At 67.3% G+C, this 115,343-nt stretch carries 106 protein-coding genes and 1 tRNA gene (1 of these 107 running past the window's edge); 71 read left to right on the top strand and 36 right to left on the bottom strand.

The genetic code is table 11. The annotated features are described in order from the left end of the window. A protein-coding gene (locus AZH51_RS00535) for an ABC transporter ATP-binding protein (protein ID WP_291520270.1) crosses the window boundary here: on the bottom strand, positions 1-722 show its 5' portion. The gene continues 208 nt to the left of window position 1, outside the view; the window shows 722 of its 930 coding nt (coding positions 1-722); it begins with the start codon at positions 720-722; the stop codon falls past the left edge of the window. Between the two features lie 91 nt (positions 723-813). Here AZH51_RS00535 and AZH51_RS00530 point away from each other — a divergent pair, with 91 nt between their 5' ends. Continuing rightward, complete coding sequence (locus tag AZH51_RS00530; protein ID WP_291520269.1) at positions 814-2,166, top strand: hemolysin family protein; 1,353 nt, start codon at positions 814-816, stop codon at positions 2,164-2,166. Next, complete coding sequence (locus AZH51_RS00525) at positions 2,163-3,185, top strand: hemolysin family protein (RefSeq protein ID WP_291520268.1); 1,023 nt, start codon at positions 2,163-2,165, stop codon at positions 3,183-3,185. The genes AZH51_RS00530 and AZH51_RS00525 overlap by 4 nt, the downstream gene beginning before the upstream one ends. 4 nt (positions 3,186-3,189) lie before the next feature. Here AZH51_RS00525 and AZH51_RS00520 read toward each other — a convergent pair whose 3' ends face one another. From AZH51_RS00520 to AZH51_RS00480, 9 genes are all read right to left on the bottom strand, one after another. Next, entirely contained in the window at positions 3,190-3,873 is a 684-nt protein-coding gene (locus AZH51_RS00520; protein ID WP_291520267.1) for a response regulator transcription factor, read from the bottom strand. Further along, positions 3,870-6,356, bottom strand: coding sequence for an ATP-binding protein (locus AZH51_RS00515; protein ID WP_291520266.1), 2,487 nt, complete (start codon positions 6,354-6,356; stop codon positions 3,870-3,872). The genes AZH51_RS00520 and AZH51_RS00515 overlap by 4 nt, the downstream gene beginning before the upstream one ends. A gap of 4 nt (positions 6,357-6,360) precedes the next feature. Then, positions 6,361-6,960: a potassium-transporting ATPase subunit KdpC gene (gene kdpC / locus AZH51_RS00510; protein ID WP_291520265.1), complete on the bottom strand. Its 600-nt coding sequence runs from the start codon at positions 6,958-6,960 to the stop codon at positions 6,361-6,363. Between the two features lie 27 nt (positions 6,961-6,987). Then, a complete protein-coding gene (gene kdpB, locus AZH51_RS00505) occupies positions 6,988-9,126 on the bottom strand; it encodes a potassium-transporting ATPase subunit KdpB (RefSeq protein ID WP_291520264.1) in 2,139 nt (712 codons plus the stop codon). 10 nt (positions 9,127-9,136) lie between these two features. Then, entirely contained in the window at positions 9,137-10,810 is a 1,674-nt protein-coding gene (gene kdpA / locus AZH51_RS00500) for a potassium-transporting ATPase subunit KdpA (protein WP_291520263.1), read from the bottom strand. Continuing rightward, the gene (locus AZH51_RS00495; RefSeq protein WP_291521282.1) at positions 10,810-10,896 is read right to left on the bottom strand and encodes a potassium-transporting ATPase subunit F; all 87 of its coding nucleotides are present in this window, start codon (positions 10,894-10,896) and stop codon (positions 10,810-10,812) included. Before AZH51_RS00495 ends, kdpA begins: the two co-directional genes overlap by 1 nt. A 341-nt stretch (positions 10,897-11,237) precedes the next feature. Further along, a complete protein-coding gene (locus AZH51_RS00490; protein ID WP_291520262.1) occupies positions 11,238-12,140 on the bottom strand; it encodes an endonuclease domain-containing protein in 903 nt (300 codons plus the stop codon). 149 nt (positions 12,141-12,289) lie between these two features. Continuing rightward, on the bottom strand, positions 12,290-12,703 hold the full coding sequence (locus AZH51_RS00485; protein WP_291520261.1) for a phage holin family protein: 414 nt from the start codon (positions 12,701-12,703) through the stop codon (positions 12,290-12,292). A 104-nt stretch (positions 12,704-12,807) separates the two neighbouring features. Beyond that, positions 12,808-12,879 (bottom strand) — tRNA-Arg (locus AZH51_RS00480). A gap of 134 nt (positions 12,880-13,013) precedes the next feature. Here AZH51_RS00480 and lysA point away from each other — a divergent pair. From lysA to rho, 5 genes are all read left to right on the top strand, one after another. Next, entirely contained in the window at positions 13,014-14,390 is a 1,377-nt protein-coding gene (gene lysA / locus AZH51_RS00475; RefSeq protein ID WP_291520260.1) for a diaminopimelate decarboxylase, read from the top strand. Then, complete coding sequence (locus tag AZH51_RS00470; RefSeq protein ID WP_291520259.1) at positions 14,387-15,685, top strand: homoserine dehydrogenase; 1,299 nt, start codon at positions 14,387-14,389, stop codon at positions 15,683-15,685. The genes lysA and AZH51_RS00470 overlap by 4 nt, the downstream gene beginning before the upstream one ends. Before the next feature lie 2 nt (positions 15,686-15,687). After that, positions 15,688-16,767: a threonine synthase gene (thrC, locus tag AZH51_RS00465; RefSeq protein ID WP_291521280.1), complete on the top strand. Its 1,080-nt coding sequence runs from the start codon at positions 15,688-15,690 to the stop codon at positions 16,765-16,767. A 1-nt stretch (position 16,768) separates the two neighbouring features. Next, complete coding sequence (gene thrB / locus AZH51_RS00460; protein ID WP_291520258.1) at positions 16,769-17,674, top strand: homoserine kinase; 906 nt, start codon at positions 16,769-16,771, stop codon at positions 17,672-17,674. Between the two features lie 288 nt (positions 17,675-17,962). Beyond that, positions 17,963-19,951 carry a transcription termination factor Rho gene (gene rho / locus AZH51_RS00455; RefSeq protein WP_291521278.1) on the top strand — a complete coding sequence of 663 codons (1,989 nt, stop codon included), beginning with the start codon at positions 17,963-17,965 and terminating at the stop codon, positions 19,949-19,951. A gap of 58 nt (positions 19,952-20,009) precedes the next feature. Here rho and AZH51_RS00450 read toward each other — a convergent pair whose 3' ends face one another. From AZH51_RS00450 to AZH51_RS00440, 3 genes are all read right to left on the bottom strand, one after another. Next, the gene (locus tag AZH51_RS00450; RefSeq protein ID WP_291520257.1) at positions 20,010-21,008 is read right to left on the bottom strand and encodes a hypothetical protein; all 999 of its coding nucleotides are present in this window, start codon (positions 21,006-21,008) and stop codon (positions 20,010-20,012) included. 126 nt (positions 21,009-21,134) lie between these two features. Continuing rightward, a complete protein-coding gene (locus tag AZH51_RS00445) occupies positions 21,135-21,581 on the bottom strand; it encodes a DUF4262 domain-containing protein (RefSeq protein ID WP_291520256.1) in 447 nt (148 codons plus the stop codon). A gap of 134 nt (positions 21,582-21,715) precedes the next feature. Further along, positions 21,716-23,617, bottom strand: coding sequence for an N-acetylmuramoyl-L-alanine amidase (locus AZH51_RS00440; RefSeq protein ID WP_291520255.1), 1,902 nt, complete (start codon positions 23,615-23,617; stop codon positions 21,716-21,718). 265 nt (positions 23,618-23,882) lie between these two features. Here AZH51_RS00440 and rpmE point away from each other — a divergent pair, with 265 nt between their 5' ends. The 15 genes from rpmE (at position 23,883) to AZH51_RS00365 (ending at position 37,631) form a co-directional block, all read left to right on the top strand. Then, the gene (gene rpmE, locus AZH51_RS00435; protein ID WP_109684005.1) at positions 23,883-24,101 is read left to right on the top strand and encodes a 50S ribosomal protein L31; all 219 of its coding nucleotides are present in this window, start codon (positions 23,883-23,885) and stop codon (positions 24,099-24,101) included. A gap of 85 nt (positions 24,102-24,186) precedes the next feature. Beyond that, positions 24,187-25,269 (top strand): peptide chain release factor 1, encoded by a 1,083-nt coding sequence (prfA, locus tag AZH51_RS00430; protein ID WP_291520254.1) that lies wholly within the window; start codon positions 24,187-24,189, stop codon positions 25,267-25,269. Next, complete coding sequence (prmC, locus tag AZH51_RS00425; RefSeq protein WP_291520253.1) at positions 25,266-26,117, top strand: peptide chain release factor N(5)-glutamine methyltransferase; 852 nt, start codon at positions 25,266-25,268, stop codon at positions 26,115-26,117. Before prfA ends, prmC begins: the two co-directional genes overlap by 4 nt. Before the next feature lie 10 nt (positions 26,118-26,127). Continuing rightward, positions 26,128-27,012: an L-threonylcarbamoyladenylate synthase gene (locus tag AZH51_RS00420; protein ID WP_291520252.1), complete on the top strand. Its 885-nt coding sequence runs from the start codon at positions 26,128-26,130 to the stop codon at positions 27,010-27,012. Continuing rightward, the gene (gene glyA / locus AZH51_RS00415) at positions 27,009-28,286 is read left to right on the top strand and encodes a serine hydroxymethyltransferase (protein WP_291520251.1); all 1,278 of its coding nucleotides are present in this window, start codon (positions 27,009-27,011) and stop codon (positions 28,284-28,286) included. Before AZH51_RS00420 ends, glyA begins: the two co-directional genes overlap by 4 nt. A 23-nt stretch (positions 28,287-28,309) precedes the next feature. Then, positions 28,310-29,407 (top strand): MraY family glycosyltransferase, encoded by a 1,098-nt coding sequence (locus AZH51_RS00410; protein ID WP_291520250.1) that lies wholly within the window; start codon positions 28,310-28,312, stop codon positions 29,405-29,407. A 63-nt stretch (positions 29,408-29,470) separates the two neighbouring features. Next, entirely contained in the window at positions 29,471-29,950 is a 480-nt protein-coding gene (locus AZH51_RS00405; protein WP_291520249.1) for a hypothetical protein, read from the top strand. Positions 29,951-30,140: 190 nt separating this feature from the next. Then, a complete protein-coding gene (gene atpB / locus AZH51_RS00400) occupies positions 30,141-30,935 on the top strand; it encodes a F0F1 ATP synthase subunit A (protein WP_291520248.1) in 795 nt (264 codons plus the stop codon). A gap of 72 nt (positions 30,936-31,007) precedes the next feature. Further along, a complete protein-coding gene (atpE, locus tag AZH51_RS00395) occupies positions 31,008-31,217 on the top strand; it encodes an ATP synthase F0 subunit C (RefSeq protein WP_109684011.1) in 210 nt (69 codons plus the stop codon). A 50-nt stretch (positions 31,218-31,267) separates the two neighbouring features. After that, positions 31,268-31,849: a F0F1 ATP synthase subunit B gene (locus AZH51_RS00390; protein ID WP_291520247.1), complete on the top strand. Its 582-nt coding sequence runs from the start codon at positions 31,268-31,270 to the stop codon at positions 31,847-31,849. Then, positions 31,849-32,661 carry a F0F1 ATP synthase subunit delta gene (locus tag AZH51_RS00385; RefSeq protein WP_291520246.1) on the top strand — a complete coding sequence of 271 codons (813 nt, stop codon included), beginning with the start codon at positions 31,849-31,851 and terminating at the stop codon, positions 32,659-32,661. The genes AZH51_RS00390 and AZH51_RS00385 overlap by 1 nt, the downstream gene beginning before the upstream one ends. Before the next feature lie 132 nt (positions 32,662-32,793). Continuing rightward, positions 32,794-34,422 carry a F0F1 ATP synthase subunit alpha gene (gene atpA / locus AZH51_RS00380; protein WP_291520245.1) on the top strand — a complete coding sequence of 543 codons (1,629 nt, stop codon included), beginning with the start codon at positions 32,794-32,796 and terminating at the stop codon, positions 34,420-34,422. Positions 34,423-34,476: 54 nt separating this feature from the next. Continuing rightward, positions 34,477-35,394 (top strand): F0F1 ATP synthase subunit gamma, encoded by a 918-nt coding sequence (locus AZH51_RS00375; RefSeq protein WP_291520244.1) that lies wholly within the window; start codon positions 34,477-34,479, stop codon positions 35,392-35,394. Between the two features lie 42 nt (positions 35,395-35,436). Further along, positions 35,437-36,909, top strand: a complete 1,473-nt coding sequence (gene atpD / locus AZH51_RS00370; protein ID WP_291520243.1) for a F0F1 ATP synthase subunit beta — start codon at positions 35,437-35,439, stop codon at positions 36,907-36,909. An 83-nt stretch (positions 36,910-36,992) separates the two neighbouring features. Continuing rightward, on the top strand, positions 36,993-37,631 hold the full coding sequence (locus AZH51_RS00365) for a hypothetical protein (RefSeq protein WP_291520242.1): 639 nt from the start codon (positions 36,993-36,995) through the stop codon (positions 37,629-37,631). Between the two features lie 9 nt (positions 37,632-37,640). Here the strand turns inward: AZH51_RS00365 and AZH51_RS00360 are convergent, their stop codons facing one another. The 4 genes from AZH51_RS00360 to AZH51_RS00345 form a co-directional block, all read right to left on the bottom strand. After that, a complete protein-coding gene (locus AZH51_RS00360; RefSeq protein ID WP_291520241.1) occupies positions 37,641-38,381 on the bottom strand; it encodes a hypothetical protein in 741 nt (246 codons plus the stop codon). Positions 38,382-38,467: 86 nt separating this feature from the next. Continuing rightward, complete coding sequence (locus tag AZH51_RS00355) at positions 38,468-39,181, bottom strand: glutamine amidotransferase (protein WP_291520240.1); 714 nt, start codon at positions 39,179-39,181, stop codon at positions 38,468-38,470. Continuing rightward, positions 39,178-40,476 (bottom strand): Mur ligase family protein, encoded by a 1,299-nt coding sequence (locus AZH51_RS00350; protein WP_291520239.1) that lies wholly within the window; start codon positions 40,474-40,476, stop codon positions 39,178-39,180. Before AZH51_RS00350 ends, AZH51_RS00355 begins: the two co-directional genes overlap by 4 nt. A gap of 18 nt (positions 40,477-40,494) precedes the next feature. Next, positions 40,495-41,280 (bottom strand): TerC family protein, encoded by a 786-nt coding sequence (locus AZH51_RS00345; RefSeq protein ID WP_291520238.1) that lies wholly within the window; start codon positions 41,278-41,280, stop codon positions 40,495-40,497. 94 nt (positions 41,281-41,374) lie between these two features. On the opposite strand from AZH51_RS00345, the gene AZH51_RS00340 reads away from it, so the two are divergent. Both AZH51_RS00340 and AZH51_RS00335 read left to right on the top strand, forming a co-directional pair. Further along, positions 41,375-41,659, top strand: a complete 285-nt coding sequence (locus AZH51_RS00340; protein WP_291521277.1) for a F0F1 ATP synthase subunit epsilon — start codon at positions 41,375-41,377, stop codon at positions 41,657-41,659. A 9-nt stretch (positions 41,660-41,668) separates the two neighbouring features. Next, a complete protein-coding gene (locus AZH51_RS00335; RefSeq protein WP_291520237.1) occupies positions 41,669-42,100 on the top strand; it encodes a DUF2550 family protein in 432 nt (143 codons plus the stop codon). A gap of 6 nt (positions 42,101-42,106) precedes the next feature. Here the strand turns inward: AZH51_RS00335 and AZH51_RS00330 are convergent, their stop codons facing one another. Next, positions 42,107-42,712 (bottom strand): cob(I)yrinic acid a,c-diamide adenosyltransferase, encoded by a 606-nt coding sequence (locus AZH51_RS00330; RefSeq protein ID WP_291520236.1) that lies wholly within the window; start codon positions 42,710-42,712, stop codon positions 42,107-42,109. A gap of 216 nt (positions 42,713-42,928) precedes the next feature. Between AZH51_RS00330 and AZH51_RS00325 the strand changes: the two genes are divergently transcribed. Then, complete coding sequence (locus tag AZH51_RS00325) at positions 42,929-43,282, top strand: STAS domain-containing protein (RefSeq protein WP_291520235.1); 354 nt, start codon at positions 42,929-42,931, stop codon at positions 43,280-43,282. A gap of 21 nt (positions 43,283-43,303) precedes the next feature. After that, on the top strand, positions 43,304-44,755 hold the full coding sequence (locus AZH51_RS00320) for a GH1 family beta-glucosidase (protein WP_291520234.1): 1,452 nt from the start codon (positions 43,304-43,306) through the stop codon (positions 44,753-44,755). On the opposite strand, the gene nucS is transcribed toward AZH51_RS00320, so the two are convergent. Further along, positions 44,741-45,436 (bottom strand): endonuclease NucS, encoded by a 696-nt coding sequence (gene nucS, locus AZH51_RS00315; RefSeq protein ID WP_291520233.1) that lies wholly within the window; start codon positions 45,434-45,436, stop codon positions 44,741-44,743. The two genes, AZH51_RS00320 and nucS, sit on opposite strands and share 15 nt — an antisense overlap. A 59-nt stretch (positions 45,437-45,495) precedes the next feature. Here nucS and AZH51_RS00310 point away from each other — a divergent pair, with 59 nt between their 5' ends. Both AZH51_RS00310 and AZH51_RS00305 read left to right on the top strand, forming a co-directional pair. After that, on the top strand, positions 45,496-47,148 hold the full coding sequence (locus AZH51_RS00310; protein WP_291520232.1) for a 3-hydroxybutyryl-CoA dehydrogenase: 1,653 nt from the start codon (positions 45,496-45,498) through the stop codon (positions 47,146-47,148). Positions 47,149-47,155: 7 nt separating this feature from the next. Continuing rightward, entirely contained in the window at positions 47,156-47,452 is a 297-nt protein-coding gene (locus AZH51_RS00305) for a hypothetical protein (protein WP_291520231.1), read from the top strand. A 13-nt stretch (positions 47,453-47,465) separates the two neighbouring features. On the opposite strand, the gene mce is transcribed toward AZH51_RS00305, so the two are convergent. After that, positions 47,466-47,888 carry a methylmalonyl-CoA epimerase gene (gene mce, locus AZH51_RS00300; RefSeq protein WP_291520230.1) on the bottom strand — a complete coding sequence of 141 codons (423 nt, stop codon included), beginning with the start codon at positions 47,886-47,888 and terminating at the stop codon, positions 47,466-47,468. A gap of 23 nt (positions 47,889-47,911) precedes the next feature. Here mce and AZH51_RS00295 point away from each other — a divergent pair, with 23 nt between their 5' ends. The 3 genes from AZH51_RS00295 (at position 47,912) to AZH51_RS00285 (ending at position 51,737) form a co-directional block, all read left to right on the top strand. Then, positions 47,912-49,126 (top strand): acetyl-CoA C-acetyltransferase, encoded by a 1,215-nt coding sequence (locus tag AZH51_RS00295; protein WP_291520229.1) that lies wholly within the window; start codon positions 47,912-47,914, stop codon positions 49,124-49,126. Positions 49,127-49,157: 31 nt separating this feature from the next. Further along, on the top strand, positions 49,158-50,120 hold the full coding sequence (gene meaB / locus AZH51_RS00290; RefSeq protein WP_291520228.1) for a methylmalonyl Co-A mutase-associated GTPase MeaB: 963 nt from the start codon (positions 49,158-49,160) through the stop codon (positions 50,118-50,120). A 114-nt stretch (positions 50,121-50,234) separates the two neighbouring features. Further along, positions 50,235-51,737, top strand: coding sequence for an HNH endonuclease signature motif containing protein (locus AZH51_RS00285; RefSeq protein WP_291520227.1), 1,503 nt, complete (start codon positions 50,235-50,237; stop codon positions 51,735-51,737). Between the two features lie 71 nt (positions 51,738-51,808). On the opposite strand, the gene AZH51_RS00280 is transcribed toward AZH51_RS00285, so the two are convergent. Continuing rightward, positions 51,809-52,606, bottom strand: coding sequence for a tetratricopeptide repeat protein (locus AZH51_RS00280; protein ID WP_291520226.1), 798 nt, complete (start codon positions 52,604-52,606; stop codon positions 51,809-51,811). Between AZH51_RS00280 and AZH51_RS00275 the strand changes: the two genes are divergently transcribed. The 6 genes from AZH51_RS00275 to AZH51_RS00250 are packed head-to-tail and all read left to right on the top strand — an operon-like array spanning position 52,605 to position 57,006. Beyond that, on the top strand, positions 52,605-52,913 hold the full coding sequence (locus AZH51_RS00275) for a thiamine-binding protein (protein WP_291520225.1): 309 nt from the start codon (positions 52,605-52,607) through the stop codon (positions 52,911-52,913). The genes AZH51_RS00280 and AZH51_RS00275 overlap by 2 nt on opposite strands. After that, positions 52,906-53,418 (top strand): GNAT family N-acetyltransferase, encoded by a 513-nt coding sequence (locus AZH51_RS00270; RefSeq protein WP_291520224.1) that lies wholly within the window; start codon positions 52,906-52,908, stop codon positions 53,416-53,418. Before AZH51_RS00275 ends, AZH51_RS00270 begins: the two co-directional genes overlap by 8 nt. Beyond that, positions 53,415-53,918, top strand: a complete 504-nt coding sequence (locus AZH51_RS00265) for a MarR family winged helix-turn-helix transcriptional regulator (protein WP_291520223.1) — start codon at positions 53,415-53,417, stop codon at positions 53,916-53,918. The genes AZH51_RS00270 and AZH51_RS00265 overlap by 4 nt, the downstream gene beginning before the upstream one ends. Positions 53,919-53,969: 51 nt before the next feature. Next, positions 53,970-55,637 carry a methylmalonyl-CoA mutase gene (locus tag AZH51_RS00260; protein WP_291520222.1) on the top strand — a complete coding sequence of 556 codons (1,668 nt, stop codon included), beginning with the start codon at positions 53,970-53,972 and terminating at the stop codon, positions 55,635-55,637. Between the two features lie 36 nt (positions 55,638-55,673). After that, positions 55,674-56,060, top strand: coding sequence for a glyoxalase superfamily protein (locus tag AZH51_RS00255; protein ID WP_291520221.1), 387 nt, complete (start codon positions 55,674-55,676; stop codon positions 56,058-56,060). A gap of 4 nt (positions 56,061-56,064) precedes the next feature. Next, positions 56,065-57,006, top strand: coding sequence for a tetratricopeptide repeat protein (locus AZH51_RS00250; RefSeq protein WP_291520220.1), 942 nt, complete (start codon positions 56,065-56,067; stop codon positions 57,004-57,006). On the opposite strand, the gene pgm is transcribed toward AZH51_RS00250, so the two are convergent. The 5 genes from pgm to AZH51_RS00225 are packed head-to-tail and all read right to left on the bottom strand — an operon-like array spanning position 57,003 to position 68,464. Beyond that, entirely contained in the window at positions 57,003-58,646 is a 1,644-nt protein-coding gene (gene pgm / locus AZH51_RS00245; protein ID WP_291520219.1) for a phosphoglucomutase (alpha-D-glucose-1,6-bisphosphate-dependent), read from the bottom strand. The two genes, AZH51_RS00250 and pgm, sit on opposite strands and share 4 nt — an antisense overlap. Positions 58,647-58,656: 10 nt before the next feature. Next, entirely contained in the window at positions 58,657-62,262 is a 3,606-nt protein-coding gene (gene glgB / locus AZH51_RS00240; RefSeq protein ID WP_291520218.1) for a 1,4-alpha-glucan branching protein GlgB, read from the bottom strand. A gap of 1 nt (position 62,263) precedes the next feature. Then, positions 62,264-63,991 (bottom strand): maltose alpha-D-glucosyltransferase, encoded by a 1,728-nt coding sequence (gene treS / locus AZH51_RS00235; protein ID WP_291520217.1) that lies wholly within the window; start codon positions 63,989-63,991, stop codon positions 62,264-62,266. A gap of 2 nt (positions 63,992-63,993) precedes the next feature. After that, positions 63,994-65,976, bottom strand: coding sequence for an alpha-1,4-glucan--maltose-1-phosphate maltosyltransferase (locus tag AZH51_RS00230; protein ID WP_291520216.1), 1,983 nt, complete (start codon positions 65,974-65,976; stop codon positions 63,994-63,996). Between the two features lie 49 nt (positions 65,977-66,025). After that, positions 66,026-68,464 (bottom strand): glycogen/starch/alpha-glucan phosphorylase, encoded by a 2,439-nt coding sequence (locus AZH51_RS00225; protein WP_291521275.1) that lies wholly within the window; start codon positions 68,462-68,464, stop codon positions 66,026-66,028. Between the two features lie 187 nt (positions 68,465-68,651). On the opposite strand from AZH51_RS00225, the gene AZH51_RS00220 reads away from it, so the two are divergent. Next, positions 68,652-69,017 (top strand): hypothetical protein, encoded by a 366-nt coding sequence (locus AZH51_RS00220; protein ID WP_291520215.1) that lies wholly within the window; start codon positions 68,652-68,654, stop codon positions 69,015-69,017. Continuing rightward, positions 69,018-69,431, top strand: a complete 414-nt coding sequence (locus tag AZH51_RS00215) for a hypothetical protein (protein WP_291520214.1) — start codon at positions 69,018-69,020, stop codon at positions 69,429-69,431. Here AZH51_RS00215 and glgX read toward each other — a convergent pair. Next, on the bottom strand, positions 69,402-71,528 hold the full coding sequence (gene glgX, locus AZH51_RS00210) for a glycogen debranching protein GlgX (protein WP_291520213.1): 2,127 nt from the start codon (positions 71,526-71,528) through the stop codon (positions 69,402-69,404). The two genes, AZH51_RS00215 and glgX, sit on opposite strands and share 30 nt — an antisense overlap. A gap of 88 nt (positions 71,529-71,616) precedes the next feature. Between glgX and AZH51_RS00205 the strand changes: the two genes are divergently transcribed. From AZH51_RS00205 to AZH51_RS00185, 5 genes are all read left to right on the top strand, one after another. Then, positions 71,617-72,186 carry a hypothetical protein gene (locus AZH51_RS00205; RefSeq protein ID WP_291520212.1) on the top strand — a complete coding sequence of 190 codons (570 nt, stop codon included), beginning with the start codon at positions 71,617-71,619 and terminating at the stop codon, positions 72,184-72,186. After that, positions 72,183-72,974 carry an enoyl-CoA hydratase-related protein gene (locus AZH51_RS00200; protein ID WP_291520211.1) on the top strand — a complete coding sequence of 264 codons (792 nt, stop codon included), beginning with the start codon at positions 72,183-72,185 and terminating at the stop codon, positions 72,972-72,974. Before AZH51_RS00205 ends, AZH51_RS00200 begins: the two co-directional genes overlap by 4 nt. 23 nt (positions 72,975-72,997) lie before the next feature. Continuing rightward, positions 72,998-73,387 carry a hypothetical protein gene (locus AZH51_RS00195; protein ID WP_291520210.1) on the top strand — a complete coding sequence of 130 codons (390 nt, stop codon included), beginning with the start codon at positions 72,998-73,000 and terminating at the stop codon, positions 73,385-73,387. Between the two features lie 112 nt (positions 73,388-73,499). Then, on the top strand, positions 73,500-74,279 hold the full coding sequence (locus tag AZH51_RS00190) for an electron transfer flavoprotein subunit beta/FixA family protein (RefSeq protein WP_291520209.1): 780 nt from the start codon (positions 73,500-73,502) through the stop codon (positions 74,277-74,279). A 28-nt stretch (positions 74,280-74,307) separates the two neighbouring features. After that, positions 74,308-75,264, top strand: a complete 957-nt coding sequence (locus AZH51_RS00185) for an electron transfer flavoprotein subunit alpha/FixB family protein (protein WP_291520208.1) — start codon at positions 74,308-74,310, stop codon at positions 75,262-75,264. A gap of 89 nt (positions 75,265-75,353) precedes the next feature. On the opposite strand, the gene AZH51_RS00180 is transcribed toward AZH51_RS00185, so the two are convergent. Further along, positions 75,354-76,490, bottom strand: coding sequence for a hypothetical protein (locus AZH51_RS00180; protein ID WP_291520207.1), 1,137 nt, complete (start codon positions 76,488-76,490; stop codon positions 75,354-75,356). 101 nt (positions 76,491-76,591) lie between these two features. On the opposite strand from AZH51_RS00180, the gene AZH51_RS00175 reads away from it, so the two are divergent. The 4 genes from AZH51_RS00175 (at position 76,592) to ligA (ending at position 82,020) form a co-directional block, all read left to right on the top strand. Then, positions 76,592-77,785 (top strand): cysteine desulfurase family protein, encoded by a 1,194-nt coding sequence (locus tag AZH51_RS00175; RefSeq protein ID WP_291520206.1) that lies wholly within the window; start codon positions 76,592-76,594, stop codon positions 77,783-77,785. Beyond that, entirely contained in the window at positions 77,785-78,861 is a 1,077-nt protein-coding gene (gene mnmA, locus AZH51_RS00170; RefSeq protein ID WP_291520205.1) for a tRNA 2-thiouridine(34) synthase MnmA, read from the top strand. Before AZH51_RS00175 ends, mnmA begins: the two co-directional genes overlap by 1 nt. Then, positions 78,858-79,832 carry a methionine synthase gene (locus AZH51_RS00165; RefSeq protein ID WP_291520204.1) on the top strand — a complete coding sequence of 325 codons (975 nt, stop codon included), beginning with the start codon at positions 78,858-78,860 and terminating at the stop codon, positions 79,830-79,832. The genes mnmA and AZH51_RS00165 overlap by 4 nt, the downstream gene beginning before the upstream one ends. Positions 79,833-79,914: 82 nt before the next feature. Continuing rightward, the gene (gene ligA, locus AZH51_RS00160; RefSeq protein WP_291521273.1) at positions 79,915-82,020 is read left to right on the top strand and encodes an NAD-dependent DNA ligase LigA; all 2,106 of its coding nucleotides are present in this window, start codon (positions 79,915-79,917) and stop codon (positions 82,018-82,020) included. Between the two features lie 51 nt (positions 82,021-82,071). Here ligA and AZH51_RS00155 read toward each other — a convergent pair whose 3' ends face one another. Continuing rightward, entirely contained in the window at positions 82,072-82,746 is a 675-nt protein-coding gene (locus AZH51_RS00155) for an AAA family ATPase (protein ID WP_291520203.1), read from the bottom strand. 149 nt (positions 82,747-82,895) lie between these two features. On the opposite strand from AZH51_RS00155, the gene AZH51_RS00150 reads away from it, so the two are divergent. The 9 genes from AZH51_RS00150 (at position 82,896) to AZH51_RS00110 (ending at position 90,901) form a co-directional block, all read left to right on the top strand. Continuing rightward, positions 82,896-83,135 carry a glutaredoxin domain-containing protein gene (locus AZH51_RS00150; protein ID WP_291520202.1) on the top strand — a complete coding sequence of 80 codons (240 nt, stop codon included), beginning with the start codon at positions 82,896-82,898 and terminating at the stop codon, positions 83,133-83,135. 10 nt (positions 83,136-83,145) lie between these two features. Next, a complete protein-coding gene (gene gatC / locus AZH51_RS00145) occupies positions 83,146-83,442 on the top strand; it encodes an Asp-tRNA(Asn)/Glu-tRNA(Gln) amidotransferase subunit GatC (RefSeq protein WP_291520201.1) in 297 nt (98 codons plus the stop codon). Further along, positions 83,442-84,962, top strand: a complete 1,521-nt coding sequence (gene gatA, locus AZH51_RS00140) for an Asp-tRNA(Asn)/Glu-tRNA(Gln) amidotransferase subunit GatA (RefSeq protein WP_291520200.1) — start codon at positions 83,442-83,444, stop codon at positions 84,960-84,962. The genes gatC and gatA overlap by 1 nt, the downstream gene beginning before the upstream one ends. Further along, positions 84,959-86,464 (top strand): Asp-tRNA(Asn)/Glu-tRNA(Gln) amidotransferase subunit GatB, encoded by a 1,506-nt coding sequence (gene gatB / locus AZH51_RS00135; RefSeq protein WP_291520199.1) that lies wholly within the window; start codon positions 84,959-84,961, stop codon positions 86,462-86,464. The genes gatA and gatB overlap by 4 nt, the downstream gene beginning before the upstream one ends. A gap of 19 nt (positions 86,465-86,483) precedes the next feature. Beyond that, on the top strand, positions 86,484-87,734 hold the full coding sequence (locus AZH51_RS00130) for a cytochrome P450 (RefSeq protein WP_291520198.1): 1,251 nt from the start codon (positions 86,484-86,486) through the stop codon (positions 87,732-87,734). 23 nt (positions 87,735-87,757) lie between these two features. Then, on the top strand, positions 87,758-88,678 hold the full coding sequence (locus AZH51_RS00125; RefSeq protein ID WP_291520197.1) for a 2-hydroxyacid dehydrogenase: 921 nt from the start codon (positions 87,758-87,760) through the stop codon (positions 88,676-88,678). A 4-nt stretch (positions 88,679-88,682) separates the two neighbouring features. Continuing rightward, the gene (locus AZH51_RS00120; protein ID WP_291520196.1) at positions 88,683-89,198 is read left to right on the top strand and encodes a histidine phosphatase family protein; all 516 of its coding nucleotides are present in this window, start codon (positions 88,683-88,685) and stop codon (positions 89,196-89,198) included. 148 nt (positions 89,199-89,346) lie between these two features. Then, complete coding sequence (locus tag AZH51_RS00115) at positions 89,347-89,976, top strand: DUF6318 family protein (RefSeq protein WP_291520195.1); 630 nt, start codon at positions 89,347-89,349, stop codon at positions 89,974-89,976. A 70-nt stretch (positions 89,977-90,046) separates the two neighbouring features. Next, entirely contained in the window at positions 90,047-90,901 is an 855-nt protein-coding gene (locus AZH51_RS00110; RefSeq protein ID WP_291520194.1) for a hypothetical protein, read from the top strand. On the opposite strand, the gene AZH51_RS00105 is transcribed toward AZH51_RS00110, so the two are convergent. After that, a complete protein-coding gene (locus AZH51_RS00105) occupies positions 90,898-91,542 on the bottom strand; it encodes an MOSC domain-containing protein (RefSeq protein WP_291520193.1) in 645 nt (214 codons plus the stop codon). The genes AZH51_RS00110 and AZH51_RS00105 overlap by 4 nt on opposite strands. Before the next feature lie 36 nt (positions 91,543-91,578). Between AZH51_RS00105 and ilvD the strand changes: the two genes are divergently transcribed. From ilvD to ilvC, 4 genes are all read left to right on the top strand, one after another. Continuing rightward, positions 91,579-93,282, top strand: coding sequence for a dihydroxy-acid dehydratase (ilvD, locus tag AZH51_RS00100; RefSeq protein ID WP_291520192.1), 1,704 nt, complete (start codon positions 91,579-91,581; stop codon positions 93,280-93,282). Positions 93,283-93,513: 231 nt separating this feature from the next. After that, on the top strand, positions 93,514-95,391 hold the full coding sequence (locus AZH51_RS00095; protein WP_291521272.1) for an acetolactate synthase large subunit: 1,878 nt from the start codon (positions 93,514-93,516) through the stop codon (positions 95,389-95,391). After that, positions 95,391-95,903, top strand: a complete 513-nt coding sequence (gene ilvN, locus AZH51_RS00090) for an acetolactate synthase small subunit (RefSeq protein WP_109684067.1) — start codon at positions 95,391-95,393, stop codon at positions 95,901-95,903. The genes AZH51_RS00095 and ilvN overlap by 1 nt, the downstream gene beginning before the upstream one ends. Before the next feature lie 52 nt (positions 95,904-95,955). Next, positions 95,956-96,984, top strand: coding sequence for a ketol-acid reductoisomerase (gene ilvC / locus AZH51_RS00085; protein WP_291520191.1), 1,029 nt, complete (start codon positions 95,956-95,958; stop codon positions 96,982-96,984). Here the strand turns inward: ilvC and AZH51_RS00080 are convergent. Both AZH51_RS00080 and AZH51_RS00075 read right to left on the bottom strand, forming a co-directional pair. Next, positions 96,957-98,660, bottom strand: coding sequence for a type III PLP-dependent enzyme (locus AZH51_RS00080; protein ID WP_291520190.1), 1,704 nt, complete (start codon positions 98,658-98,660; stop codon positions 96,957-96,959). The two genes, ilvC and AZH51_RS00080, sit on opposite strands and share 28 nt — an antisense overlap. A 31-nt stretch (positions 98,661-98,691) precedes the next feature. Continuing rightward, on the bottom strand, positions 98,692-100,677 hold the full coding sequence (locus AZH51_RS00075; protein ID WP_291520189.1) for an acyltransferase family protein: 1,986 nt from the start codon (positions 100,675-100,677) through the stop codon (positions 98,692-98,694). 151 nt (positions 100,678-100,828) lie between these two features. On the opposite strand from AZH51_RS00075, the gene AZH51_RS00070 reads away from it, so the two are divergent. From AZH51_RS00070 to cimA, 3 genes are all read left to right on the top strand, one after another. Further along, positions 100,829-101,887, top strand: a complete 1,059-nt coding sequence (locus tag AZH51_RS00070) for a 3-isopropylmalate dehydrogenase (protein ID WP_291520188.1) — start codon at positions 100,829-100,831, stop codon at positions 101,885-101,887. Between the two features lie 9 nt (positions 101,888-101,896). After that, positions 101,897-102,991: a branched-chain amino acid aminotransferase gene (locus AZH51_RS00065; RefSeq protein ID WP_291520187.1), complete on the top strand. Its 1,095-nt coding sequence runs from the start codon at positions 101,897-101,899 to the stop codon at positions 102,989-102,991. 273 nt (positions 102,992-103,264) lie between these two features. Next, positions 103,265-104,848, top strand: coding sequence for a citramalate synthase (gene cimA / locus AZH51_RS00060; protein ID WP_291520186.1), 1,584 nt, complete (start codon positions 103,265-103,267; stop codon positions 104,846-104,848). On the opposite strand, the gene AZH51_RS00055 is transcribed toward cimA, so the two are convergent. Then, entirely contained in the window at positions 104,808-105,683 is an 876-nt protein-coding gene (locus AZH51_RS00055) for a 3-methyladenine DNA glycosylase (RefSeq protein ID WP_291520185.1), read from the bottom strand. The genes cimA and AZH51_RS00055 overlap by 41 nt on opposite strands. Before the next feature lie 10 nt (positions 105,684-105,693). On the opposite strand from AZH51_RS00055, the gene AZH51_RS00050 reads away from it, so the two are divergent. From AZH51_RS00050 to AZH51_RS00020, 7 genes are read left to right on the top strand one after another with little or no spacing between them, the layout of a single operon-like run. Then, positions 105,694-106,782 (top strand): SGNH/GDSL hydrolase family protein, encoded by a 1,089-nt coding sequence (locus tag AZH51_RS00050; RefSeq protein ID WP_291520184.1) that lies wholly within the window; start codon positions 105,694-105,696, stop codon positions 106,780-106,782. A 38-nt stretch (positions 106,783-106,820) separates the two neighbouring features. Beyond that, on the top strand, positions 106,821-107,594 hold the full coding sequence (locus tag AZH51_RS00045) for a fumarylacetoacetate hydrolase family protein (protein ID WP_291520183.1): 774 nt from the start codon (positions 106,821-106,823) through the stop codon (positions 107,592-107,594). Between the two features lie 15 nt (positions 107,595-107,609). After that, on the top strand, positions 107,610-108,431 hold the full coding sequence (gene murI, locus AZH51_RS00040; protein ID WP_291521270.1) for a glutamate racemase: 822 nt from the start codon (positions 107,610-107,612) through the stop codon (positions 108,429-108,431). Next, complete coding sequence (locus AZH51_RS00035) at positions 108,431-109,219, top strand: MBL fold metallo-hydrolase (protein ID WP_291520182.1); 789 nt, start codon at positions 108,431-108,433, stop codon at positions 109,217-109,219. The genes murI and AZH51_RS00035 overlap by 1 nt, the downstream gene beginning before the upstream one ends. A gap of 28 nt (positions 109,220-109,247) precedes the next feature. Then, positions 109,248-110,003 carry a ribonuclease PH gene (gene rph / locus AZH51_RS00030; protein ID WP_291520181.1) on the top strand — a complete coding sequence of 252 codons (756 nt, stop codon included), beginning with the start codon at positions 109,248-109,250 and terminating at the stop codon, positions 110,001-110,003. Further along, complete coding sequence (gene rdgB / locus AZH51_RS00025; protein ID WP_291520180.1) at positions 110,000-110,608, top strand: RdgB/HAM1 family non-canonical purine NTP pyrophosphatase; 609 nt, start codon at positions 110,000-110,002, stop codon at positions 110,606-110,608. Before rph ends, rdgB begins: the two co-directional genes overlap by 4 nt. Continuing rightward, complete coding sequence (locus AZH51_RS00020) at positions 110,605-112,176, top strand: molybdopterin-dependent oxidoreductase (RefSeq protein ID WP_291520179.1); 1,572 nt, start codon at positions 110,605-110,607, stop codon at positions 112,174-112,176. Before rdgB ends, AZH51_RS00020 begins: the two co-directional genes overlap by 4 nt. Before the next feature lie 49 nt (positions 112,177-112,225). Here the strand turns inward: AZH51_RS00020 and AZH51_RS00015 are convergent, their stop codons facing one another. From AZH51_RS00015 to AZH51_RS00005, 3 genes are all read right to left on the bottom strand, one after another. Continuing rightward, positions 112,226-112,936, bottom strand: a complete 711-nt coding sequence (locus AZH51_RS00015) for a hypothetical protein (RefSeq protein WP_291520178.1) — start codon at positions 112,934-112,936, stop codon at positions 112,226-112,228. A 22-nt stretch (positions 112,937-112,958) separates the two neighbouring features. Continuing rightward, positions 112,959-113,324: a helix-turn-helix transcriptional regulator gene (locus tag AZH51_RS00010; protein WP_291520177.1), complete on the bottom strand. Its 366-nt coding sequence runs from the start codon at positions 113,322-113,324 to the stop codon at positions 112,959-112,961. 1,676 nt (positions 113,325-115,000) lie between these two features. Further along, positions 115,001-115,343, bottom strand: a 343-nt coding sequence (locus AZH51_RS00005; protein WP_291520176.1) for an integrase core domain-containing protein, incomplete at its 5' end; no start/stop codon positions are given.

Here is a 115,343-nt window from a genome sequence, read left to right as displayed (position 1 = left end):
AACGCTTCGACGAGGGGTCCGGCGTTCGGCGTACGCACCAGCACCTTGGGCTCCCCGCGGATCTCCTCCATTGGCCCGGAGCGCACGGCTTTGCCGTTGGCGATGATGACCACGTCATCGACCGTGTGCTCGACCTCGGACAGCAGGTGGCTGGAGATCAGGATGGTGCGGCCTTCGCCGGCCAGGTGCCGCAGGAACTGCCGCAACCACCGGATCCCTTCGGGGTCAAGGCCGTTGGCGGGTTCGTCGAGGACGAGCACCCGCGGGTCGCCGAGCATCGCACCGGCCAGGCCGAGGCGCTGACGCATCCCCATCGAGTAGCCGCCGGCCACTTTGTTCGCGGCAGCGGGGATCCCGACCAGGTTCAACATCTCATCGACCCGGGAGTCGGGGATCCCTCCTGCGGCCGCGAGCACGCGCAGGTGGTTGCGACCGGTCCGCCCGGGATGGAAGTTCGCCTCCAGCGACGCGCCGACGGTCTGGGTCGGGTGGGGCAGGTCGACGTACCGCGCCCCGCCGATGGTCGCCGTACCCCGGGTCGGATGGATCAGGCCGAGCAGCATCCGCAACGTCGTCGTCTTGCCGGCACCGTTCGGGCCCAGGAAGCCGGTGATCCGGCCCGGTTCGACGGTGAAGCTCAGATCCTTGACCGCCTCGAAGTGACCGAAGGTCTTGCCCAGCCCCGAGACGACGATGCGCCCGGGCACGGCGTCGTGGGTCATGCGAGACACCTCTCACAGGTGGGGGTTGCTGACCTGCCCATCCAACCATCCGCACCAGCGCGCCCTGCGGATCTGGGACGATGGGCGGCAAATGATCGAATGGCTTCTCGTCCTGGCCGGGGTGGCGCTGACCGCTGGCACCGCACTCTTCGTGAGCGCGGAGTTCTCCCTCGTGGCGCTCGACCGACCCACCGTGCAACGCGCGATCGACGGCGGCGATCTGCGGGCCGGGACCGTCCTGCCGTCGCTGAAAACGCTGTCCACGCAACTGTCGGCCGCCCAGGTGGGCATCACGCTGACCACGCTGATCCTGGGTTATCTGGTCGAACCATCGCTCGGCACATTGCTCGAAGGACCGCTGCACTCGATCGGGATGTCCGACGGGACGGTTCGCGCGCTCTCCACCCTGCTCGCGTTGATCCTGGCCACGTTGTTCTCGATGATCTTCGGCGAGCTGGTGCCGCAGTTCCTGGGCATCTCGACGCCGCTGCCGGTCGCCAAGATCGTGGCCCCGCCGGTGCGGGTGTTCGCCACGATGGTGCGTCCGGCCATCAGCATCCTCAACGGCTCGGCCAACCTGGTGCTGCACGCCCTGGGCGTCGAGCCGCGCGAAGAACTCTCCGGCGCGCGCACGCCGCAGGAGTTGGCGTCGCTGGTGCGCCGGTCCGCCGAGGCCGGAACCCTCGAGGAGGGCACCGCGCGTCTGCTCGCGCGATCGCTGGACTTCGGTGAGCGGTCGGCGGCTGACGTGATGAGCCCCCGGGTGCGCTGCACCTCTATTGAACGTACGGCGACCGCGGCCGACGTGGTCGCCACCGCCCGGCACTCGGGTCACTCCCGCTTCCCCGTGCTGGGGGAGGACTGGGACGACGTGGTCGGGGTCGTACACGTCAAGCGCGCGATCGCCGTACCTCCCGAGGAGCGGGCCTCGGTCCCGGTGACGGACCTGATGATCCCGCCGGTGATGGTGCCGGAGACGGTCGGCCTGGACCCCCTGTTGTTGTTGCTGCGCGCATCGGGGTTGCAGTTGGCGATCGTGGTCGACGAATACTCCGGCACCAGTGGGGTCGTCACGCTCGAGGACGTCATCGAGGAGATCGTCGGCGAAGTGGTCGACGAGCACGACCACTTGCGCGACGCCAGCCGGATGCTGCCCGACGGGACGTGGACCGTCTCCGGGTTGTGGCGACCCGATGAAGTGGTCGATCGCATCGGAGCACCGATCCCGGAGGGCCCGAACTACGAGACCGTGGGCGGTTTCGTGATGGCCTCGGTGGGCCGGGTGCCGCGGGTCGGTGACGAGGTTGCTGTCGACGGCTGGAGCGTCCGGGTGCTGTCGATGGACCACCGCCGGGTGGACCGGGTGCAGGTGTCGCCTGTTCCTTCGTCGTCGTCGTCTTCGTCTCCGTCCTCGTCTTCTTCGTCTTCGGAGCCGGCGTCATGATCTGGCTGTCGTTGCTCTTCCTGGCCGGGAACGCGTTCTTCGTCGGAGCTGAGTTCGCGGTCATGGCCGCCCGGCGCTCGCAGATCGAACCCCTGGCCGCAGCCGGCTCCGCCCGGGCGAAGATGGCGCTGGAGGCGTTCGAGAACGTCGCCTCGATGTTGGCCTGCGCGCAGTTGGGCATCACGGTGTGCTCGGTGCTGCTGGGTGCCGTCGCCGAGGACGCGATCCATCACTGGCTCGAGGCGCCGCTGCACGCCATCGGCCTCGGGGATGCCTGGGCCAGCGGGATCGCGCTGCTGTTGGCGCTGCTGCTGGTGATGTATCTGCACGTCGTCCTGGGTGAGATGGTGCCGAAGAACCTGGCGATCGCCGGTCCGGATCGGGCCGCGTTGCTGCTGGCGCCGCCGCTGCTGTGGATCACGCGGGTGCTGCGGCCGGTGATCGCGCTGGTCGAGTGGGTCGCGAAGTTCTTCGTGCGCCGCCTCGGGGTCGAACCCAAGGATGAGGTGGCCTCGACCTTCTCGGCGGAAGAGGTCGGCACGATCGTGGAGGAGTCCACCCGCGAGGGTCTGCTGCAGTCGGCCGAGCACGAACGCTTCGTCGACGCACTGGAATTCAGCGATCACGTGGCCTCTGACGTTGCCGTGCCGGTGTCGCAGTTGATCACCGTGCCGCTGGGTGCCACGCCGGCGGACGTGGAGCGGCTGGTGGCGGTGCACGGATTCTCGCGGTACCCGGTGGTGGGAGCCGATGGACTACTCGTGGGCTACCTACACCTGAAGGACGTGCTCTACGCGACCGATGAGGCCTATGAGGAGCCGGTGCCGCCCAAGCGGATCCGCAGTCTGGCGACCGTGGGCCCGTCGGCCGAGGTCGAGGATGTGCTGCTCACGATGCAACGGACCGGTCTGCACCTGGCGCGGGTCGTGTCGTCGACGGGGGAGACGACGGGCGTGGTGTTCCTGGAGGACGTGCTGGAGGAACTGGTCGGCGAAGTGGCTGACGCGACGCAGGGTTAGGGCCTCACGGCTCGAAGCGGTAACCCATCCCTTGCTCGGTCAGCAGGTGCTTCGGCGCGGCGGGATCGTCCTCGAGTTTTTTGCGTAGCTGCGACATGTAGAGCCGCAGATAGCCGGTGTCCGTAACGTGTTCGGAGCCCCACACCTGCGTCAGGATCGTCTGTCGGGTCACCAGTCGCCCGGCGTTGCGGATCAGGATCTCCAGCAACTGCCATTCGGTCGGCGTCAGGTGCACGGGGGCGCCGTCGCGGCGGACCGTATGCGCGACGAGATCGACAGTCACCAGCCCGAACGACACGACCGCCGACTCGTCCTGGGCGACATCAAGAGGCGCACCGCGTCGGCCGAGCGCGCGGATCCGGGCCAGCAGTTCGTCGATCGCGAACGGCTTGGTCACGTAGTCGTCGGCTCCTGCGTCCAGCGCTTCGACCTTGTCGGCCGAGCCCGTTCGCCCGGAGACCACCAGGATCGGTGCGGTCGACCAGCCGCGGACAGCGGTGATCACTTCGACCCCATCGAGGTTCGGCATCCCGAGATCGATCATGTAGAGATCCGGCTTCTGCTCGATCGCCGCCTGGATGGCCGTCGCCCCGTCGGCGGCCGCGATCACGTCGTAGCCGCTGGCGCGCAGGGTGATTCGCAGGGCACGCACGATCTGCGGGTCGTCGTCGGCGATCAGGATCTTCATGCCGACACCAACGCCGGTGCGGTCGGCAATGAGACGACCATGGTCAGTCCGCCGCCGGGAGTGTCCTCGGCTGTGAGCGTCCCGGACATACCTTCGGTGAATCCCTTCGAGAGCGCGAGGCCGAGGCCGATGCCGCGGTCGTTGTCAGTATCCCCAAGCCGTTGGAACGGGGTGAAGATCAGATCCTTGCGATCATCCGGCACCCCGGGTCCGTGGTCGACCACTCGCAACTCGACGACGTCGTCAAGGCTCGAGGCGGACAATCGGATGGGCGTTCCTGGCGGGTTGAAGCGGGTGGCGTTGGCCAACAGGTTGACCAGAACCCGCTGCAGCAGAACCGGATCGGCCTGCATCGGCGGCACCGAAGCCGGCAGGTCGAGCGTCACGCTCGACGGCCCGAGGCCGAGTTCGTCCAGTGCCGGGAGCACGACCTCTGCCGCCGACACCGGTCGGGCCGCGACCGCAAGGATGCCCGCGTCAAGCCGGCTGGCGTCCAGCAGATCGGTCACCAACGAGGACAGGGTCTGCAGGCTCTCGTCCGCGGTCGCCAACAACTCGGCGCGGTCCTGGGCCGAGAGGTCTTCGGGCATCGAGCGCAGCGCGCCGACCGAGGCCATCGCTGCCGCCAGCGGTCGGCGCAGGTCGTGACTGACCGCCGACAGCAACGCACTGCGCACCTTGTCGCTCACGGCGAGTGGACCTACCGTGGCCGCCGTTTCTTCGAGGGCCGTGTGCTCCAACGCGGCCGCGATCTGGGTGGCGATGACCTCCAGCAACCGTCGCTCCGAGGCATCGACCGCGGGCCCGAAGGCCTCCAACCCGGCCGAGGGACCCACCGGAAGGTGCACGGATGGCTCACCACTCGGCGTACCGTCATGGGCCACCTCGACGCCCTCGGAGACAACGCGAACGGCGTCGAAGCCGAATGCTTCCCGCGTCCGGGAGAGCAGCGCGGCCAGCGCGTCCTGGCCGCGCAACACACTGCCCGCGATGCTGGCCAACAGTTCGGACTCGGCGGCCGAGCGCTGCGCCAGGCGGGTACGCCGCGCGGCCTGGTCGACGACGTACGACACCAGCAGCGCATTGATCACATACAGACCGAGGCCCAGTGCGTGCAGGGGTTGGTTGATCGTGATCGTGTAATAAGGCGAGATGAAGAAATAGTCCAGGGTGAGGCCGGACATCAGCGCCGCGAACACCGCGGGTCCGAAGCCGCCGACGAGAGCGATCACGATCACCAGCAGTTGGTAGGCAAGGACATTCGCGGTCATCGCGTCGTCGGAGCGGATCGTCTTGAGCAGCAGCGTCAGCAGCGGTCCGAGCACCAGGGCCAGGGCGAATCCGATGATCCGGCGGCGGGCCGTCAGGCCACCGGAAACGGAGGGGAGGGCGAACCGGCGGCCGGCTTCGGCGTGGGTGACGATGTGTACGTCGATGCTGCCGGACTGGCGCACCACACCGTTGCCGATGCCCGGACCGGTCAGCACGGTCTGCAACCAACTGCGCCGGCTGACGCCGATCACCAACTGGGTCGCGTTGACACCCTTGGCGAAGGAGATCAGCGACGCCGGAATGTCCTGCCCGACGATCTCGTGGAACGAGCCGCCCAGTTCCTCGACCAGCGCACGTTGGGTGGCCAGGTTCTGCTGGTTGGTCGCGGACAGCCCGTCGGGGGAGCTGACGTGCACCGCCAACAGGTCACCGCCGGAACTGCGCGAAGCGATCCGGGCACCGCGGCGCAGGAGCGTCTCGCCCTCCGCGCCACCGGTGAGCGCCACCACGACCCGCTCGCGCGCTTCCCAGGTGCCGTCGATGTTGTGCTGGGCGCGGTAGTTCTGCAGCGCCGAGTCGACCTCGTCGGCCAGCCAGAGCAGCGCCAACTCCCGCAGGGCCGTGAGGTTGCCCAGGCGGAAGTAGTGCGACAGGGCGGCGTCGATGCGCTCGGCGGGGTAGACGTGCCCGTCGGAGAGCCGGTTGCGCAACGCCTGCGGGGTGAGGTCGACCAGTTCGATCTGGTCGGCGGCCCGCAGCACCTCATCCGGAACCGTCTCTCGCTGAGGGACTTTCGTGATCTTTTCGACGACGTCGTTGAGGGACGCGATGTGCTGGATGTTGACCGTCGACATGACGTCGATGCCGGCATCCAGCAGCGCTTCGACGTCCTGCCAACGCTTCTCGTGCGCGCTACCGGGCGCGTTGCTGTGCGCCAACTCATCGACCAGCGCCACGTCCGGGTGTCGCGCCAGCACGGCGTCGAGGTCCATCTCGGACAACTCGACGCCGCGGTGGCTCGTCGTGCGGCGGGGGATCTGCTCCAGCGGGGAGGCCATCGCCGCGGTCGCCGCCCGGCCGTGGGTGTCCACCCAGGCGACGACCACATCCCCGCCGAGGGCAGCCAGTCGCTGACCCTCCTCGAGCATCGCGTAGGTCTTCCCGACCCCCGGTGCGGCGCCGAGGAAGACCCGCAGCCTGCCTCGGCTCACCGGCTCACCCCTTCAGTGCGTTCACGGCCACGTTGAGTTCCAGGACGTTGACCCGTGGTTCGCCGAGAACCCCGAGCGCACGTCCCTTGGTCATAGTGTCCACCAGGTGTTGCACCGCGGCGGGTGACAGGCCCCGGGCCTGGGCCACGCGACGTACCTGGAGGTCGGCGTAGGCCACGCTGATGTCCGGGTCCAGACCCGACCCGGAGGCGGTCAGGGCATCGGCCGGTACGGCGCTCGGCGGCACCTGGTTGAACGCCGCCACCTGCGCGCGGCGCTCCTTGATCGCCTTGATCAGGTCGGGGTTGTTGGGCCCGAGGTTGGAGCCGGAGGAGGCGTTCGCATCGTACCCATCACCGGCGGCCGAGGGCCGGGGCTGGAAGTACTGCGGTAGCGGGTTGCCCTTGGCGTCGGTGAAGTTCTGTCCGATCAGGCTGGAGCCGACGGTCTTGCCGTCGACCTTCACCAGCGAACCGTTCGCCTGGTTGCTGAAGGCGACCTGCCCGACCCCGGTCATCGCCAACGGATAGGCGATGCCCAGGATCACGGTGAGGATCAGCAGCGCGCGGAGTGCGACGCCGTATTGCTTTGCTACGAGGACCATTTCAGTTCTTTCTCAGAGTCTCGTGTCTCAGAAGCCGGGGATCAGGCTGACGAACAGGTCGATCAGCTTGATGCCCACGAAGGGCACGATCACGCCGCCCAGGCCGTAGATCAGCAGGTTGCGCGACAGGATCTGGCTGGCCGAAGCGGCGCGGTATTTGACGCCCTTCAGGGACAGCGGGATCAGCGCGATGATCACGACCGCGTTGAAGATGATCGCGGAGACGACCGCCGAACTCGGGCTGTGCAGATGCATGATGTTCAGCGCCTGCAGGGCCGGGAAGACACCGGCGAACATCGCGGGGATGATCGCGAAGTACTTGGCGATGTCGTTGGCGATCGAGAACGTCGTCAGGGCGCCCCGGGTGATCAGCAACTGCTTGCCGATCGCGACGATCTCGATGAGTTTCGTCGGGTCGGAGTCGAGGTCGACCATGTTGCCGGCCTCTTTGGCCGCGGAGGTGCCGGTGTTCATCGCGACGCCGACGTCGGCCTGCGCGAGGGCGGGCGCGTCATTGGTGCCGTCACCGGTCATCGCGACCAGGCGGCCACCCTCCTGCTCGCGGCGGATCAGCGCCAGTTTGTCCTCCGGCGTCGCCTCGGCCAGGAAGTCATCGACGCCTGCCTCGTCAGCAATCGCCTTGGCGGTCAACGGGTTGTCACCGGTGATCATCACCGTGCGGATCCCCATCGAACGCAGTTGCGAGAATCGCTCCACCAGACCGTCCTTGACGACATCCTTGAGGTAGACCACCCCGAGCACCCTTCCGTGCCCGCGGGCGTCCTTGATCGCGACGACCAGCGGCGTGCCGCCCTTGGTCGAGATGTCCTCGACGATCCGGGTCAGTTCCTCGCGGGCATCAGGCCCGGGGGCAGTGGCCTCTGTTGCCAACCATGCGCGTACGGCGGAGCCGGCGCCCTTGCGCACCTGCGTCCCGTCCGCGCGGTCCACTCCGCTCATCCGCGTCTGAGCGGTGAACGGAACGACGAGGTCGCCGTCGCGTGCTTCCTCGTGGATGCCGCGCTCGAGAGCCAGGTCGACGATCGAGGTGCCTTCGGGAGTCGCGTCACCAGCGCTGGAAAGGGCTGCGGCGCGGGCCAGTTCGTCGTGATCAACGCCGTGCAGCGGGTAGAACTCCGTCGCCCGCCGGTTGCCGTAGGTGATCGTTCCGGTCTTGTCCATCAGCAGGGTGGTGACGTCGCCGGCCGCTTCGACCGCGCGTCCGGAGACCGCCAGGACGTTGCGTTGGACGAGCCGGTCCATGCCGGCGATACCGATGGCCGACAGCAGTGCTCCGATGGTGGTCGGTATCAAGCAGACCAGGAGCGCCACCAGCACCGGGACGCTGACCGCAGCTCCGGCGTACGACGCGATCGGGTTGATCGTGAGGACCACAACCACGAAGACGATCGACAGGCTCGCCAGCAGGATGTTCAGCGCGATCTCGTTGGGCGTCTTCTGCCGGGACGCGCCCTCGACCAGGGCGATCATCCGATCGACGAAGGTGTCACCGGGTTTGGAGGTGATCTTGACGACGATCCGGTCCGACAGCAGGCGGGTGCCGCCGGTCACCGCACTGCGGTCACCGCCGGATTCCCTGACGACAGGTGCGGATTCACCGGTGATGGCCGACTCGTCGACCGAGCCGATGCCCCACACGATGTCACCGTCACCAGGGATGACCTCGCCGGCGACGACGTCGACGTAGTCCCCGAGCCGAAGCTCCGCGGAGCTGACCACATGGCTCTCGTCGTTGTCGCTGGGAGTCGACCCCTCGGCGTACCCGAGGATGACGCGGGCGGTGGTCTCGGTGCGGGTCTTGCGCAGGCTGTCGGCCTGCGCCTTGCCGCGGCCCTCGGCGACGGCTTCGGCCAGGTTGGCGAAGATCACCGTGAGCCACAACCAGATGGCGATGGTCCAGGAGAAGACACCGGGTACGGCGCCACCGCCGGATTTCTCTGCGCCGGTGAAGATCTCGGCGATGGCGATCGCCGTGATGAGCACGGCTCCCACCTCGACGATGAACATCACCGGGTTGTGCCACATCTGCCGCGGATCCAGCTTGCGCATGGCCTCCGGCAGCGCCTTGAGGAGCTGCCGTGGGCCGAATGCCGCTGTCTTCGAGGTGTGTTCGTGCTTCTGGTCGACGATGGGTTCGTCGGTCATGATCGACATGTCAGTGCAGTCCTTCAGCGAGCGGGCCCAGCGCGAGCGCGGGCAGGTAGGTCATGGCGACCAGGACGATGGTCACGCCACCGAGCAACCCGACGAATTGCGGGCGGTAGGTGGGCAACGTGCCGGCGGTCTCGGGGACCTTGTCCTGCTTGGCCAGCGAACCGGCAAGGGCGAGGACGAAGACCATTGGGATGAACCGGCCGAGCAGCATCGCCAGACCCAGTGCGGTGTTGAACCACGGGGTGTTGGCGGTGAGGCCGGCGAAGGCCGATCCGTTGTTGTTGGCCGCCGAGGTGAAGGCGTAGAGCACCTCGGACAGACCGTGGACGCCGGGGTTGAGAATCGACGTGCCCGTGACGGATTCGCGCACGCTGGGGATGGCGAAGCTGAGCGCCGTACCCGTGAGCACGAGGGTCGGGGTGACCAGGATGTAGAGACTGGCCAGTTTGATCTCGCGGGGGCCGATCTTCTTGCCCAGGTATTCCGGGGTGCGACCCACCAGCAGACCGGCGATGAAGACGGTGATGATCGCGAGGATCAACATGCCGTAGAGGCCGGAGCCGACACCGCCGGGGGCGACCTCACCGATCATCATGTTGAGCATCGGGAAGATGCCGCCGAGCGCGGTGAACGAGTCGTGCATCGAGTTGACCGCACCGGTGGAGGTCAGCGTGCTGGCCGTGCCGAAGAGGGTCGAGCCGTTGATGCCGAAGCGCTGCTCCTTGCCCTCCATGGCGGCGCCCGCCAGTTGGGTGGCGCTGCCCCAGCCCTTGGCCTCGATCCAGGTCAGACCGATCAGCGACAGGATCGCCAGGGTGCTCATCGCCGCGAGGATCGCGTAACCCTGCTTGTTGGAGCCGACCATCTTGCCGAAGGTGCGCGGCAGCGCGAACGGGATCACCAGCAGCAGGAAGATCTCCAGCAGGTTGCTGAACGCGTTGGGGTTCTCGAAGGGGTGCGCCGAGTTGGCGTTGAAGAAGCCACCACCGTTGGTGCCGAGCAGCTTGATGACTTCCTGGCTGGCGACCGGGCCACCGGGCAGGTGCTGGACACCACCCGCGAGCGTCGTGATGTCGGAGACGGTGTGCAGGTTCTGGATCACGCCGGTCGCAATCAGGACGATGCCGCCGACGATGCTGATCGGCAACAGGATGCGCAGGCAGCAGCGGATCAGGTCGACCCAGAAGTTGCCGAGCATGCCGGTCTTGCGGCCGGCGAGGGCCCGCACCAGGGCGATCGCCACGGCGATACCCACGGCTGCGGAGACGAAGTTCTGCACCGCGAGGCCGGCGGCCTGGACCGTGTAGCCCATCGTGGCTTCGGGGGAGTAGCTCTGCCAGTTGGTGTTGGCCACGAAGGAGGCCGCCGTGTTGAACGACAGGCCCTGCGGCACGTTGGGCAGCCCGAGGTTGTAGGGCAGCCAGTGCTGGATGCGCTGCAACAGGTAGAGGAACAGCAGGCTGATCAGCGAGAACGCCAGGACGCTGCGCAGGTAGGCCTGCCAGGTCTGCTCACGCTTGCTGTCGACGCTCAGGACCTTGTAGGTCGCCTTCTCGACCCGCCAGTCCTTGTCGGTCGTGAAGACCCGGGCCATGTAGTCCCCGAGCGGGCGGTAGCAGACCGCCAGCATCAGGATCAGGACGGCGGCCTGTGCGACCGCAAGCCACGCGGTCATCAGAACCGCTCCGGTTTCACCAGGGCGATCACCAAGTAGATGATCGCCAGCACGCCGAGAACGGCGGCGATGGCGTTGAAGACCATCACAGCTTCTCGACCCCCCACGCAATCACCGCGACGAGCGCGAAGACCGCGATCATCAGGGCGATGTAAGCCACGTCAAGCACGAAGAACCCCACGTCTAACCGTTTGTCCCGACCGCCGTGCTGGCAGGTGCGGGGGCCCGCGACTGCGGGCCTTGACTGATCAGACTCCGGTGGGCACTCGGCGTACTAACGCCCTAACGGTTTCCGTACGGGGCCCTAACGGGTTGGCTGCGCGGACTCAACCTGGTCGAGACGTCAGAAATTGTCGTGCTGGCCGCGTGCAGGCGCGCTACCCGTGGTTGAAACGTCAGAAGTTGTGGCGCGCAGCGGGAGCGTTGGCTAGAACGCCCAGCCGGAGAAGTGCTTCTGCCATTCGGCACTCGTGACAGATACGCGCAGGCCGCGCTTGCGCAGGGCGTCGACGGAGAACTTGAGGATGTCGGCGGGGTGTTCGCGCAGATCGGGGGCGAATGCCGTGATGCGCAGCCAGCCGTCTGCAGTGAGCCATTCGTCGCGGCGGACATCAGAGTGATGCTGCTGGGACGACTCGATGTGTTGCCTCCCGTCGTATTCAATGGCGACTTTCTGCTCCGGGTAGGCGAGGTCGAGTCGGTAGTGCTTGCCATTGCCACGCGCCACCACGAACTGAACTGTCGGCTCCGGCAAGCCGGCGAGGACGAGAAGCAGCCGAAGTCTGGTTTCCATCGGGGACTCGACGTCCGGGCGCACGAGCAGGGCGGCTCGACGCGCGCGGAGCGAGGCCCGGCCGGTCATCGCAGCTGCCGCACTCCGCAGTTGCTCGACGGTGGCGAGCCCTCGCTTCACGATCGAATCCCCGAGCACAACGAGGTCTACCAGCTCCAGATGCGCTGCCATTTCACAGAAGACCTGATCGATCGGAGAGAGCCGGTAACCAAAGCGGCTGACCCAGGACATCTTGAGCCGACACTCAGCGCGGATGCCCTGCACCCGAAGGCGCGTGTTTTCGGGGACGTTGAGCTGGATATCGCTGCTGTGCGGCGCGATGACACCCCAGATCGCCGCCGCGGTGTGCCGAGCGAGTACGGCCGAGTCGGGCGCACACAGCAGAGCTGCGTCGATGCGATGGATCAGGGTCGGCGTGCTGGTACCGACGAGGTAGACCCCGTGGAGCAATCGCTGGAATCTCGGTCCGCGAAGTTCGGCAGGTGTGACCCCGGACTGGAGTGCCTGCAGTCGGGTGATGACCGTGCCGTCGCGCATCCCCCGAGTGTGGTGCTGTAGACGAGGTGCTCAGGCGTTATCCACAACCGGGTTCCGGGTGGTCGAGACGTCAGGAATTGCGGCGCCGGGCAGGTGGGGGCGTGATCGGTGTGGTCGAGACGTCAGAAGTTGCGGCGCCAGGCGGCCCCTCAGACGATGCCGTCCAGCGGGTCGTTGCTCCGCTTGCGCGCACTCACGTACTTCTTGGCGATCAGCCACATCAGGATCCAGGAGCCGATCGCGGTGATGAACCAGACGATCAGCGCCGAGAGAACCCAGGCGCCAGCACCGTCGATGCGCAGACCGTCGCTGAACAGCGTCGCGACCCACAGCGACAGCAGCGTGGAGATGATCCCCACACCGCCGAGGACCGGTGAGGCGTACTTGCGCGCCATGTTGAAGACGAATGGTGACAGCAGCGCCTGTGCCGCCACGAAGACCAGGACACCGACGATGAAGCCGCCCCAGGTCAGGTGGAAGTTCTTCACGACGAGGGAGGTCACCAGGAAGGCGATAGCCGCCGACACGAGGGAGACGCCGATGCTCCAGAGAAAGCGAATCACGGGGAGTGTCCTTCCGGGATAGCTGCGAATGGATTGCCCTCAACCTATCCGCAGAACCCGGCCGCGCGATGCCGCACGCGCACGACTGGCACGAAGTCACAAAGTGCCCCCGGCAGGATTCGAACCTGCGCTCCCGCCTCCGGAGGGCGGTGCTCTATCCCCTGAGCTACGGGGGCGCGCATGCACCGCGGACGGTGACTGCGACACGCAAGGCTAACACCGACCAGCCGGTGCTCCTGACCACGGCCCGGCGTCCACGGACCAGACTGGATGCGCTCAGAACGCCGGGCCGCCGGTATTTTGGCCCGTGATGAACGCCGCACCCGCCACCACCCTGTCCGCTGTCTGGCCGACGGGTGCCCAGCGAACCCCGGATGGCGCCCTGCGGATCGCCGGTCACGACCTGCGGGACGTCGCGGCGCAGTACGGCACCCCGGCGTACCTCATGGACGAAGCCGACATCCGCACCCGGGCCCGCGCCTTCCAGCAGGCGTTCACCGAGGCGTTCGGCGCGATCGGCACCCAGGCCGACGTCTTCTACGCCGGCAAAGCCTTCCTGTGTACGCCGATGGCGCGCCTCCTGCTCGACGAGGGCCTGAGCCTGGACGTGTGCACCGGTGGTGAACTCGCGGTCGCCCGCAAGGCGGGCTTCCCCGGCGCCAAGATCGGCATGCACGGCAACAACAAGTCCGTGCCCGAGATCGAGGATGCCATCACGTACGGCGTGGGGCGGCTGATCGTCGACTCGTTCGAGGAGATCGAGCGCGTGGCGAGCGTCGCCGCGCAGCACGGTGTCGTCCAGGGCGTGATGCTGCGGGTGAAGACCGGGGTCGAGGCGCACACCCACGAGTTCATCGCCACTGCGCACGAGGACCAGAAGTTCGGATTCAGCCTGGCCGACGGGCAGTTGATGGACGCCGTCGGAGCGGTCCTGAAGCACCCGGAGTCGTTGCGGTTGCTGGGGTTTCACTCACACATCGGCTCGCAGATCTTCGACTCCGAGGGCTTCGCCGTCGCGGCAGAGCGGCTCATCCATGTCCAGCTGCAGGTCGCCCAGGAGCACGGCATCGTGCTGCCGGAGCTGGATCTCGGCGGTGGGTTCGGGATCGCCTATACCGATGACGACACCCCGCTCACCCCGCAGGAACTGGCCGGTCAACTGGCCGGCATCGTGCAGCGCGCCTGCGATGCCGTCGGCCATCCGGTGCCGCACATCAGCATCGAGCCGGGCCGGGCGATCGTCGGCCCTGCGGGTGTGACGCTCTACGAGGTCGGGACGGTCAAGCCGGTGCACGCCACCGACGAGTTGACCCGCTACTACGTGTCGGTCGACGGCGGGATGAGCGACAACCCGCGTCCTGCGCTCTACCAGGCCGACTACACCGCCGAGCTGGCCGACCGCACCAGCGACGCCGCACCCGTGACCGCACGTGTCGTCGGAAAGCACTGCGAGAGTGGGGACATCGTCGTTCGCGACGTCCAGCTACCCGGCGACATAGCGGCCGGCGACCTACTGGCCGTCCCGGCCACCGGTGCCTACTGCCGCTCGCTGTCCAGCCAGTACAACCACGTGCCGCGCCCGCCGGTGATCGCCCTGCGCGACGGCGGCAGCAGCGTGTGGATCCGGCGGGAGACCATCAATGATCTGCTGGCCCTGGAGGTCGAGGAAATGGAGGGGGAGCAATGAGCGTGCGTATCGCCCTGTTGGGTTGCGGCGTGGTCGGTTCGGCGGTCGCGAAGCGACTGATCGAGCACTCCGATGAGCTGACCGAACGAGTAGGCGACCGACTCGAGTTGGTGGGGGTCGCCGTACGCGACGTCGCCAAGCCCCGCCCCGAATCCGGCGTCCCCGCAGAGCTTTTCACCGACAACGCCGAGGAGTTGGTGACCCGCGCCGACGTCGTCGTGGAGTTGATGGGCGGCATCGAGCCGGCCCGCACCCTCCTACTGAAGGCCATCGAGCACGGCGCGAGCGTGGTCACCGCCAACAAGGCCCTGCTCGGTGAGGACGGCCCCTCGCTCTACGCCGCCGCCGCCGCGGCCAACGTGGACTTCTCCTTCGAGGCAGCGGTCGCCGGCGCGATCCCGCTGATCCGTCCGTTGCGCGTCTCGCTGGCCGGTGACGACGTGCACCGGGTGATGGGCATCGTCAACGGCACCACCAACTTCATCCTCGACAAGATGGACCGCACCGGCGCCGACTTCGCCGACGTGCTGGCCGAGGCGCAGGACCTGGGATACGCCGAGGCCGACCCGACCGCCGACATCGAGGGGTACGACGCCCGGGCCAAGGCCGCGATCCTCGCCTCGCTGGCGTTCCACACCCGGGTCTCCTCCGCGGAGGTCTTCTGCGAAGGCATCACCTCAGTCACCGCCGACGACATCCGCGCGGCCCGCAAAGCCGGCATGGTCATCAAGCTGCTGGCGATCTGTGAGCGGGTCACCGACGAGGAGGGCAGTGCGGCGATCAGCGCCCGCGTCCACCCCGCCCTGCTGCCGCGCTCGCACCCGCTGGCCAGTGTCCGTGAGGCGTTCAACGCGGTCTTCGTCGAGACGCAGTTGGCCGGCGAGCTGATGTTCTACGGCCGCGGCGCCGGGGGCGAGCCCACCGCGTCCGCCGTGCTCGGTGACCTGGTCCAGGCCGCCCGCAACCGGCTGGTCGGCCGCGCGGGTCCGGGGGAGCTGGCCTACGCGGCACTTCCGATCCAGACCATCGGCGCCGCGCACACGGCGTACTTCATCCGGCTGCGCGTCAAGGACCGTCCCGGTGTCCTTGCCTCTGTGTCGAATGTCTTTGCCGCGCAGGGTGTTTCGATCGAGAGCATGCGCCAGAACAAGGACCGTTCGGACCCTGAACTGGCCTCCCTGCACCTGGTCACGCACCGGGCGACCGAGAGCGCGCTGGCGGGGACGGTCGAGCAGTTGAAAGGTCTCGACGAGGTCGATTCGGTCGACTCCGTCATGCGAGTGGAAGGGCTGTGAGCGTGGCTCACCAATGGCGCGGGGTCATCCGCGAGTACGCCGATCGGTTGCCGATGCTGGACGGCGCCCCGGTCATCACGCTGGGTGAGGGCGGCACTCCGCTGATCCCGGCCGAGAAGCTGAGCACGTTGGTCGGGGCCAACGTCTACGTGAAGTTCGAGGGCCTCAACCCCACCGGCTCCTTCAAGGACCGTGGGATGACGACCGCGATCTCGATGGCCGCCAAGTCCGGCGCGAAAGCGGTGATCTGTGCCTCGACGGGCAACACCTCGGCGTCGGCGGCGGCCTACGCCACCAAGGCCGGGATGACCTGCGGTGTGCTGGTGCCGGAGGGCAAGATCGCGATGGGCAAGTTGTCCCAGGCGATCGCGCACGGGGCGCAACTGCTGCAGGTCGAGGGCAACTTCGACGACTGCCTGACCCTGGCCCGCAAACTCGGCGAGGCCTACCCGGTCGAGTTGGTGAACTCGGTCAACCCCGCCCGCATCGAGGGTCAGAAGACCGCGTCGTTCGAGGTTATCGACGTACTGGGTGACGCCCCGGATATCCACTGCCTGCCGGTCGGCAACGCTGGCAACATCACGGCGTACTGGAAGGGCTACAGCGAGGCGTCCGCCGGTGACGACGCGATCGCGACCAAACGCCCGGCCATGTGGGGGTTCCAGGCCGCCGGCGCGGCGCCGATCGTGCTCGGCCACCCGGTCGACCAGCCCGAGACGGTGGCCACCGCGATCCGGATCGGTAATCCAGCGTCCTGGAAGCAGGCCATCGTGGCCCGTGACGAGTCTGGCGGGATCATCGACTCGGTCACCGACGAACGGATCCTGGCGGCGCACCGGATGCTGTCGTCGACCGAGGGCATCTTCGTGGAGCCGGGCAGTGCCGCGTCGATCGCCGGTCTGCTGCAGCAGCACGAGCGCGGCGCGATCCCGGCCGGTGCGACCATCGTCTGCACCGTCACCGGGCACGGCTTGAAGGACCCCGACTGGGCGTTGAAGGAGGCCGACGGCTCTGCCGTCAACCCCACGCGGGTGCCGGTCGATGCCTTCACCGTCGCCAGTGCCCTCGGCCTCGAGGGCTGAGATGGCCGCGCTCGCGCCCGGCGCATCGGTGACCGTGCGGGTCCCGGCGTCGTCGGCCAACCTCGGCCCCGGGTTCGACTCCATCGGGCTGGCGCTGGGCATCTACGACGAGGTCACCGCGACCGTCACCGACAGCGATCTGCTGATCGACATCGAGGGCGAGGGCTCGGACTCGGTACGCCGCGACGAGGGCCATCTGGTCGTGCAGTCGATGCACACGCTCTGGAAGCACCTCGGGGTGGGGCCCCCACCGGGTCTGAGGTTGCATGCGCGCAACGAGATTCCGCACGCCCGGGGGGTCGGATCCTCCGCCGCCGCGATTGTCGCCGGGGTGGGCGCGGCGCTGGCGTTGACTGGTGCCTCGCTCGCCGATCCGCAGGCGCTGGCGCTGGTCAACGACGTGGCCGGAGACCTCGAGGGGCACCCGGACAATGCGTCGGCCAGTGTGTACGGCGGGGCTACCGTTTCGTGGCGCGCCTCCGGTCGCGAGGGTTGGGAGACAGCGTCGATCCCGTTGCACGACAACGTCTTTCCGGTTGTGTTCATCCCGGAAGCGACCCTGTCCACGCAGAAAGCGCGGGCCGCTCTCGCACCGACCGTGCCGCTGGCCGATGCCGCCAGCGGTGCCGGGCGGACCGCGTTGCTGACGCTCGCGCTGTCGCAGCGACCGGACCTGCTGCTGCCGGCGACGCGCGACTGGTTGCACCAGGAGGCGCGGCGACCGGCCTACCCGGAGTCAATGGCCCTGGTCGACGCGCTGCGTGCCGCAGGGCACGCCGCCGTGATCTCCGGTGCGGGGCCGACCGTCCTGGTTCTGGCTACCGACGACGCAGCGACCTTCAGCCCGCCCGACGGCTGGGCGCAGGTGCGACCCGGAGTGGCCGCGATCGGCGTACATGAGATCTGACGCGCGGGATGTCGTCGATTTCACGTTTTGACCGGGACTCGGTGTACCGTTGAGCCAGCACCGAGTTCTCGGTGGCCGCGCCGACGGAAGCGCTCTGTGAATCCCTTCGCTCAGCGATCCTTTCCCGACGCATATTCGGAATCCCCCCGACGGTCGCCCGGCGGTGCCACCCTTTGACTGTTCTTGCCCTACCCGCCCGCGGGTGGTCAGCACGGCGGTCGTGACTCCAGGCAGTACGCCGGGGTCGTACCTCAAGAGGACGCCTCATTCGCAAAGCCGATCGGCTGGATGAGGGGAAGGAAATTCTTCGTGACTGAAACCACCGAGCGGGTCACGGCTCGCGGTTCGTTGAGCACTCTGAAACTCGACGAACTCAAGCAACTCGCGTCGACCATGGGCATCAGCGGCACTTCGAAAATGCGCAAGAGCGATCTGCTCGAGGCCATTCGTGCCGGTCGTGACGGCGGGTCCCGCCGGGCGACTGCCCCCACCACTGCTCCCGCCGCCGAGAGCGCAGCGCAGGCTCCGAGTGCTCCGGCCGCGCAGGCGCCGCCGACTGCGCCTGAGCGCTCCGCCGAGCAGCCGGGTGACACCCGCGCGCCGGAGACCGGCGCCCCGACCCAGCAGCGTGACGACCGCGGCGACTCGAGCTCGCACCAGCAGTCCGACGGGCGGGGTTCCGAGGCCCAGGGTGACGAGCGCGACAACGCCGACCGGGGCTCGCGCCGCAACCAGAACCACGGCGACCGGCAGAACTCCGGTGACCGCAACCAGGGTGACCGCAACCAGGGTGACCGCGCCCAGGGTGAGGGCAACCGGAACAACCGGGGTAACCGCGCCCAGCAGAACAACCGGGGCGACCGCGCCCAGGGCGGTAACGACCGGTCGCAGAACACCAACGACCGCAACACCAACGACCGCAACAGCGGTGGCAACAACGACCGCGGCAACACCAACGACCGCGGCAACAACAACGACCGGAACAACAGCGGCAACGACAACTGGAACAACGACGGGCCCAACTCCCGCCGTCGTCAGCGCGGCCGCGACCGCAAGCGTGGCCGCGGAGGTCGTGAAGACTTCGGGGACGTTGACACCCAGATCCGCGAGGACGACGTCCTGATCCCGGTGGCGGGCATCGTCGACGTCTTCGACAACTACGCCTTCGTGCGCACCAGCGGCTACCTGCCGGGTCCGAACGACGTCTACGTGCCGATGGGCATGATCAAGCGCAACGGTCTGCGCAAGGGTGACGCGGTCACCGGCGCCGTGCGCGCCCCGCGGGACAACGACCAGCAGGGCCAGCAGCAGTCCAACCGGCAGAAGTTCAACGCTCTGGTCCGGCTGGACACGGTCAACGGTCTGGACCCGGAGAAGGCCAAGCAGCGCCCGGAGTTCGGCAAGCTGACCCCGCTCTACCCGCAGGAGCGCCTGCGGTTGGAGACCGAGCCCAACGTGCTGACGACCCGGATGATCGACCTGGTCGCGCCGATCGGTAAGGGTCAGCGTGGTCTGATCGTGGCGCCGGCCAAGGCCGGTAAGACGATGATCATGCAGGCCATCGCCAACGCGATCAGCACCAACAACCCCGAATGCCACCTCATGGTCGTGCTCGTCGACGAGCGCCCCGAAGAGGTCACCGACATGCAGCGCGCGGTGAAGGGTGAGGTCATCGCCTCCACCTTCGACCGTCCCGCCGACGACCACACCACGGTCGCCGAGCTCGCGGTGGAGCGCGCCAAGCGCCTGGTCGAGGCCGGTTCGGATGTCGTCATCCTGCTGGACTCGATCACCAAGCTGGGCCGCGCCTACAACTTGGCGGCCCCCGCCAGCGGCCGGATCATGTCCGGTGGTGTCGACTCCAGCGCGCTCTACCCGCCGAAGAAGTTCTTCGGTGCGGCGCGCAACATCGAGCACGGTGGTTCGCTGACCATCCTGGCGACGGCCCTCATCGAGACCGGGTCACGGATGGACGAGGTCATCTTCGAGGAGTTCAAGGGCACCGGCAACATGGAGCTGCGGCTGTCCCGTCAGCTCGCCGAGCGCCGGATCTTCCCGGCGGTCGACGTCAACGCCTCCGGTACCCGCCGCGAGGAGATTCTGCTGGGTGCCGACGAGCTGAAGATCATGTGGAAGCTGCGCCGGGTGCTGGCCGCCCTGGATCAGCAGCAGTCCGTGGAGCTCCTGCTCGACCGGTTGAAGAAGACCAAGTCGAACGTCGAGTTCCTGATGCAGGTGCAGCAGACCAGCTCGATCAAGCTGGACGACGAAGACTGATCAGACGTACGCAAGGGCCGGGAGACGTTGTCTCCCGGCCCTTTTGCGACGTCTCGGCTCAGTACTGCAGGTAACTGCGCTCGTCGCGGGCGCGCTGCGCCGGGGAGTTCGGGTCGGGCGCGAGGAAGTCAGCCTGGGCGCGGTAGATCTGGCTGATCCCGGCGGGCGGGGTCTGGTCGACGTACGTGACGTCGTAGGTCAGCACGTCGCGCGCGGCCAGGCGCACGGTGAGGGCGTAGACAGCCGCGATGGTCTGGCCGGTGGACTCCTGCGACACGAACGTGACCGCGCCCGGGGCGGGGGCGCCGTTGAAGCGCACGTTGGTGATGCGCACCTGCGACGCGGTCTGGGCGTCGGTCCCGATGCGCAACTGCGACCCGGCGGGTGTGGGATTCGGGCCGACCGACGTCCAGGTGATGGTCGTCGGCCGCTTGAGCGTGAGCGACCCGATCGCCTTCGTTGCGTAGCTGGCCGACGCCAACACGCCCCACGGGCTGACCGGACCCTTGTCCTGCGCGATGGAGCCCACTGCGGTGTTGTTCGACAGGTCCGCATCCCCGGGCACCGGTAGGAGGGTGAAGTGCGCCGGACGGTAGTCCGCGACGGCGTCATGCGGGTAAATACCGAGGATGTCGTAGTCGAAAGCCACGAAGTAGCCGGTGAACGGATCAGTACCCGGCGGGATCATCACCGGGATCGTGAAGGTGACCGTCTCGACGCGGTCGGCCACGCTGCGCGTGACGATCGGCAACGACGTGCCGTCACCACCGCTGCCACCGAAGTGTCCGGTGGCACCGGTGAGCCGGAAGACCGCGCTGTCGTAGCTGACCTGCAGGGTGAACCCCGCGGGGGAGGCAACGGTGCCGTGGTTGGCGACCACGGTGGCCACCGGTTCGCCGACCTCCAGCAGCCGGGTCAGAGCACCGTTGAACATGTAGAAGGAACTGCCCAGCTGTGGTGGGTCCAGGACCAGGTCGAAACCAGCCGAAGGGCTGGCGCTCGCTGCCGGTGCGGCGGCGGCGATGGTGACCACGGGGGCGGCCCATGCGGCGGACATGACGGTACGACGGGAGGGGCCTCGACTCATACCGGGGAGTCAACCCGGTAGCAGTGCGAGGCTGTAGTCGGGAGTTCTCTCACGCCAGCACCGGTAACCCGAAACAGGTTGCGGCACAAGGCGGTTCTAGTTGAACCGATCAGAACCGGCGACCACAACGCGCAGTGCTGCGATCGGTAGCCGGTAGGGGACGCGGTAGAACTCGTTGGCCACGGTCAGCTGACGCGAGGAGTCCTCGATCTCGACCACTGCACCGATGCCGAACCCGCCGAAGTCGATGAGCTCGCCCGGTCTCAGCCGGTCCCCGTGGTCCACGATGTTGTGACCGAGGTTGTTCAACAAGCGGTAGGAGTCGAGGGCGACCAGCCCCGAGACCAGCAGCTCCGGGTGGCCGTGCTCGGTCAGTCCGACCGTGTAACCGAACTGTTCACTCAGCGGCGAATGGGGCTCCGTGCATGCCGGATCGTCGCAGCCGCCGCCGATGTGCAGCACGGTGTACCCGTAGCGGCGGATCTTGGCCCGCAGATCCGAGTCCCGTTGTCTGCGCCACGATTCCCTTGTCATCCTCGCCATGCCAGGCACCGTAGGACGATCGGGTGCCCACGCGCCGTACGTGCCGGCCCGGCCTGTGGATTACCCGGTCACTCACTCAGCGGATCCCGCCACCGGCGAACCGATGGCGGGATCCAGGGGAGTGCTGCGTCAGATCACCAGGCGCGCGAGGCCTGGACGTCGTCCGCGAGGACGAACCCGATCCGGTGGCCGACGCTGATCATGTAGTACTTGGTCTTGCCGATGATGTCGACGTGGTCACCAGGGGTGTCGATGTCGTAGGTGTTGGCCTTGTAGTAGTCCGTCGGCGGTTTCTCATCGACCAGCGCGTAGGACTGCGCCGACTCCAGCTGGTAGGTGAGCGGTGCCCACGCCACGACGTCGGCCGGGTCGGTGTACGCCGAGGGCTCGGGCAGGGCGCGACCGTAGACCGGGATGGTGGTCCTGCCGGCCTTGGGGGTGACCACCTTGGCGCCGAGCAGCACCCGGGCGGTGGGGTTCTTGCGCGGGTTGTAGAACCACACCTTGTCGCCGAGGAACCAGATCGCCGTCCAGTCGCCGATGACCTCCGCCACGACGTAGTCGCATCCGGCCGCGGCGCGCCCACCCATGTCCGAGACGTACGTCGAGCCGGGCGTTCCGTTCTGGTGCAGGCCCGCGTCGGTGTAGACCGGCGCACCGAAATCGGGCTGGGTGCGCAGGGTGACGAAGTTGGTCGGCAGATCGGGGTAGGGGGTGCTGGAGCTGTTCTGGTAGCCCGTGAGCGGCTGGAAGTTACCGTCGAACCCCGGCAGGATCCGCACCACCTGACCCGACTTCGGTCGTACCGCTGAGGTGCCTTTGCGCAGGTTGGCGCCGAGCAGGTTGAAGTAGTGCTCCCAGTCCCAGAACGGGCCCGGGTCCCAGTGCATCCCGGGGATGTTGGCCGCGGTGGTCGCCGGGACCTGGTCGTGGCCCAGGATGTGGCTGCGGTCCAACGGGATGTCGTACTTGCGTGCGAGGTACTTCACCAACTTGGACGAGTTGCGGTACATCACCTCGGAGTACCAACTGCCGTCGGCGGCGTAGCCCTCGTGCTCGATGCCCAGGGCGTGGCCGTTGATGTACCAGTTGCCGGCGTGCCAGCCGATGTCCTTGGTCTCCAGGTGCTGGGCGATGTGACCGTCACCGGAGCGGATCGAGTAGTTCCAGGCCAGGTAGGTCGGGTCCTTCACCAGGGTGATCGAGCCGTCGTAGGTGCCGTCCATGTCGTGGATGACGATCTGGTTCAGCGCGGGCGACTTGGGCCGGAAACCCAGGTCGTGGTTGCCGTAGTCACCCGGGTTGGGGCCGTACTGCTCGTACGGCGCCGGGATCCACTCCACGGCCAGGCCGGCCGGAGCGTCCACGGGACCGCGCGGTCGCTGCGCCTTGGCCACCGCGACGCGCTCGCTCAGGACCTGCCGTTGCGCGCCCGGCGAGCCCACCGCACGGGCCTTCATGGTCAGTTTGCCGCCGGCGGTCGACTTCACGGCGCCGGACTGCAGGTCGGATAGAACGCCGTCGGCGAAGGTCTGCTGCGCGGATGCAGAGGTGAGCCCGCTGACCGAGGCGATGGCCTCGTACCAGGACGACGGATCGGTGCTGGCGCCCAGCGGGTGGCCCAGCGACTTCTGGGTGCTGGCCAGGATCGCGGCCGCTCCCATGATGTTGGCGGCGGGGTCCTTCTTCAGCGTGCTGGGGGAGTAACCGGTGAGGCGGGCGGCTTGCGCCAGCGTGTCGATCACCGGTGCGCTATCGGGTTTGCCGGTGCGGTTCGCACGGACGGCTGCGACGGCGGCACCGTCGATCAGGTGCATCGGACCGTACCCGCCGCTGGTGGAGGGCCGACCGGAGTGGTCCTCCCAGCGGGTCTGGCCGTAGGAGACGGCTGTAAGAACGCTCACCGGGACCTGATATTTGTTGGCCGCGGTGGTGAACTGGTCGGTGCTCTCGACTGCGAGAGCCGGGGCGGCGGTTGCGGCGAGCGGCACCGCGAGGGAGGCGATCAGGAAGTTACGCCGTGATACGGATGGCATACGACTCTCCGGGGGATGAGCGATCAAACGGACAATCGTTACCGTGCCACAGTCGCAGAACGAAAAGTGTTTTCAGAATGTAAAACTTTGCCCGGAGGATTTGCGCCGCCCGGCGGAATGCGCAGTGTGTCGTGTGCGTTGGTCCGGATGCAGCCGATTCGGCCTCTCGCCCCAGATCTGGCAGAATTGACTGCTGGCTTCCGGTTCACGCTCGTTGCATCCCGCGCAGGCGACCCGGACCCTTCGATACCAAGGAGATCCCGCAGTGAAGAAGAACCTGCACCCGGAGTACGTCAACACCCTGGTGACGTGCACCTGCGGCGCTCAGTTCGAGACCCGCAGCACCAAGACCGACGGCGCCATCAACGTCGAGGTCTGCTCGCAGTGCCACCCGTTCTACACGGGCAAGCAGAAGATCCTGGACACCGGTGGTCGCGTGGCCCGCTTCCAGGAGCGTTACGGCAAGAAGGCCGACGCCAAGTAACTTTCCCGCCGCCGCCCCGCACCCGACCTGGGTGCGGGGCGGCGGTCTTTGTTCCCCCGTCTGGTCGTTCGCAAGGAGCGCGCACATGTTGGAATCCGCCGAACCGATCGTGGCCGAGTACGCCGACCTCGAACGGCAACTGGCCGACCCCGCGACCCTCGGTGACCAGAAGCTGTCCCGCAAGCTCAACAAGAGGTACGCCGCGCTGGCGCCGACCGTCGCCGCCTACCACGCGCTGAAGCAGGCCGGTGAGGATCTTGCCGCCGGTGAGGAACTGGCGGGGGAGGACGAGGGCTTCGCGGCCGAACTGCCCGCGCTGCGTGAGGCGGTCGAACTCGCTGAGGGCAAGTTGCGCACGTTGTTGTTGCCCCGCGACGAGGACGACGACCGGGACGTGATCCTCGAGGTCAAGGCGGGCGAGGGCGGCGAGGAGTCCGCGCTCTTCGCCGGCGACCTGGTCCGGATGTACCTGCGGTACGCCGAGAAACACCACTGGAAGGCCGACATCACCGACGCCACCGAGTCCGACCTCGGCGGCTACAAGGATGTCCGACTCCAGTTACGCGCCAAGGGAACTCCCGAGCCGGGCAGCGCACCGTGGGCGCGGCTGAAGTACGAAGGCGGCGTGCACCGGGTGCAGCGGGTCCCGGTCACCGAGAGCCAGGGCCGCATCCACACCTCCGCGGCCGGTGTGCTGGTGATGCCCGATCTGGACGAGGGTGACGACGAGGAGATCACCTTCGGGCCGAACGACCTGAAGATCGACGTCTACCGCTCCTCGGGCCCCGGCGGACAGAGCGTCAACACGACCGACTCCGCCGTGCGCATCACCCACCTGCCGACCGGTGTGGTCGTGTCCTGCCAGAACGAGAAGTCGCAGCTGCAGAACAAAGAGGCCGCATTGCGCGTCCTCAAGGCGCGACTGCGTCAGCAGCAGCAGGAGCAGCGTGACGCCGAGGCCAGTGCCGCGCGGCGCTCGCAGGTGCGCACCGTGGACCGTAGCGAGCGCATCCGCACCTACAACTTCCCCGAGAACCGGATCGCCGACCACCGCACCGGGTTCAAGTCCTACAACCTCGACGCGGTGCTCAACGGCGACCTGGACCCCGTCATCGACTCCGCGGTCACGATGGACGAAGCCGCTCGGATGGCGGCCGCGGGCCAGTGAGCGACGATCTGTTGCGGACGGTCACCGAGCGTCTGACGCAGGCCGGCGTGCCCTCGGCGTACGCCGATGGGTTGGCTCTGGTCGCGCACGTCTGGGGTCGCAGCCCCTCCGATGCCCGACGCGACCTGGTGCTGGGTCGTCGCCCGGATGAGCAACAACTGGTCGCGCTGGCGGAACTGGTCGACGAACGCACCCGGCGCGTCCCGCTGCAGCACCTCACCGGACGGGCACCCTTCCGGCATCTCGAACTGTCCGTCGGGCCGGGGGTCTTCATCCCGCGGCCGGAGACCGAGCTGCTGGTCGACCTGGTGCTCGCGGCAGCAGGGGAGCAGGCCACAGTCACCGATCTGTGCACCGGCTCCGGGGCGATTGCCCTGGCCATCAAGCAGGAGCGCCCGGATCTGCAGGTGGCGGCCATCGAGGTCGACGAACTCGCATTCGCCTGGGCACAGCGCAACGCGCAAACCCTCGGCCTCGACGTGAACCTCAGTCTTGGTGATGCCCGCACGGCCTTCCCGGCGCTTCTCGGCGAGGTCGACGTAGTCGTGAGCAACCCGCCGTACATCCCGGTCGGCATGGAGCCCATCGATCCCGAGGTGCGCGACCACGACCCGCAGGTAGCGCTCTACGGCGGCAGCGCCGACGGCCTGCGCATCCCGCTCGCGGTCGCTGCTCGCGCCGCGGATCTGTTGCGTGATGGGGGCGTCCTGATCATGGAGCACGCCGACAGCCAAGGGGACTCGCTGCCGGCCGCGCTGCGCGCCGACGGCCGGTGGCGCGACGTCACCGACGAGGTGGACCTCACCGGCCGCCCGCGCGCGGTCCGGGCCGTGCGTGTCGACCGATAGGATCGCGACCGTGAGTGAGATCTTCGACTGCTCCGACGCGGATCAGCGCTCCGAGGGTCTGACCGCAGCCCGCACCGCCATCGAGAACGGCGAATGCATCGTGCTGCCGACCGACACCGTCTACGGCATCGGCGCTGACGCGTTCAGCCCGGTCGCCGTGCAGACGCTGCTGTCGGCCAAGGGACGTGGCCGGGAGATGCCGCCGCCGGTCCTGATCCCCGGCCGCGAGACCGTTCCGGGTCTGGCGATGGACGTACCGTCGTACGCCAATCGGCTGATGGACGCCTTCTGGCCCGGCGGCCTGACCCTGATCTTCCGGGCCCAGCCGTCGCTGGCCTGGGACCTGGGGGAGACCAACGGCACGGTCGGCCTGCGGGTGCCTGACGATGAGATCGCCCGCGAGTTGTTGTCGCTGACCGGGCCGCTCGCGGTGAGTTCGGCGAACAAGACCGGCAGACCAGCAGCAACCACGATCACCGAGGCCGGCTTCGCCCTCGGTGGCTTCGTCGAGGTGTTCCTGGACGGCGGCACCCGCTCCGACACCGAGCCCTCGACCATCCTGGACTGCACCAAGGCCGACCCGGTCGTCCTGCGCGAAGGCTCGGTGAGTCTGGATTCGCTGCGCGAGATCCTCGGCCCGGTGGAACTCATCACCGGCCTGGGCGTCAGCGTCGACCCGGGCGATCCCGAGCCGATCGGCGACGAGTCGGCCGTGGCTCCCGGGGATGAGGAGCCGCATCCGGACCAAGCGCTGCCCGAACTGCCCGATGACGCAACTGTTCTCGATTCCGCCGATGCCCCTCCGGCCCCGGAGTCGATCGGTGAACATTGGAATTCCGAGGCCCCTTCCACCACAGACGACGCCACCACCGACCGACCCGAGGTGAACCCGTGAGCACTACCCCCTTCTACGGCTCCGACTACGAGGCCCTGGCTGCGTTCGACCCGGACATCGCCGGCGTCCTGCTCTCCGAGCTGGAGCGCCTGCGCGGCGGCCTGCAGTTGATCGCCAGCGAGAACATGTCCTCCCCGGCGGTGCTGACCGCCCTGGGTTCGACACTGTCCAACAAGTACGCCGAGGGCTACCCCGGCCGCCGCTACTACGGCGGTTGCTCCGAGGTCGACAAGGCCGAGAACCTCGCGATCCAGCGGTGCAAGGACCTGTTCGGTGCCGACCACGCCAACGTGCAACCGCACTCCGGCGCCAGCGCCAACCAGGCCGTCTACGGCGCCTTCATGGCACCGGGCGACACCATCCTCGCGATGGCGCTGCCGATGGGTGGCCACCTGACCCACGGCACGAAGGTGTCCTTCTCCGGCAAGTGGTTCAACGCCGTGCACTACGGCGTCGACAAGCAGACCGAGGACATCGACTACGACCAGGTCGCCGAGCTGGCGCGCGAGCATCAGCCCAAGGTGATCCTGGCCGGCGGGTCGGCGATCCCGCGGTTGATCGACTTCGAGTTCTTCCGCAACCTCGCCGACGAGATCGGCGCCATCTTCTGGGTCGACGCGGCCCACTTCATCGGTCTGGTCGCCGGCAAGGCGATCCCCTCGCCGGTCCCGTACGCCGACGTGGTCACCTTCACCACGCACAAGGTGCTGCGCGGTCCCCGCTCGGGTGCGCTGGTCTGCAAGGAGGAGCACGCCGCGAAGTTGGACAAGGCGGTCTTCCCGATGATGCAGGGTGGTCCGCAGATGCACACGATCGCCGCCAAGGCGGTCAACTTCAAGGAGTGCGCGACACCCGAGTACGCGGCGTACGTCAAGCAGGTCATCGTCAACTCCCAGGCGCTCGCGGCCGGCCTCGACGCGCACGGCATCCGCCCGACCACGGGCGGCACCGACACGCACCTGTCGCTGCACGACCTGCAGGCCGTCGGCGTCACCGGCGCCGACGCCGAGGCCCGCGCGGACGCGGCGGGAATCGTGTTGAACAAGAACGCGATTCCGTTCGACCCGGCCAAGCCGAACATCGCCTCCGGCATCCGGGTGGGTACGCCGAGTGTCACCACCCAGGGCATGGGACCTGAGCAGATGAAGACCATCGCCGACCTCATCGCCACGGCCGTCACCAAGGGCGACGCCGACCCCGACAATGCGGTCTCCAAGGAGGTCCGCGCGCAGGTGCACGAGTTGGTCGGGCAGTTCCCGGCGTACCCGCGCTAGTACCTCCTGTGCTGTCCTGATCTGTGCGCGAATACGTCCTTGTCGCCGTCATCGCCGGGGTGATCACCTTCGTGATCACCCCGGCGGTGCGTTGGCTGGCGATCCGGTTCGGCGCGTTCACGCCGGTGCGCGGGCGCGATGTGCACACCACCCCGGTCCCGCGCCTGGGCGGCGTCGGGATGCTGGTCGGCTTCGCGGCAGCGCTGGTGGTCGCCGATCATCTGCCCTACCTCTCACGGACGATCTCGGACAACTTCGGACCGCTGGTCGGTGTCCTGATCGCCGCGACGTTGATCACCGCGCTGGGTGCGGTGGACGACTTCCGCGAGCTCGACCCGATCACGAAGTTCGCGGGTCAGATGATCGCGGCGGGGGTGATGGCCTACGCCGGCGTGACGATGGTCAACATCCCGCTCGGCGGCCAGACGATCCTGCCGGCGCCCATCCTGGTGGCGATCACCATCCTCATCGTGATCGCCACCACGACCGCGGTGAACTTCGTCGACGGGTTGGATGGCCTGGCCGCAGGGATCGTCGCGATCGCCGGCATCACGTTCTTCCTGTGGACCTATTCGATCGCCTCCCGTGACGTCCCGGGCAGTGTCTTCTCCTCAGCCGCGTTCATCGCGGCGGCTCTGATCGGCATCTGCCTGGGCTTCCTGCCGCACAACTTCCATCCCGCGCGGCTGTTCATGGGTGATGCGGGGGCGTTGCTGCTGGGGCTGCTCTTGTCGGCCGCGACCATCTCGTTCACCGGCAACTTCGATCCGGCGGGTGCGACCGGGCAGTCCGCGACGTACGCCTCGTGGTTGCCCATCGCGTTACCGATGCTGGTCCTGGCGCTACCGATCATCGACGTGGTGTGGGCAGTCGTGCGCCGGCGGGGGAAATTCTGGACCGCCGACTCCAAACATCTGCACCACCGCATGCTGCAGATGGGCCACCCCCACCGCGAGGCAGTGCTCTTGCTCTACCTGTGGTCCGCCGCGGGCGCGCTGAGTATCCTGGCGCTGGCCTACCTGCCCGCAGTGGTCGCGCTGGTCCTGCTCGCAGTGCTGCTGGTGGCGTCCCTGGCACTGACCTGGGGACTGCCCAAGTGGAGGCGCACCCGGAGCTTGTGATAGTTTTCACAAGCGCTCGCGCGACGCCCGATATGACGCCCACGACCGGCCTGGAGAGAGTCAATGACCGACTCACGCGACACTGAGGTGGCCACACCCGTGCCGCTGGCCGAGTCCCCCTTCGCACCGCTGCTGCGGGCGGCATTCGTTCCGGCAGCCATCTGTGGCCTGATCACCGCCATCGTCTTGTGGATCGTCCGCGGTCCGGCCGGGGGACTTTCCGCTCTGTTCGGGGCGGTGCTTGCTCTCGCGTTCTTCGCCAGTGGCCTGTTGGTCCTGATGCGATTGCGCAACCTCGATCCCGCGCTGCTGATGGCCGCCGGCCTCGCCGTGTTCTTCGGCCAGGTACTGGTCCTCGGGCTGGTTCTGGCGGCCGCCGTGCAGATCAAGAGCCTCGACGGACCCGCTACCGCGATCGCGGTGGTCGTCGTGGTGATCGCGTGGCAGGTGTTCCAGATCATCGGATTTCGCCGGTCCCGGCAGCCGATCTACGACCCCGTGGTCTCCGACACCGTCGGAACCGACCCGAAGGGGTCGACGTGAGGTGCGCCTGCGAGCCGTCCCGTGGCCAAGAGGCAGCCGTGCGTCGGGTATTCTTCGCAGTGACTTCACCGGTATCCGGTACCTTCCCGCAACCTCGACGCAGTCACCCTGGGTCACGGCGGTGCGCGATGGGTAGGAGCACCCGATCCCAGGTTCGACCGTCAAACTGGATGTTGACTGAGGAGTTTGTGTGAGTTTGCTTGTGGCGCTTCCCGCCGACGAGTTCGTGTCGCCGGGTACTAGCGACTTCTGGTGGCCGCTGATTGGTGGCGACAGCAACTGGGCGCTGACCCGTCCGGCCGTCATGATGATTCTCTCGGTCGTGCTGATCATCGGCGTCTACATGATCGGCACCCGCAACCTGAAGATGGTGCCCAGCAAGGGCCAGTGGCTGCTGGAGTCGTCCTATGACTTCGTGCGCAACACGATCGCCAAGGACATCATCGGCACCAAGAACTTCAAGCCGTTCCTGCCGCTGCTGTTCAGCCTGTTCACCGTCATCCTGCTGAACAACTTCGCCGGCTTCATCCCGTTCATCCAGTACCCGACAACAGCCCGTATCGCCTTCCCGATCGTGCTGACGGCCATCGTCTACGTCGTATACCACGTGACTGCTATCCGGCATAAGGGTGGCTTCGGCAAGTACCTCGGCTCGTTGACCCCTGCTGGTCTGCCCGGCTGGCTGGTCCCGATCATGTGGGTCCTGGAGTTCCTGACCTACTTCTTCATCCGGCCGCTGACGCTGGCGCTGCGACTCTTCGGCAACATGATGGCCGGCCACCTGATGCTGCTGGTCTTCATCGTCGGTGGCGAGTACCTCCTGCTGCACATGGACAACTTCGCGATCAGGGGCGCCGGCATCTTGTCGATCGCGTTCGCCGTGCTGATGAGCTTCTTCGAGTTGCTGATCCAGTTCCTGCAGGCCTTCATCTTCGTGTTGCTGGCCGCGCTGTACATCGCCGACGCAACCTCCGACGGCCACTGAGTTTCCATCCCGCCAATGCACGACCCCTGGGGCGACCGCACCGGGGACCACACAGAAGGAAAGTAAGAAATGATGACTGGCTCCATCGCATTCCTCGGCTACGGTCTTGCCGCCATCGGCCCCGGCATCGGTATCGGCCTGATCTTCGCGGCCTACATCAACGGTGTCGCCCGCCAGCCGGAGACCCGCGGCATGCTGCAGACCATCGCCTTCACCGGCATGGCCCTCACCGAGGCCCTTGCCATCCTGGGTCTGGTGTTCGCGTTCGTCTTCAAGGGCTGACCCAGCCCCACTCGCGCAACCCATTCCCCTGCAAGAGATAAGGAAGCACCGTGACGGTCGCATCCCTCGCCACCTCTGAAGGCGCCGGCTGGCCGGAGCAGCTCCCGCTGCTGCCGCACCCGATGGAGCTTCTCGTCGGACTGATCTCCTTCGGGATCCTGTACTGGGCCTTCGCCAAGTACGTGGTGCCCCGCCTCGAGGAGCTCTACGACAAGCGTCGTGCCGCGATCGAGGGTGGCATCGAGCACGCCGCCCAGGCGCAGCACGAAGCCGAGGAAGCCAAGGCCAAGTACGAAGCCCAGCTGCACGACGCCCGCGCCGAGGCGGCCCAGATCCGCGAGCAGGCTCGCGGTCAGGGCGCGCAGATCGTCGAAGAGGCCCGGACCAAGGCCAACGAGGAGGGTGCTCGACTCATCGACTCCGCGCACAAGCAGATCGAGGCCGAACGCCAGCAGGCCAGCGTCCAGTTGCGTGGTGAGGTAGGGCGCCTGTCGACCGACCTCGCCGGCAAGATCGTCGGAGAGTCGCTGGAGGACGAGGCCCGTCAGCGCGGCATCGTGGAGCGCTTCCTGGCTGACCTGGAGTCGGGCGACGTCACCCCGACCTCGGTCGGGACCGAGGCGGGCTCCTGATGCTCGGATCCTCTCGTGAAGCACTGGTGGCGGGCCGCACGGTCCTTCGTCAGCAGCTGAGCGCGGGCGCTGACCCGACGGGTCTGGGTAATGAGCTGTTCGCGGTCACCAACCTGTTGGATGACTCGCACTCGCTGCGCCGGGCCCTGGCGGACCCGACCCGCGAGGAGACCGGCAAGCAGCAGCTTGCGGACGGTCTGCTGCGCGGCAAGGTAAGTGACGCGACAATCGCGGTCGTCAACTCTTTGGTCGGCTCGCGCTGGTCCACGGAGAACGACCTGGTCGACGGGGCCGAGCAGCTCGCCGTGGAGGCCCTGCTGGTGGGTGCCGACCGCGACGGTGCACTGGACCGCGTGGAGGACGAACTCTTCCGCGTCGAGCGGGTGGTGTCCGGTTCGCCGGACCTGCAGAACGCGCTGTCCGATCCGCAGCGCAGCGCAGCGGACAAGGCCGGACTGATGCGCGGTCTGCTGGAGGGTAAGACCGCCCCGCAGACGATCGAGCTGGTGTCCCAGGCCGTGTCGCACCCGCGAGGGCAGCGACTGGTCCGGGTGCTCACCGGCTACGGCACGATCGCTGCCCGGTTGCGTGAGCAGCTGACTGCGACGGTGACTTCGGCGTTCCCGCTGGATGAGGCGTTGCAACAGCGGGTATCCCAGGCGCTGGCGCAGATGTATGGCCGCCCCGTGCGCGTCGATCTAGTCGTGGATCCCTCCGTGGTCGGCGGGCTGCGGATCCAGGTCGGCGACGAGATCATCGACGGCACGATCCTGTCGCGCCTCTCGCAGGCGCAAAGGCTGCTGGCCGGCTAGCCGACGGAAGCGGTGGCCGGCTCACCGGCCACTGGCCCTTACCGGTCAGCCGGACACCCGGCGTACGACGAAGAAGACTCGAAGAAGACTTGCAGGACCGGCCCCCTGAGGCCGAGCCAGAAGGAGAAGACAATGACGGAGCTCTCGATCCGTCCGGATGAGATCCGCGACGCGCTGGCTGGATACGTCCAGTCGTTCGAGCCCGATGCCGCTGCCCGCGAAGAGGTCGGCCGTGTGGTCGACGCCGCGGACGGCATCGCGCACGTCGAGGGCCTGCCCTCGGCCATGACCAACGAACTGCTGCAGTTCGCGGACGGCACCCTGGGTATCGCCCTGAACCTCGATGTCCACGACATCGGTGTGGTCATCCTGGGTGAGTTCTCCGGCATCGAGGAGGACCAGGAAGTCAAGCGGACCGGCGAGGTGCTCTCGGTGCCGGTCGGCGACGCGTTCCTCGGCCGGGTCGTCAACCCGCTGGGCGAGCCGATCGACGGTCTGGGCGACATCGCCTCCGACACCCGTCGTGAGCTGGAGCTCCAGGCGCCCAACGTGGTGCAGCGCAAGTCGGTCCACGAGCCGCTGATGACCGGTATCAAGGCCATCGACTCGATGACCCCGATCGGCCGCGGTCAGCGTCAGCTGATCATCGGTGACCGCAAGACCGGCAAGACGACGATCGCCACCGACACGATCATCAACCAGAAGGCGAACTGGGAGTCGGGTGACCCGACCAAGCAGGTGCGCTGCATCTACGTCGCGATCGGTCAGAAGAACTCCACCGTCGCCGAGGTGCGCGGCACCCTCGAAGAGGCCGGTGCGCTGGAGTACACCACCATCGTCAACGCCCCCGCGGGCGACCCGGCGGGCTTCAAGTACCTCGCACCGTTCACCGGCTCGGCCATCGGCCAGCACTGGATGTACGAGGGCAAGCACGTCCTGATCGTCTTCGACGACCTGTCCAAGCAGGCCGAGGCCTACCGCGCCATGTCGTTGCTGCTGCGTCGTCCGCCGGGCCGCGAGGCCTACCCCGGTGACGTCTTCTACCTGCACTCCCGGTTGCTGGAGCGCTGCGCGAAGCTGTCCGATGACCTGGGCGCGGGTTCGATGACCGGTCTGCCGATCATCGAGACCAAGGCCGGTGACGTCTCGGCGTACATCCCGACCAACGTCATCTCCATCACCGACGGTCAGATCTTCTTGCAGTCCGACCTGTTCAACTCCAACCAGCGTCCGGCCGTCGACGTCGGTATCTCGGTCTCCCGTGTGGGTGGCGCCGCGATGACCAAGGCCATGAAGGCCGTCACCGGTTCGATCAAGGTCGAGTTGGCGCAGTTCCGCGAGATGCAGGCCTTCGCCATGTTCGCCTCGGACCTGGACGCCGCCTCCCGGCGCCAGCTGGCCCGTGGTGAGCGCCTGATGACGCTGTTCCGTCAGCCGCAGAACAGCCCGTACGCCCTGGAAGACCAGGTCGCGGCGCTGTGGGCCGGCACCACCGGCAAGTTGGACGACGTCAAGGTCGAGGACATCCAGCGCTTTGAGCGGGAGTTCCTGGACTACCTGCACGCCGAGGCCAAGCCGACGATGGACGCGATCCGCGAGACCACCAAGCTCGACGACGACGGCAAGTCGGCCTTCGAGTCGGCGATGACCGAGTTCAAGAAGCAGTTCCAGCCCAGCGAGGACGGCGGCGGCGAGGGCTCGGAGCAGCACGACGAGATCACGCAGGACCAGATCGACCAGGCCAAAATTGTCAAGCACTGACCGTCAACCGTCGATGACGATTGACCACCCCGCCGATAAGGGAAGGAGTCTCTGATGGCCGGACAGCAACGGGTCTACCGTCAGCGGATCCGCTCGGTGCAGGCGACCAAGAAGATCACCCGCGCCATGGAGTTGATCGCTGCCAGCCGGGTCGTCAAGGCACGGCAGCGGGTCACCGAGTCCACGCCGTACGCGCTGGCTCTGACCCGGGCCTGCTCGGCGGTGGCCACGCACTCCAACGAGGTCCACCCGCTGACCACCGAACGCGAGAACCCCAAGCGCGCGGCGGTGCTGATCGTCACCAGCGACCGCGGGTTGGCTGGTGCCTACTCGGTCAACGCGGTGAAGAAGAGCGCCGAGCTGATCGAGCGACTGACCAACGAGGGCAAGGAAGTGCTGCCCTACCTGGTCGGTCGCAAGGGCGTCAGCTACTACCGGTTCCGTCGTCGTGAATACGTCCAGGAATGGACGGGATTCACCGACTCGCCGCCGTTCGAGGTCGCTCGCGAGATCGGCGAGGTCCTGACCGACCAGTTCGTGAAGGGCTCGGACGACGGTGGCGTCGATGAGGTGCACATCGTCTACACCCGGTTCGTCAACATGGTCAACCAGGAGCCGCAGGTCGTGCGCCTGCTGCCTCTGGAGGTCGTGGACGCCGACGACCTGGGGGAGGACGAGCAGCACCACGTCCCGGACGGACCGCTGCCGCTCTACGACTTCGAGCCGAGCACCGGAGAGGTCCTGGACGCGCTGCTGCCGCGGTACGTCACGGCCCGTATCTACAACGCGTTGCTGCAGTCGGCGGCCTCCGAGCTGGCGGCCCGCCAGCGCGCGATGAAGTCGGCGACCGACAACGCCGAGGATCTGATCAAGACCTACACGCGCCTCGCCAACCAGGCGCGCCAGGCGGAGATCACCCAGGAGATCAGCGAGATCGTTGGCGGCGCCAGCGCCCTCGCGGATGCCAGCTGAGCCCACGACACGCAGCACGAAACAACGAAGGAATCGCAACAGATGACCACCATTGAGAGCACGGAGCAGACCGCTCCGACCGCTGGCGGCGTGGGCCGGATCGCCCGCGTCATCGGCCCGGTCGTGGACGTGGAGTTCCCGGCGGACCAGATCCCGGAGATCTACAACCTGCTGACCCTCGAGGTCGACCTGGCCGGTCAGGGCGAGGGCGAGGACACCAAGCACGTCAACCTCGAGGTCAGCCAGCACATCGGCGACAACATGGTGCGCGCCGTGTCCCTGCAGCCGACCGACGGCATCGTCCGCGGTCAGGCCGTCCAGGACACCGGTGGCCCGATCACCGTCCCGGTCGGCGACGTCACCCTCGGCAGGGTCTTCAACACCACCGGTGACTGCCTGAACCTGGAGCCGGGGGAGACCCTGGAGGTCAAGGAGCGCTGGGGTATCCACCGCAAGTCGCCCGCCTTCGACACGCTGGAGTCCAAGACCCAGATGTTCGAGACGGGTATCAAGGTCATCGACCTGCTGACCCCGTACGTGCAGGGTGGCAAGATCGGCCTCTTCGGTGGTGCCGGTGTGGGCAAGACGGTGCTGATCCAGGAAATGATCGCCCGTGTGGCCCGCGACCACGGTGGTGTGTCGGTGTTCGCCGGTGTCGGTGAGCGCACCCGTGAGGGCAACGACCTGATGGTCGAAATGGACGAGGCGGGCGTGCTGGGTCAGACCGCACTGGTCTTCGGCCAGATGGACGAGCCGCCGGGCACCCGTCTGCGCGTGGCCCTGTCCGCGCTGACCATGGCGGAGTACTTCCGCGATGTGCAGAACCAGGACGTGCTGCTGTTCATCGACAACATCTTCCGTTTCACCCAGGCCGGTTCGGAGGTGTCGACCCTGCTGGGCCGCATGCCCTCCGCGGTGGGTTACCAGCCGACGCTGGCCGACGAGATGGGTGTGTTGCAGGAGCGCATCACCTCCACCCGTGGTCACTCGATCACCTCGATGCAGGCGATCTACGTGCCGGCCGACGACTACACCGACCCGGCGCCGGCGACTACGTTCGCCCACCTGGACGCGACCACCGAGCTTTCGCGTGACATCGCCTCGATGGGTATCTACCCCGCGGTGGACCCGCTGACCTCGACCAGCCGCATCCTGGACCCGCGCTACATCTCGGCGGACCACTACAACACCGCCGTCCGGATCAAGTCGATCCTGCAGCGCAACAAGGAACTGCAGGACATCATCGCGATCCTGGGTATCGACGAGTTGTCCGAAGAGGACAAGGTGCTGGTCAACCGGGCCCGCCGGATCCAGCGCTTCCTGTCCCAGAACACCTACGTGGCCAAGCAGTTCACCGGCATCGAAGGTTCGACGGTTCCGCTGTCGGAGACGATCGAGGCCTTCACCAAGATCGCCGACGGCGAGTACGACCACGTGGCCGAGCAGGCGTTCTTCATGTGCGGTGGCCTCGACGACGTCGAGAAGGCCTGGGAGCGCATCCAGAAGGAAGGCTGACATCCCAGCTTCACCTCGCTTCATCCCGGCGGCTCCTCACCTCACGGTGGGGAGCCGCTGGCTTGCCCGGTAGATTCGCGGTCGTGACCGACACGCCGGAGAGTGCCGAGGACTTCTACGCCCGCGTCGAGGCTTCCCTGGACAGCGAGCGACGACTGCGGGTGGCGATCGAGGAGATGCCCGGCTGGGACATCTTCCCGTTCGAGACCGACTCGCTGCGGATCAAACCGCTGCAGCCGCTGGCCGAGGCAGAGCCGGCACGCCGCGGTGAGGACCCGGCCGACTGCTGGTGTGCTTCGCCCCTGGACGTCTCTGATCCGGGGCTGGTCTGGTACTCCGAGCGGTGGAAACTCTCCCTGGCTCTTGAGGGCAGCGGGCTGCCGATCATGGTGTGGCTCAGTCCGTTGCAGCACATGGACCTCAGCACCATGCAACCTGCGTGGGCGGCCGAGTTCGGCGTCCTGACTGCCGCTATCAGTCAGCAGATCGAGGCCCTACCGTCGGTGGGGCGCGCCCAGATTGCCAAGTACGGCGATGGCGGAGCCCACCTGCATCTGCTGCTCATGGGGCGCCCGGCCCGGATGCTGCAACTGCGGGGATCACCGCTGCTGGACTGGGAGGAGAACCTGCCGCGGGTGCCGGAAGCGGTGCTGCGGGCCAACGTCCGGCCGATGGTGGAGTCGCTCGTCGAGGAGTACGGCGGGACGGGTCGCCTGGGCTGACGGTGGGCGCTATTGGACGTCGGCGCGGGAGGCCAGGACGAAGCAGGCGGCCAGCGTCATCACGAAGCCGATCACCGCGACCACCACGAAGCCGGAACGGAATTCATCGCCCAGCACCAGGAGGCCGACACCGGCCGGGATGATCGTCTCCACCGCCGAGCAGATCGCGGCAACGGTCGTCGCGCGGCCGCGGTCGAGGGCGAAACCGTAGGCCACCAGTGCTACGGCGCCGGCGGCCAGGATCGCCCACAGCGCCGGCGAAGCGATCGTGCTCCACCACGGGTCACGCACTCCCAGCACCCGGGCAGCCAGCGCTACGACACCGAAGCCCAGACCGGAGGTGGTGGCCAGGACGATGCAGGAGCGGGAGTGGGACCGGTCCAGCAGGCCGATCGCCAGCAGTAGACCCAGCGCGATCCCACAGCCGAGCAGGGTCCACTCGAACGTGCTGGACACCTTGCGTGCTTCGCCCTCTGCGGCGCTCACCGCGAGCAGGATGAGTCCGACGGCAATGGCACCGATAGCGGCAATCTCGTTGCGGGACAGCCGGATTCCCAGGGCAGGAACCGCCAGAGCAGCTGTCACTGCCACGGCCGATGCGACGAACGCCTGCACCAGGAAGAGCGGCAACTGCTGCAGGGCGACGATCGAGGCGAGGAAACCGATGCCGTCGACGATCAGACCCACTGCGTAGAGCCAGCCCGCCCGGGCGCGCTGCACCCAGGTGACGTCCGACGGCAAGGCGGACAATCGGCGTACGGCGAGGGCTTGCAGGACCGTCGCCGAACCGTAGGCGAGCGCGCAGATAACGCAGGCCAGCAGCGACAGCCCGGTACTTAACGCGGCAGACTCCTGGCGATCTCGCGGGCGCGCACGGCGAGCGTGTCGTCCAGCGGGCGCGGCGTGAAGGAGCCGAATCGGCGGGTGGCCGCGGTGGCGATCAGATGGTCGGCGATCGCGGGGTTCTTGGGCAGCAGTGAACCGTGCAGGTAGGAGCCGATCACCTCGCGGGAGCGCGCGCCCTCGGTCTGGTCCTTCTCGTTGTTGCCCGCACCGGCGACGACGGTGCCAAGAGGTTGCACCTCGGGACCGAGAAACGTTTGGCCCGAATGGTTTTCGTAACCGATGATGTCGCCGAACTGCTCCGAGCGGGTCACCACGTTGCCGATCAGCCGGGTCTCACCGGCGTGCGTTTCCAGGTCCAGGACGCCGATGCCCTTGATCGTGTGCCCGTCCTGGGTGCGGAAGAAGTGACCGAAGAGTTGGTACAGGCCGCAGATGACCAGCATGGGTACGCCGTCCGCGGCCAGGTCGCGCAACTGACCCCCGATGCCCAGCAGGTCGTCCTGGATGACGTCCTGCCCGCTGTCCTGCCCGCCACCGCCGACGATCAGGTCGACGTCGGTGGGGAAGGGATCGCCCTCGTTGTAGCTGAGCAACTCGACCGCCAGGCCATGCTCCTCCGCGCGGCGGGCGAGCACCAGGGTGTTGCCCCAGTCGCCGTAGATGTTCATGGCTCGGGGATAGAGCTGCAGGATCCGCAACGTCATGACACTCGCGCCTCCACGTACGCCCGCTCACCCAGCAGATCCCGGATCTGCAGCATCGCCGTGTAGGTCACGAAGATCCGCTTGCGGCCCTGCGGATGTGCGGCCAGGAACGCGTCCAGAGCCGGGCCGCGTTCTTCCTCGACGGACTCGAATCCGACCTGGTCGTAATGCAATCGCAGCGCCATGTCCCAGCAGCGGTGACCGCTGACCATGGCCACCCCGCCCTCGCGGAGCCGCTCGAACCCCACGTCCCACAGCCAGCTGACGTCGCGGCCGTCGGCGTAGTCATCGTTGATCACGATCATCGTGGCGACATCTGCCGGGTCGAAGGAGGCCAGGCTGAGCCGGAAGCCGGCGGGGTTCTTGACCAGGACGAGTTCGACCGGTTGACCGTCGACCATGATCGTCTCGCCGCGCCCGAAGGCCGGTTTGACGGCGGCCAGCGCACGCAGCAGGGCGGGGGTGTCGAGCCGGTCGCCGACGACGGCCCGGGTCAACGCGATCGCCGCCGCTGCGTTGAGGTAGTTGTGCACGCCCTCCAACTGCAACTGCACGGTGTGCGCCTGGCCAGCGAATCCGAAGACGGCCGTGTGGTCCTCGATGCTGACCAGCCGCGTGTCGTCGGCGTTGATCGGCGGACCGGTGGGTGCCGTGGGGACGTCCTCGGCGGTGTCGGAGTAGAGCGCGTCGTCGCTGGGGAAGAGGCGGTGCAGGCCCGGGTCGGTGTCGAAGGTGCGGACCGAGGCGGTCAGGTCGGCGGTGAATGCAGGTACGCCGATGCGCGGGTCATCGCCGTTGACCACCACTGTGTCCTGGGTCGCGACCGCGATCTTGTGCAGCAGCCGGGCGGTGTGGTCGATCTCGCCGAACCGGTCCAGTTGGTCGCGCATCACGTTCAGCAGTAAGCAGTACCGCGGCGGGACCGAGGCGATGAACGAGATCGCATGCGCTTCGTCCAACTCCAGGACCGCGATGTCGGCAGCCAGGCGGCCGCGCAGGTCGACCTCGCCGAGCAGGGAGGCGACGACGCCCCGGGAGAAGTTGCTGCCGGTGCGGTTGGTGAAGACCCGAAGGCCCTGGCTCTGCAGGAGTTCGACGACGATCTTGGTGGTCGTGGTCTTGCCGTTGGTCCCGCTGACCACCACCACGCCGTACGGCAGATCACCAAGGGTGGCGCGCAGGAAGCCTGGATCGATGCGTTCGGCGACCAGGCCGGGGGCGGCCGAACCGCCGCCGCGGCGCATGGTGGCCCAACGGGCCGCCTTGCCGACGCTGATGGCGAGGGCGTGGCGCATGCCTTGAATCCTAAATGGTTACGGAGAGTCCTCTTCGTATTTGGAGATCAGGTGCACCGGCGTCGGCCGCCGCACCGAGCGGCGCTTGGCGACGTTGCGGGCGTAGATGAGGTTCAGCGATTCGACGCCGATGGCGAACGCGATCGGGCCGTAGATCAGCGGCTTGCTGATGTGGTAGTCAAAGCCCTCGGCGATCAGCGTGGTGCCGATCAGCACCAGGAAGGCCAGCGCCAGCATCTTGACCGTGGGGTGGGCGTTGACGAAGTCGCTGATCCGTCCGGCGATGAGCATCATCAGACCGATCGACAAAATCACGGCGGCGATCATGATGGCCAGCTCATCGACCATGCCCACTGCGGTGATGACCGAGTCGAGCGAGAAGACGGCGTCGATCAGCAGGATCTGGATGATGACCTTGCCGAAGGTCGAGGTGACCCCTGAATCGGCAGACTCCTCGTCGAACTCGCCCTCAAGTTTGTGGTGGATCTCACTGACCGCCTTGTAGACCAGGAAGAGACCACCGGCGATCAGGATCAGGTCCCGGCCACTGAATTCGAAGCGGCCGTCACCCGGGGACCAGATCGGATCGGTGAGGCCCACGATCCAGGACGCGAAGAACAGCAGGATGATCCGCATGATCATCGCCAGCGACAACCCGACGATGCGGGCACGTTGCCGTTGGCTCTCCGGGAGCCGGTTAGTAAGGATCGAGATGAAGACGACGTTGTCGATGCCGAGCACCAACTCGAGGGCGAATAGGGTCGCGAAGGCCAGCCATGCTTCTGGGCTTGTCAGCAAGTCCATGATGTCTGCCTAACGTCCGTACAGGCGTGTCGGTTCCGCCTCTGACCTGCCGGTAGACTGGCAGTCACATCGATGCGAGGAGTACCCCGTGAGTATGAAGGTCGAAGTCGTCGCCGCGGATCGCGAGGTCTGGAAGGGCGAAGCGACCCAGATTTCGGCCCGCACCACCGAAGGTGAAGTGGGCATCCTGTCCGGTCACGCGCCGCTGCTGGCCGTGTTGGTCGACGGTGAGGTCCGTATCGACCCCGTCGAGGGTGAGCGCGCCACGATCCACATCGACGGTGGCTTCCTGTCGGTCGACTCCAACGTGGTGACCCTGGTCGCCGAAGAGGTCGACGCCGAGTCGTTGACCCAGCGCGCTGCCGCACCGTCCGCGTAGCTCTGGCGCGTGACACACGACCTGCTGATCTCGGCTGAGATCGCGGTCGGGCTTGTCGTTCTGGTCGTCCTGGCGACGATCGCCTACTTCCTGTTACGCCGACGGATCATCGGCCGGGGAAACCCGCTGATGCTGGTGTATCTGAAGAACAGCACGCGAGCCCGCACCGGCTTCCTGGCGGTGGCACCCGATGAGGTGCAGTGGTTCCCGTTCCTGTCGCTGCGCTTGCGCCCGCGCTACCGCTGGCGGCGCGGCGATGTCACCCTGGGCGCTCCGGAGGCGGTCACCGGGCAACGGTTCAGCACGCTGGCCGAGCCGATGGGCGTGGACTGCTCCGTTGGGTTGGCGACCTACCGGCTGGTGCTGTCCGCATCGGACTACACCGCGTTGCGCTCCTGGTCCGAGTCCGCACCGCCCGGGCTCAACGCCAACGTCGCCTGAGCGGCGTCACGGCTGGGTTTTGCGGCCACCACCCGGCTGCCACAGCACGTCACCGCCGGCGTCGAGGTTGGCCACCCGCGCGGCCTGGAACAGCAGGTCCGAGAGCCGGTTGAGGTAGCGGGCGGTCAACGGATTGACCCCGCCCGGGTCACCGGGCTGGTCACCGTAGGTCTCCAGCGCCAGCCATGCCGCTCGCTCGGCCCGGCGCGCGATCGTGCGGGCCAGATGCAGGTACGCCGAGCCAGGACTGCCGCCGGGCAGGATGAACGACCGCAGCGTCTCGACCTGTTCGCCCAACCGGTCGCAATCGGCCTCCAGGTCATCGATCCAGGGCTGCTCCACGCGCAACGGGGGGTACTTCGGGTCGGCCACGATCGGCGTACACAGATCGGCTCCCACGTCGAACAGTTCGTTCTGCACGCGCAGCAGGATCGGGCGCAACTGCTCGGGCAGGTCACCGGCGGCCAGGGCCACGCCGAGGGCGCTGTTGGTCTCGTCGGTGTCGGCGTACGCCAGCAGGCGCGGGTCGTTCTTACTGGTGCGGCTCATATCGCCGAGGGCGGTCTGCCCGTCGTCGCCGGTGCGGGTGTAGATGCGGCTCAGGATGACCATGCTCTGATCCTGCCACCGGCGCGCCTACCCCTCGGCAGCCGCCCGGTGTGGCTCAATGCTGGGACCCGGAATACCCCCGACCCGCTGGTCATGTATCTGGCAGACCCCGCCGGACTCCTTGGCCCATGACCCTTCCACAGCCAACCCCCTGCGGTGACACAGTCGCCGGGCAGTGGATAGGAACCCCACCCAACATGTGCTTGCCGGAGGTGTGAAATGCCCGCTCGGAACCGTCGCGCGGCCGATGCCGGTTTCAGCGGCTGGTGGCAGGCGCAGGTCGACGAGGTCGTGCCTGGCGTGGAGATGATGATTCGCGGCCCACTCAACGTGCACACCGTCGGCGAGATCCGCACCGCACTGGTTCGATCGATCGATGGCGGCATGGGCGATTTCCTGCTGCATCTGGGCCTGGCGGACATCGGCGACGCCACCGGTCTGGGGGTGCTCGTCGGTGCGCATCACCGCGCCGAACGGTGCGGTCGCCGGTTGGTGTTGACCGCCGTTTCGCCGCGGATCGACCGGTTGCTTCGAGGATCACGGTTGGATCGGGTACTCACCCGTAGTGCCTAATCCCGCTGTCATGATGTCGCAATGACAGCGACGTCACCGCCCATCCCCACGTTTCCCGACGGCTTCCTGTTCGGTGCCGCGACCGCCAGCTACCAGATCGAGGGTGCGGCTCGCGAGGATGGCCGGGGTGCGTCGATCTGGGACACCTATTCGCACACGCCGGGCAAGGTGCTCGGCGGTGACACTGGCGACGTCGCTGACGACCACTACCACCGGATGCCGGATGACGTCGCGCTGATGAAACGCCTTGGGTTGCAGTCCTACCGGTTCTCCGTCGCCTGGCCGCGGGTGGTACCGGCCGGGTCCGGCGCGGTGAATCCCGCTGGGGTGGACTTCTATTCGCGGTTGGTGGACGAACTACTCGGAGCCGGGATCACGCCGATCGCCACGCTCTACCACTGGGACCTGCCGCAGCCGTTGCAGGATGCCGGCGGCTGGCCCGCTCGCGACACGGCCTACCGCTTCGCTGAATACGCCGGGCAGCTGGCCGAAGCGCTCGGTGACCGGATCGCGATCTGGACGACGCTCAACGAACCCTGGTGCGCGGCGTACCTGGGCTATTCGGCAGGAGTCCACGCGCCGGGGCACACCGACCAGGCGCAGGCGCTGGCCGCCGTCCACCACCTGAATCTGGCCCATGGCCTGGGACTGCAGGCGATTCGCGCCGTGCTGCCTTCGGCCAAGGGTTCGGTGACGCACAACCTGCACGTGATCCGGCCCGCCGATCCGGACGATCCGCGGGACGTCGACGTGGTGCGGCGGATGCGCAACCTGGGCAACGAGGCGTTCCTCGGGCCGCAGTTGCTGGGCGCGTACCCGGCGGACCTGATCGCGGACACCTCCTCGATCACTGACTGGTCCTTTGTCCGCGACGGTGACCTGGCGCAGATCCGCCAGCCGATCGACGTACTCGGAATCAATTACTACACAACGTCATTGGCGCGTTACTGGGACGGCACGACGCCACGCGCGATGGACGACGGGCACGGGGACACCGACGCCACGGCGTGGCCGGGCGAGCAGGACTTCGAGGTGCTCCACGTCGACGGCGAGCACACCGCGATGGGCTGGCTGGTCGAGCCGGCCGGGCTGACCGAGTTGCTCACGGAGGTGAGCGCACGCTTCCCGGACGTGCCGCTGATGGTGACCGAGAACGGTGCGGCGTACGACGATCGCGTGGCTGCCGACGGGAGCGTCCCGGATGGCGACCGGGCGGCGTACGTCGCTGCTCACCTGCAAGCCGTTGCCGATGCGATCGCGGCGGGGGCCGACGTGCGCGGCTACCAACTGTGGTCGCTGATGGACAACTTCGAGTGGGCCTACGGGTACAGCAAGCGGTTCGGGATCATCCGGGTCGACTACGACACGTTGGAGCGCACGATCAAGGACTCCGGTCACTATTACGCGTCGGTGATTGCGGCGCATCTTGCTCGCTCCGAGCAGCGCGTCGACCAGCGCTCAGAACAGGCGTGACTCGGAGTCGTCGATGCCCTTGAGCGCGTCGTAATCCAAGGTGACACAACGGATCCCACGGTCCTGCGCCAACGTGCGGGCCTGCGGTTTGATCTGCTGGGCGGCGAAGATCCCGGTGACCGGGGCGAGCGAGGTGTCGCGGTTGAGCAGTTCCAGGTAACGGGTCAGCTGCTCGACCCCGTCGATGTCGCCGCGACGTTTGATCTCCACCGCGACGGTGCGACCGTCGGCGTCGCGGCACATGATGTCGACCGGGCCGATGGCGGTGAGGTACTCGCGACGGATCAGGGAGTAGCCCTCGCCCAGGGTGTGGATGTGCTCGGCGAGCAGGGCCTGCAACTGCGCCTCCACCCCGTCCTTGATCAAGCCGGGGTCGACACCCAAGGAGTGCTCACTGTCGTGCAGCACCTGGTGCAGTCGCACCCGCAACTGGTCCTCGCTCTTGGCGTGCTGGACGACCCAGACACCCGTGACACCCTCCTCGGCCTCCTCCTGGCTGGGGGCGACCTCCGTGAGGGTGCACGGCGGGGACATCCAGTTCAGCGGTTTGTAGGAGCCCCCGTCGCTGTGCACCAGCACCGAACCGTCGGCTTTGACCACCAGCAACCGGGTCGCCAGTGGCAGATGGGCGGTCAACCGGCCCAGATAGTCGACGCTGCACTCGGCGATCACGATCCGCACGGCCGCCAGCGTATCCGGCCGGTTGGCGGCCCGGCGCCCGGCTCTGGGACACTTTCGCCATGGTGGCAAGCAGCGGACGGCGCAATGGGTCGAGTCGGATCGGGACGGTCGGTGTCGTCGGTCTGGGCACGATGGGTGCCGGCATCGTGGAGGTCTTCGCGAAGGCCGGGTTGACCGTCGTCGGAGTCGACGGAACGCCCGAGCTGGCCGAGCGCGGTAAAGGATTCCTCACCAAGTCGACCGGCAAGGCCGTTGCCCGGGGCCGGCTTTCCGAGGCGGACGAGACGGCGCTGCTGGGGCGGGTCACCTGGAGCTCATCCTTGACGGATCTGGCCGACGTGGATCTGGTGGTCGAAGCGATCCCGGAGCGGCTGGAGTTCAAGACCGATCTGTTCACCTCACTGGACGACATCGTGCGTCCCGACACGATCCTGGCCTCCAACACCTCCAGCCTCTCGCTGACCACGATCGCGGCTGCGACCAAACACCCCGAGCGGGTCATCGGGATGCACTTCTTCAACCCTGCGCCGGTGCTGGCTCTCGTGGAGGTCATCAGCACGCTGTTCACGGACAGCAAGTTGGTGCGCGAGGTGCGCGACCTGGCTACCCGGCTGGGCAAGAAGCCGGTGGTGGTGGGCGACCGTGCCGGCTTCGTTGCGAACGCCCTGCTGATCACCTACTTGGCCCGGGCGATCCGCCTCTACGAGACCGGCACGGTGTCGCGGGAGGACCTGGACAACGCGATGCGGGTGGGTGCCGGATTCCCGATGGGACCGCTGACCCTGTCGGACCTGATCGGTCTCGACGTGGTCAAGGAAGTGTGCGACGTGTTGTACGACGCCACCAAGGATCCCTCGGCCGCGCCGCCGGCGTTGTTGCAGCAGATGGTCACCGCCGGGCGACTGGGCCGCAAGACCGGGCAGGGTTTCTACGATTACGCCGACTCCACCGAGCAGGGCGGTAGCGGCCGGGCACCCGCGGTCGACATCGTCGCGCTGCTCGGGACCGGTGAGGCGCTGGCCCAGCTCGGCGACACCCTCGAGGCCGGCGGGCTGAAGGTCGTGCACGCTGCCGCATCCTCGGCCGGGCTCTCGGAGGCGCAGATCGTCTTCGTCGGCACCGACGCCGGTTGTGCCACCGGCGAGTGCGCGGCGGGTGCCTGTGAGTGCGACCAGATGGGCCCGGCCCAGGAGGCCGTCTCGGCGGGGCTGGCGAAGCTCGGACCCAGCGCGATCCTGGCTCCGGCGGACGGCCTGGCGGAATGGGCGATCGGGACGCCCGACGAACACGCCCGGGCCGTCGTACCAGTGCGGTTGCACGAGCCCACCAAGGGCGGTCAGGTGCTGGAGATCGGCACCGGCCTGGACAGCGGCGCTCGCGAGGTCGCGGCCGTGCGCGTCGCGGCCGTGCGCGCCGGTCTGGTCCCGGTGGTCGGTCGGGCCCGCTCCGGTCTCTTGGTCGACGCGCTGCTCTACCCGCACCTCAACGACGCGGTGGCGATGCTGGACTCCGGCTACGCCAGCGCCGAGGACATCGACACGGCGATGACGGCCGGGTGCGGATATCCCGAGGGGCCGTTCGCGATGATCGACCGCCTGGGTGCCGAGCAGGTCACCGAGGGTCTGGCCGTGATGGCCTCCACCATCGGCGGCGCGGAACCGTCGCCGCTGCTGGTCGAGCACGCGGTGCGCGGCCGGAAGTTCCTGGGCTGAGGCCGCTGTGCCCCGGCGGAAGCCGCCCCGGCGGCCGCCCACCCGGCCCCTGACCGAGGTGCTGGGCGGCGGGACCTCCAGTGCGTCGTACGCCGGGCAGGTCTGGACGGTGCGCACCCTGCGGGGCAACGCGACGGGCAAGAGCTACACCTGCCCGGGGTGCCAGCAGCAGGTGTCGGCGGCGCAGGCGCACGTGGTGGTCTGGCCCGCGGAGGGGCTGGGCGACGTCACCGACCGGCGGCACTGGCATTCGCCGTGCTGGGCGGCGCGCGATCGTCGCCCGCCGCGTGGATCCTGGCGCTAGCTTTTCGGCGGCGCTAGTTGGTCGGGGGCTCGACCAACTCGACCAGCACTCCGCCGGCGTCCTTGGGGTGCACGAAGTTGATCCGGGAGCCGTACGTGCCCGGGCGCGGCTCGTCGTACAACAGTCGTAAGCCCTTGTCCCGCAGCGCTTTCGAGACGTCGTCGACGTTCTTGACCCGGTAGGCGACCTGCTGGACCCCGGGGCCGGAGCGATCGAGGAACTTGGCGATGGAGGACTCCGGCGTGAGGGGCGCGAGCAGTTGCAACTGGGTGCCGCCGGGGGTCACCTCGACCATGGCCTCGCGCACGCCCTGGCCGTCATTGGTCTCCTCGTGCACCACGCGCATCCCGAGCGTCTCGGTGTAGAAGGTGATCGCCTCGTCCAGGTCGGGGACGGCGATACCGACGTGGTCGACGGCTTCGAAAAGCGGGTCCATACCCCAACACTAGACTTGTGAGCATGGCCACTGTTGTTGATCCGGATCGTCAGCCCGTCCTCGTTGCGGGAGCCCGTACGCCGATGGGCAAGTTGCTCGGCTCCCTCGCCGGATTCTCGGCGACCGACCTGGGTGGTTTCGCCATCGCGGGTGCGCTGTCGCGGGCGGGGATCACGGGCGACCAGGTGGATTACGTGATCATGGGCCAGGTGCTGCCCGCCGGGGACGGGCAGATCCCGGCCCGCCAGGCGGCGGTCAAGGGCGGGATCCCGATGACCGTGCCCGCGCTGACCATCAACAAGGTGTGTCTGTCGGGGCTGGACGCGATCGCGCTGGCCGCCCAGTTGATCCGGGCGGGGGAGTTCGACGTCGTGGTCGCCGGCGGCCAGGAGTCGATGACCAACGCGCCGCATCTGCTGGTCGGTAGCCGTAAGGGCTACAAGTACGGCGACGTGACGATGAAGGACCACATGGACCTGGACGGTCTGTGGGACGCGTTCACCGATCAGCCGATGGGGGCGCTGACCGAGCAGGCGAACACGGGGGAGTTCTCCTACAGCCGCGAGGAGCAGGACGCGTTCGGCGCGCGGTCGCACCAGTTGGCGGCGCGAGCGTGGAAGGACGGCCTGTTCGCCGACGAGGTCGTGCCGGTGTCGATCCCGCAGCGTCGCGGCGAACCGGTCGTTTTTTCGGCGGATGAGGGGATCCGCGCTGACACGACCACTGAGTCGCTGTCCGGGCTGCGTCCGGCGTTCTCCAAGGACGGGACGATCACGGCGGGTACGGCGTCGCCCATCTCCGACGGCGCGGCAGCGGTGGTGGTGACCTCCTTGGGTAAGGCGCGGTCGCTGGGGCTGCCGGTGCTGGCCGAGATCGGCGCGCACGGTGTCGTGGCCGGGCCGGACTCCTCGCTGCAGCTGCAGCCGGCCAACGCGATCCGCGCCGCCTGCGCGAAGGAGGGCATCTCGGTCTCCGACGTGTCGCTGTTCGAACTGAACGAGGCGTTCGCGCTCGTGGGGCTGGCTTCCACTGCGTCCCTTGGGGTTTCGCCCGACATCGTCAACGTCAACGGCGGCGCGATCGCCGTCGGTCACCCGATCGGGATGTCCGGCGCGCGCCTGGTGCTGCACCTGGCGCTGGAGTTGCAGCGACGTGGCGGTGGTGTCGGTGCCGCCGCGCTGTGCGGTGGCGGTGGACAGGGCGACGCACTCATCGTGCGGGTGCCTTCGGCGTCGTGATCGGCGCCGGCTCCCGACGTAACGGACGCTCGTGACCAGGTCCGCACCCGACGTACCCGAACTGGTTGAGGCGGCGCGCTCAGGGTCGCACCGCGCGGTCGCCCGGCTGATCACCCTGGTGGAGAACGCCTCGCCCCAGTTGCGTCCGGCGATGAAGGCCCTGGCGCCGTACGCCGGTCATGCCCGTCTGATCGGACTGACGGGTTCGCCGGGGGTCGGGAAGTCGACGACGACCTCTGCGCTCGTCGCGGCCTTTCGCTCGCGTGATCTGCGGGTCGGGGTGCTGGCGGTCGACCCGTCGTCGCCGTTCTCGGGCGGGGCTTTGCTCGGCGACCGGATCCGGCTGTCGGATCACGCGTTGGACCCTGGTGTCTATGTCCGCTCTATGGCCACGCGCGGGCACCTGGGTGGGCTTTCGTGGGCGGCTCCCCAGGCCCTGCGGGTGCTGGACGCGGCGGGGTGTGACGTGATCCTGATCGAGACGGTGGGCGTCGGTCAGTCGGAGGTGGAGATCGCCGGATTGGCTGACACCACAGTGGTTCTGCTTGCTCCCGGCATGGGTGATGGGGTGCAGGCCGCGAAGGCGGGGATCCTGGAGGTCGGGGACGTCTTCGTGGTCAACAAGGCCGATCGCGACGGGGCCGATGCGACGGTGCGCGAGTTGCGGCAGATGCTGACGTTGGGTGCTGCACCTTCTGCGGGAGAGTGGCGGGCGCCGGTGGAGAAGTTGGTGGCGGCGTCGGGCACCGGGTTGCCGGAGGTTCTGGACGCATTGGACAAGCACTGGTCGTGGTTGTCTTCGTCGGGCGAGTTGTCGGCGCGGCGGACGCGGCGCGCCTCGGACGAGATCCTCGCCCTTGCGCTGGGCGAATTGCGTTCGCGGATGGGCACATTGGAGGATCACGCGCTGCTTTCCTCGCTGGCTTCGTCGGTGGTCTCTGGCGACACGGACCCGTACACGGCGTCCGACGAGCTGGTGGCGTCGGTCTCCTGACCTTTTCCACAGCCCCCGCCAGGCTGTGACGGGTTGTCCACACCTGGCGGTTTTCGCCTTCTCCCGATGTCGTGGCCGCGCCTAGCGTGGAGGCAGGAGGCTGGGGAGGGCTTGATGTCATCGACCACCGACGAGGCGGGTGCTTCGGTTGTGGGCGCCGTCGACGGCGCGGGCGCGCATTCGGTGATCATCGGCCGGTTGCACTCGGTGCTGGATGAGTTTGCCGCTTTGTCGGACGCGGACCTCGACGACGTCGGCGACGGAGGGGTGCGGGCGGCGAGCAGGTCGCTCGCACAGGCAAAGGCCCGGATCGATGCCGTGCTCATGGTGCTTGCGCGCACCTTGGATGAACGGGGCACGGCCCGGGCGGCGGGCGCCACGTCGACAGGGGCCTTGTTGGCTGGGGACTTCGGGGGTGACCGCCCGGCCGCGGCTCGCATGGTGCGTACGGCGCGCCGGTTGACCAACGCCCCGGTGACCCATTCCGCGCTCGGCGCAGGTGCGTTGGGTGGGGAGCAAGCCGGGATCATCGCGGCCGCTCTGACCCGGTTGCCCGTGGGCATGGATGCTGGTGCGCGGCGGGGGCTGGAGGACTGGCTGATCGCGCAGGCCAAGGTCTTGTCGATCCAGGACCTGGCCCGGGCGGCGATGCGTTCGGCGGCGGCGTTCAAGACCCGTGCCGACGCAGACGTGCACGAGGATCAGCAACTTGCCGCCCGGGAGCAGCGGGCCCGCGCGCAGAGCGCGTTCTGGATGGCAGACAACCGGGACGGGACCTGGCGCGGTGGGTTCACGGTGCCTGAGGCGGCAGCCGAAGCACTGAAGGCGGCGGTTGAGGCGGGCGCCGCTCCACGCCGTACCAAGCCCGGACAGGCAGACCGCGCCACCGATGACCTGGTCACCGAGGACGCCCCCGGGACTGATGGGGACCTGCCGATGGATCGCCGGCACCGGGAGGGGCGCGCGTTCGCCGCCATCTGCGGGCGACTGCCAGCTGATCAGTTGCCCAACGCCGGCGGGATGAGTGCGGTGCTCACGGTGAATGTGGACTTCGACGCCGTCACCGGGCAACTGGGTCCCGGCACGCTGCCCTCCGGGGCACGGGTATCCGCGGCGTTCGTGCGGGAAGCGGCGTGTTCGGCGGGAATCATCCCCCAGGTGATGGGCGGTGGCTCATTGCCGCTGGATCTCGGCCGGTTGAAACGGTTGTTCACCGCGACCCAGCGGCGGGCGTTGGCCCAGCGCGACCGCGGTTGCGTCTTTCCCGGGTGTGATCGCACGGCGGCGTGGACCGAGGGGCATCACTGGCGCGATCCGTGGACGCCCACCCGACCGGGCGAGCGACCCGGCAACACAGATCTGGATAACGGGTGTCTGTTGTGTGCTGAGCACCATCGGTTGGTGCACAAACGGCAGATCCCGGTCAGGGAGCGCGGCGGTTACTTGGAGTTCCTGATCCCACCGCTGCGGCCGCTGCAGATCTACGACTCGGACCTGCTGACCGGGCCCGACCCGGAGGATGACGGTGACCCCAGCGTGCTCGTGGGCGCAGCCGGTGCCGGCGGCATTTCAGCGAACGGTCTGCAGTGGCAACGTAATCAGCGCTGGCGCGCGTGACCGCCAACCTCGCAGACCGTTGACCCCTAGCTCGATCCGCGGGTCGTCGGTGCGTACGGGACTGGCCGACGTCAGTCCGCTTCGAGGAGCGCGAGTTCCTCATCGACGTACGGATCGTGCTGGTCGCGTTCCGTCAGTTCAGCCTTGAGTTGGCGCTGGATGTCGAGCGCTTCGTCCTTGCGACCGAGGTTTCGCAGCGCCCAGGCCACCATCCAGCGGGCGACCATGAGGCGTTCCGGGTCGGGATCGAGGGCGCGACGAGCGGCGAGCGCCGCTTCGAACTGCGGAAGGGCCGCCGCGAAGTCGCCTGCGTCGGCGTGATCCATGCCGATGTTGTTGAGCAGCGAGGCTTCCCAGCGGCGAGCAGCTGGATCGCTCGCGCTGCGGGCTGCTGCGAGCGCTCGGTGATGAATTTCGTCGCGCTCGGGCTGATCGCTGACGAGCGCCAGCATGTGCAAGGCATCGATCAGCGGCTCGTGCAGTCCTGCGTGCTCCGCCTTACCGGCGGCTGTCTCGAAATACTGGTGTGCGGCTTCGATCCGGTCGGTGTCGCGGGCGATCCGGCCATTCTCCAGGGCGACTCGCACATCGACCTCGGGGTCTGACCGGTCGAGGTGCGCCAGCAGGTCCGCCGCCTCGTCGAAGCGGCGCTGCAGGCCAACGGCACGGGCAACCTGGGTGAGGGCTAGCTCTGGCTGCGCGGCATCGCTGGCCGCTGCGCGGAAACGCCGCTCGCTCTCCTGGGGATCGTTGAAGTCCCACAGGTCGCGAAGTTCGGGCTGCACAGCAGGAGGATAGGGCGGAAATTGGCTTGCCGCGCTTGGTCTCACTGCGATCGTCGCAGTGCGTAAGCAATAGCCTTGCCGCATGGCTCTCTTCGCGTTCTCCGTAGCCCCTGCCAGCACCGACGACCCGGACGGTTCGTTCAGTGAAGCGGTTGCCGAGGCCATCCGCGTGGTGCGTGAGTCGGGGTTGCCGAACGAAACCACCGCGATGTTCACGACGCTCGAAGGCGACTGGGACGAGTGCATGGGCGTGATCAAGGCAGCGACGGAGGCGGTGCAGAAGTACTCGTCGAGGGTCTCCCTGGTCATCAAGGCCGATATCCGCCCCGGCTTCACCGACCAGTTGAGCGCGAAGGTCGAGCGCGTCGAGGAACGCCTCAGCGATGGCTGAATTTGTGCTGCGTCCGGTCGTCGATGCGGATGCTGAGGAGGTAGGTACAGCGCACGTGCGCATCTGGCAGCAGACCTATGCCGGGATGATGGACCAGGCCAAGCTGGACGCGCTGCAGCCCGAGCAACGGATCACGCGTTGGCGAAAGCAGATCATCCCGGGCCAAGCCACTCAGGAGGCGGTAGGCCAGGCGGTCACCCGGTGTGCCGTCGACCCGCTGACCGGCCGGATCGCTGGCTTCGGCACCGCGGGCCAACCGCGGGACGACGACGCGCCGCGCGCGACAGAGCTGTGGTCGCTGAATGTGCTCCCCGAGTTCCATGGCACCGGCGCGGCCGCCCAACTGTTGGCTGCCCTGGTTGGTGACCGGCCGGCGTACTTGTGGGTGGCATCCCAGAATGCGCGCGCCATCGCTTTCTACCGCAAGCACGGCTTCGCGCTGGATGGTGTGGGTCAGTACGACGAGGAGTGGGCCTGTGACGAATCGCGGATGGTTCGCGGATGAGCGGCAAGCTGCCCTTCGACCCGATCGCCCGCGCCCGTGATCTCTGGCAGGTGCGCTGGGGGCCGGACGCGCCGTACGACGCGATGGCCACCGCCACCTCGATCATGAGGGTCCAGCAGCGGCTCCTCGCCGACCTGGACGCGGCGGTCGCGCCGTCCGGGCTGACGTTCGCCCGGTACGAGGCGCTGGTGCTGCTCGCGTTCTCGCACACGGGTGAACTCCCGATGAGCAAGGTGGGGGAGCGGCTGATGATCCATCCCACCAGCGCCACCAACATCATCCAGCGGCTGGCCGCGGACGGTCTGGTCGAGCGGGTGCCCAATCCGAACGACGGTCGCGGCACGCTGGCCCGGATCACGCCCGATGGCACCCGACGAATGGAAGAGGCGACCACAGCCCTGCACGCGGTTGATTTCGGGCTCGCAGGCGTCTCGGAGCGGGAGCGTGCGCAGTTGTGGCGCTTGCTGCGCGGCATTCGCAAACGCTCCGGAGACTTCTGACGAAGGGGTAAGTTACTAGGACGTCCTAGTAAATTGGCGTACGCTGTCGACATGTCACGTGTGGAATGGGAGCGCCAGTACGCCGCCGCCGAAGCGTCCGGCAAGGTCCGCGACGCCGACTTCACGACCTTGTCCGGTGACGAGGTCGACCCGGCGTACGGCGAAGACAAGGGTGAATGGCCGGGTCAATTCCCTTACACCCGAGGGCTTTACGCCACCGGGTACCGTGGGCGACCGTGGACGATCCGGCAGTTCGCCGGGTTCGGCAACGCCCAGCAGACCAACGAGCGCTACCGGATGATCCTTGGCCGGGGTGGTGGTGGGTTGAGCGTCGCGTTCGACATGCCCACCCTCATGGGCCGCGACTCCGACGACCCGATGAGCCTCGGCGAGGTCGGTCACTGCGGCGTCGCCATCGATTCGGCCGCCGACATGGAGGTCCTCTTCGACGGCATTCGTCTGGACGAGGTCACCACCTCGATGACGATCAGCGGACCCGCCGTCCCCGTCTTCTGCATGTACCTGGTGGCCGCCGAGCGCCAGGGCGTCGACATCGGCAAGCTGAACGGAACCCTCCAGACCGACATCTACAAGGAGTACATCGCGCAGAAGGAGTGGCTCTTCGGTCCCGAACCGCACCTGCGGCTGATCGGGGATCTGATGGAGTACACCAGTGCGAAAATCCCTGCGTACAAACCGCTTTCGGTGTCCGGGTACCACATCCGTGAGGCGGGCTCGACCGCGGCGCAGGAGTTGGCGTACACCCTGGCTGATGGTTTCGGGTACGTCGAGTTGGGCCTCTCGCGCGGCCTGGACGTTGACGTGTTCGCCCCTGGGTTGTCCTTCTTCTTCGATGCCCATGTGGATTTCTTCGAGGAGATCGCCAAGTTCCGCGCCGGGCGCCGGATCTGGGCCCGCTGGATGCGCGACGTCTACGGCGCCAAGACGGCGAAGGCGCAGTGGTTGCGGTTCCACACCCAGACCGCGGGGGTCTCGCTGACCGCCCAGCAGCCGATGAACAACGTCGTCCGCACCGCTGTCGAGGCGCTTGCCGCAGTCCTCGGTGGCACCAACTCCCTGCACACCAACGCCCTCGACGAGACGCTCGCGCTGCCCACGGAGGAGTCCGCCGAGGTCGCCCTGCGCACTCAGCAGGTGCTGATGGAGGAGACCGGCGTGACGAATGTCGCCGACCCGTTGGGCGGTTCGTACTACATCGAGGCGCTCACCGATCGGATGGAGCAGCAGGCCGAGGCCATCTTCGAGCAGATCCGGGTGATGGGCCAGCGGGGCAAGCCCGAGGACTACGAGCACCCCATCGGCCCGATCACCAGCGGCTTGCTGCGGGGCGTCGAGGACGGCTGGTTCATGTCCGAGATCGCCGAGGCAGCCTTCCAGTACCAAACGGCGGTGGAGAAGGGCGACAAGCGAGTCGTCGGGGTGAACGTGCACACCGAGTCCTCAGCCAAGGAACTGGAGATCCTGCGGGTCTCGCACGAGGTGGAGAAGGAGCAGGTACGCCTCCTCCAGGCGCGCAAGGCCGCCCGCGACGACACCGCCGTCCAGGCAGCGCTGGCGGAGATGATACGAGTGGCCCAGGGTGATGGCAACTTGATCGAGCCCATGCTGACCGCTGTCCGTGCCGAAGCGACGCTGGGCGAGATCTGCGGCGCGATGAAGGACCTGTGGGGCAGCTACCGCGAGCCGGCCAGGTTCTAGACTGACCAGCCTGATCGCCCCACGGAATGGATCGTCGTGCCAAAGCTGACGAACGCCCCGGATCCGGTCGTCGTACCGATACTGCGCATCTTCCCCGGCGGCGAGGCGCAGCGGTTCTACCGGGACTTCCTGGGCTTCACCATCGACTGGGAGCACCGCTTCGAGCCGGGTCTCCCGCTGTATATGCAGGTGTCCCGTGAGGGGTGCGTTCTGCACCCGAGCGAGCACCACGGCGACGGGACGCCGGGTTCGGCCGTCCGCATCGAGGTCGAGGACGTCACCACTTTGCAGCGGCGCCTGCGGGAGAGCGATATCTACCCGCTGCGGATCGGTCTGGACCACCAGCCGTGGGGCGACGACCTGGTCATTCCCGACCCCTTCGGTAACCGGTTGATCTTTCACACGCCGCGTCCGTCAGAATGAAGACATGCCTGAGAAGCCCCTGACCGCCGCATCGCTGCGGGGTGCCGTCGATCTGTCCGCGCTCGCCAAACCTGCCGCATCGGCACGTTCCACCGGGGCCGCGAAGCCGGGTGGCAGCGTCCCTGCAGCGGGCCTGGTGCAGGAAGTCGACGACCAGAGCTTCGGCGCCGCCGTCGAGATGTCCCTGGACGTTCCGGTCATCCTCGCCGTCTACTCCGGCGCGCGTCCCGCGAGTCAACAGCACGTGGACGAGTTGGCCGGCATCGTCGGGGAGTACGGCGGCCGGCTGGTGCTCGCGACCGCCGACATCGACACGGCGATGCAGATCCGCCAGGCGCTACAGGTCCAGCAGGTGCCGATGGTGCTTGCCCTGATCAAGGGTCAGCCGTTGCCGCTGTACATGGGTCCGCAGCCGGCGGATGCGGTGCGCGGGGTCTTCGACCAGGTGCTCCAGGCCGCCCAGCAGGCGGGCGTGACGGGGACCGTGCCGGTCGACGGAGAACCCGCCAGCGCGCAGGAGCCGGAGCCGGAGGAGGACCCGTTGCTGACCCAGGCGTACGACGCGATCGAGGCCGGCGACTACGACGCCGCGATCGCCGCCTACGACCAACTCCTGGCAACCAACCCTGGGGACGAGGGTGCCCGCCTCGGCCGCGGGCAGGTGCTTCTCCTGCAGCGCACCGCTGACCTCGACGCGACCGCCGTCCGCGAGGCGGCCGCGCAGAATCCCACCGACTTCACCGCTCAGACCCAGGTCGCCGACCTCGACCTGCTCGGTGGGCACGTCGAGGACGCGTTCGCCCGGCTGATCGATCTGGTCAAGGCGACCAGCGGCGATGAGAAGACCGCCGCACGCGAGCACCTGATCGGCCTGTTCGACATCATCGGACCGACCGACGAGCGGGTGAAGAAGGCGCGTACCGCGCTGATGTCCGCCCTGTATTAGTCGCTCAGCGCGGCGTCGACGATCTGCTTGGCCTCGGTCTGCACCTGGGCCAGGTGCTCCTGCCCGAGGAAGGACTCGGCGTAGATCTTGTAGACGTCCTCCGTGCCCGATGGCCGCGCCGCGAACCACGCGTTCTGCGTCGTCACCTTGAGGCCGCCGATCGCTGCACCGTTGCCCGGAGCCTCGGTCATCGCCGCCGTGATGTCCTCTCCCGCAAGGGTTTTGGAGGTCACGTCCGACGGGCTGAGGGCTGCCAGCTTGGCCTTCTGCTCCCGCGAGGCGGGGGCGTCGACGCGGGCGTACGCCGATGAGCCGTACTGCTCCGTCAGCTGGGTGAAGTGCTCCGACGGCGTCTTGCCCGTCGCCGCCGTGATCTCCGAGGCCAGCAGCGCCAGCAGGATGCCGTCCTTGTCGGTCGTCCAGGCCGATCCGTCGAACCGCAGGAACGATGCCCCGGCAGACTCCTCGCCGCCGAAGCCGACCGACCCGTCCAACAGGCCCGGCACGAACCACTTGAAGCCGACCGGCACCTCCCAGAGTTCGGCACCGATCCCGGCCACCACCCGGTCGATGAGCGAGGAGGACACCAGCGTCTTGCCGACGCGGTGGGACTTCCAGTCCGGTCGCGCGCCGCTGTACAGATACGAAATGGCAACGGCCAGATAGTGGTTCGGGTTCATCAACCCGTCCTTGGTGACGATGCCGTGGCGGTCACTGTCGGCGTCGTTACCCGTGGCGATGTCGTAGTGATCGCGTTGCTGGATCAACGACGCCATCGCGTACGGCGACGAACAGTCCATCCGGATCTTGCCGTCCCAGTCCAACGTCATAAATCGCCAGGTCGGGTCGACCAGGGGATTGACCACGGTCAGGTCCAGCCCGTAGTGCGAGCCGATCTCACCCCAGTAGGCGACCGACGCACCACCCAGCGGATCCGCCCCGATCTTGACCCCCGCGTCCTTGATCCGGGGAAGATCGATGACGTTGGGCAGGTCCGTGACGTACTCCGTCAGGAAGTCGTACGAGCCTGCGCTCGAGCGGGCCCGGGCGAAGGGCACCCGACGTACGCCGTCGAGCCCAGCCCGCAGGTACGAATTGGCCGCCGCCGCAATCACCTTCGTGGCGTCACTGTCAGCGGGACCACCGTGCGGCGGGTTGTACTTGAAACCGCCGTCACGCGGTGGGTTGTGCGAAGGCGTGACCACGATGCCGTCCGCGAGACCGGAGCCCGTGGTGCGACCACCGTTCGCCTTGAGGATGGCGTGCGAGACCCCGGGCGTCGGGGTGTAGCCGTCCCGGCTGTCGACCAGCACCGTGACGTCGTTGGCCACCAGCACTTCGAGGGCACTGGCCCAGGCCGGCTCGGACAACCCGTGCGTGTCGCGACCGATGAAGAGTGGCCCGTCGAAACCCTGCTCCCGGCGGTAGTCGACGATCGCCTGGGTGGTGGCCAGGATGTGCGCCTCGTTGAACGCGCTGTCCAACGACGAGCCACGATGTCCCGACGTGCCGAAAACGACCTGCTGGTCAGGGTTCTCGGGATCGGGAGTCAGTGTGTAGTAGGCCGTGATCAACGCTGGTACGTCGACCAGGTCACTGGGCTGTGCGGGTTGACCGGCTCGGGAGGCGGCGTCATTCATCGTTGGACTCCTACTTCTGGACGGGGATGAGCCAGATCATGGACAACGGGGGCAGTGTCATACGGGCGGACGCCGGTTGACCGTCGGCTCCCTCGTGAACGGCGGTCACCGCGCCCAGGTTGCCCCGGCCGGCACCGCCGTACGCCTCTGCGTCGGTGTTGAGCACCTCAGCCCACTCGCCGGCGAAGGGCAACCCGACGGTGACGTCGCGGTGCTCGGATCCGGAGGCGTTCAGGACGGCTGCCACCACGTTGCCCGGCGTCCGCTCGCCAGCGCCCCACCGCAGATAGCTGAAGGTGTTGCCGCCGGCGTCGTCCCCGTTGATCCACTGGAAGCCGTCGCCCTGGTGGTCCAACGACCACAGCGCCGGGGTGTTGGCGTAGAGCTGGTTGAGGTCCTTCACCAGGGCGTGGATGCCGTAGTGCTCCGGTTGGTGCAGCAGCCACCAGTCGAGGCTGCGCCCATCGGCCCACTCGGAATCCTGCGCGAATTCGCAACCCATGAAGAGCAATTGCTTGCCCGGGTGCGACCACTGATGGCCCAGGAACGCGCGCACGTTGGCCAACTGGTTCCATCGGTCACCGGGCATCTTGCGCAGCAAGGACCCCTTGCCGTGGACCACTTCGTCGTGGCTGATCGGCAGCACGAACCGCTCGCTCCAGGCGTAGACGAAACCGAAGGTGATCTTGTTGTGGTGGTACTGCCGATGGATCGGCTCCTCGTGGAAGTAGTCCAGGGTGTCGTGCATCCACCCCATGTTCCATTTCAGTCCGAACCCCAGACCCCCGGCGTCGGTCGGCTGGGTGACCCCCGGCCACGAGGTTGACTCCTCGGCGATCATCACGCTGCCGGGGGAGCGCCGGTAGGCCGTCGCGTTGGCTTCCTGCAGCAGCTCCACGGCTTCGAGATTCTCCCGGCCGCCGTACCGGTTGGGCAGCCATTGGCCGTCACTGCGCGCGTAGTCGAGGTAGAGCATGGAGGCCACCCCGTCGACCCGCAGCCCGTCGGCGTGGAACTCCTCCAACCAGTAGGTGGCGTTGGCGACCAGGAAGTTGCGCACCTCGGTGCGGCCGAAATTGAAGATGTACGAACCCCATTCGGGGTGCCAGCCGCGTCGGCGGTCCGGGTGCTCGTAGAGTGCCGTCCCGTCGAAACGCACCAACGCCCACTCATCCGTGGCGAAGTGACCCGGCACCCAGTCCAGAATCACCCCGATGCCGTTCTGGTGCAGGCGATCGATCAGGTAGCGCAGGTCGTCGGGGGAGCCCAGTCGTGAGTTCGGCGCGTAGTAGCCCGTGACGTGGTAACCCCACGACGGTGGGTAGGGGTGCTCCATGACCGGCATGAACTCCACGTGCGTGAAGCCCAGGTCCTTGACGTAGTTGACCAGATGCTCGGCCAGGTCGCGATAGGACTGACCCTCACGCCACGAGCCCAGGTGCACCTCGTAGGTGCTCATCGGTCCGGTGTGGGGATCGGTGTGCGCCCGCTTCGCCATCCACTCCGAATCGCCCCATTCGTAAGCCGATTCGGTCACGATGGCCGCAGTCTTGGGTGAGGTCTCGGTGAACCGCGCCATCGGGTCGGTCTTCTCCCGCCACACGCGGTCGGCGCCCAGCACCTGGAACTTGTAGCGCGTCCCAGCACCAACGTCCGGGACGAACAGTTCCCACACGCCCGACCCACCCAGCAGTCGCATCGGGTGGGTGGTGCCGTTCCAGCCGTTGAACTCACCGATGACCCGCACGCCCTTGGCGTTCGGCGCCCAGACCGCGAACGCCGTACCAGTCACCTCGCCCAGCGGGCCGTCGTAGCGGTGCACCCGCGCGCCGAGGGCGTTCCACAACTCCTCGTGCCGGCCCTGGCCGATCAGGAACAGGTCCATCTCGCCAAGACTGGGCAGGAAGCGGTAGGGGTCGTCCGCGACGTGCTCGACCCCGTCGCCGTACGTCGTGACGATCCGGTAGTCGGGCACCTCACTTCCGGGGACCCGGGCTGACCAGATCCCTTCGTACTCATGCCGCAACGGCACCCGCTCACCATCGGGCAGCGCGACCTGGACGGTCGCAGCCAACGGACGCAGCACCCGGATGAACGGCCCCTCGGCGTCCAGTTGACCACCCAGGACGCTGTGCGGATCGCGGTGCAACCCGGCCAGCAGCGCATCGGCCTCATGCTCGGGCACCGGTGGTGCCGATACCGCGGCCGACGGAGTCTCGGGCGAGCCCAGCAGACGGTCGATCGCCGCCAACGGAATGTGCTTCCAGGCCGGGCGGTTTCGCACCTCGTAGCTGACCTCGTAGACCGCCTTGTCGATCTCGTAAGCGGTCAGCACGTCGGCGTTGATCGGGCTTGCCGCGGTGTACCCCTCCAGGAACGCGCGACGGCAGGCGTCCGACCACTCACGGCGCGACCCGCTGCCGCGCACCTCCGCCGACCCTGCTGCGTAGTCGAAGGATCGCAACATGCCCGCCACGTCGCGCATCGGGCTGTCGGGCAGGCTGCGTTCAGCCAGCGGGCGAAGCGGCTCACCCTCGAAGTCGAGCATCACCCAACCACGGTCCGGCACCTGCAGTACCTGACCGAGATGGAAGTCACCGTGAATGCGTTGCAGCGCAGGCCAATCGGCGTTCTCGGCCTGGGTCAGGACTGTCTCATAACCCTCCCGCAGGTCCGTCAAGGCGGACTCGTCGGCCACAGCTCGTTGGAACCGCTCCCGCATCTGGCCGACCAGGTTGCTCACGTCATCGGGGGTGGCGTCCGTCTGCCCCAGCGTGTCGGCGAGGGTCGCGTGCATGGCCGCCGTGGCCGCACCGAGCGAACGGGCAGCGGCGGAGTAGTCCTCGTCGGCCTCTGCGGCCGCGCTGGCATGGCGCCATGCATCGAGTACGCCGGGCAAAAACTCCTCGGCGAACGCCAGGTCTCCTTGTGCGACAGTGCCGTTCGGTTGCGACCACGATCCAGTAAGCGCACCGATCGCGTGCGGTACGACCTCGGAACCGGCCGCCGACAACGCAGTCTGCAGTTCGACATCGGGGTTGTGGCCGTCGTGCAGGACCCGGAAGACCTTGACGATGACCGGCGGCCCGTCAGCCAGGTGGATGATCACCGAGGTGTTCGACTGCTCTCCGCTCAGCACCTGGGAGGAGGCGACCTCGCTGACGTGCGCGCCGGGGCGGCCGCTGCCGGACACCGTGACCCTGGCGGGGAGGGGTTCGCCGGCCGGAGTGGTCAATTCCGCATGCTGGGCACCGGTCTGGATCGCGTGCAGCAGTTCGGTGACGAAGACCGGGTCCTGACACGCGTCGTACACATAGCGCAGACCCAGCTCGCTGTGCTCCATGGTGCCGATCAGCGCTTGCTCGGAGACCTCCAGCGGCTCCCCGCGATAGGTGACGGGTACCTGGTAGACGGTCGGCGTAGCGGCGGCGTCGTCGCTCAGCAACAACACCTCGACACCCACCTCGCCAGCCGGGTCATCGAAACGGTAGGAGCCGAGGTTGCGCAAGCGCGGCGAGCGGGATTTGTCCGCGTACCAACGTTGTTGCTCGATCCAGGGTGTCAGCAACTCGACTTTCCCGGGGACGAGGGTTGCGTCGCGGTAGATCGTGGCCATGTCAGGCTCCTGCGGGGTCGGTGGGGGTCACGGCGAGCCAGAAGAAGTCCCGCGAACCCAGGGTCAAGCCGATCGAACCGGTCTCATCGACAGCCGGGAAACGGGCACCGCCGAAGACATCGCGCAACCGGGCGCCTGCGTACTGCGGGGGCAGTGTCACGGTCACCGACTGCGGCCGACTGGACAGATTGTTGACGCACAGCACACCCGTGACGTCGAGTTCCTCGCGAGCAGCATCCTCGGCGCTGGCCACCCGCATGAAGGACAGGATCGCCTCGTTGCTGCTCTGGCACGCGACGTAGCTGCCCAACCCGAAGACCGGGAACTGCTTGCGCACGATCAGCATGGAGCGCAACCAGTGCAGCAGCGAGGACGACGTCGCATGAGCCGCTTCGACATTCACGGTCGAGTAGTTGTGCACCAGGCTGGTGATCAGGGGCAGATAGAGCTTGCCCGGGTCGGCCGTCGAGAAGCCGGCGTTGCGGTCAGGTGACCACTGCATCGGCGTACGCACTGCGTCACGGTCGGGCAGCCAGATGTTGTCTCCCATCTGGATCTCGTCGCCGTAGTACAGGCACGGCGAGCCGGGCAGGGAGAACAACAGTGCGTGAATGAGTTCCAGCTCCGGACGGCTGTTGTCCAGAAGTGGCGACAACCGCCGCCGGATGCCGACGTTGGCCCGCATCCGCGGGTCGGGCGCGTACCAGCCGTACATCGCGACCCGCTCGTCCGGCGCCACCATCTCCAGCGTCAACTCGTCGTGGTTGCGCAGGAAAGTGCCCCACTGCGTGCCCGCCGGGATGTCCGGCGTCTCGGCCATCACCTTCTCGATGCTCGTGGCCTTCTCATCGCGCAGCGCGTAGTACAGCCGTGGCATCACCGGGAAGTGGAAGCACATGTGGCACTCGGGATCTTCGACAGTGCCGAAGTAATCAACGACCTCGTCCGGCATCTGGTTGGCCTCGGCCAGCAGGATGCGACCCGGGAACTCGTTGTCGACGAATTGCCTGAGCTCAGCGAGGAATTCGTGCGTCCGGGGGTGGTTCTCGCCGTTGTGGCCTTCTTCCTCGAAGAGGTAGGGCACGGCATCGAGGCGGAAACCATCGATGCCGAGGCCGAGCCAGAACCGGACGATGTCGAACATCTCCTCCTTCACCTTGGGGTTCTCGAAATTGAGATCCGGCTGGTGGGAGAAGAACCGGTGCCAGAAGAACTGCCGGCGCACCGGGTCGAAGGTCCAGTTGGACACCTCGGTGTCGATGAAGATGATCCGGGCATCGGAATACTTCTCGTCGGTGTCGGACCACACGTAGTAGTCGCCGTACGGCCCGTCCGGATCCGACCGCGAGGCCTGGAACCAGGGGTGCTGGTCGCTGGTGTGGTTCATCACCAGGTCGATGATCACCCGGATACCGCGGGCGTGCGCCTGCGACACCAACTCGATGAACTCCGGCAGCGTGCCGAACTCCGGCAGCACCGCTTTGTAATCGGAGATGTCGTACCCGCCGTCGCGTAGCGGCGAGGCGAAGAACGGCGGCAGCCACAGGCAGTCGACGCCCAGCCACTGCAAGTAGTCAAGACGGTTGATCAGGCCGCTGAAGTCGCCCGAGCCGCTGCCGTTGCTGTCACCGAAGGCACGGGTCAACGCCTCGTAGAAGACCGCTTTGCGGAACCAATGCGGGTCGTGACGCAGACCGGGCTGTTGCAGATTGAACGCTGGATTGGGCACGGTCAACCCCCGACCTGGAAGATGTGCACGGGCGTGGTGGCCGGCCCGAGCCTGACGAAATTCTCTGCGCCCCAATTGTATTCGGCCTCAGACAGCAGATCGCGAACCTGGAACCGGTCACCCGGCTGCAGGCCGAGTGCTCCCATGTCCAGGCGCACGGTGGACTCGCGGGTGGCGTGCGGGTCGAACCCGGCCACGACCAGGATGACGTCGTCGCCGCGCTTCTTGGAGTAGGCCAGCATGGTTTCGTCATCGACATGGTGGAAGCGCAGGTTGCGCAACCAATGCAACGCCGGATGCTCGTGTCTGATCTTGTTCAGCAGGCCGAGGAACTGCGCCAGCGACTGCCCCTCTTTGGAACCGCCGAGCTCGTAGTCCGCCCAATGCCGGTCCTTGTACTGGTACTTCTCGTTATCGATCTGCTCCTCGGCGCCGGGCCGGGGCACGTCCTCGATGAGTTCGTATCCGGTGTAGATGCCGTAGGTGGGGGATAGCGTGGCTGCGATCGCAGCTCGCATCGTCCACCCGGTCGGTCCGGCGACTTGCATGTACGGCGTGAGAATGTCGTGCGTCGTCGGCCAGAACGAGGGGCGCATGTAGTGCGCCGACTCGGTGGCCAGTGATTCGCAGTACTCACGCATCGTCGATGGTTCGTTGCGCCACGTGAAGTAGGTGTAGCTCTGCTGGAAACCGATCTTGCCCAGGGTGTGCATCATTGCCGGTCGGGTGAAAGCCTCTGCGAGCCAGATGATTTCGGGGTGGTCCTTGGCTACATCGGCAATGAGCCACTGCCAGAAATCCAAGGGCTTGGTGTGCGGGTTGTCGACCCGGAAGAGGGTGACCCCGTGATCGATCCAGACCTGGACGACATCGCGCACCGCGCGATAGATGCCCGCCGGGTCGTTGTCGAAGTTCAGGGGGTAGATGTCCTGGTACTTCTTCGGCGGATTCTCCGCGTAGGCGATTGTGCCGTCGGCGCGCGTGGTGAACCACTCCGGATGCTCGCTGACCCACGGGTGGTCCGGCGCGCACTGCAACGCCAGGTCCAGTGCTACTTCAAGGCCTAGTTCGCGCGCCCGGGCCACGAACGCATCGAAGTCCTCGAACGTGCCCAGGTCCGGGTGGATCGCGTCGTGCCCGCCGTCCTTACTGCCGATGGCGTACGGCGATCCGGGGTCTAGCGGGCCGGCGTCCAACGTGTTGTTGGGACCCTTCCGGTTGATCTCGCCGATCGGATGGACCGGGGTCAGATAGACCACGTCGAAACCCATCGCAGCAATGGCATCGAGCCGTTTGGCGGCGGTCCGCAGCGTTCCCGACACCCAGTGCCCGTCCTCGTCGAGGTGCGCGCCCTCGGAGCGGGGGAAGATCTCGTACCACGCTCCGGTCAGGGCCAGTTCACGCTCCACCAGCCATGGGTAGTCCGGTGTGCCGCTGACGAATTCGCGCAACGGGTGGGCGGCATGCACCGCCTCGACGGGCGCGCCGGTGCCGCCGGAGAGGCGGTCGGCGACCGACAGTGTTTCATCGCGCAGCGTGGCCGCTCCTGCGACGAGCGTGGAACGCTCGGCATCGGACACAGCTGCATCGGCCGACCACCGATCAAGAACCAGAGCGCCCTCAGCCAGCATCAGTTCGACGTCGACACCGGCTTCGATCTTGATGATCGCGTCGTGCCGCCACGTGGCGTAAGGATCGGACCAACCCTCAACCCGAAGTGCCCACATCCCGGGGGTTGGTGCACTCACCACGCACTCCCAGGCGTCCAGGCCCCGGTTGACGCACGTCATGGGTAGCGCCGTGCTGGCCCCCGTTGGGTCACACAGGACGACGGAGGCATTCACAGCGTCGTGTCCCTCACGGAACACCGTTGCGGTGACGGTGAATTCCTCGTCGACGACCGACTTGGTGGGAAAGGCGCCACCTTCGACGAGCGGGCCCACTCCGAGCGCGGGGATACGACCGATGTGCAGGGATTGGCTCACGCTCCGACGCTACAAGGTTGCGCCGGAGCGTGCACGGGCGCGGGCACGCCTACTGGGTGATCGCCGGCGTGTGCCAGATGCGGTCGATGTAATCGACCATCGACCGGTCCGAGGAGAAGAACCCACAGCGAGCCACGTTCAGGATGGCTTTGCGGGACCAATCGTCAGGATCGGCGTACGCCGCTTCCACCTTCTTCTGCGCCTCCAGGTACGCCGCGTAGTCGGCCAGCGTCAGGAACCGGTCCTCCCCGAGCAGGTTGGACACTACCGGCTCGAACCGGTTGCGATCACCGTCGGAGAAGTGGCCCGAGGCGATCAGGTCGATCGTGGCCTTCAACTGCGGGTTGCTCTCGTAGACCGAAACCGGCGAATAGCCCTGGGCGATGGTCGCTTCGACTTCTGGTTCCAACATTCCGAAGAGGAAGAAGTTGTCGTCGCCGACCAACTGGCGGATCTCGACGTTGGCGCCGTCATCGGTGCCGATCGTCAGCGCGCCGTTCAACGCGAACTTCATGTTGCCCGTGCCGGAGGCTTCCTTGCCGGCCAGTGAGATCTGCTCCGAGAGGTCGGCGGCGGGGATGAGGCGCTCGGCCAATGTCACGTTGTAGTTGGCGGGGAAGGCCACGGTGAGCCGGCCCTGCACCTGCGGATCGTTGTTGATCGTCTTCCCGACCGCGTTGATCAGGGCGATGATTTCCTTGGCGATGCGATAGCCCGGCGCGGCCTTCGCACCGAAGAGGAAGGCACGCGGAGTGACGTCCTGCGCCGCGACCTTGCCGCTGATGATCTGCTCGTACAGCGTCACGATGTGCAGCAACTTCAGCGTCTGGCGCTTGTACTCGTGCAGCCGCTTGACCATCACGTCGTACATCACATCGGTGGGCAGGGTGATGTCGTCACGGACGGCGAGCACCTTGGCCAGGGTCTGTTTGTTAGCCGCCTTGACCTGCCGGAAGCGTTCGCGGAACGCCGGGTCATCGGCGTGCGGCTCCAACTCCCGCAGCCGGTCCAGATCGGTCACCCAGCCCTCGTCGCCCAGCGTTTCGGTGATCAGCTCCGACAGTCCGGGGTTGGACAGCCGGATGAAGCGGCGCGGGGTGATGCCGTTGGTGACGTTGGTGAACTTATCCGGCCAGTAGGCACTGAAATCGGGAAGAACCTTGTCCCGCAGGAGTTCTGAGTGCAGCGCCGCGACGCCGTTGACCTTCGAGGCGGCGATCGTGGCCAGGTAGGCCATCCGCACCGAGCGCTCCGGGTGGTCGGTGATGATGGACATCCGGCGCAGCTTGATCTCATCACCGGGGTAGGCGGCGCGGACCTCCTCGAGGAAGATCTCGTTGATCTTGTAGATGATCTCCAGATGCCGCGGGAGCAGTTTGCCGAGCAGTTCGACGGACCAGACTTCCAGCGCCTCGGGCAGCAGCGTGTGGCAGGTGTAGGCGAAGCATTTCTGCGTGATCGCCCACGCGTCGTCCCACTCCATACCCTTCTCGTCCACCAACAACCGCATGAGTTCGGGGATGGCGATGACCGGGTGGGTGTCGTTGAGCTGGAAGGTGACTCGATCGGGCAGGTTGGCCAGATCGAACTGCTTGGGCAGGACGTTCTCCAACTGGTCGCGCAGCGAGCAGGCCACGAAGAAGTACTGCTGCTGCAACCGCAGTTCCTTGCCCTGCGGGGTGGAGTCCTCGGGGTAGAGCACCTTGGAGATGTTCTCCGCGAACGTCTGCGCCCGCACCGCTTCCACGTAGTCGCCGGCGTTGAAGATCCGCAGATCGAACGCGCGGGTCGCCCGCGCGCTCCACAGGCGCAGGGTGTTCACCCGGCCGTTGCGGTAGCCCGGAACCATGTAGTTGTACGGCACGCCCTGCACGTCCCACGCCGGCAGCCACCGGGTGCGTTCCCGGCCCTGCTCGTCGGTGTAGGTCTCCGTGCTGCCGCCGAAGTGCACCGTGACCGCGTGTTCGGGGTGTGGGAACTCCCAGGGGTTACCCAACGCCAACCACCGGTCGGAGTGCTCGACCTGCCAACCGTCCTCGAACTCCTGACGGAAGATGCCGTACTCGTAACGGATGCCATAGCCGATACACGGCACGCTCATCGTGGCCAACGAATCCACGAAACACGCGGCAAGACGCCCCAAGCCACCGTTGCCCAGGCCGGGCTCGGTCTCCTGGGCGCGCAGCTCGTCCAGTGAGAGACCGAGGATGCCCAGGCCGTCCTGGACGACCTCGGTCATGCCGGTCGCCAGCAGTGCGTTGTCCAGCTGCCGGCCCAGCAGATACTCCGCGGAGAGGTAGGCGACCGATTTGGCCTGCTGCTCGTACTGCCGCGCCAGGGTCTTCATCCAGCGCGCCTGCAGGTTCTGCCGGACGGCCTTGCTCAACGCGATGTACTGGTCGTTGCGCGAACTGCGGGCCAGACTCACGCCCCGGCCGAAATTCAGTTCGTCCATGAACCCGTTGATGAACTCATCCACCGTGTGGATCGGCGCATCCTTGTCGTACGGCGAGAGGCCGCCGGGGCTCGTCGGCCGGGGAGAGGGGTAGCTGGACGGTGGCTTCGCATCGGTCACGGATGAAACGCTAACGACAACCGGGGCTCGGTGGGCACCCGCAGCGAAGATCCATCCTGTGTGGCGTATGACACACGCACACCTAATTTACGATGGCGCGGTGCTGGTGCCGCTGACCGTCGTGCTGTTCGCGCTGCTCGGTGCGCTCGCGGCGTACGTCGCCTACCTCACCGTGCGCGGCCGGGCGATGGACGACCCCACCCTCTACCTGGCCCTCGCGACCGAGGCGGTCCTGCTGGTGCAACTGGTCGTCGGCATCGTGCACTCGGGGGATGGTGCAGCGAACATGTCGCGCCCGGTGTTCATCGCCTATCTGGTCGGCCTGATCTTCGTGCTTCCCGTTGCCGGCGCGTGGGCGATCGCCGAACGGACCACCCGATGGGGAACCGGTGTCCTGCTGGTCGGCGTCCTCGGCCTCCTGGTGATGGTGGTGCGACTGGTGCAGTTGTGGAACGGAGCAGGGTAAGTGGCAGGCAGGACATCACAGGGGTTCGGACGCGTCCTGATCGCGGTCTACGGTCTGTTGGCGCTCGCGGCGACCGGTCGCTCGGTGTTGCAGCTGACCACCGAGTTCCACAAGGCGCCGCTGGCCTACATCCTCTCGGCCGTGGCCGCCGTTATCTACATCGTGGCGACCGTCGCGCTGGTGCGCGGCGACCGGACCTCGGTGCGGGTGGCCCGGGTGACCATCACGATCGAGTTGATCGGTGTGCTGACGGTCGGTCTGTGGAGTTACCTCGACAAGGCCGCGTTCCCCGACAAGACCGTCTGGTCGCACTTCGGCCAGGGCTACGGATACCTCCCGCTGGTGCTGCCCGTGGTGGGTCTGTGGTGGTTGGCCCGTACGGCGTCAGCGGACGCCCGCGAAAACGGCGAATGAGGCAGCGGCAGCCTTCCAGGCGTCGCCCGGGGCGAGGCTGAGGTCAGGCACCCACGACGGATGCTCGGCCATGCTGCTCCACAGCAGTTCCCAGGTCGTGACGCCGTCGTGCGCCGGGACCGTCACGGCGCTGTCCTGCGAACTGCCGTGCAGGACGAACAGCAGGGTCGTGTCGCCGGCGGGGGAGCCGTCGAAGATGGCTTGCACGGTTGAGGTCTCCGGCGACTGCCAGTGCCAGGAGTCCATGAACTGGCCGTCGGCGTTGCACCACCGCAGCGACACCTCCGATAAGTCGCCGGAGGGCACGTCGGGGGTGAAGAACCGGCGCCGGCGCAACACCGGGTGAGCCTGGCGCAGCGCGATCAGGAAGCCGGTGGTGTCGATGAGGTCGTCCTGCGTGTAGTCCAAATCCCAGTTGTACCAGGCGATTTCGTTGTTCTGGCAGTACGCGTTGTTGTTGCCGCGTTGACTGCGGGCCAACTCGTCGCCGCCCAGCAGCATCGGGGTCCCACTGGACAGCAGCAGCGTGGCCAGCAGGTTGCGGATGGCCCGTCGGCGCAACCGCTGGACCGGCTGGTCGCCGAACTCCCAGCCCTCGACGCCGAAGTTCCACGACCGGTTGTTGTCCGTCCCGTCGCGGTTGCCCTCGGCGTTGGCTCCGTTGTGCTTGTGGTTGTAGGCCGTCAGGTCGGCCATGGTGAAGCCGTCGTGGGCGGTCACGTAGTTGATCGCCGCCTGTGGGCTGCGGTGTCCGAACAGGTCCGGCGATCCGGCGATCCGGGCGCCCAGGTCGGCCAGTGCGTGCCGCGGGTGGCCCGCGTGATCCGCCGCCAGATCGCCCAGCCAGAAGTTGCGCACGGTGTCGCGGAACCGGTCGTTCCAGTCCCCGAACGGCGGGGGGAACTGTCCAGTACGCCAGCCGTGCGAGCCCAGGTCCCACGGTTCGGCGATCAGTTTGACGCCGGAGAGCACCGGGTCCGTGCGCAACCCGACCAGGAACGGGTGGTCGGGACTGAAACCGTCGTCCTGCCCGCGACCCAGGGCGACCGCCAGGTCGAAACGGAAGCCGTCGACGTGCATCTCGCTGACCCAGTAGCGCAACGAGTCCAGCACCATGCGGACCGCCGTGGGATGGCGCATGTCCAGGGTGTTACCGCAGCCGGTCACATCCACGTCGTGCCCGCGTTCATCGAGGCGGTAGTAGTCGTGCCCCGCCAGACCGCGCCAGGACAACGTGGCGCCGCTGGAGGCGCCCTGCTCGCAGGTGTGGTTATAGACCACGTCGAGAACGACCTCGAACCCCGCCGCGTGCAGGAGTTTGACCATGCCCTTGAACTCATCGACCGCGCCCTGCGGGTCATGCGAGCTGGCGTACGGCGCGTGCGGGGCGAAGAAGCCGAGCGTGTTGTAACCCCAGTAGTTCTCCAGACCCACCTGGACGAGGTGCGGCTCGGAGGTGAAGGCGTGCACCGGCAGCAACTCGATCGTGGTGACACCCAGCCGGCGCAGATGTGCGATCACGCTGGGGTGCGCCACCCCGGCGTACGTGCCCCGTAACTCCTCGGGGATACCGGGGTGGGTCATCGTCAGACCCCGCACGTGCGTCTCGTAGATCACCGTCTCGTCCCACGGCACCTGCGGCCGGCGATCATCGCCCCAGTCGAACCGGTCGTCGACCACCACACTGCGGGGAACGTACGGCGCGCTGTCGCGTTCGTCGCGCTGGTACCCGTCACCGTCGAAGTAGGAACCGACCTGGTGACCGAAAACCTCCGGCTGCCAGTGCACTTCGCCTTCCAAGGCTCGGGCGTAGGGATCGGCCAGCAGCTTCTGCGAGTTGTAGCGCTGACCGGCCCACGGGTCCCACGGACCGGTGGCCCGCAGGCCATAGCGTTGGCCGGCGCGCACCCCCTCGACGAAACCTGCCCACACGCCGCCGACGTACGGATCCAGGGGGATCCGCCGTTCGCCGCCGGTGTCATCGAACAGGCACAGCCACACCTTCTCGGCCTGGCCGGCGTACACGCTGAACTCGCAACCTCCGTCGCGCAGGTGCGCGCCGAAGGCAGGGGGAAAGTCGACGCCGGGCCGCTGCATGGCGATCAGCGTAGTTGTTAGGTCGCCAGGGGATGGGCAGTCTCGGAGCGGGTGCGGTGAGGATCTCCTGACGCGCTAGTTTTGGACTATGACTGATCCCACATCGCTGCCCAACTTCGCGCAGGCGGGGCCCCCGCAATCACCCGCCGCGCCCCCGTCGGGCGGTGGCACCCTGCGCGAGAAGGCGTTGGCGGCCCTGGCTGCCGACAACATCCCCGCCCAGGTCGACGACGACGGGGACATCGTCTACTCGCTGCAGGAGCAGCAACTGCTGGTCCGCTGCGTCGACAGTGAGCCGGGCCTTGCCCTGCTGCGCATCTTCGGCCAGTGGCAGATCACCGAGGACCTGCCCACCGAGCCGGCCAAGCGGCTGAACGCCGCCAACGACGTGAACCTGGCCATCAACTTCGTCAAACTCGGCATCGCCGGCGACAACCTGGTGGTCGCCGGTGACCACCTCGTCGGCCCGTACGACGATGTGTCCGAGCTCATCAAGGGCACCTCCGGCATGTTGTTGCAGGCCGTTCAGGCCTGGCACCAGGCCGTGACCGGAGCGGGTCCGCACGTCGCGGAAGCTACCCCGGAGCAGTTGCAGGCCAGCGCCGACGCGTTCGCCGAGCAGGCCCGGGCCGCCCAGGAGGGCGGGGAGTTCGCGTGACCGGCAGCTTCGGGGAGTTCGTCACCGTCGAGGTCGAGGACGCCGTCGCGGTCATCCGCATCGACCGGCCCAAGATGAACGCGCTGAACGGTGCGATCCGCGACGGTTTGCGCGACGCGGCCCGTTCGGTGTCAGCCGACGAGCAGGTTCGGGCGGTGATCGTGTGGGGCGGCGAGCGCGTCTTCGCCGCTGGCGCGGACATCAAGGAGATGGAGCAGTACGGCTACTCCGAGATCGCAGTGTGGGGCCGGCAGTTGCAGGACGCCTTCCGTGACCTCGCCGCCATCCCGAAGCCGACCGTCGCCGCGGTCGAGGGCTACGCGCTCGGCGGCGGGATGGAACTGTCCATGACCTGCGACTTCCGCATCGCCGCCACCAACGCCACCTTTGGCCAGCCGGAGATCCTGCTCGGGATCATCCCTGGCGCCGGCGGTACCCAGCGGCTGGCCCGCCTGGTCGGTCCGGCCAAGGCAAAGGACCTGGTCTTCTCGGGTCGGTTCGTCCCGGCGCAGGAAGCCCTGGAGATCGGCCTGGTCGACGAACTCGTCGAGCCGGGCACTGTCCTCGCGGCGGCGAGAGCCAAGCTCGCGCCGTACGCCAATGGTCCTGCCCTGGCGCTGCGCGCGGCCAAGGAAGCGATCGATCGGGGCCTGGACGGTGACCTGGACACCGGCCTGGCGTTCGAGACGGCGTTGTTCGCAGGATTGTTCGGCAGTGACGACCAGCGGGCAGGGATGGCATCATTCCTGGCCAACGGGCCGGGTAAAGCCACGTTCACCGGACGCTGAGCGTCCTTAACGAAGGATCGAGCATGAACGACGCAGCCGCTGCCGAACAGCCGTTGTCCACCGATGCCGCCAAGGACAGCCGGATCACCGCCGTGGCGCTTCTGGTCGTCGGCCTGTTGGGGACCTTCCTCACGCTGTGGGGCTGGACCGGGATCCGCAAGAACGCCGTGACCTGGTGGGAGGAGTACACAACCGCCGGGATGTCGCCGTGGATCACGTTCGTCGTGGGGCTGGTCCTGGTTCTGCTCTCGGCGATCGCGGATGCCGTCCTCGGTCGCCGTTCCGATGTCTTCCAGGTCGCCGAAGGCGTGGAACCCACCCCGCTACAGACGCTCGCCAACCGGTTGGCGTCCTGGATCCTGGTGCTGATCACGGCGCTGGGGATCCTGCTGATCTGGCTGCGCTACCGCTGACAGAGTGCGGTATTACCCAGCCACTACTCACGGGTAACATAGACCCCGACGTGCGGCGCCGCTGGCGCCCGCGCGGATGCCATCACTACGTACAGGAGAGGCCGAGCGACACATGAACATCGTCGTCTGTGTCAAGTACGTGCCCGACGCCCAAGGGGCGCGCACGTTCACCGAAGACAACACCACTGACCGCGAGAACGTCGACGGTCTGCTGTCCGAACTCGATGAGTACGCCGTCGAGGAAGCACTGAAGCTGGTCGAAGCCGGCGAGGGCGAGGTCACCGTGCTGACCGTCGGTCCCGCGGGTGCCGCCGAGGCGATCAAGAAGGCCCTGCAGATGGGTGCCGACAAGGGTGTGCACGTGCTGGACGACGCGATTGCGGGCTCCGACGCCCCCGCAACGTCCCTGGTGCTGGCTGAAGCGATCAAGAAGATCGGCACCCCGGATGTGGTGCTGACCGGTCTGGCCTCCACGGACGGCACGATGAGCGTCGTCCCGGCGATGCTGGCCGAGCGCCTGGGTCTGCCCCAGGTCACCCAGGTCTCGCAGTTGGAGGTGTCCGGCACCGGCGTCACCGGCCGCCGCGACAGCGACAGCGCCTCGGAGACCATCGAGGCCACCCTGCCGGCGCTGATCGGGGTCACCGACCAGATCAACGAGCCGCGTTACCCCTCCTTCAAGGGGATCATGGCCGCCAAGAAGAAGCCGGTCGAGACCTGGTCGCTGGCCGACCTGGGTGTCGATGCGGAACTGGTGGGGCTGTCCAGTGCCTGGACCACGGTCGACTCCTTCGCGCAGCGTCCGCCGCGCGAGCAGGGCGAGATCGTCAAGGACGAGGGTGACGGCGGCGTGAAGCTGGCCGAGTTCCTGTCCGCCAAGAAGTTCGTCTGACCGGCCCTGCGAGACAAGGAGATCCACCATGGCTGAAGTACTCGTGCTGGTCGACCACACCGACGGCACCGTGAAGAAGACCACCGCTGAACTGCTGACCATCGCCCGGCAGATCGGCACCCCGTCCGCCGTGTTCGTCGGCAGCAACGTCGAGGCCGCCCGTCCGCGGCTGGCCCAGTTCGGCGCCGAGAAGGTGTACGTCGTGGACAACCCCGACGTGACCGGTTACCTCGTCGCCCCGCTGGCCGAGGCGCTGGCCGCCGTCGTCGAGCAGGCGTCCCCGGCCGCCGTACTCATCCCGTCCTCGGGCACCAACAAGGAAGCCGCCGCGCGCCTGGCCATCAAGACCGACTCGGGCCTGATCACCGACGCCACCGGCGTCTCGGTGACCGACGGCAAGATCGTGACCACCCAGTCCGCGTTCGCCGGCGGGTTCACCGTGCAGGCGCAGGTCACGCACGGTACGCCGATCATCACCGTGAAGCCGAACGTCGCTCCGCCGCAGGCCAGCCAGGCCTCCGCGACGGTGGTGCCGGTCGAGCTGACCGTCTCCGACGCCGCCAAGGGCACCAAGATCGTCAAGGTCGAGCCGAAGGCCAAGTCCGGTCGTCCCGAGCTGACCGAGGCCGCGATCGTGGTCTCCGGTGGTCGTGGCACCGGCGGTGACTTCGCTCCGGTCGAGGCGTTCGCCGACGTGCTGGGCGCCGCCGTGGGTGCCTCCCGCGCCGCGGTCGACGCCGGCTGGTACCCGCATAGCAACCAGGTCGGCCAGACCGGTAAGCAGGTCTCCCCGCAGCTGTACGTCGCGGCCGGGATCTCCGGTGCGATCCAGCACCGCGCCGGGATGCAGACGTCCAAGACGATCGTTGCGGTCAACAAGGACGACGAGGCGCCGATCTTCGAACTGGTCGACTTCGGTGTCGTCGGCGACCTGTTCGACGTGCTGCCGCAGGCGACCGAGAAGGTCAAGGAAAGCAAGGGCTGAGCAACCCGCTCGTTCCTCGCGGTTCCTCAGCCCTCCCGATGTTTTCTAAGGCGTGCTGAGCAGCCCGCTCGTTCCTCGGCCGCGGCCGGTCAGCCCTTCGTGGGTTGGCCGGCCGTCGTCGTTGTCGTGGCCGACGGGGTCGGGCTGGGATTCGCGCTCGCCGGCACAGTGCGCCCGGTCCATGCGGCACTCACGGTGGTGCTGGTGGGGTCCTTGACGTACAGCAGCGTCCAGGAGTTCATGGCACTACCACGGGGCAACCAGAAGACCAACGTGTAGGTCTTCTGCTGGCCGGCGGGCACCAGATCGCTGGTCAGGGTTTCCCCCGTGCTGCCCGATTGGCTGTAACGACACAGCATTCCGCGTGCGTCGACCAGTTGGAACTGGCCACGCTCGACGAACCCCACCGAACCTTCTGCCGTGACGGTGACCTTCAGCTGCACGCCGTCGACATCGGTGGGCTGCCCGGCGGCCGGCGGCAGGTCCTGCAGGACCGGAGCCTGCGGGTCCACGATGACCGTGATGGCGCCGGATCCAGCGCGCTGCGCGGTACCGAACGGTTTGCGCTCGACCTTTGCCACGTCGTACGTCGATTTCTTGCCATCGCACCCGGCCGTCGCGGTCGCCGACGGGGTCGGCGCATCGGCGTCCCACTGCGCACTGGCCACTTTGCCGCCCGCCTGGTCGGTGTACATGACCGAATACCCCGACAGGTCGGTGCCGTGCGGCACCAGGAAGGCAACCTCCCCGGACCCCGGATGACTCTGATCGACCTGCATGATGGTGAACGAACCGCCGAGCGGATTGGTCGCCGGCTGAGCGCAGCGCTGACCTGCGGGGGAGACCAGCACGAAGGAGGCCGGTGACACGGCGAACGTTCCGTTGGTGCGGACCTGGAGGTCGACCGTGATGCCTGCCAGGTCCCAGCCGGCGACCCCACTGGGGGTCTGGCTCAGGGTCGGCTGACCCACTTGACCGGCCAGCGTCTGAGTCGATTCCAGGTTCGCGGTCGTCGCGTACGCCGTCCGCTGCCCGCTGAGGGAGGGCGCCGCGCCGGCGGAACACGCTGCCGCCGACGTGGCCGTCGCGGGCGACGTCGGCGACGTCGGTGACGTGGAGCTGGCTGACCCGGCGCTGCTCTCGCTGCACCCTCCGACGGCTGCGGCGAGGACCATCGCGGCCAGCGCGGACGCGGCCCACGTCGTCTGACTGCGCGCGATCCTCATATCGGGCCCAGTGTCGCAAAACCCGCTGCTCGAACGTGTGGCCGCCCATAGAGCGTTGAGCGGTCAACCACCCCCGCTGCGGCACCTACACTGTTTTGGTTATGAATACGTCCGCGGTGTACCTCGATCACGCGGCGACGACCCCCATGCGCGAACCGGTCGCGGCGGCCGTCGCCGATCAGTTCCGCACGCCCGGTAACCCCTCGTCCCTGCACACCGCCGGTCGTGCGGCGCGCCGTGTGGTGGAAGAGGCGCGCGAGCAGATCGCGGCCGGGTTGGGCGCGCGGCCCTCCGAGGTGGTCTTCACCAGTGGGGGCACCGAGGCTGACAACCTGGCGATCATCGGCACCTTTGAAGCGCGCCGGGCTGCCGACCCGGGCCGTACCCGATTGATCGTCGGCGCCACCGAGCACCACGCAGTGCTGGACGCGGTGGAGTTCCTGGTCGCCCAGCATGGCGCGAGCGTCGACTGGATCCAGGTCGACGGTCTCGGCCGCCACGACCCCTCGGTGGTCGCCGACCTGATCGAGCGCAACCCCGATGACGTCGCCCTGGTCTCGATGATGTGGGCCAACAACGAGGTCGGCACCGTGCAACCGGTGGCGCAGATCGCTGCGATCGCCGCAGCGGCCGGCGTCCCCTTCCACACCGACGCGGTCCAGGCGGCCGGTCAGTTGCCGGTCGACTTTGCCGCGGGCGGGGCGGACCTGATGGCGATCGCCGCCCACAAGCTGGGTGGTCCGATGGGGATCGGCGCCCTGATCGCGCGACGTGACGCGGTCCTGCAGCCGGGCACCTTCGGCGGCGGTCAGGAGCGCGGTCTGCGCAGCGGCACCCTCGATGTCGCCGGGATCCGCGGCTTCGGCGTCGCCGTCGCCGAGACGGTGGCCACCTTGGACACCCACCGCAAGCACCTGGTCGGTCTGCGTGACCGGCTCATCGAGCAGGCCCTCGGCCTGGATCTCGGGATCGAGGTCAGCGGGATCCACCTGGCCGGTGACGCCGACCAGCGGTTGGCCGGCAACGCCCACCTGCGGGTGCCGGGGTGCGACGGCGACTCCCTGCTCTATCTGCTCGATGCGGCCGGCGTGCAGTGCTCCACCGGCTCGGCCTGCCAGGCCGGTGTGCCCCGCCCCAGTCACGTGCTGCTGGCGATGGGCATTCCGGAGAGCGGCGCTCGCGGCGCGCTGCGCCTGACGCTCGGCCACACCTCGACCGATGCCGATGTCGATCGCTTCCTGGACGTGCTGCCGTCCTGCGTCGAGCGGGCCCAGCGAGCCGGGCAGGTCGCCTGATGCGCGTCGTGGCCGCCATGAGCGGTGGAGTGGACTCGGCGGTCGCCGCCGCCCGGATGCTCGACGCCGGACATGAGGTCGTGGGGGTGCATCTGGCGCTGTCACAATCGGCGGCGACCCTTCGCGAATCCGCCCGTGGCTGTTGCACGATCGAGGACGCCGGGGATGCGCGCCGGGTGGCCGACATGCTGGGGATCCCGTTCTACGTCTGGGATATGGCCGCGCGGTTCCGCGAGGACGTCATGGAGGATTTCGTCGCCGAATACGCGGCCGGACGCACGCCCAACCCGTGTTTGCGCTGCAACGAGCGGATCAAGTTCGCGGCGCTGCTGGACAAGGCATTGGCGCTGGGGTTCGACGCCGTCGCCACGGGCCACTACGCCCAGATCGTCGAGGGTCCGCACGGTCGCGAACTGCACCGGGCCGTGGACATGGCCAAGGACCAGAGTTACGTGCTCGGCGTGCTGGATGCCGACCAGTTGGCCCGTTCGTTCTTCCCGCTCGGTGACACCATCAAGCCGGACATCCGGGCCGAGGCCGAGCGCCGCGGCTTCTACATCGCCCGCAAGCCCGACAGTCACGACATCTGCTTCATCCCCGACGGTGACACCGCCGGCTTCCTGTCCCGCCGTCTGGGCTCGGAGCCCGGCCCGATCGTCGACGACACCGGCGCCGTGGTCGGTCAGCACGAGGGCGCCTTCGCCTACACCGTCGGGCAGCGTCGTGGGTTGGGTCTGAAGGAGCCGCGGGCCGACGGAGCGCGCCGCTACGTCGTGGACGTGCAGGTCGGGTCGAACACCGTCGTCGTGGGTACCGAGGACCTGCTGGGCGTAGATGTCATCGACGGCGATCACCTGCGCTGGTGCGGACCGCCGCCCACCGGGCAGATCCGCGTCGGTGCGCAGCTACGGGCCCACGGTGAGGAACTCCCGGCCCTGGCCACCGTCGACGGTGACCGGGTGCGGGTGGTCTTGGATCGGCGTACCCGAGGGGTCGCCACCGGGCAGTCCGTCGTGCTCTACGACGGGACCAGGGTGATCGGTTCGGCGACGATCAGCGCCACCGGCCGCTCGTGACGCTGCCCTCCGGGGTCGGGTCCTGGCCCGGCACCGATCCGTTGGCTGCCGCCCGTCAGGTGCAGGACCTGTTGAGCGAGAACGGGATTCCGTATCTGGTCGAGTTGCCGCACCGCGGACCGGGTGCGGACATGATCGGCCGCACCGCTGCGGCGCTGGTCGACCTCGGGGTGGATCTGCAACCGTCCGGCTGGCGGCTGGCACCGGCCGCTGATCGCAACGTACGCCGTGGACGCGCCTTCCTGCGCGACGACCTGGAAGTGCTCGCCGAGACGTACGACGGGTGGCAGGGCCCGCTCAAGGTGGCCCTGACCGGGCCCTGGACCCTCGCGTCGTCGCTGTGGCTGCCGCGCGGCGAACGGGTCGTCACCGATGCTGGCGCATGCCGCGATCTGATGCAGTCCCTCGCTGAGACGGTCCGGGTGTTGGTCGGTCAGGTGCGGGCCGCCGTACCGGGCGCTGAGGTCATCCTGCAACTGGATGAGCCCGGACTCCCCGCCGTACTGGACGGGTCGCTTCGCTCCGCGTCCGGCCTGAACCAGGTGCGGCCGGTCGACCAACCAGTGGTCCGCGAGGGCCTGGCCGCGGTCCGGGAGGCGCACGACGGGCGGGTGGTCCTGCACTGTTGCGCTCCTCGGGTGCCGACGGCCCTGTTGCGCTCGGTCGACGTCGAGGTCAACCTGGACACCTCGCTGCTGACGCCGGGCGCCTGGGAAGGCGTGGCGGAACTGGTGGAATCCGGACGGACCTTGTGGGCTGGCGCCATCCCGACCGACGCTGTCGGCACGCATCCGGGTGGTTTCGTCGACGCCCTCGTGCATGCGTGGCACCGGGTGGGTCTGCCTGACGCCACGCTCGCGGATCTGGTGGTGACCCCCGCGTGCGGGCTGGCGGCGCGAGCGCAGGCGGCGCGGATCCAGCGGTTGGCCGTGGACGCCGCGGCCGAGCTTTCCGAACGGGCGGTTGCCTGACCTGGCTGTCGGTGGCCTACGGCACGATGGTCCGGTGAGCGAAGACACCCGGACCGATGGCCGCCTTGAGACCAGCGCGGGCATGGATGTTGATGAGGCGACCCGGCACGAGTGGACGGACCTGGCCGAGAAGATCCGTGGTTACCAGTTCGAGTACTACCTGAAGGACGCGCCCACGGTCAGCGACGCGGAGTACGACGCGGACATGCGCCGCCTGCAGGACCTGGAAGAAGCGCATCCGGCGTTGCGCACGCCGGACTCGCCGACGCAGCAGGTCGGTGGCACCTTCAGCACCGAGTTCGCACCCGTGGAGCACCGCGAGCGGATGCTCAGCCTGGACAACGTCTTCTCCCTCGAGGAGTTGGACACCTGGCTGGAGCGGGCCGAGCGCGAGGCGCCGGGGGAGCCGAAGTGGTTGTGCGAGTTGAAGATTGACGGCCTGGCGGTCAACCTGACCTACGAGAACGGCCGCCTGACCCGTGGTGCCACGCGCGGTGACGGCCGCACGGGTGAGGACGTGACCCTCAACGTCCGCACCATCAAGGGCGTTCCGTTGCAACTGGTCGGCGACAACGTGCCGGAGCTGGTGGAGGTGCGCGGCGAGGTCTTCTTCCCGGTGGTCGCGTTCGAGGAGCTGAACGCCTCGCTGATCGAGCAGGGCAAACCACCCTTCGCCAACCCCCGCAACAGTGCCGCCGGGTCGTTGCGGCAGAAGGATCCGAAGGTCACCGCCTCGCGCCCGCTGCGGATGCTGGTGCACGGCATCGGGGCGCGGCGGGGGTTTGACGTCGACAGCCAGTCGCACGCGTACGAGTTGCTGCACAGCTGGGGGTTGCCGACCTCCAGCCACACCAAGGTGCTGACCGACGCAGCCGAGGTGCGCCGCTACGTCGAGTACTACGGGGAGCACCGGCACTCGGTGGAGCACGAGTTGGACGGCGTCGTGGTGAAGGTCGATCAGGTCGCGCTGCAACGGGCGCTGGGAGCCACCTCCCGGGCGCCGCGCTGGGCAATCGCCTTCAAGTACCCGCCGGAGGAGGTCAACACCAAACTGCTGGACATCCAGGTCAACGTGGGTCGCACCGGGCGGGTCACGCCGTTCGGGGTCATGCAGCCGGTGAAGGTGGCCGGGTCGACGGTTGAGATGGCCACGTTGCACAACGCGTTCGAGGTCGAGCGCAAAGGTGTGCTGATCGGCGACACGGTGGTCCTGCGCAAGGCCGGTGACGTCATCCCGGAGATCGTCGGTCCAGTCGTGGCGCTGCGGGACGGCTCGGAGCGGCCGTTCGTCATGCCGACGCACTGTCCCTCGTGCGGGACCGAGTTGGCCTACGAGAAGGACGGCGACAAGGACATCCGCTGCCCGAACGCCCGCAGTTGTCCCTCGCAGTTGCGCGAGCGGCTCTTCAGTCTGGCCTCCCGGGGCGCCCTCGACATCGAGGCGCTGGGCTGGGAGGGTGCCACGGCGCTACTGGACAGCAAGGTGCTGGAGGACGAGTCCACCCTGTTCCGGCTGACGGCCGACGACCTGGCGCGGGTGCCGCTCTACACCAGGACCGCGAAGAAGAGCGACGACCCTGCGGACGTCCGGGACGGAAAGGTGCTGTCCGCCAACGGGATCCGTCTGCTGGAGAATCTGCAGGCGGCCAAGGAGCAGCCGCTGTGGCGGGTGCTGGTCGCGTTGTCCATCCGGCATGTCGGACCGACCGCGGCGCGGGCGTTGGCCACGCACTTCGGCTCGATGGACGCGATCCGAGCCGCCTCTGCGGAGGAACTGGCTGGCGTCGACGGCGTGGGCGGTGTGATCGCCGATGCAGTGCTCGAGTGGTTCACGGTTGACTGGCACGTGGCGATCGTCGACACCTGGGCAGCCGACGGTGTGCGGATGGCCGACGAGCGTGATGAGTCAGTGGCCCGCACGTTGGAGGGGCTGACCGTGGTGGTCACCGGCTCGCTGGAAGGCTTCAGCCGCGACGAGGCGAAGGAGGCGATCATCGCCCGCGGCGGCAAAGCGTCCGGCTCGGTCAGCAAAAAGACCGACTTCGTGGTGATTGGTCCCGGAGCCGGGTCCAAGGCCGCCAAGGCCGAGGAGCTCGGCGTGCCCATTCTGGACGAGGCCGGCTTCGTGACGTTGTTGGCCGACGGTCCGCCTCCGGCCGATACTGCCGATGGCGGCCCGGAAGCCTAACCCGCGGCCGGTGCGGTCGAGGCTTCGCCTACTGCGCTGTGCGCCAAATCGTTAACGCTTGGGGTGCGCGAAAGTCCTGGTCAGGGGCGGAGCACCTGCACCAGGACTTTTCGCGCAGCCCACTAGGGCGCCGTACGCCGCGACGATGATGCCTACTGTCTCGTCCACGGAGAGCGCGGGGCCGTTGATCATCAGGTGGTAGAGCGAGCGGTCGGTGATGTCGCGCTCGTACAGATGCTGCATGTACTTCGCGCGGCCGCCATCGACTGATTCGATGTCGGTCCGGGCCCGATCCTCGCTGACCGAAGCGGTCCGTGCGAGGTAGGCGACGCGTTCGTCAAGGTCGCCGTAGAGGCGCACCCGCAGCACGTCGGGTTGATCGGCAAGAGCCGCGGCGCCCGCGCGGCCGAAGACCACGGCACCGGTCTCGACGGCCGAACGCATGATCTTCTCGGCCTGGTCGCGGAACTCGTTCGGTGAGTGGCTGTACTGCTCGGTGTCGCCGAAGACGGTGTCGGCAACCGGCGCGATCGTGCAGAAGAAGCGGTCCGCCCAATTGCCCTTGCGTTCGCCTTCGTGCGCCTCGGCCTCGGTGACGTCCAGAGACCGCGCGATGTCCGCGTCGATGGCCTTGTCCAGCAGGGGCAGACCCAGCTTCTCGGCAACCTTCGGGGCCACGAGGGCGCCGCCCGCGCCGTACTCAGACGAAATGGTGATCCCAGGCATCAGCAAGCTCCCATCGCTCAACTATATGAACCAGTTTAGTGCGGTGGTTTGTGGTCGCGCGGGCGGGCGTTGCGCTCCTGCTTGCGCCCGCCGCCCGTTTCCTTGTCGGGTGGTGGAATGTCCGCCGGACCAGACCGGTTGTGATCTTCGTGAGTGACGTGACGATCTACTGGCGGCCGGGTTGCGGCTTCTGCGCCCGGCTCAAGGACACCATCAGCGAAGTCAGCGACAACGCGACCTGGCTCAACATCTGGCAGGACGAGGACGCTGCAGCCTTCGTGCGCAGCGTCAACAACGGCAATGAGGTCGTGCCCACCGTCGTGATCGACGGCCAGGCGCACACCAACCCCGACCCGGGTCTGGTCCTGGAGGCGCTCACCGGCTCATAGACTGGGGATCATGTCCTCGATCTCGCGCGACGATGTCGCGCACGTCGCCATGCTGGCGCGGATCCAACTCTCCGATGCGGAGTTGGACAAGCTGGCGGGCCAGTTGGAAACCATCGTCGGCTATGTGGGTCACGTGGGGGATATCACCTCCGATGACATCCCGCCGATGTCCCACCCCTTGCCGTTGACGAACGTCACGCGGCCCGATGTGGTGCGCCCGAGTCTGACCGCTGAAGAAGCGTTGTCCGGGGCGCCCCAGGCCGAAGCACAGCGCTTCGAGGTGCCGCGAATCCTGGACGAGGAGTGATGGTGTCCGACCCCACCCGATTGACTGCTGCCGCGCTGGCGGAGGCGCTGGTCGCCGGCGAACTGAGCGCCGTTGAGGCCACCCAGGCGCACCTGGACCGCATCGCTGCCGTCGACGACGACGTGCACGCCTTCCTGCAGGTCGACGCCGAGGGTGCGCTCGCCGCCGCCCGCGATATCGATGAGCAGCGTGCTGCGGGTGCCCCGCTCGGCCCGTTGGCCGGGGTACCGATCGCCGTCAAGGACGTCGTCGCCACGAAGGGACTGACGACCACGGCGGGCTCCAAGATCCTCGAGGGCTGGGTGCCGCCGTACGACGCGACCCTGGTGACCCGGCTGCGCGCCGCTGGTCTGCCGATCCTGGGCAAGACCAACATGGACGAGTTCGCGATGGGCTCCTCCACCGAGCACTCGGCCTACGGTCCGACGCACAACCCGTGGTCGCTGGACCGGATCCCCGGCGGGTCCGGGGGTGGCTCGGCCGCCGCTGTCGCGGCGTACGAAGCGCCGCTGGCCATCGGCACCGACACCGGGGGTTCGATCCGCCAACCCGCCTCGGTGACCGGCACGGTCGGGGTCAAGCCGACGTACGGCGGGGTGTCCCGTTACGGGCTCATCGCTCTGGCGAGCTCCCTGGACCAGGCGGGTCCGTGCACCCGGTCGGTGCTGGACGCCGCGCTGCTGCAGACGGTCATCGGTGGTCACGACCCGATGGACTCCACCTCGATCAACGCCCCCGTGCCGCCGGTCGTGGAGGCGGCACGTCGCGGCGACGTGAGCGGTATGCGGATCGGTGTCATCAAGGAGATCTCCGGGGAAGGGTTCGCGCCGCAGGTGCGGGCGCGGTTCACCGAGTCGCTGGCGCTTCTGGAGAAGGCGGGCGCGGAGATCGTCGAGGTCTCGTGTCCCAGCTTCGAGAAGGGTCTGGCGGCGTACTACTTGATCCTGCCGAGCGAGGCGTCCTCCAACCTGGCCAAGTTCGATGCCATGCGGTACGGCCTGCGCGTCGCGCCGAAGGGTGTCGAGTCGCCGTCGGCGGAGCAGGTCATGGCCGCGACGCGTGACGCCGGCTTCGGTGACGAGGTCAAGCGCCGGATCATCCTGGGCACCTACGCGTTGTCGTCGGGTTACTACGACGCGTACTACGGGCAGGCGCAGAAGGTCCGCACGCTGATCGCGCGTGACTTCGCCGCGGCCTTCGAGCAGGCCGACGTGCTGGTCACGCCGACTGCTCCGACGGTGGCTTTCAAACTGGGTGAGAAGCTGGACGACCCAATGGCGATGTACCTCAACGACGTCGCGACCATTCCGGCGAATCTCGCTGGTGTTCCAGGTCTTTCGCTGCCGAACGGCTTGGCCGAGGACGGGCTGCCCAGTGGCTTCCAGGTGCTCGCGCCGATCCAGGCCGACGACCGGCTCTACAACGTAGGTGCGGCGCTGGAGCGGTTGCTGGAAGAGCAGTGGGGTGGCCCGTTGCTCGCCCAGGCTCCGTCGCTGGATGTTAAGGAAGGTGTCCGATGAGCGCTGTGCTGGAGGACGTCGTCGACTACGACGACGCGGTGGCCCGGTTCGATCCGGTGCTGGGTTTCGAGGTGCACGTCGAGCTCGGCACCGCCACCAAGATGTTCTGTGGCTGCGCGACCGGCTTCGGCGCGGAGCCCAACACGCAGGTGTGCCCGGTGTGCCTGGGTCTGCCGGGAGCGCTGCCGGTCGTGAACGCGATGGGCGTGGAGTCGGCCATCCGGATCGGACTGGCGCTGAACTGCAAGATCGCTGCGTGGTGCCGGTTCGCGCGCAAGAACTACTTCTACCCGGATATGCCCAAGAACTTCCAGACCTCGCAGTACGACGAGCCGATCGCCTACGACGGGTATCTGGACGTCGAACTCGAGGACGGGTCGGTCTTCCGCGTCGACATCGAGCGCGCCCACATGGAAGAAGACACCGGCAAGTCGCTGCACATCGGTGGCGCCACCGGTCGTATCCAGGGCGCCGAGTATTCGTTGGTCGACTACAACCGCGCCGGGATCCCGCTGATCGAGATCGTCACGAAACCCATTGTGGGAGCGGGGGATCGGGCACCTGAGATCGCGCGCGCGTACGTCGGTGCGGTCCGGGATCTGCTGAAGGCGCTGAACGTTTCGGACGTCAAGATGGAGCAGGGTTCGTTGCGCTGTGACGCCAACGTCTCGCTGAAGCCGGCAGGCGCCGAGAAGTTCGGCACCCGCACGGAGACCAAGAACGTCAACTCGCTGCGCTCGGTCGAGCGTGCGGTGCGCTACGAGATCAGCCGGCAGGCCGCCGTACTCGACTCGGGTGCAACGGTCTTGCAGGAGACGCGGCACTGGCACGAGGACACGGGTGTCACCACCTCCGGGCGGCCGAAGTCGGACGCGGACGACTACCGCTACTTCCCGGAGCCGGACCTGGTGCCGATCGCTCCCGACCCGGCGTGGGTCGAGGAGTTGCGGGCGACGCTGCCCGAGCCGCCGAACGTGCGGCGCCGTCGTCTCCAAACCGACTGGGGTTACAGCGATCTGGAGATGCGCGACGTCATCAACGCGGGCGCTCTCGAATTGATCGAGGACACCGTCGCAGTGGGTGCGACGCCGGTCGCGGCGCGCAAGTGGTGGACCGGCGAGATTGCCCGCCGGGCCAGTGCTGAGGGCAAGGGCCTGGATGAGTTCGGTGTCACTCCGGCGCACGTCGCCGAGTTGGACGGGATGGTGCAGGCCGGCCGGCTCAACGACGCCATGGCTCGGCAGGTCTTCGAGGGTGTCCTGGACGGCGAGGGTACGCCGACCGCGGTCGCCGATGCCCGCGGCTTGCAGTTGGTGCAGGACGACGGTGCGCTCGAAGCGGCGGTCGACGAGGTCATCGCCGCGAATCCCGATGTGGCCCAGAAGGTCCGCGACGGCAAGGTGCAGGCGGCCGGTGCCCTCATCGGTCAGGTGATGAAGGCGATGAAGGGCCAGGCTGATGCAGCCAAGGTCCGTGAGCTTTTGCTGTCCCGCCTGACCTGAGCGCCGATACCGTGATCGGGTGACGACTCGCTCGGACCTGATGGCGGTCAAGGCCCTCACCTGGGATCTATGGCGTGGTCAACTGGCCACCCGTCGTCGGGCGTGGATCGGACGCGAGCCAATGGCGCGGACGTTCGTCCGGCCGTGGCACGCCGACCCCTATCCGCAGTACGACGCGGCGCGTGCGCGTGGGCCGGTGTTTCGTGGTTTGCAGGCCGGTGGCTGGGTCGCAGTCTCACACGAGGCCTGCTCAGAATTGTTGCGCAGCAGGGACTTCGGGGTCGACACCCGGGAAGCCGGTGGATCGACGGAGGCGGACCTGTCGCTGTTGGGGATGGACCCGCCGGAGCACACCCGATTGCGCAAGGTGGTCGCGCCGGCGTTCACCCCACGGCGGATGACAGCCTTCGAGACATCGATCGAGAAGCGTGTCGACTCCTTGATGGATGCTGCGGAACAACGGCGCTCGTTCGACCTGATCACCGCATTGGCCGCGCCGCTGCCGATCGGGGTGATCAGCGAACTGCTCGGCATCCCGGTGGACGACAACGAGAAATTCCTGCGGTACGGCACGGTGCTCGGGACCGCGTTGGACGGCATCCACTCACTTCGTCATGCGCTCGAGCTGCAGAAGGCCAGCGTCGCGCTGGACACGCTGACCCAGTCGCAGCTCGATGCCCGTCGGGAAGAGCCACGCGACGATCTGCTGTCGATGCTGGCGGCGGAACCACCGGAACGGGTGCGGCCCAACGAGGCGCTGCCGCTGAGCACCCTGCTCCTGGTCGCGGGATTCGAGACCACCGTCAACCTGATCGGCAACGCGGTCCGGGCGCTGATGGCGCACCGGTCGCAGTGGGAGGCGCTGGTGGCGGATCCTTCCCTGGCATCCGCGGTGGTGGAGGAGACGTTGCGATACGACTCGCCCATCCAGTTCACATCGCGAGTCGCGCACGAGGGACGGGCGATCGGCGGACGACAGTTGTCGAAGGGCGACGAGGTACTTGTCTGCATCGGCGCCGCCAACCGGGACCCCGAGCACTACCGTCAGCCGGACGTTTTCGACATCACCAGGACGGACGGTTCGGATCACCTGGCGTTCTCCGGTGGAGTGCACTACTGCGTCGGAGCACCACTGGCACGGCTCGAAGCGGGAGTTGCGCTTCAGCGGATGGCCCAACGGTGGCCTGATCTGCGGATCACCGGCCGGACGCCCATTCGGTCGTCCAACGTGATCCGCGGCGCGCGACGCATCCCGGTGTCCGTGCGCTGACCGGCTCGTGCTCACATAGAGCGGTGACAGTCGTATCGGTGGGCAACCAGGAACTCTTCGACGCGGCGGCCGCCGTGCCGGGCGTCGAGGCCGTGCTGTTCGACGGCCTGGGCGCACCGCCCCGTGATGACATCGAGGTGTTCATCGGGCCTTATGACGCGCGGCCGCACTCCTTCGACTGTTTGCGAGATCTGCACTCGCTGAAGGCCGTTCAGCTGGTGACGGCTGGTTATGAGCACGTCGTACCCGCTCTGCCGCCGGGCGTCGTACTGGCCAATGGCGCGGGCATCCACGACACCTCGACGTCCGAACTGGCATTGGCTCTGACATTGGCTGCCCAACGAGGAATCCCGGATTTCGTGCGCGACGCCGAGACCGGCACGTGGCGGCACACCGCCGGCTACCCGTCGCTGGCGGATCGGAACGTTCTGATCCTCGGGTACGGCGCGATCGGCCGGGCCGTCGCACGTAGGGTGCTCGCGTTCGAAGCGTCGGTGACAGCCGTGGCCTCGAAGGCGCGCGCCGGCGACGAACTGGTCGACACCGTGCACGGCACGGACGAACTCCCAGCTTTGGTGCCGGGACACGACGTGGTGATCATCGTCGTACCGCTGACCGATTCCACCCGGGGGATGGTCGACGCGCAGTTCCTCGCAGCCCTGCCTGACAACGCGCTGGTCGTCAACGTGGCCCGCGGCAAGGTCGTGGACACCGAGGCCCTGCTCGCCGAGTGTCAGTCCGGACGGCTGCGCGCGGCTGTGGACGTGACCGATCCAGAACCATTGCCTGCGGACCACCCGTTGTGGAAATTGCCGAACGTGCTGATCAGCCCACACGTGGGAGGCGCGAGTTCGGCCTTCTGGCCACGCGCCCGGCACTTCGTGGACGAGCAGCTGCGCCGGTATGTCGCAGGCGACGGTCTTCAGCACGTCGTGTCATCCTGACGCCATGGCACGGACCCGCAGGCTGACGCTGATCCGGCACGCGAAGGCCGAGGACCCGCGGTCGGCCGAAGACCATGAGCGCGCCCTTACCCAGAACGGCGCCGCCGACGCCCGGGCCCTGGGGCATTGGCTGAAGGCGCAGGGCATCTCGCCCTCGGAGGTCTTCTGCTCCACGTCGGTGCGCACCCGTGAGACCTGGGCAGGGATCGTCGAGGCCAGCGGGATCGGGGGCCTGGTGGAGAACGACCGCCGCATCTACCTGGCGCATCCGCAGACCCTGATCGAGGTGTTGCGGGAAGCCAGCGAACACACCAGTGATCTGGTGCTCGTCGGGCACTCGCCGGGGGTGCCACTGCTCGCGGGTCTGCTCGCTGACGGGCAAGGAGACGAAGCCGCGCTCAGTGCGCTGGAGGACGGGTTCCCGACCTGCACAGCCGCAGTGCTCGCGGTGGAGGTGGACTGGGCTGATACCGCGCCCGGGACCGCGCGGCTGACGGCGTTGCATACGGCACGGTCCTAACTGCTTTACCAACTCTTTACGGTGGATAACCCCAAACCGCGCGCTGCGCGCCACCAGAATGGCGGGACCTGGACGACTGCAGGGAGGGGATGTCGTGCCTGGGACGGGGAATGGCCGCCGAGCGCGTGTGCTCACGAGTTCGGCGATCATGCTCACGGTGGTCACCGGCGTGGCTGGTTGCGGGGGGAAGACGGGCGCAGGGGGCTCGTCCGCGGCAACCAGCACGTCGGTGACATCGTCGGCGTCATCTAGTTCATCGTCTGCGCCTAGTTCGTCGGTTTCAACTGCATCGACTTCACCGTCGAGTACGCCGACCGCTGCCGCCACGGGCAACCCCGCCCTGGGGATCAACGGGCTGCCGGATGCTGCCAAGCAGAAGACGACGGATGGCGCGATCGCGTTCGTCAATTACTACCTGCGTGTGGTCAATGCCGCTTACTCCACCCCCGATGACACCCTGATTTCGCCTTTGTCCGATGCCGGATGCAAGGTGTGCACGGCCTGGGCTACCAGCGTCGAGGACTTCGCCGCGAAAGGTGCGAAGACCAGCGGACCCATCTACCTTGGGCTGTCAAAAACGACGATTGTGGCAAATCTGCTGGGCGATAAGCCTGCTGAGGTCCACGTAGGAGCTCTAGTCGACGTGGCGGCAGCCAAAGTCGTTGATCCTTCGGGAAAGGTCCTCGAGTCCAGCACAGCAAGCAACTCAGGGCGCGTGTTCCTCCTGCGATGGGCCAACAGCGGTTGGCAGATGCTCCAGGTCGAGCGGCAGATCTGACGGGATGAGCTGTCAGCTTCAGCGTCGACTGGTGCTTCTGTGTTTTGCGCTCATGTTGGCGACGGTGGGTATGACGCATCCCACGCGTGCCACTGCGGACACGAAACTGCCCAGTTGCCTCGACTGCGACGTGACGCAGGCGGGCGCTTACACCGGTCTCACCGCCGCCCAGACCAAGGGGCAGCCAACGGACGTCGAGAAGGACGTTGTCGAGAACGGCAAGAAGGTCCGCAAACGGGTGCCGCTGGTCTATTCGGTGCCGATGAACTGTCCGGGCAACGGCCCCGACGACACGGACGGCGGCAACGCCTGCGGCCAGGCGATCAGCAGCTGTCAGTACGTACCCGACGCCAGCGGTCCGTACGTGAAGATTTATCGTCATCCGGCGGACGAGACGGCCCCCCACTGGGAGTACGTCGGCAACACCTGCTTCACGTCGTTGCTGCCCGGCGGCGCCGATCGACCACAGCTGACGATGGCGATGATCGTCAAGGAGTGGAAGCAGACGCCGTTCGCCAAGCCCACCCTGTCGATCCAGCCGGTCAACAACCGCACGCTGGTGACCCTGCCGACCTACTTCGCGTTGGTGTGGCCGCAGGCCGGCTACCAACCGGGGGAGGTCCGCGCGACCACGCTGATCGGTCACCGCGTGGAGATCCGCCCGACGTTCAAGTCCAACGATTTCCGGTTCGGTGACGGCGCGGCCAGCGGTCCAACGCTGAGTTTCGGCGGCGCATATCCCAACGGCGACATCACCCACGTCTATGACGATGCAGGGACGTTCACGGTCGGGGTGAGCACGACGTACGGCGGCCAGTTCCGGGTGGACGGCGGCGACTGGGCCGACATCCCGGGCACCGCCACGATCGCCGGCCCGACACAGCAGGTGCAGGTCCTGACCTCGAGCAACCGCCTCGTGCGCTAGACGCGGGCCGCGAGGTACTCGTGCTCGGTCGGATACAGCACGCCCGCATCCAGTACCCGTCGGGCCAACTGGCGGTCGCCGGTCACGGCCCGGAAGGCGTCCAGCAACGTGATGTCGTGGGCCGGGCGGTTCACCATCACCACGTCGCCGGCTGAGATTCGTCCCGGCACCTGCACAGACAGGTAGGCGCCGGTCCGCCCGGCCTCGGTGAATCGGCGTACCCACTGCTTCTCGCCCATCCGCGCCGCGAAGGTGGCGCACGGGATCCGCGGCACCTCCACCCGCAGACGGACGGATCCGATGGTCCACTCCTCGCCGATCAGGGCGTGGGTCAGATCCAGTCCACGAGTCGTCAGGTTCTCGCCGAACAGTCCGGGCTCAAGTGTGCGCCCCAGCTGCGCTGCCCACCAGTCGTAATCCTCTGTGGCGTAGGCATATACAGCTTGCGCGTACCCGCCGTGGTGCTTACGGCTGCCGATCCCGTCGCCGACGACGCCACTGCCCTGGCCGCCCTTCTTGGGTCCCGGATCGCGTACGTCGATGTGCTGGGTCGGTTGCTTGTCGATAGCCGTCCGCCCGCGCACCCCGGGCAACGTCGTCACGACGCCGAGATTGACCGAAAGAACTTCACCACGCAGCACCCTTCGAGGGTAGCGGCGGGTGCCTAGACTCGCGTCATGAGCGAGGACACGCCGGACATCAAGCCCCGCAGCCGCGACGTCACCGACGGCTTGGAGAAGACCGCCGCCCGGGGCATGTTGCGAGCAGTCGGTCTGACTGACGAAGACTTCGCCAAACCTCAAGTGGGAGTAGGCAGTTCGTGGAACGAGATCACGCCCTGCAACCTGTCCCTGGACCGATTGGCGAAGGCGGTCAAGGACGGCGTCTTTGCGGCCGGCGGCTATCCGCTGGAGTTCGGCACGATCAGCGTGTCCGACGGCATCTCGATGGGCCACGAAGGAATGCACTTCTCACTGGTCAGTCGCGAGATCATCGCGGACTCCGTCGAGACCGTCATGAGCGCCGAACGCCTCGACGGCTCAGTGCTTCTCGCCGGTTGCGATAAATCATTGCCCGGCATGTTGATGGCTGCCGCGCGCCTCGATCTGGCCAGCGTCTTCCTCTACGCCGGCTCGATCCTGCCCGGCATCGCCAAGCTCTCCGACGGCTCGGAGAAGCAGGTCACCATCATCGACGCGTTCGAAGCGGTCGGTGCCTGTGCGGCCGGTCTGATGTCCCGTGACGACGTCGATGCGATCGAGCGCGCGATCTGCCCGGGGGAGGGCGCGTGCGGTGGGATGTACACCGCCAACACGATGGCCTCCGTCGCCGAAGCCATCGGGATGTCCCTGCCCGGCAGCGCTGCGCCGCCCGCAACAGATCGGCGCCGGGATGGTTTCGCTCGCAAGTCCGGCGAGGCGGTCGTCGAGTTGCTGCGCCGCGGGATCACTGCCCGCGACATCATGACCAAGGAAGCCTTCGAGAACGCGATCGCCGTCGTCATGGCCTTCGGTGGCTCCACCAACGCGGTGCTGCATCTGCTCGCCATCGCGCACGAGGCCGATGTGGACCTGAGCATCGACGACTTCGCTCGCATCGGTGCCAAGGTCCCGCACCTGGCCGACGTCAAACCGTTCGGCGCTTTCGTGATGACCGACATCGACCGGGTCGGGGGTGTGCCCGTCGTCATGCGCGCGCTGCTCGACGCCGGGCTGCTGCACGGTGATTGCCTCACGGTGACTGGCAAGACGATGGCGGAGAACCTCGCCGACATCCGCCCACCGGACGTCGATGGCAAGGTGCTGCGCGCCATGGCCTCGCCGATCCACCCGAGCGGTGGCATCACGATCCTGAAGGGGTCGTTGGCTCCCGAAGGTGCCGTGGTGAAGTCCGCCGGTTTCGACAACGACGTATTCGAAGGCACCGCAAGGGTTTTCGACGGTGAGCGCGCTGCGATGGACGCCGTCGAGGACGGTTCGTTGAAGTCTGGTGACGTGGTGGTCATCCGTTATGAGGGCCCCAAGGGTGGACCCGGGATGCGCGAAATGTTGGCGGTCACCGGTGCGATCAAGGGCGCCGGGCTGGGCAAGGACGTCCTGTTGCTGACCGATGGCCGGTTCTCCGGAGGTACGACGGGTCTGTGCGTTGGTCACGTAGCTCCCGAAGCCGTGGACGAAGGCCCGATTGCCTTTGTCCGGGACGGCGACCGGATCCGGCTCGATGTCGCTCAGGGGATCCTGGACCTCCTGGTCGATGAGGGCGAACTTGCCGATCGGCGTACGTCGGGTGTGCGGCATCCCGAGGCGAAGTACACCCGCGGGGTGCTGGCCAAGTACCGGAAGCTGGTGGGAAGCGCTTCGGGCGGGGCGGTCTGCGACTGAGGCGGGCGGTCCCGGATGGTGAGACGCCAGTCTCATCATGTTGACCCCGTGGCGACCCGAGGCACACACTGACTGACGTGGCACGCATTCTCGTACTCCGCAGGCGCGCAAGCTGACTCGATCAGCAAGCGCGCCTACCCTCACTGCCCCAGCGGCTGAGGGTTTTTTTATGTTCTGAGAACGCGCCACACCGACCAAGAAGCCCACGAACAGGTGACCACCGTGACGAATGTGCAGGCCCCCAAGGCGGCGACCCGCATCCCGAGCCCGACTCAGGTGACGCCCTTGCAGCACAAGGCGCGCAGCCGCGACGCCGGCGAAGCCCACCAGACGCAGCCGGACACCCCGCCCACCCCGCCGATCGAGGTCACGGGTGCACAGAGTCTGGTCCTGTCGCTGGAGTCCGTCGGCGTCGACACGGTATTCGGGATCCCGGGCGGCGCGATCCTGCCGGCCTACGACCCGCTGCTGGACTCGGTGAAGGTCCGCCACATCCTGGTGCGCCACGAGCAGGGCGCCGGCCACGCCGCTGAGGGCTACGCCTCGGCCACCGGCAAGGTCGGTGTCTGCATGGCGACCTCCGGTCCCGGTGCCACGAACCTGGTCACCGCGATCGCCGACGCCTTCCTGGACTCGGTTCCGATCGTGGCGATCACCGGTCAGGTCAACTCCAAGACCATCGGGACCGATGCCTTCCAGGAGGCCGACATCCGCGGCATCACGATGCCGATCACCAAGCACAACTTCTTGATCACCAACGCCGACGAGATCCCATCCGCGATCGCGGCGGCGTTCCACATCGCATCGACCGGCCGCCCCGGCCCGGTGCTGGTGGACATCAGCAAGGACGCCCTGACGGCCAGGACCACCTTCTCCTGGCCGCCGCAGGTCGATCTGCCGGGCTACCGCCCGGTGACGCGTCCGCACCCCAAGCAGATCAAAGCAGCCGCCGAAATGATCCGCGCGGCCAAGAAGCCGGTCCTCTATATCGGGGGAGGAGCGATCCGCTCGGGGGCCAGCGAGTCTCTGAAGGAGCTCGTCGAGCTCACCCAGATCCCGCTGGTGACCACGCTGATGGCGCGCGGCGCCGTGCCGGACACCCACCCGTTGCATCTCGGAATGCCCGGGATGCACGGGTCGGTTCCGGCCGTGACCGCGCTGCAGAAAGCCGACCTGCTGATCACCCTCGGTGCTCGCTTCGATGACCGGGTGACCGGTGACCTCGCATCGTTCGCGCCGGAGGCCAAGGTCATCCACGCCGATATCGACCCCGCCGAGATCAGCAAGAACCGCCAGGCGGACGTGCCGATCGTCGGTGACATCGACGAGGTCGTGCGCGAGCTGATCACCGCGCTGACGCCCGACATCGACCCCAGCCGCTACACCGCGTGGCGCGAGCGCACCACGGGCTGGAAGCGCGACTTTCCGGTCGGTTACACCACTGCGGAAGAAGGCCTGTCACCCCAGTACGTCATCGAACGGATCGGGGCGCTCACGGGTCCGGACGCGACGTACGTTGCAGGGGTCGGTCAGCACCAGATGTGGGCGGCCCAGTTCGTCAACTATGAACGTCCCAACTCCTGGCTGAACTCCGGCGGCGCCGGCACCATGGGCTACTCGGTGCCCGCCGCAATGGGCGCCAAGACCGCCGAACCGGACCGCACGGTCTGGGCGATCGACGGTGACGGCTGCTTCCAGATGACCAACCAGGAGCTTGCGACCTGCGTCATCAACAACATCCCGATCAAGGTCGCGATTATCAACAACTCCAGCCTCGGCATGGTGCGCCAGTGGCAGACGCTGTTCTACAACGAGCGCTACTCCAATACCGACCTGCACACCGCGATCGGCGCCCGGGTCCCCGACTTCGTCAAACTGGCCGACGCGTACGGTTGTGTGGGGCTGCGGTGCGAACGTCCCGAGGACGTCGACGCGACGATCCAGAAGGCGTTGGAGATCAACGACGTGCCGGTCGTCATTGACTTCGTCGTGGAGCGTGACGCGATGGTGTGGCCGATGGTTCCCGCCGGCGTCAGCAACGACATGGTGACCGTGGCCCGCTCGATGGCCCCCGTGTGGGACCGCGAATCCGAAGGTGAGGACGACTGATGGCCAAGCACACGCTCTCGGTGCTGGTGGAGAACAAACCCGGTGTGCTCGCCCGGATCGCCGGTCTGATCTCCCGCCGCGGCTTCAACATCGACTCCCTCGCCGTGGGCGAGACCGAGCACACCGAGATCTCCCGGATGACGATCGTCGTGGACGTCGATGAGCTGGTCCTGGAGCAGGTCATCAAACAGCTCAACAAGCTCGTCGAGGTCCTCAAGGTCGTCGAGCTGGAGCCCGACGCCGCCGTCCAGCGTCAGATCGTGCTGATCAAGGTGCGGGCCGACGGTACGACGCGTGGCCAGATTCTCGAGTTGACCCAGATGTTCCGGTGCAACGTCGTCGACGTCACCGCCGACTCGGTCGTCATCGAGGCGACCGGGGCGCCGAACAAGTTGATCGCGCTGCTCGAGGTGCTTGAACCGTACGGCGTGAAGGAGCTCGTCCAGTCCGGCCTGGTGGCCGTCGGGCGGGGTAGCCGTTCCATCACCGACCGCGCTCGCAAGAGCGCCTGATCCTGCTGAATCTCACAACACAAAACAACCCTCTCTGAAGGAGCGCCCAGCTGTGGCTGAAATGTTCTACGACGACGATGCCGACCTGTCGGTAATCCAGGGCCGCAAGGTCGCGATCATCGGCTACGGCAGCCAGGGCCACGCGCACGCCCTCAACCTGCGTGACTCGGGCGTGGACGTCCGGGTCGGTCTGCGCGAGGGCTCCAAGTCCGCCGCCAAGGCCGAGGCCGAGGGACTGCGCGTCGTACCCGTCGCCCAGGCGGCCCAGGAGGCCGACGTCATCATGATCCTGGCGCCCGACCAGGTGCAGCGGATCCTCTACAAGAACGACATCGAGCCGAACCTGCAGCCCGGTGACGCCCTGTTCTTCGCGCACGGCTTCAACATCCGCTTCGGCTACATCACCCCGCCCGAGGGTGTCGACGTCGCGATGGTCGCTCCCAAGGCGCCCGGGCACACGGTTCGTCGCGAATTCGTCGACGGCCGAGGCATTCCCGACATCGTCGCCGTCGAGCAGGACGCGACCGGCAAGGCCTGGGACCTCGCTTTGTCCTACGCCAAGGCCATCGGCGGCACCCGCGCCGGCGTCATCAAGACCACCTTCACCGAGGAGACCGAGACCGACCTCTTCGGCGAGCAGTCGGTGCTGTGCGGCGGTGTCTCGCACCTGGTCCAGTCCGGGTTCGAGGTCCTCACCGAGGCCGGCTACCAGCCGGAGATCGCTTACTTCGAGGTGCTGCACGAGCTCAAGCTGATCGTCGACCTGATGTGGGAGGGCGGCATCGCCAAGCAGCGCTGGTCCATCTCCGACACCGCAGAGTACGGCGACTACGTCTCCGGCCCGCGGGTCATCGACGCCGGTGTGAAAGAGCGCATGCAGGGTGTCCTCGCCGACATCCAGAGCGGGGCCTTCGCCGAGCGCTTCATCGCCGACCAGGACGCCGGTGCCCCGGAGTTCCTGAAGCTGCGCGAGGCCGAGGCGGGTCACCCGATCGAGGCCACCGGTAAGGAACTGCGTTCGCACTTCTCCTGGTCCGGTAGCCGCGACGAGGACTACGTCGAAGGCTCCGCCGCGCGCTGAGCTGCTCGCTGGCCAACTGCCCGTTGCGGCCGTCTGCCATCCCCCGGGGTGGCAGACGGCCGCACTGCGTTGAGGTGCCGCACGGCAGGGAGGGTCACGATCGGCGTCGCCGCGATCCCGTTGAATCCGTTGGCGGTGACGGCGGTGTAGGCACCCATGGTCGGACTGACCACCCGATCGCCTGGTTCCAGCGGGGGCAGCATGATGCCGTCCGCGACCACATCGATGGAGTCGCAGGTCGGTCCGGCCAGCACCGACGACGCCTGACTGCCCCACACCGGCGGCAGAATGGGCGGCCGGAGACCTTCCTGCAGCACGTTGCTGTACGAGCCGTGCACCCCGTCGTCCAGGTAGTACCACGGCCGTTCGTCGCGCTCGGCGCAGCCGACCACGCTGCACACCAGCGTCATGGCGTCCGCGGCCAGGAAGCGTCCCGGTTCCGCGATGACCCGCAACCGGTCCAGGTACGGCGCGAGCAATGGAGTGATCGCCGCAGCGATGGCCTCGATCGAGGGGACCGGGCGGTCGTAGGCGACGGGGAACCCGCCGCCGATGTCGAGGGTGGTCATCGGCACCCGGCCGGACAACTCATCGATCAGTGCCAGCGCGGTATTGACGGCCGACGCGTAGGCCGCAACATCGCACTGCTGGCTGCCGACATGGAAACTGAGTCCCTCGACCGTGAGCCCGGCCGCGTGGGCGGCCAGTACGAGATCGCGGGTCAGTTGCCGGGATGCGCCGAACTTCGCTGAGAGATCGATCTGTGCAGCGCTGCTGTCGACCGCCAGACGCACGAGGACGCCCACGTCGTACTTCGCGAGCTTGTCCACCTCCCCGCGCGTGTCGACCACGAAGGTGCGCACCCCACAGCCGACGGCGTAGCGGATATCTGCGGGCGACTTGACCGGGTGGGTGTAGATCACCCGGGAGACGTCGACGTGCCGGTCGAGCAGGGTGTCGAGTTCGTGAACGCTCGCCACCTCGAACGACGCGCCGCAATGAAGCAGGGTGTCGATGATCGCCCCGTGCGGGTTGGCTTTGACGGCGTAGTGGAGGTCGGCGTACGGCAGTGCGCGCCGAAGGTCGCCATAGCGGCGTTCAACGGTGTCCGGCTCGAGGAACAAGACGGGCGTGCCCTGCAGCGCAAGGGTTTTGGCCACCGCCGGTCGTGCCAGGAAGTCATTGGGGGAGAGGTCCGACGGTGCCTGCGCGGGATGGGTGGCCCGGACGAGCTCCACCCGGCGGTGCCGCCACCCGAACTTCACGGTCGCCAGGTACGACGCCCCGGCCAGGGTCCAGAACACCGCGTCCGCTGCGTAGCTGCCGAGGAGCACGCCCCATCCGGTGCTGTGCAACCACATGATGGCTGCGGTCATGAAGGCGGGCCGGACCAGCAGCGAGTCCACGATCTCGGCTGGCCCGAACTCGGCCCCGAGCAGCAGCACGGTGCGTTGCAGCCGGCGTAGCAGGTTCGGATTCTGCGGAGTCTGCTCGCGCCACACTGACACCGCGAGATAGGCGTAGAACGCCACGTTCTCCGCGACGGTGACGACACCCGCGATCAGCCACGGCGACTGTGTCCACCGCGTCCCGAGCCACCAGCCCACGAAAGTCCCTACCAGCGCGAGCAGTTCGGCTGGCAGGTAGCGCAGGACAACGGTCCTGATGCGGTTCATCGTCACGCCTCCTGGCAGCCAGGAGGCGCGATCACTTCACCGTGATACCCGTGTCCTTCTCCAGCGTGGGCATGATCCAGGTCCAGAAGAGGCGGGCGCCGTCGATTGTGTAGTGCACCCCGTCACTTCTGACCTGTACGCCGTCGACCTTGAGGATGGGTTTGCCGTCCGGGCACAGCTTGCTGGCCACATCGAAAATGTGGACCTGCTGCGGGTGGCTCGCCGCGAAGGCGTCCAGGATGTTGTTGACGGCGGTGGCGCGTGCCGGGTCGTTGCGGTTGGGCGCCATATCCTGCCCGTCGACGACGTAGCTGGGCTGGGAGTAGCAGGCCAGGTTGGGGATCACGACCTTGGTCGAGCCCAGTTTGCTCAGACCCAGGTCCAGTCGGGACGTCAGGTACGCGGCGTACTCGGGGGAGCCGACCTTGAGGATCTTGCCGTCAACAACGTGGTCGTATACCTCCCAGCCGCCCAATGACCACAGCACGACGTTGGGGTTCTTACTGGCGACGTCGGCCGGCCACTTGGCGAACACGTCCTGGCACTGGGACGGATCGGGTTTCTGGTCGACACCGTTGACGGCGATGTGTTGTTCGGCGGTTCCGCAGCCGAAGATGACGTCGCCGGTCACCTGGACCTTCGGCCACTCCTTCTCGTCGAAGGCGTAGCCCAGCGAGAAGCCGACCGAGTCGCCGAGCACGAGCACCTTGAGGGACGCGTTCGGGTTGACCGTGCCCATATCGGAGCCCTGGCCGGGTTTCGCCTGCACGATGAGGTTGGGGGTCACCGCCGGGGTCAGGGCCAACGTCAGCGCCGCGGTCACCGGCAGGCAGAGCCACCCGACGGTCACCGCGGCCCTGCGGCCGATGAGTGGCTTCAGACCGTGGCGACGGATGGGCTGCTCAAGGGCATAGAACGACAGAGCGCCGAGGGCGAAGGAGATAGCGAACTCGGTGACGAACAGCACCGGACCGGTGAGGCCGGTGTGCTTCATGACGAGGAACACCGGCCAGTGGTAGAGGTACAGACCGTAGGAGATCTTGCCGATCCACGCCCACGGCGCGAAGCCGAACAACCTCGCGAACGGGCCGTCCTGGTTGAGTTCGACGCTGGCGATCAGGGCGCAGGTGCCAAGGACGAAGATGAAGAAGCCGCCCCCGTAGGTGAACGGCTGGTCCTCGGCGAAGGTCAGGAACCACACCACCATGACGGCGAAACCGATCCCGCCGATGACGGTCATCAACCGCGCTCGTGTCGCGGCCGCACGTTTACTGATCAGGGTCATCGCGCACGCCAGGGCCGAGCCGAGCAGCAGATCCTGGGCGCGGGTATCGGTGCCGTAGTACACCCGGGACGGATCCTGACCAGGCACGTAGAGCGTCCACATCCACAAGGCCGATAAAGCGGCCAACCCGACGAGCGCCCCGGTGATGTAGCGCAGGTTGGCGCGGGTCAGGGCGATCAGGCAGATCAGCAGCATCGGCAGGATCAGGTAGAACTGCTCCTCTATCGCCAGGGTCCACATGTGCCGGTACGGCGAGGGGTCGCCGAACTGCGCGAAGTAGGAGTCCCCGGTGGCGATGAACCGCCAGTTCGCGACGTAGAAGATGGTGGCCAGACCGTCGCCGCGCATGCTGGCGACCGCTTCGTCGGACAGCACGCGCGGGCAGATGGCGGCGATCGCGATGACCGCAGCGATCAGCCCGGGCAGCAGCCGGCGGGCACGTCGTACGTAGAACGCGACCAGGTCGATCGATCCCCAGGTCCAGTCCTCCTTGATCAGCAGTCCCGCGATCAAGTAGCCGGACAGCACGAAGAAGACGTCGACCGAGAAGAATCCACCGCGCGGCTGCTGGCTGGTCGCGTGGTAGATCATCACCAACACGATGGCCAGGGCCCGGATGCCGTCCAGCGCGGGACGGTGGTTGCGCACCGGCCGTTCAGCGGCCGCCCGGTGGGCCCTGCGCGACGATTGCGCCTCTTCTACCGCGGGCGGGGTCGAGGCTGTGCTGGTCATAGTTACACCATGGTAAGTGGCGTGGGTCACAACGCGCACGAGGCCCGCACGAGACGTTCAATGTTGCGGACGTGCGAGACGCCGTTCGCTCCACATCTCTCATGGCGAGACTTCGATTTCGCATGGCAAGACGCAGTTTTACCCTGGAGATATGTCGAATCCTGCCGAAACCGTCAATCTGGCCGTCATCGCTGGCGATGGGATCGGCCCGGAGGTAGTTGCCGAGGGCCTGAAGGTCCTTGATGCGGTGACGACCGCGAAGGTGGCCCGCACCGAGTACGACCTCGGTGCCCGACGCTGGCACGCCACGGGTGAAACCCTGCCGGACTCCGTGCTGGAGGAGTTGCGCGACCATGACGCCATCCTGCTCGGAGCCATTGGCGATCCGACCGTGCCCAGTGGAGTCCTGGAGCGGCAGTTGCTGCTGCGCATCCGCTTCGAGTTGGACCACTACATCAATCTGCGCCCGGCCAAGCTCTTTCCCGGCGTTGCGTCACCGCTGGATGTCGACCGGGTCGCGCCCGACGGTATCGACTTCGTCGTGGTCCGCGAGGGGACAGAAGGTCCGTACACCGGTAACGGTGGCGCGCTGCGCGTCGGCACCCCGCAGGAACTGGCCACCGAGGTCAGCGTGAACACCCGCTTCGGCGTGGAGCGCACGGTCCGGGATGCCTTCACGCGCGCCCAGGCCCGGGAGCGAAAGCATCTGACGTTGCTGCACAAGCACAACGTGTTGTCCTACGCCGGTCATCTATGGCGGCGCACCGTCGACGAGGTGGGGCAGGAGTTCCCTGACGTCACCACTGCCTACGCCCATGTCGATGCGGCGACCATCTATCTGGCGACCGATCCCGGCCGCTTCGATGTGATCGTCACTGACAACCTCTTCGGCGATATCGTCACCGACCTCGCGGCCGCGGTCACCGGCGGCATCGGACTGGCAGCGTCGGGCAACATCAACCCCGACCGCACCACGCCGAGCATGTTCGAGCCGGTGCACGGCTCGGCACCTGATATCGCTGGCCAGGGCAAGGCCGACCCCACCGCCACCATCTTGTCGGTGGCCATGCTCCTGGAGCACCTGGGTCGCAGGGATGAAGCGCAGCGGATCGAGAACGCTGTGGCGGCGGATCTGGCCAGCCGGGGCGATGCGATCCGCAGCACCAGTCAGGTCGGTGACGCCATCGCCGCCGCGGCAGCACAGGGTTAGGCTTCGGTCATGGCACAGCAGTTCACCGTGACGGAGCGACCCGACCGACTCGCCGAGATCGAGCGGCTCGCGGTACTCGCCGACCCCGGCTTCGGCAAGACGTTCACCGATCACATGGTGGTCGCGAACTGGAATCCCGAAAAGGGTTGGCACGACTGGCAGGTCAAGCCCTACGGGCCGCTGGAGCTGGACCCGAGCGCCGCCGTACTGCACTACGCCCAGGAGATCTTCGAGGGGCTCAAGGCCTACCGGCACGCGGATGGCTCGGTGTGGACCTTCCGGCCGCAGGCCAACGCCGCCCGGTTCGCCCGCAGCGCCGCACGGCTGGCGTTGCCGGTGCTGCCGGAGGAAGACTTCATCGAGTCACTGAAGCAACTGGTCGCCATCGACGAATCGTGGGTGCCCGGCGCCGAGGCGGGGGAGTCCAGCCTCTACCTGCGCCCGTTCATGTTTGCCTCCGAGTCCTTCCTCGGCGTCCGCCCGGCGCTGGGCGTGACGTACGCCGTGATCGCCTCACCCGCCGGTGCCTACTTCTCCGGTGGCGTGAAGCCGGTCTCGCTGTGGATCTCCCAGCACTACTCACGGGCCGGTGTCGGTGGCACCGGAGCCGCCAAGTGCGGCGGCAACTATGCCGCTTCTCTGGCTGCCCAGATCGAGGCCAGCGAACGCGGCTGCGACCAGAGTGTGTTCCTGGATTCGGTCGAGCAGAAGTGGATCGAGGAACTGGGTGGGATGAACCTCTTCCTCGTCTACGCCGATGGCCGCCTGGTCACCCCGGCGCTGACCGGTTCGATTCTCGAGGGCGTCACCCGCGACTCCATCCTGGAACTGGCCAAGGATCTGGACCTGCAGCCCGAGGAGCGCCGGGTCAGCATCGACGAATGGCGCGAGGGCGTTGAATCCGGCCAGATCACCGAGGCGTTCGCCTGCGGGACCGCCGCGGTCGTCACTCCCGTCGGACGATTGGTCTGGGAGGGTGGCGAACTCTCGATGGGCCCGGAGGGCACCGCAGGACCGGTGGCCGACAAGATCCGCAGCACGCTGCTCGGCATCCAGAAGGGCCAGACGCAGGACACCCACGACTGGTTGTTCCGGCTGGTCTGACGGCGCGCACCAGCGGATCCGAGCAAGTGGCAATTCTCACCATGCAAGACGGCCGCGCCAATGCGTGGACTCCTGATGAGTCCCGGTGAGACGCTGATCAACGTGTTGACGACCACCGTCATTATCGCGTAGCGCGTCGGATCCCCTCCGACGCGCGACCTCCCGTTACCCCGGGAGGTTTTTTCATGTCCACCACCACCCCGGGCGGCATGAGGCGATCGGAGGGATCCGGCGACACGTGACGAAACCAGCGAACGACGAGAAGACACCGGCATGAGCGACCTGCACGTCTACGACACGACCCTGCGCGACGGGGCCCAGCAAGAGGGACTGAACCTCACCGCCAGCGACAAACTGGCCATTGCGGCGCACCTGGACGCGATGGGCTTCGGCTTCATTGAGGGTGGCTGGCCGGGCGCCAATCCCACCGATACCGAGTTCTTCGCCCGGGCCCGCGACGAACTGACGTTGCAGGGGGCCGTGCTGGCGGCGTTCGGTGCGACCCGTCGCGCCGGCGGCCGGGCCGGTGAGGACCCCCAGGTGCTGGCGTTGCTGGACGCGCAGACACCCGTGGTCACGCTGGTCGCCAAGTCGCACGTTCGGCACGTCACCGACGCGCTGCGGACCACCCTGGATGAGAACCTGGCGATGATCCGGGACACCGTGAGCTTCCTTGTGTCTCAGGGGCGTCGGGTGTTCCTGGACGCCGAGCACTTCTTCGACGGCTATCACCTCGACCGCGAGTACGCCCTGACCGTCGTGCGGACCGCTGCCGACGCCGGCGCCGAAGTGGTCGCGCTCTGCGACACCAACGGCGGTATGTTGCCGCACCAGGTCGACGCCGTGGTGACCGATGTCCTGGCGCAGACCGGGGCACGTCTGGGCATCCACGCCCACAACGACACTGGCTGTGCGGTCGCCAACTCGGTGGCCGCCGTACGGGCCGGGGCCACGCATGTGCAGGGGACGGTCAACGGGTACGGCGAGCGGACGGGCAACGCCGACCTGCTCACCACCGCTGCGGACCTCCAACTCAAACTCGGCTACGACCTGATCGCGCCCGAGGCACTGGCCCAGGCGCTGCACCTGTCGCACGCCATCGCCGAGGTCACCAACATCGCGCCGGCCGGGCGCCAACCCTACGTGGGCGCAAGCGCATTCGCGCACAAGGCCGGTCTGCACGCCAGCGCCCTCAAGGTCGATCCCGATCTCTACCAGCACATCGACCCCGCGCTGGTCGGCAACTCGATGCGCACGCTGGTGTCCGATATGGCCGGCCGTGCCAGCATCGAACTCAAGGGCCGCGAGCTGGGTTACGACCTGGGCGACGATCCGCAGCTCCTGGCGCGCGTGGTGGCGCGGGTCAAGGAGTTGGAGCAGCAGGGCTGGACCTTCGATGCAGCCGATGCATCGTTCGAGTTGCTGCTGCGCTCGGAGGTCACCGGTGAGGTGCCGCGCTACTTCGAGGAGGAGTCCTGGCGGATCCTGATCGATTCAGCCTCGGGCGGCCTCGAATCCCTTTCTGAGGCAACGGTAAAGCTCCATGCTGCCGGTCGGCGTCGTGTGGCCACGGGGGAGGGCAACGGTCCGGTGAACGCCCTCGACCACGCGCTGCGTGAAGCCCTGGCCGATGCCTACCCGGAGTTGGCGAAGTTCGAACTGACCGACTTCCGGGTGCGCATCCTGGACGCCGACCGGGGCACCGATGCCACGACCCGGGTGCTGATCACCACCAGCGACGCGCAGAACACCTGGACCACCGTCGGTGTCGCTCCCAACATCGTGCACGCGAGTTGGGTGGCCCTGGTGGATTCCTTCAGCTACGGACTGTTGAAGGCAGGGGTCCAGCCGCGCTGAGCGCCTGGTCGATGTGAGCGATGAGCTCGCGTCGTAGCTGCGTCCCGCGGTCGGCGAACGCCCTTTGCCGGCGGGTGTATTCGGCTTTCCCGGTGGGAGTCTCGATCCGCACCGGGTCGTAGCCGAGGTCGCGCAGGTCGTACGGCGACGCCTCCATGTCGAGCACCCGCACCTCTGTTGCGAGTTCGAAGCAGTCCACGACCAACTCGCTGGGCAGCAACGGGGTGAGTTTGTAGGCCCACTTGTAGAGGTCCATCGTCGCGTGCAGGCAGCCCGGCTGCTCCAAAGCTGTCTGCGAATCGCGTTGCAGCACCGTCAGATTCAACGATCGTACGGGTTTGGTGAAGAAGCGGTACGCGTCGTAGTGCGTGCACTTGAGTTGGTGGGTACGCACCACCTCGTCGGTGCCGTCAGCGCCAAGCCGCAGCGGCCAGTCGGTGTGCCGGATACCCTCCCGCCCGGCGCGGTAGACCATCGCCCATTCGTGCAGGCCGAAGCAGCCGAATACCGCTGGGCGCTCGGCAGTCCGGGCCAGCAACTCGCGCACGAACGCCACGCTCGAGCCGCGGTGGGCCAGGAAGTCCGGGAGATCGACGTACGCCGAGTGCTCGCCCCGGGCGTAGAAACGCCAGTCCCCGTGGGGCGCAGCCAGGGGCACTTTGACCCCGGCCCCCGGATGCCACCGACGCAGTTGGGCCGGCCGGAACGAGTAGTAGGTGAACAGGAAGTCGGCGACGGGATGCTTCACACCTTCTTCGCGCCGGGACAGGTGCGTCTGCACCAGCGCATCGACGCGCGCGTGGTGGGCCGCTTGCCGCTTCTGCCAATCGTCCATGGTGATCGCGGTGAGTGTAGCGAGCAGGCATAGAGTGATCCGGGTCACGTTGGTCGAGGGTTGGAGTCAGGTCGTGCGGTTGCGGGTCATATCCATGTTGATTGCCCTCGTGGCTGTGGTGTTCGGCTCGAGTCTGATCGCCCCGACGAAGGCGACCGCAGCCCCGGCCCCCGGTTGGTATCTGGCTCTGGGCGACTCCCTGGCCGCGGGCTACCAACCTGGCCAGGGTGATGACAAGACCGGCGGCTACGTAGGACAGGTCGCCGCAAAGGTCGGTGCGCCCCTGACGAACCTGGCCTGCTCGGGCGAGACCACCGCCAGCTACCTGGGCACCACCGCCAACCGGTGCTTCCCCGGAAGCAGCCAGGACGCCGCAGCGCTGAAGTTCCTGGCCGGCAAGAAGGGCACACCGGGTGTCATTACCGTCGACATCGGCGCCAACGACGTGGCCGGCTGTGCTGAGGCCGGTGGTGTCGACCTGGCGTGTGTGAGTGCGGGACTGGGCACGGTGAAGAACAACACGGTGACGATCCTGAACAATCTGCGGGCGGCAGCCCCGGACTCGCAGATCATCGTGCTCAACTACTACAACCCGTTCCTGGTGTTCTACCTCAACGAATCGACCCGGCCGCTGGCGACCGTCTCGGCCTCCTTGCAGCAGCAACTCAACGGCAGTATCGCGGCCGCTGCCAAGGGCGCGAACGCTGATGTCGCTGACGTCGCTGACCGGTTCCAGAGCGACGACTTCACCACGACGGTCGCCGCGCCGCCGTACGGCACCCTCCCGGTGAACGTGGCCCGGATCTGCACGTGGACCTGGATGTGCGCCAAGACGGATATCCACGCCAACGACACCGGCTACGACCAGTTGGCGGCGGTCACGATCGCACAGTTGTGGGCGGTCACCACACCGACGACGACGGCCACTTCCACCACCTCGTCTGCGACGGCTCCGTCGAGCAGCGTCACCGGGCCGCCGGTGGTCACCGACCAGGTCAGCGCGGGCCATAACGCGGTGCTGCCCATCGCACTCGGTGTGCTCGGTCTGCTGATTCTGGGGCTGCTCAGCGGCGCGAGCTGGCGTTACCTGCGGGACTGAGTGCCAGCTTGCGCGCCGATGGCTCGTAGGCTGCTGACATGCGAATTGCGCGGTACACCGATGGCGGCGACCCGACGTACGGACTGATCGACGGCGCGGGGGAGAAGATCGCCCAGATCAGCGGCGACCCGCTCTACACCAAGATCGAACTGACCGGCGTCACCACAACCGTTGACGAAGTGCGACTTCTGGCACCGGTGATCCCGCGCTCGAAGGTCATCGGGATCGGTAAGAACTACGTCGAACATGCCCGGGAGATGGGTGGCGAAGCGCCCGCCCAGCCGTTGATGTTCCTGATCCCGAACACCGCGGTCATCGGTCCGGACGACCCGGTCGTTATGCCGCCGGCCAGCGAACGCGTCGACTACGAAGGCGAACTCGCGGTCGTCATCGGCCGGTTGTGCAAGGACATCGAGCCCGAGGAGGCCGCCCAGGTCATCTACGGATACACCTGCAGCAACGACGTGACTGCCCGGGACTTGCAGAAGTCCGACGGTCAGTGGTCGCGCGCGAAGGGCTTTGACACCTTCTGTCCGCTGGGGCCCTGGATCGAGACCGACCTGGACGCCAGCGACCTGCGGGTGGTCACGCGCCTCGACGGTGAGACGGTGCAGGACGGCACCACCGCCGACATGATCCACGACATCCCCACGCTGATTTCCTACGCCTCGAAGGCGTTCACGTTGCTGCCCGGCGACGTGATCCTGACCGGTACCCCCGAGGGCATCGGCCCGGTCCAGCCCGGTCAGCGGGTCGAGGTCGAGATCGAGGGCATCGGCGTACTCGGCAACCCGTTCGTGCGGCACGACTGAGCGATGGAGCAGGAGCTGGCGACCGCACCGATCGGCATCTTCGACAGCGGGTACGGCGGGTTGACCGTTGCCCGTGGGGTCCTTGACCAGATGCCGCACGAGTCGATCGTCTATCTCGGCGACACGGCCAATGCGCCGTACGGTCCCCGCCCGATCGCCCAGACCCGCGAGTTGGCTCTCGGTTGCCTCGACCGGTTGGTCGACCACGGCGTCAAGGCACTGGTGATCGCGTGCAACACCGCTTCGGCGGCGATGCTGCACGACGCGCGTGAACGGTACGACGTGCCGGTCGTCGAGGTGATCCGGCCTGCCGTCCGCCGGTCGGTCCGGGCCACCCGCAACGGCTCGATCGGTGTGATCTCCACCACAGGGACGCATCAATCCGGGGCGTATCTGGACGCGTTCGCGGCGGCCCCGCACCTGGACGTGCAATCGCGGCCCTGCCCGCGATTCGTGGAGTTCGTAGAGGCTGGCGTCACCAGCGGGCCGCAGTTGCTGGAGCACGCGCACACCTACCTGGAGCCGTTGCGGGAATCCGGCATCGACACCCTGATCCTGGGTTGTACGCATTACCCTCTGCTCACCGGCGTGATCTCGTACGTGATGGGGGACGGTGTCACGTTGGTCTCATCCGCTGACGAGACAGCCAAGGAGTTGTACCGAGTGCTGGCCGACGCCCAGATGCTGCGACCCGATTCCCTTCCGGCGCCCAGCCATTCGTTCACGACGACCGGTGACCCCGAGGTGTTCCGGCGACTGTCCACCCGGTTCCTGGGCTTTGGTGGCGCACCGGATGAGGTCTACCAGAGCGCGTTCCACCAGGTGGTCGTCTCCTGATGCGTCTGACTGTCGTCGGCTGTGCGGGCTCCTTCGCCGGGCCTGACTCACCCGCCTCTTGTTACCTGGTGCAGGCCGAGCACAAAGGGCGCACCTGGAACCTGGTGCTCGACCTCGGGAACGGCGCCCTGGGCCCACTGCAACGTCTGATCGATCTGCACGACATCGACGCCCTGGTGCTGTCCCATCTGCACCCGGACCACTGCATGGACGTCACCGGCCTGTTCGTCGTGCAGAAGTACCACCCCTCCCGTTCCCCGGAGAACACCCGCCGACTGCCGGTCTACGGCCCGCAGGACACCGCAGCCCGCCTGGTGCGCGCCAACGCGGTGACCCTCTCGGAGTCCAAGGACCCGCACGGGATGGACCCCGAGTTCGACTTCCGGGTCCTCACTCACAAAGAACCGTTCACCGTCGGGCCGTTCCGTATCACCCCGTTCCGGGTCAACCACCCTGTGGAGGCGTACGGCGTGCGCGTGGCGGCCGACGACCGCGTGCTGGTCTACACCGGGGACACCGATGACACGCCCGTCCTGGACGAGTTGCTGGCCGGCGCTGACCTCGCGCTGACCGACTCGGCCTACCAGGAGGAACGCGACACCATCACCGGTATCCACCTGTCGGGGCGGCGGGCGGCCAAGGCCGCCGTACGTGCTGGGGACGTCAAGCGGTTGATGCTGACGCATATCCCGGTCTGGAACGACCCGGCGGACTGCGTCGCCGAGGCGGCGGCGGTCTGGCCGGGCGAGGTCGAGCTCGCCCGCCCGGGCCAGACCTACGAGATCTGAGCCCAGCGGCCGACCTACGCTGGGAGCCATGACGGTTACCCCACGACACGACGGTCGCGCTCCCGATCAACTGCGCGACATCCGCATCACCCGCAACTGGCTGGACCACGCCGAGGGCAGCGCCCTGATCGAGTTCGGCCGCACCCGGGTGCTGGTGGCGGCCAGCTTCACCGAGGGTGTGCCGCGCTGGCTCAAGGGGCAGGGCACCGGTTGGGTGACCAGTGAGTACGAGATGCTGCCGCGCTCCACCAACACCCGCAGCGACCGCGAATCCCGCAAGGGCAAGGTGGGCGGGCGCACCCACGAGATCTCCCGCCTGATCGGGCGCAGCCTGCGTGCGATCATCGACACCAGTGCACTGGGTGAGAACACCATCGTCGTCGACTGCGACGTGCTGCAGGCCGATGGTGGCACGCGTACGGCGTCCATCACCGGTGCGTACGTCGCCCTGGCCGATGCGATCACCGATGCCCGTTCCCGCGGGCTGATTGCCAAGAACGCCAAGCCGCTGACCGACTCCGTCGCGGCGATCAGCGTGGGCATCGTCGGGGGTGTCCCGGTGCTCGACCTGGACTATCCAGAGGACTCCACCGCCGAGACCGACATGAACGTGGTGATGACCGGCTCCGGCGGTTTCGTGGAGGTGCAGGGCACCGCAGAAGGTGCGCCGTTCGACCGGGACGAGTTGAACGCTCTGCTCGACCTGGCTGCCGGTGGTATCGCGACGTTGACGTCGCTGCAGCAGGAAGCGCTCTCCGTCGAGGCGCGGGAGCGGGTCGTGTGAGCACGTTAGTTCTCGCGACGCGCAACGCGGGCAAGCTGCGCGAGCTGCGGCAGCTGGTGGCGCAGGTGCCGCAGCTGGCCGGTCTCGACGTGGTCAGCGTGGGGGAGTCGTTCCCCGAGGTCGAGGAGACGGTGGAGAGCGGGGTCACCTTCGAGCAGAACGCGTCGCTGAAGGCACACGCTGTTGCCCAGGCGACGAATCTGCCTGCTATTGCTGATGATTCAGGCCTGTGCGTCGATATTCTCGGCGACTGCCCGGGTGTCTTTTCTGCGCTGTGGTCCGGCACGCACGGAGCCGACCAGGCCAACATCGACCTGCTGCTCGCGCAGACGATCGACGTGCCGGTCGAGCAACTCACCGCACGCTTCGTCAGTTGCGTCGTCCTGGCGCTCCCCGACGGCACGCAGCGGGTGCATTTCGGTGAAGTGCGCGGCCGGTTGACCCGTGACCAGCGGGGCACCAACGGCTTCGGCTACGACCCCATCTTCGAACTGCCCGACGGGCGCACACTGGCGCAGTTCAGCAACGAGGAGAAGAACGCCATCTCCCATCGAGGCAACGCGTTCCGCGCGGTACTGCCCGATCTGGTCACACTGCTGACATGAGCACGCGCACCGAACCCCAGCCCAGCACGCAGACCCGCCCGGATCGCGGCTGGTTCGGTTGGGCGCTGGTCGGTGTCGCGGCCGGCGCGCTCACCCTCGGGGTCGCCGAGTTCATCGCCGGTGTGATGGTGCGCTTCGGCTGGATCGGCGGCACCGGGTCGCCGGTGCTCGCGGTCGGAGAGACGTTCATCGACCACACCCCCGCGTGGTTGAAAACCTTCGCGGTCAACGTGTTCGGTACCGCGGACAAGGTGGCCCTACTGACCGGGATGGCCATCGTGCTCACGGCGCTCGCCGCCGGGGTCGGTGTCCTCATGGCGCGGCGACCAACGGCCGCCTTCGTCGCCTTCGTGGTGCTGCTGGCAGTCGCGCTCGCGGCCGTTCTGACCCGACCCGGGGCCTCAGGAACCGATGCCGTGCCAACGCTCCTGGGCGGTGGCCTCGGGCTGGCGCTGCTGCACGCATGCCGTGCCCGCCTGCAACCGGCCGCCGACCAGGTGGCCCCCGATCGACGAACGGTGCTGCAGCTGAGTGCGGTGTCGCTGGTCGGGGCGGGGATCGCGGCGTTGGCCGGGCAGGCAGTCAGCGGGACGACCCGTGCCGTCGCGGCCGCGCGATCGGCCTTCAAGGTGCCCACACCGGTGTCGAAGGTGCGGATCCCGGCCGACGCCTCGGTGAGGGTCGCCGGGGTGGTGCCGTTCGTCGTACCTGCTGATCAGTTCTATCGGATCGACACGGCGCTCAGCCCGCCGGAAGTCGACCCGGCAACCTGGTCCCTGAAGGTGACCGGCATGGTCGAGCGCGAGGTGACGCTGACGTGGGCGGAGTTGATCGCCAAGCCCTTGCAGGAAGCGGTGGTGACGCTGATGTGCGTCTCCAACGAGGTGGGCGGCGACCTGACCGGGAACGCCGTGTGGACCGGGTGGCCGGTGCGCGACCTGCTGGCCCTGGCCGGTCCCAAAGCCGGAGCCGACATGGTGCTGTCGACCAGCACCGACGGCTGGACCGCGGGGACCCCGCTGACCGCGCTCACCGACGGGCGCAACGCGCTGCTGGCCGTGGGGATGAACGGGGAGCCGCTACCGGTCGATCACGGGTTCCCGGTGCGGATGGTGGTGCCCGGGCTCTATGGGTACGTCAGCGCCACCAAGTGGGTCACCGAGCTCAAAGTGACGACGTACGCCGATGACCAGGGTTACTGGACACCTCGCGGTTGGTCGGCGAAAGGCCCGGTCAAGACCGGCTCACGGATCGACGTACCCGCTGATGGCGCAACGGTTTCCGCTGGCAAGGTGGCGGTGGCGGGTATCGCGTGGCGTCAGCACGTGGGCATCAAAGGGGTCCAGGTGCGGATCGACGACGGCCCGTGGGTCGACGCGCGGCTCGCCGCGGACGCGACGGTCGACGCGTGGCGGCAGTGGGTCTACGAGTGGGACGCCTCTGCGGGTTCGCACCAGATCGCGGTCCGTGCCACCGACGGGGACGGCACGGTCCAGACCAGCGCGCTGGCTCCACCCGCGCCTGACGGAGCAACCGGCTGGCACACGATCAACGTCACGGTGACGTGACAACGCCCCGCCACCGTTGGGTGGCAGGGCGTTTCGTCAGGTGACAGGGTCAGTCGCCGACCTTCTTGGCGGTCGCGGCAGCCGCTTTGCGCGCGCTGGTCGCGGTCTTGCGGGCGCTGGTGTTCGCGCCCTTGGTGGCGGTCGCGGTGCGCTTCGTGGCGCGCTTGGTCGTGGTCGCCGTCCGCTTAGCGGCCGTGCGGGTCTTCTTGACGGCCGTCTCGGCCTGCGCCTTGATGACCTCGGCCTCCTCCTCGTTCGCGGAGATGACGACGTCGAGCAGCTTCTCGGCCTGGTGGCGACCGGTGGTCACCGTGGCCTTGGCGGAACGCTCGATCTGCTCGGCGGCGTCCTTGGCGGTGGTCACGGCGCCCTTGGCCTGCGACAGGGTGGAACCGGCCTGGTCGATCAGTTCCTTGGTCGCACGCTGGGTGCGCACGCGCTCAATCAGCTTCTCGCCGCGGGCGGTCAGGTCCTCGTAGCCCTCGGTCACGGCGTCGGTGACGTTCGCGGCCTGGTCGGCAGCGTTGGCCGGCAGCGACTTGACGAAGCCGAACAGCTTGGTCGGCAGGTCGCCGGCCTGGTCGGCCAGTTCCTCGACCTTGGTCTGCAGCTTGGCCGGTGCGAGGTCGGCACGAGCCTTGTCCGCACGGGCGGTCAGGTCGTCGGCGACCTCGCGCACCTTCTCGGCGGCCAGGTCACCGGCGCCGACGACGGCGTAGAGGGGAGCGGCATCAATCTTCAGGGTGTCCAGAACGGGCATGTCTTCTCCTTTGGGTGGTTTGTCAGACGGAGTCGTCGATGAACGACTCGTACACATCGATCAAGGTCTTGCGCTGTTTGGCGGTGAGTGCCGGATCGGCGGCGATCGCGGCTCGTACGTCGATCTCGTGCGCGGTCATGACGGATCGCTCCTCGTCGAGGATCCCGGCGTGCACGTAGAGGGTCTCCGCCGAAACCTGGAGGGCTTTGGCGATCTGCTGCAGGATCTCGGCGCTGGGCTTCTTGACCCCGCGCTCGATCTGCGACAGATAGGGGTTCGAGACACCAGCCAGTTCGGACAGTTGCCGAAGAGACATCTGCGCGGACTGTCGCTGCTCCTTCAGGAACTCACCAAGAGTCCCTGGTAGCTGCAGCGGGTTGGGGGCCATGACTCCAGTATGCTTGCTGTAGTTAGCAAACGCAAACTAGAGCAAGCGCGGCGACCGCTGTTGAGTAGGCCGTGACGGCTGCCGTCGAAGAATTGCTCGCGGTGGACCTCACTTCGCCGCTTGGATCGCCGCTTGGATCGAGGTGCTCCGGGCAGCGGTGGTCGATTGAAGCGTGCAGGGCTCGCGGGACCCACAATCAAGCACCCAGCTTCAGCCATTCACGACGAACTGATGTGTGGGCAAAGGAAACAGTCTCGGTCCAGAGGGGGAGTTCCCTTAGCTTACTTCCGCTTCCGCAGGATAGTCGTGGGTGGGCCACAATTCGGAGTAGGATCGGCGGTCGATTGATCGAATGCCATCGAGAACAGCATTGCTAAGTTCGCGTGGATCGAATTTACCGAATAGTTGAGGACTGGTCTGTTGAGAGGAGTCATCAATCCACAGTTCAATTTTGTTCCTGCGCACAACGAAGGTGAACATTGCACCTTCTGGTTCTCTGTATAACCCCACGGACGAAATCTTCGCCTCACCGTCGACTACAGATCGTACAGCCGCGAGCAAAGTCGACAAAACATCCGAGACGTATGACGCCCTAAACGAAGCTACGTCATCTGGCGTCGACAGGGTGACCCGCATCAGGCCGTACGCCTCAAGCTCAAATCCGAGGCGTAGCTCTTGCAACCCCATCACCGCCGCTCCCGCCAAGGCCGATCCCATACGCGCCGGCTCTCCAGAGATTACTGTCGATGTAGGCCGTAACGACGGTACCGTTGTACCTGTTAACAATCACGTGGGCCCTGTAATGTCCATCCGGAACCCTGCCGCTGTACGAAAAAACAACCGTATAATCCCAGTTGGTGGAATTAGATTTAGACGGTTGGCGGGTATTGAATCCAAGCCCAATCGTCTTCCGGATTGTCTCTAGTGTGTACTCGTCTGGCGCGTGCTGGCTCGACCTCATATGACGGACGGCGCCACAATTCACCTCGGTATCGTGGTCAAACTCGTCGAGAATGATCCAATTCTCGATATTGCCGTACGCCAGGCATTCTGCAACCGTTGGCCTTCCGCCCGGTGGCTCCGGCTGACTATCGGGCAGGATGCCATATGCACTAGCTGCCGGCGGCCCCGAAGGTAGAGCGGCGTTGGCTGGTGAAGCGGTGCCCGCAAAGGCCATTGCAGCGATGGAAGTCGCCCCGAGTAGTCGGCCTAGCCGATGCTGCATTTCGTCTCCACCGGGTGCTTGAACTTCTTTGCGCGAAACCGCCTTCCGTATACCCTATGTCATCCATAGGGTATACGGAAGAACCGATCACGTACCCACGCGTCGCCGCGGGCGGGGCGCCTGCACGTATGTCGTTCGCTTGACTCCGGTCGTGCGGCTGTTGATTGCCAGGGTCCGTGGCGGCAGGGAACAATGGAGTACGACGAGTACGGATCGAGCGGACACGCGATCTTGTCGCTCGGCCCCGGCCCACTTACGTGCCGCCTTCGCATCCACGCCCGCTCGTCGGTTTGGCGGCACTGCCTCCCTTGCGGACACTTCGCCCGCCGATCTTGGTGGCTGCTTGGGTGTAGGAGTCGGGTCGCACTGTCCAACAAAGCTGTGTCCCGGCGGAAATCCCCCAGGGACATCTGACCTGTACCCGGTCTCTCGGACGGTTTCGGTTGGTTGATCATGCCGCAGCCGCGGCACGGTTGTGAAGATCTTCGTACTCGACCGGGGATCGGTAGCCCAGCGCCGAGTGGCGCCGGTAGGGGTTGTACCAGGCCTCGATCCACTCGAAGATCGCCTTGGCCAACTGGTCCTTGTCCTCCCATAGCCTGCGGTCCAGCAACTCGATCTGCATCGACCCAAAGAAGGACTCCATCAAAGCGTTGTCGTAACACGTCGCGACCTTGCCCATCGAGCCCAATAACCCTGCCTGACGCAACCGGCTACCAAACAGCCAGGACGTGTACTGAGTGCCCCGGTCCGAATGGACAATGGTGTCAATGGGTTTGCGGTGCGCCCGGGCC

The organism is Branchiibius sp. NY16-3462-2, from assembly GCF_001594145.1.
GTDB lineage: Bacteria > Actinomycetota > Actinomycetes > Actinomycetales > Dermatophilaceae > Branchiibius.
The sequence above is the reverse complement of the archived record's forward strand: the minus strand, read 5'-3'. Positions and strand labels throughout refer to the sequence as shown.

What these genes read in the sequence shown, in the direction of transcription:
- AZH51_RS00530 (WP_291520269.1), top strand. Translation starts at nt 814, where the DNA reads ATGATCGAATGGCTTCTCGTCCTGGCCGGGGTGGCGCTGACCGCTGGC.
- AZH51_RS00525 (WP_291520268.1), top strand. Translation starts at nt 2,163, where the DNA reads ATGATCTGGCTGTCGTTGCTCTTCCTGGCCGGGAACGCGTTCTTCGTC.
- AZH51_RS00520 (WP_291520267.1), bottom strand. Translation starts at nt 3,873, where the DNA reads ATGAAGATCCTGATCGCCGACGACGACCCGCAGATCGTGCGTGCCCTG.
- kdpC (WP_291520265.1), bottom strand. Translation starts at nt 6,960, where the DNA reads ATGGTCCTCGTAGCAAAGCAATACGGCGTCGCACTCCGCGCGCTGCTG.
- kdpB (WP_291520264.1), bottom strand. Translation starts at nt 9,126, where the DNA reads ATGACCGACGAACCCATCGTCGACCAGAAGCACGAACACACCTCGAAG.
- kdpA (WP_291520263.1), bottom strand. Translation starts at nt 10,810, where the DNA reads ATGACCGCGTGGCTTGCGGTCGCACAGGCCGCCGTCCTGATCCTGATG.
- AZH51_RS00495 (WP_291521282.1), bottom strand. Translation starts at nt 10,896, where the DNA reads ATGGTCTTCAACGCCATCGCCGCCGTTCTCGGCGTGCTGGCGATCATC.
- AZH51_RS00490 (WP_291520262.1), bottom strand. Translation starts at nt 12,140, where the DNA reads ATGCGCGACGGCACGGTCATCACCCGACTGCAGGCACTCCAGTCCGGG.
- lysA (WP_291520260.1), top strand. Translation starts at nt 13,014, where the DNA reads ATGAACGCCGCACCCGCCACCACCCTGTCCGCTGTCTGGCCGACGGGT.
- AZH51_RS00470 (WP_291520259.1), top strand. Translation starts at nt 14,387, where the DNA reads ATGAGCGTGCGTATCGCCCTGTTGGGTTGCGGCGTGGTCGGTTCGGCG.
- thrB (WP_291520258.1), top strand. Translation starts at nt 16,769, where the DNA reads ATGGCCGCGCTCGCGCCCGGCGCATCGGTGACCGTGCGGGTCCCGGCG.
- rho (WP_291521278.1), top strand. Translation starts at nt 17,963, where the DNA reads ATGAGGGGAAGGAAATTCTTCGTGACTGAAACCACCGAGCGGGTCACG.
- AZH51_RS00450 (WP_291520257.1), bottom strand. Translation starts at nt 21,008, where the DNA reads ATGTCCGCCGCATGGGCCGCCCCCGTGGTCACCATCGCCGCCGCCGCA.
- AZH51_RS00445 (WP_291520256.1), bottom strand. Translation starts at nt 21,581, where the DNA reads ATGGCGAGGATGACAAGGGAATCGTGGCGCAGACAACGGGACTCGGAT.
- AZH51_RS00440 (WP_291520255.1), bottom strand. Translation starts at nt 23,617, where the DNA reads ATGCCATCCGTATCACGGCGTAACTTCCTGATCGCCTCCCTCGCGGTG.
- prfA (WP_291520254.1), top strand. Translation starts at nt 24,187, where the DNA reads ATGTTGGAATCCGCCGAACCGATCGTGGCCGAGTACGCCGACCTCGAA.
- AZH51_RS00405 (WP_291520249.1), top strand. Translation starts at nt 29,471, where the DNA reads ATGACCGACTCACGCGACACTGAGGTGGCCACACCCGTGCCGCTGGCC.
- atpE (WP_109684011.1), top strand. Translation starts at nt 31,008, where the DNA reads ATGACTGGCTCCATCGCATTCCTCGGCTACGGTCTTGCCGCCATCGGC.
- AZH51_RS00385 (WP_291520246.1), top strand. Translation starts at nt 31,849, where the DNA reads ATGCTCGGATCCTCTCGTGAAGCACTGGTGGCGGGCCGCACGGTCCTT.
- atpA (WP_291520245.1), top strand. Translation starts at nt 32,794, where the DNA reads ATGACGGAGCTCTCGATCCGTCCGGATGAGATCCGCGACGCGCTGGCT.
- AZH51_RS00375 (WP_291520244.1), top strand. Translation starts at nt 34,477, where the DNA reads ATGGCCGGACAGCAACGGGTCTACCGTCAGCGGATCCGCTCGGTGCAG.
- atpD (WP_291520243.1), top strand. Translation starts at nt 35,437, where the DNA reads ATGACCACCATTGAGAGCACGGAGCAGACCGCTCCGACCGCTGGCGGC.
- AZH51_RS00355 (WP_291520240.1), bottom strand. Translation starts at nt 39,181, where the DNA reads ATGACGTTGCGGATCCTGCAGCTCTATCCCCGAGCCATGAACATCTAC.
- AZH51_RS00350 (WP_291520239.1), bottom strand. Translation starts at nt 40,476, where the DNA reads ATGCGCCACGCCCTCGCCATCAGCGTCGGCAAGGCGGCCCGTTGGGCC.
- AZH51_RS00345 (WP_291520238.1), bottom strand. Translation starts at nt 41,280, where the DNA reads ATGGACTTGCTGACAAGCCCAGAAGCATGGCTGGCCTTCGCGACCCTA.
- AZH51_RS00340 (WP_291521277.1), top strand. Translation starts at nt 41,375, where the DNA reads ATGAAGGTCGAAGTCGTCGCCGCGGATCGCGAGGTCTGGAAGGGCGAA.
- AZH51_RS00330 (WP_291520236.1), bottom strand. Translation starts at nt 42,712, where the DNA reads ATGGTCATCCTGAGCCGCATCTACACCCGCACCGGCGACGACGGGCAG.
- AZH51_RS00325 (WP_291520235.1), top strand. Translation starts at nt 42,929, where the DNA reads ATGCCCGCTCGGAACCGTCGCGCGGCCGATGCCGGTTTCAGCGGCTGG.
- AZH51_RS00320 (WP_291520234.1), top strand. Translation starts at nt 43,304, where the DNA reads ATGACAGCGACGTCACCGCCCATCCCCACGTTTCCCGACGGCTTCCTG.
- AZH51_RS00310 (WP_291520232.1), top strand. Translation starts at nt 45,496, where the DNA reads ATGGTGGCAAGCAGCGGACGGCGCAATGGGTCGAGTCGGATCGGGACG.
- mce (WP_291520230.1), bottom strand. Translation starts at nt 47,888, where the DNA reads ATGGACCCGCTTTTCGAAGCCGTCGACCACGTCGGTATCGCCGTCCCC.
- AZH51_RS00295 (WP_291520229.1), top strand. Translation starts at nt 47,912, where the DNA reads ATGGCCACTGTTGTTGATCCGGATCGTCAGCCCGTCCTCGTTGCGGGA.
- AZH51_RS00285 (WP_291520227.1), top strand. Translation starts at nt 50,235, where the DNA reads ATGTCATCGACCACCGACGAGGCGGGTGCTTCGGTTGTGGGCGCCGTC.
- AZH51_RS00275 (WP_291520225.1), top strand. Translation starts at nt 52,605, where the DNA reads ATGGCTCTCTTCGCGTTCTCCGTAGCCCCTGCCAGCACCGACGACCCG.
- AZH51_RS00280 (WP_291520226.1), bottom strand. Translation starts at nt 52,606, where the DNA reads ATGCGGCAAGGCTATTGCTTACGCACTGCGACGATCGCAGTGAGACCA.
- AZH51_RS00270 (WP_291520224.1), top strand. Translation starts at nt 52,906, where the DNA reads ATGGCTGAATTTGTGCTGCGTCCGGTCGTCGATGCGGATGCTGAGGAG.
- AZH51_RS00265 (WP_291520223.1), top strand. Translation starts at nt 53,415, where the DNA reads ATGAGCGGCAAGCTGCCCTTCGACCCGATCGCCCGCGCCCGTGATCTC.
- AZH51_RS00260 (WP_291520222.1), top strand. Translation starts at nt 53,970, where the DNA reads ATGTCACGTGTGGAATGGGAGCGCCAGTACGCCGCCGCCGAAGCGTCC.
- AZH51_RS00250 (WP_291520220.1), top strand. Translation starts at nt 56,065, where the DNA reads ATGCCTGAGAAGCCCCTGACCGCCGCATCGCTGCGGGGTGCCGTCGAT.
- pgm (WP_291520219.1), bottom strand. Translation starts at nt 58,646, where the DNA reads ATGAATGACGCCGCCTCCCGAGCCGGTCAACCCGCACAGCCCAGTGAC.
- glgB (WP_291520218.1), bottom strand. Translation starts at nt 62,262, where the DNA reads ATGGCCACGATCTACCGCGACGCAACCCTCGTCCCCGGGAAAGTCGAG.
- glgX (WP_291520213.1), bottom strand. Translation starts at nt 71,528, where the DNA reads ATGCAGCGGCCCGGCGTCGACTTTCCCCCTGCCTTCGGCGCGCACCTG.
- AZH51_RS00205 (WP_291520212.1), top strand. Translation starts at nt 71,617, where the DNA reads ATGACTGATCCCACATCGCTGCCCAACTTCGCGCAGGCGGGGCCCCCG.
- AZH51_RS00195 (WP_291520210.1), top strand. Translation starts at nt 72,998, where the DNA reads ATGAACGACGCAGCCGCTGCCGAACAGCCGTTGTCCACCGATGCCGCC.
- AZH51_RS00190 (WP_291520209.1), top strand. Translation starts at nt 73,500, where the DNA reads ATGAACATCGTCGTCTGTGTCAAGTACGTGCCCGACGCCCAAGGGGCG.
- AZH51_RS00185 (WP_291520208.1), top strand. Translation starts at nt 74,308, where the DNA reads ATGGCTGAAGTACTCGTGCTGGTCGACCACACCGACGGCACCGTGAAG.
- AZH51_RS00180 (WP_291520207.1), bottom strand. Translation starts at nt 76,490, where the DNA reads ATGAGGATCGCGCGCAGTCAGACGACGTGGGCCGCGTCCGCGCTGGCC.
- AZH51_RS00175 (WP_291520206.1), top strand. Translation starts at nt 76,592, where the DNA reads ATGAATACGTCCGCGGTGTACCTCGATCACGCGGCGACGACCCCCATG.
- mnmA (WP_291520205.1), top strand. Translation starts at nt 77,785, where the DNA reads ATGCGCGTCGTGGCCGCCATGAGCGGTGGAGTGGACTCGGCGGTCGCC.
- ligA (WP_291521273.1), top strand. Translation starts at nt 79,915, where the DNA reads ATGGATGTTGATGAGGCGACCCGGCACGAGTGGACGGACCTGGCCGAG.
- AZH51_RS00155 (WP_291520203.1), bottom strand. Translation starts at nt 82,746, where the DNA reads ATGCCTGGGATCACCATTTCGTCTGAGTACGGCGCGGGCGGCGCCCTC.
- gatC (WP_291520201.1), top strand. Translation starts at nt 83,146, where the DNA reads ATGTCCTCGATCTCGCGCGACGATGTCGCGCACGTCGCCATGCTGGCG.
- gatA (WP_291520200.1), top strand. Translation starts at nt 83,442, where the DNA reads ATGGTGTCCGACCCCACCCGATTGACTGCTGCCGCGCTGGCGGAGGCG.
- gatB (WP_291520199.1), top strand. Translation starts at nt 84,959, where the DNA reads ATGAGCGCTGTGCTGGAGGACGTCGTCGACTACGACGACGCGGTGGCC.
- AZH51_RS00120 (WP_291520196.1), top strand. Translation starts at nt 88,683, where the DNA reads ATGGCACGGACCCGCAGGCTGACGCTGATCCGGCACGCGAAGGCCGAG.
- AZH51_RS00115 (WP_291520195.1), top strand. Translation starts at nt 89,347, where the DNA reads ATGCTCACGGTGGTCACCGGCGTGGCTGGTTGCGGGGGGAAGACGGGC.
- AZH51_RS00110 (WP_291520194.1), top strand. Translation starts at nt 90,047, where the DNA reads ATGACGCATCCCACGCGTGCCACTGCGGACACGAAACTGCCCAGTTGC.
- ilvD (WP_291520192.1), top strand. Translation starts at nt 91,579, where the DNA reads ATGAGCGAGGACACGCCGGACATCAAGCCCCGCAGCCGCGACGTCACC.
- ilvN (WP_109684067.1), top strand. Translation starts at nt 95,391, where the DNA reads ATGGCCAAGCACACGCTCTCGGTGCTGGTGGAGAACAAACCCGGTGTG.
- AZH51_RS00080 (WP_291520190.1), bottom strand. Translation starts at nt 98,660, where the DNA reads ATGAACCGCATCAGGACCGTTGTCCTGCGCTACCTGCCAGCCGAACTG.
- AZH51_RS00075 (WP_291520189.1), bottom strand. Translation starts at nt 100,677, where the DNA reads ATGACCAGCACAGCCTCGACCCCGCCCGCGGTAGAAGAGGCGCAATCG.
- AZH51_RS00070 (WP_291520188.1), top strand. Translation starts at nt 100,829, where the DNA reads ATGTCGAATCCTGCCGAAACCGTCAATCTGGCCGTCATCGCTGGCGAT.
- AZH51_RS00065 (WP_291520187.1), top strand. Translation starts at nt 101,897, where the DNA reads ATGGCACAGCAGTTCACCGTGACGGAGCGACCCGACCGACTCGCCGAG.
- cimA (WP_291520186.1), top strand. Translation starts at nt 103,265, where the DNA reads ATGAGCGACCTGCACGTCTACGACACGACCCTGCGCGACGGGGCCCAG.
- AZH51_RS00055 (WP_291520185.1), bottom strand. Translation starts at nt 105,683, where the DNA reads ATGGACGATTGGCAGAAGCGGCAAGCGGCCCACCACGCGCGCGTCGAT.
- AZH51_RS00045 (WP_291520183.1), top strand. Translation starts at nt 106,821, where the DNA reads ATGCGAATTGCGCGGTACACCGATGGCGGCGACCCGACGTACGGACTG.
- AZH51_RS00035 (WP_291520182.1), top strand. Translation starts at nt 108,431, where the DNA reads ATGCGTCTGACTGTCGTCGGCTGTGCGGGCTCCTTCGCCGGGCCTGAC.
- rph (WP_291520181.1), top strand. Translation starts at nt 109,248, where the DNA reads ATGACGGTTACCCCACGACACGACGGTCGCGCTCCCGATCAACTGCGC.
- AZH51_RS00020 (WP_291520179.1), top strand. Translation starts at nt 110,605, where the DNA reads ATGAGCACGCGCACCGAACCCCAGCCCAGCACGCAGACCCGCCCGGAT.
- AZH51_RS00015 (WP_291520178.1), bottom strand. Translation starts at nt 112,936, where the DNA reads ATGCCCGTTCTGGACACCCTGAAGATTGATGCCGCTCCCCTCTACGCC.
- AZH51_RS00010 (WP_291520177.1), bottom strand. Translation starts at nt 113,324, where the DNA reads ATGGCCCCCAACCCGCTGCAGCTACCAGGGACTCTTGGTGAGTTCCTG.